The 115080-nt window shown below is 69.5% G+C and carries 114 protein-coding genes (1 of these 114 only partly in view); 50 read left to right on the top strand and 64 right to left on the bottom strand.

What is annotated here, in order from left to right; translation table 11 throughout:
- Positions 1-102 carry the beginning of a dUTP diphosphatase gene (gene dut, locus G406_RS0104340; protein WP_245607009.1) on the bottom strand. It extends 369 nt beyond the left edge of the window, so 102 of the gene's 471 nt are visible here — the first part of the coding sequence; its start codon is at positions 100-102; the stop codon falls past the left edge of the window.
- 49 nt (positions 103-151) lie between these two features.
- On the opposite strand from dut, the gene G406_RS44555 reads away from it, so the two are divergent.
- Entirely contained in the window at positions 152-694 is a 543-nt protein-coding gene (locus G406_RS44555; protein WP_245607008.1) for a DUF3093 domain-containing protein, read from the top strand.
- A gap of 16 nt (positions 695-710) precedes the next feature.
- Here the strand turns inward: G406_RS44555 and G406_RS0104330 are convergent, their stop codons facing one another.
- A complete protein-coding gene (locus tag G406_RS0104330) occupies positions 711-1010 on the bottom strand; it encodes a DUF4193 domain-containing protein (protein ID WP_028932865.1) in 300 nt (99 codons plus the stop codon).
- Between the two features lie 267 nt (positions 1011-1277).
- Here G406_RS0104330 and G406_RS0104325 point away from each other — a divergent pair, with 267 nt between their 5' ends.
- The gene (locus G406_RS0104325; protein WP_028932864.1) at positions 1278-2354 is read left to right on the top strand and encodes a phosphotransferase family protein; all 1077 of its coding nucleotides are present in this window, start codon (positions 1278-1280) and stop codon (positions 2352-2354) included.
- Positions 2351-2977, top strand: a complete 627-nt coding sequence (gene cei / locus G406_RS0104320) for an envelope integrity protein Cei (protein WP_028932863.1) — start codon at positions 2351-2353, stop codon at positions 2975-2977. The genes G406_RS0104325 and cei overlap by 4 nt, the downstream gene beginning before the upstream one ends.
- A 676-nt stretch (positions 2978-3653) precedes the next feature.
- Here cei and G406_RS0104315 read toward each other — a convergent pair.
- Complete coding sequence (locus G406_RS0104315; protein ID WP_028932862.1) at positions 3654-4478, bottom strand: inositol monophosphatase family protein; 825 nt, start codon at positions 4476-4478, stop codon at positions 3654-3656.
- Positions 4479-4613: 135 nt separating this feature from the next.
- On the opposite strand from G406_RS0104315, the gene G406_RS0104310 reads away from it, so the two are divergent.
- The 3 genes from G406_RS0104310 (at position 4614) to G406_RS55440 (ending at position 7286) form a co-directional block, all read left to right on the top strand.
- The gene (locus G406_RS0104310) at positions 4614-6128 is read left to right on the top strand and encodes an RNA polymerase sigma factor (RefSeq protein ID WP_281172384.1); all 1515 of its coding nucleotides are present in this window, start codon (positions 4614-4616) and stop codon (positions 6126-6128) included.
- 165 nt (positions 6129-6293) lie between these two features.
- The gene (locus tag G406_RS44550) at positions 6294-6491 is read left to right on the top strand and encodes a DUF7455 domain-containing protein (protein ID WP_037075116.1); all 198 of its coding nucleotides are present in this window, start codon (positions 6294-6296) and stop codon (positions 6489-6491) included.
- Positions 6492-7100: 609 nt separating this feature from the next.
- Positions 7101-7286: a DUF7455 domain-containing protein gene (locus G406_RS55440; RefSeq protein ID WP_028932860.1), complete on the top strand. Its 186-nt coding sequence runs from the start codon at positions 7101-7103 to the stop codon at positions 7284-7286.
- 223 nt (positions 7287-7509) lie between these two features.
- Here G406_RS55440 and G406_RS0104295 read toward each other — a convergent pair whose 3' ends face one another.
- Entirely contained in the window at positions 7510-9252 is a 1743-nt protein-coding gene (locus tag G406_RS0104295; protein ID WP_051341584.1) for a DEAD/DEAH box helicase, read from the bottom strand.
- 374 nt (positions 9253-9626) lie between these two features.
- Here G406_RS0104295 and G406_RS44545 point away from each other — a divergent pair, with 374 nt between their 5' ends.
- Positions 9627-10559 (top strand): YihY/virulence factor BrkB family protein, encoded by a 933-nt coding sequence (locus G406_RS44545; protein ID WP_211241033.1) that lies wholly within the window; start codon positions 9627-9629, stop codon positions 10557-10559.
- A 17-nt stretch (positions 10560-10576) separates the two neighbouring features.
- Here the strand turns inward: G406_RS44545 and G406_RS0104285 are convergent, their stop codons facing one another.
- From G406_RS0104285 to G406_RS0104275, 3 genes are read right to left on the bottom strand one after another with little or no spacing between them, the layout of a single operon-like run.
- Positions 10577-10831: a DUF3039 domain-containing protein gene (locus G406_RS0104285; RefSeq protein ID WP_028932858.1), complete on the bottom strand. Its 255-nt coding sequence runs from the start codon at positions 10829-10831 to the stop codon at positions 10577-10579.
- Positions 10832-10883: 52 nt separating this feature from the next.
- On the bottom strand, positions 10884-11198 hold the full coding sequence (locus tag G406_RS0104280; protein WP_028932857.1) for a DUF3099 domain-containing protein: 315 nt from the start codon (positions 11196-11198) through the stop codon (positions 10884-10886).
- A 52-nt stretch (positions 11199-11250) separates the two neighbouring features.
- Entirely contained in the window at positions 11251-11829 is a 579-nt protein-coding gene (locus tag G406_RS0104275; RefSeq protein WP_028932856.1) for an HhH-GPD-type base excision DNA repair protein, read from the bottom strand.
- An 81-nt stretch (positions 11830-11910) separates the two neighbouring features.
- On the opposite strand from G406_RS0104275, the gene G406_RS0104270 reads away from it, so the two are divergent.
- Positions 11911-13419 carry a DUF7782 domain-containing protein gene (locus G406_RS0104270; RefSeq protein WP_028932855.1) on the top strand — a complete coding sequence of 503 codons (1509 nt, stop codon included), beginning with the start codon at positions 11911-11913 and terminating at the stop codon, positions 13417-13419.
- Positions 13416-13859, top strand: coding sequence for a D-aminoacyl-tRNA deacylase (gene dtd, locus G406_RS0104265; RefSeq protein WP_028932854.1), 444 nt, complete (start codon positions 13416-13418; stop codon positions 13857-13859). The genes G406_RS0104270 and dtd overlap by 4 nt, the downstream gene beginning before the upstream one ends.
- Before the next feature lie 325 nt (positions 13860-14184).
- Here dtd and G406_RS0104260 read toward each other — a convergent pair whose 3' ends face one another.
- The gene (locus tag G406_RS0104260; RefSeq protein WP_028932853.1) at positions 14185-15582 is read right to left on the bottom strand and encodes an aspartate aminotransferase family protein; all 1398 of its coding nucleotides are present in this window, start codon (positions 15580-15582) and stop codon (positions 14185-14187) included.
- 22 nt (positions 15583-15604) lie between these two features.
- The gene (ald, locus tag G406_RS0104255; protein WP_028932852.1) at positions 15605-16720 is read right to left on the bottom strand and encodes an alanine dehydrogenase; all 1116 of its coding nucleotides are present in this window, start codon (positions 16718-16720) and stop codon (positions 15605-15607) included.
- 175 nt (positions 16721-16895) lie between these two features.
- On the opposite strand from ald, the gene G406_RS44540 reads away from it, so the two are divergent.
- Positions 16896-18353 carry a PucR family transcriptional regulator gene (locus tag G406_RS44540; RefSeq protein ID WP_051341580.1) on the top strand — a complete coding sequence of 486 codons (1458 nt, stop codon included), beginning with the start codon at positions 16896-16898 and terminating at the stop codon, positions 18351-18353.
- Here the strand turns inward: G406_RS44540 and G406_RS0104245 are convergent.
- Together G406_RS0104245 and G406_RS44535 are read right to left on the bottom strand one after the other, a co-directional pair.
- Entirely contained in the window at positions 18317-18742 is a 426-nt protein-coding gene (locus G406_RS0104245; RefSeq protein WP_028932851.1) for a helix-turn-helix domain-containing protein, read from the bottom strand. The two genes, G406_RS44540 and G406_RS0104245, sit on opposite strands and share 37 nt — an antisense overlap.
- A gap of 90 nt (positions 18743-18832) precedes the next feature.
- The gene (locus G406_RS44535; RefSeq protein ID WP_245607007.1) at positions 18833-20524 is read right to left on the bottom strand and encodes a PHA/PHB synthase family protein; all 1692 of its coding nucleotides are present in this window, start codon (positions 20522-20524) and stop codon (positions 18833-18835) included.
- Between the two features lie 254 nt (positions 20525-20778).
- Here G406_RS44535 and G406_RS0104235 point away from each other — a divergent pair, with 254 nt between their 5' ends.
- Positions 20779-21816: a sigma-70 family RNA polymerase sigma factor gene (locus G406_RS0104235; protein ID WP_084215763.1), complete on the top strand. Its 1038-nt coding sequence runs from the start codon at positions 20779-20781 to the stop codon at positions 21814-21816.
- A gap of 149 nt (positions 21817-21965) precedes the next feature.
- Positions 21966-23627 (top strand): fumarate hydratase, encoded by a 1662-nt coding sequence (locus G406_RS0104230; protein WP_028932849.1) that lies wholly within the window; start codon positions 21966-21968, stop codon positions 23625-23627.
- A gap of 21 nt (positions 23628-23648) precedes the next feature.
- Here the strand turns inward: G406_RS0104230 and G406_RS0104225 are convergent, their stop codons facing one another.
- Genes G406_RS0104225 through G406_RS0104215 form a run of 3 tightly spaced genes read right to left on the bottom strand, consistent with a single transcriptional unit; the run spans position 23649 to position 28373 of the window.
- Positions 23649-26297 (bottom strand): bifunctional acetate--CoA ligase family protein/GNAT family N-acetyltransferase, encoded by a 2649-nt coding sequence (locus G406_RS0104225; RefSeq protein ID WP_028932848.1) that lies wholly within the window; start codon positions 26295-26297, stop codon positions 23649-23651.
- Between the two features lie 9 nt (positions 26298-26306).
- A complete protein-coding gene (locus tag G406_RS0104220) occupies positions 26307-27482 on the bottom strand; it encodes an acetoin utilization protein AcuC (RefSeq protein WP_028932847.1) in 1176 nt (391 codons plus the stop codon).
- Between the two features lie 18 nt (positions 27483-27500).
- Positions 27501-28373 carry a sulfurtransferase gene (locus tag G406_RS0104215; protein ID WP_028932846.1) on the bottom strand — a complete coding sequence of 291 codons (873 nt, stop codon included), beginning with the start codon at positions 28371-28373 and terminating at the stop codon, positions 27501-27503.
- A 114-nt stretch (positions 28374-28487) separates the two neighbouring features.
- Here G406_RS0104215 and G406_RS0104210 point away from each other — a divergent pair, with 114 nt between their 5' ends.
- Positions 28488-29198: an iron-dependent transcriptional repressor DtxR gene (locus G406_RS0104210; protein WP_028932845.1), complete on the top strand. Its 711-nt coding sequence runs from the start codon at positions 28488-28490 to the stop codon at positions 29196-29198.
- Between the two features lie 129 nt (positions 29199-29327).
- Positions 29328-30299 (top strand): UDP-glucose 4-epimerase GalE, encoded by a 972-nt coding sequence (gene galE, locus G406_RS0104205; protein WP_028932844.1) that lies wholly within the window; start codon positions 29328-29330, stop codon positions 30297-30299.
- 23 nt (positions 30300-30322) lie between these two features.
- Here galE and G406_RS0104200 read toward each other — a convergent pair whose 3' ends face one another.
- The gene (locus G406_RS0104200) at positions 30323-31381 is read right to left on the bottom strand and encodes a DUF4192 domain-containing protein (protein WP_028932843.1); all 1059 of its coding nucleotides are present in this window, start codon (positions 31379-31381) and stop codon (positions 30323-30325) included.
- 147 nt (positions 31382-31528) lie between these two features.
- Positions 31529-33169: a PucR family transcriptional regulator gene (locus G406_RS44530; RefSeq protein WP_037075111.1), complete on the bottom strand. Its 1641-nt coding sequence runs from the start codon at positions 33167-33169 to the stop codon at positions 31529-31531.
- 162 nt (positions 33170-33331) lie between these two features.
- On the opposite strand from G406_RS44530, the gene pruA reads away from it, so the two are divergent.
- The 3 genes from pruA to G406_RS0104180 all read left to right on the top strand — a co-directional run bounded on the left by pruA (position 33332) and on the right by G406_RS0104180 (position 37510).
- A complete protein-coding gene (gene pruA / locus G406_RS0104190) occupies positions 33332-34957 on the top strand; it encodes an L-glutamate gamma-semialdehyde dehydrogenase (RefSeq protein WP_028932842.1) in 1626 nt (541 codons plus the stop codon).
- 5 nt (positions 34958-34962) lie between these two features.
- Positions 34963-35880 carry a proline dehydrogenase family protein gene (locus tag G406_RS0104185; protein WP_028932841.1) on the top strand — a complete coding sequence of 306 codons (918 nt, stop codon included), beginning with the start codon at positions 34963-34965 and terminating at the stop codon, positions 35878-35880.
- 157 nt (positions 35881-36037) lie between these two features.
- Positions 36038-37510 (top strand): amino acid permease, encoded by a 1473-nt coding sequence (locus G406_RS0104180; RefSeq protein ID WP_028932840.1) that lies wholly within the window; start codon positions 36038-36040, stop codon positions 37508-37510.
- A gap of 48 nt (positions 37511-37558) precedes the next feature.
- Here G406_RS0104180 and G406_RS0104175 read toward each other — a convergent pair whose 3' ends face one another.
- From G406_RS0104175 to G406_RS0104150, 6 genes are all read right to left on the bottom strand, one after another.
- Positions 37559-37951, bottom strand: coding sequence for a type II toxin-antitoxin system VapC family toxin (locus G406_RS0104175; protein ID WP_028932839.1), 393 nt, complete (start codon positions 37949-37951; stop codon positions 37559-37561).
- Positions 37929-38174 carry a type II toxin-antitoxin system Phd/YefM family antitoxin gene (locus tag G406_RS0104170; protein WP_028932838.1) on the bottom strand — a complete coding sequence of 82 codons (246 nt, stop codon included), beginning with the start codon at positions 38172-38174 and terminating at the stop codon, positions 37929-37931. The genes G406_RS0104175 and G406_RS0104170 overlap by 23 nt, the downstream gene beginning before the upstream one ends.
- Positions 38175-38232: 58 nt before the next feature.
- Positions 38233-39615, bottom strand: a complete 1383-nt coding sequence (locus G406_RS44525) for a purine-cytosine permease family protein (protein ID WP_051341577.1) — start codon at positions 39613-39615, stop codon at positions 38233-38235.
- Positions 39616-39700: 85 nt separating this feature from the next.
- Complete coding sequence (locus G406_RS0104160) at positions 39701-40621, bottom strand: pseudouridine-5'-phosphate glycosidase (RefSeq protein WP_028932837.1); 921 nt, start codon at positions 40619-40621, stop codon at positions 39701-39703.
- Positions 40618-41502, bottom strand: coding sequence for a carbohydrate kinase family protein (locus G406_RS0104155; RefSeq protein ID WP_245607006.1), 885 nt, complete (start codon positions 41500-41502; stop codon positions 40618-40620). Before G406_RS0104155 ends, G406_RS0104160 begins: the two co-directional genes overlap by 4 nt.
- Positions 41503-41542: 40 nt before the next feature.
- The gene (locus tag G406_RS0104150; protein ID WP_037075107.1) at positions 41543-42517 is read right to left on the bottom strand and encodes a LacI family DNA-binding transcriptional regulator; all 975 of its coding nucleotides are present in this window, start codon (positions 42515-42517) and stop codon (positions 41543-41545) included.
- A 161-nt stretch (positions 42518-42678) separates the two neighbouring features.
- On the opposite strand from G406_RS0104150, the gene G406_RS0104145 reads away from it, so the two are divergent.
- Entirely contained in the window at positions 42679-44094 is a 1416-nt protein-coding gene (locus G406_RS0104145; RefSeq protein ID WP_028932834.1) for an amino acid permease, read from the top strand.
- Positions 44091-44810, top strand: coding sequence for a serine hydrolase (locus G406_RS0104140; protein WP_037075104.1), 720 nt, complete (start codon positions 44091-44093; stop codon positions 44808-44810). Before G406_RS0104145 ends, G406_RS0104140 begins: the two co-directional genes overlap by 4 nt.
- 4 nt (positions 44811-44814) lie before the next feature.
- On the opposite strand, the gene G406_RS0104135 is transcribed toward G406_RS0104140, so the two are convergent.
- Together G406_RS0104135 and G406_RS44520 are read right to left on the bottom strand one after the other, a co-directional pair.
- On the bottom strand, positions 44815-45174 hold the full coding sequence (locus tag G406_RS0104135) for a nuclear transport factor 2 family protein (RefSeq protein ID WP_028932833.1): 360 nt from the start codon (positions 45172-45174) through the stop codon (positions 44815-44817).
- Positions 45175-45185: 11 nt separating this feature from the next.
- Entirely contained in the window at positions 45186-45686 is a 501-nt protein-coding gene (locus G406_RS44520; protein ID WP_051341572.1) for a quercetin 2,3-dioxygenase, read from the bottom strand.
- Between the two features lie 108 nt (positions 45687-45794).
- Here G406_RS44520 and G406_RS44515 point away from each other — a divergent pair, with 108 nt between their 5' ends.
- The 3 genes from G406_RS44515 (at position 45795) to G406_RS0104115 (ending at position 48861) form a co-directional block, all read left to right on the top strand.
- Complete coding sequence (locus G406_RS44515) at positions 45795-46862, top strand: helix-turn-helix transcriptional regulator (RefSeq protein WP_156934674.1); 1068 nt, start codon at positions 45795-45797, stop codon at positions 46860-46862.
- A gap of 116 nt (positions 46863-46978) precedes the next feature.
- Positions 46979-47806, top strand: a complete 828-nt coding sequence (locus tag G406_RS0104120) for a sugar phosphate isomerase/epimerase family protein (RefSeq protein WP_028932832.1) — start codon at positions 46979-46981, stop codon at positions 47804-47806.
- On the top strand, positions 47803-48861 hold the full coding sequence (locus tag G406_RS0104115) for a Gfo/Idh/MocA family protein (protein WP_028932831.1): 1059 nt from the start codon (positions 47803-47805) through the stop codon (positions 48859-48861). Before G406_RS0104120 ends, G406_RS0104115 begins: the two co-directional genes overlap by 4 nt.
- Before the next feature lie 5 nt (positions 48862-48866).
- On the opposite strand, the gene G406_RS0104110 is transcribed toward G406_RS0104115, so the two are convergent.
- The 7 genes from G406_RS0104110 to G406_RS0104080 all read right to left on the bottom strand — a co-directional run bounded on the left by G406_RS0104110 (position 48867) and on the right by G406_RS0104080 (position 57032).
- Complete coding sequence (locus G406_RS0104110; RefSeq protein ID WP_064742851.1) at positions 48867-49670, bottom strand: APH(3'') family aminoglycoside O-phosphotransferase; 804 nt, start codon at positions 49668-49670, stop codon at positions 48867-48869.
- 166 nt (positions 49671-49836) lie between these two features.
- Positions 49837-50601, bottom strand: a complete 765-nt coding sequence (locus G406_RS0104105) for a succinate dehydrogenase/fumarate reductase iron-sulfur subunit (protein ID WP_028932829.1) — start codon at positions 50599-50601, stop codon at positions 49837-49839.
- The gene (locus G406_RS44510) at positions 50598-52526 is read right to left on the bottom strand and encodes a fumarate reductase/succinate dehydrogenase flavoprotein subunit (RefSeq protein ID WP_037075199.1); all 1929 of its coding nucleotides are present in this window, start codon (positions 52524-52526) and stop codon (positions 50598-50600) included. Before G406_RS44510 ends, G406_RS0104105 begins: the two co-directional genes overlap by 4 nt.
- A 28-nt stretch (positions 52527-52554) precedes the next feature.
- Positions 52555-53355: a hypothetical protein gene (locus G406_RS0104095; protein ID WP_028932828.1), complete on the bottom strand. Its 801-nt coding sequence runs from the start codon at positions 53353-53355 to the stop codon at positions 52555-52557.
- 246 nt (positions 53356-53601) lie between these two features.
- Positions 53602-54357 (bottom strand): succinate dehydrogenase/fumarate reductase iron-sulfur subunit, encoded by a 756-nt coding sequence (locus tag G406_RS0104090; RefSeq protein WP_028932827.1) that lies wholly within the window; start codon positions 54355-54357, stop codon positions 53602-53604.
- Complete coding sequence (locus tag G406_RS0104085; protein WP_211241043.1) at positions 54354-56294, bottom strand: fumarate reductase/succinate dehydrogenase flavoprotein subunit; 1941 nt, start codon at positions 56292-56294, stop codon at positions 54354-54356. The genes G406_RS0104090 and G406_RS0104085 overlap by 4 nt, the downstream gene beginning before the upstream one ends.
- 15 nt (positions 56295-56309) lie before the next feature.
- Positions 56310-57032 (bottom strand): succinate dehydrogenase cytochrome b subunit, encoded by a 723-nt coding sequence (locus G406_RS0104080; RefSeq protein ID WP_245607005.1) that lies wholly within the window; start codon positions 57030-57032, stop codon positions 56310-56312.
- Between the two features lie 77 nt (positions 57033-57109).
- Between G406_RS0104080 and G406_RS0104075 the strand changes: the two genes are divergently transcribed.
- Positions 57110-58045: a LysR family transcriptional regulator gene (locus G406_RS0104075; RefSeq protein ID WP_028932824.1), complete on the top strand. Its 936-nt coding sequence runs from the start codon at positions 57110-57112 to the stop codon at positions 58043-58045.
- A 280-nt stretch (positions 58046-58325) separates the two neighbouring features.
- Here the strand turns inward: G406_RS0104075 and recX are convergent, their stop codons facing one another.
- The 3 genes from recX to G406_RS55435 form a co-directional block, all read right to left on the bottom strand.
- Positions 58326-58886, bottom strand: a complete 561-nt coding sequence (recX, locus tag G406_RS0104070) for a recombination regulator RecX (RefSeq protein WP_051341564.1) — start codon at positions 58884-58886, stop codon at positions 58326-58328.
- A 2-nt stretch (positions 58887-58888) separates the two neighbouring features.
- A complete protein-coding gene (recA, locus tag G406_RS0104065; RefSeq protein ID WP_028932822.1) occupies positions 58889-59926 on the bottom strand; it encodes a recombinase RecA in 1038 nt (345 codons plus the stop codon).
- 199 nt (positions 59927-60125) lie between these two features.
- The gene (locus tag G406_RS55435) at positions 60126-60320 is read right to left on the bottom strand and encodes a DUF3046 domain-containing protein (protein ID WP_028932821.1); all 195 of its coding nucleotides are present in this window, start codon (positions 60318-60320) and stop codon (positions 60126-60128) included.
- Positions 60321-60403: 83 nt separating this feature from the next.
- On the opposite strand from G406_RS55435, the gene G406_RS59280 reads away from it, so the two are divergent.
- On the top strand, positions 60404-60526 hold the full coding sequence (locus tag G406_RS59280; protein WP_281172382.1) for a hypothetical protein: 123 nt from the start codon (positions 60404-60406) through the stop codon (positions 60524-60526).
- Positions 60527-60544: 18 nt separating this feature from the next.
- Here the strand turns inward: G406_RS59280 and trpD are convergent, their stop codons facing one another.
- Positions 60545-61594 (bottom strand): anthranilate phosphoribosyltransferase, encoded by a 1050-nt coding sequence (trpD, locus tag G406_RS0104050; RefSeq protein ID WP_028932820.1) that lies wholly within the window; start codon positions 61592-61594, stop codon positions 60545-60547.
- Between the two features lie 25 nt (positions 61595-61619).
- On the bottom strand, positions 61620-62054 hold the full coding sequence (locus tag G406_RS0104045) for a response regulator (RefSeq protein ID WP_051341695.1): 435 nt from the start codon (positions 62052-62054) through the stop codon (positions 61620-61622).
- Positions 62055-62173: 119 nt separating this feature from the next.
- Between G406_RS0104045 and ctaE the strand changes: the two genes are divergently transcribed.
- From ctaE to qcrB, 4 genes are read left to right on the top strand one after another with little or no spacing between them, the layout of a single operon-like run.
- Complete coding sequence (gene ctaE, locus G406_RS0104040; protein WP_156934673.1) at positions 62174-62785, top strand: aa3-type cytochrome oxidase subunit III; 612 nt, start codon at positions 62174-62176, stop codon at positions 62783-62785.
- 49 nt (positions 62786-62834) lie between these two features.
- Positions 62835-63668 (top strand): cytochrome bc1 complex diheme cytochrome c subunit, encoded by an 834-nt coding sequence (gene qcrC / locus G406_RS0104035; RefSeq protein WP_028932817.1) that lies wholly within the window; start codon positions 62835-62837, stop codon positions 63666-63668.
- The gene (qcrA, locus tag G406_RS0104030; RefSeq protein ID WP_028932816.1) at positions 63665-64807 is read left to right on the top strand and encodes a cytochrome bc1 complex Rieske iron-sulfur subunit; all 1143 of its coding nucleotides are present in this window, start codon (positions 63665-63667) and stop codon (positions 64805-64807) included. Before qcrC ends, qcrA begins: the two co-directional genes overlap by 4 nt.
- Entirely contained in the window at positions 64804-66504 is a 1701-nt protein-coding gene (qcrB, locus tag G406_RS0104025; RefSeq protein WP_028932815.1) for a cytochrome bc1 complex cytochrome b subunit, read from the top strand. The genes qcrA and qcrB overlap by 4 nt, the downstream gene beginning before the upstream one ends.
- Positions 66505-66968: 464 nt before the next feature.
- Here the strand turns inward: qcrB and G406_RS44505 are convergent, their stop codons facing one another.
- The 5 genes from G406_RS44505 to ctaC are packed head-to-tail and all read right to left on the bottom strand — an operon-like array spanning position 66969 to position 69684.
- Complete coding sequence (locus tag G406_RS44505) at positions 66969-67550, bottom strand: MFS transporter (protein WP_156934672.1); 582 nt, start codon at positions 67548-67550, stop codon at positions 66969-66971.
- Positions 67472-67732 carry a hypothetical protein gene (locus G406_RS53630; protein ID WP_051341558.1) on the bottom strand — a complete coding sequence of 87 codons (261 nt, stop codon included), beginning with the start codon at positions 67730-67732 and terminating at the stop codon, positions 67472-67474. The genes G406_RS44505 and G406_RS53630 overlap by 79 nt, the downstream gene beginning before the upstream one ends.
- Before the next feature lie 35 nt (positions 67733-67767).
- Positions 67768-68295 (bottom strand): GNAT family N-acetyltransferase, encoded by a 528-nt coding sequence (locus G406_RS53625; RefSeq protein WP_051341556.1) that lies wholly within the window; start codon positions 68293-68295, stop codon positions 67768-67770.
- A gap of 7 nt (positions 68296-68302) precedes the next feature.
- Positions 68303-68698: a cytochrome c oxidase subunit 4 gene (locus G406_RS0104010; protein ID WP_028932814.1), complete on the bottom strand. Its 396-nt coding sequence runs from the start codon at positions 68696-68698 to the stop codon at positions 68303-68305.
- A 29-nt stretch (positions 68699-68727) separates the two neighbouring features.
- Positions 68728-69684 (bottom strand): aa3-type cytochrome oxidase subunit II, encoded by a 957-nt coding sequence (ctaC, locus tag G406_RS0104005; protein ID WP_051341554.1) that lies wholly within the window; start codon positions 69682-69684, stop codon positions 68728-68730.
- Positions 69685-69883: 199 nt separating this feature from the next.
- Here ctaC and asnB point away from each other — a divergent pair, with 199 nt between their 5' ends.
- Positions 69884-71818 (top strand): asparagine synthase (glutamine-hydrolyzing), encoded by a 1935-nt coding sequence (gene asnB, locus G406_RS0104000; RefSeq protein ID WP_028932812.1) that lies wholly within the window; start codon positions 69884-69886, stop codon positions 71816-71818.
- 367 nt (positions 71819-72185) lie between these two features.
- Here the strand turns inward: asnB and G406_RS0103995 are convergent, their stop codons facing one another.
- The gene (locus G406_RS0103995) at positions 72186-72677 is read right to left on the bottom strand and encodes a CGNR zinc finger domain-containing protein (protein ID WP_245607004.1); all 492 of its coding nucleotides are present in this window, start codon (positions 72675-72677) and stop codon (positions 72186-72188) included.
- 67 nt (positions 72678-72744) lie between these two features.
- Between G406_RS0103995 and G406_RS0103990 the strand changes: the two genes are divergently transcribed.
- The gene (locus G406_RS0103990; protein ID WP_037075098.1) at positions 72745-74133 is read left to right on the top strand and encodes an MFS transporter; all 1389 of its coding nucleotides are present in this window, start codon (positions 72745-72747) and stop codon (positions 74131-74133) included.
- Between the two features lie 11 nt (positions 74134-74144).
- On the opposite strand, the gene G406_RS0103985 is transcribed toward G406_RS0103990, so the two are convergent.
- The 3 genes from G406_RS0103985 to G406_RS0103975 form a co-directional block, all read right to left on the bottom strand.
- Positions 74145-75083, bottom strand: coding sequence for a carbohydrate kinase family protein (locus G406_RS0103985; protein WP_425414563.1), 939 nt, complete (start codon positions 75081-75083; stop codon positions 74145-74147).
- A 134-nt stretch (positions 75084-75217) separates the two neighbouring features.
- Positions 75218-75577 (bottom strand): HesB/IscA family protein, encoded by a 360-nt coding sequence (locus tag G406_RS0103980; RefSeq protein WP_028932808.1) that lies wholly within the window; start codon positions 75575-75577, stop codon positions 75218-75220.
- Between the two features lie 143 nt (positions 75578-75720).
- Complete coding sequence (locus G406_RS0103975; RefSeq protein ID WP_028932807.1) at positions 75721-76863, bottom strand: glycerate kinase family protein; 1143 nt, start codon at positions 76861-76863, stop codon at positions 75721-75723.
- 44 nt (positions 76864-76907) lie between these two features.
- Here G406_RS0103975 and G406_RS0103970 point away from each other — a divergent pair, with 44 nt between their 5' ends.
- Positions 76908-77555 (top strand): DUF3043 domain-containing protein, encoded by a 648-nt coding sequence (locus tag G406_RS0103970; protein WP_028932806.1) that lies wholly within the window; start codon positions 76908-76910, stop codon positions 77553-77555.
- Positions 77556-77559: 4 nt separating this feature from the next.
- Here the strand turns inward: G406_RS0103970 and G406_RS0103965 are convergent, their stop codons facing one another.
- Entirely contained in the window at positions 77560-77760 is a 201-nt protein-coding gene (locus G406_RS0103965) for a hypothetical protein (protein ID WP_028932805.1), read from the bottom strand.
- Between the two features lie 24 nt (positions 77761-77784).
- Between G406_RS0103965 and cobU the strand changes: the two genes are divergently transcribed.
- From cobU to cobS, 3 genes are read left to right on the top strand one after another with little or no spacing between them, the layout of a single operon-like run.
- Positions 77785-78327 (top strand): bifunctional adenosylcobinamide kinase/adenosylcobinamide-phosphate guanylyltransferase, encoded by a 543-nt coding sequence (cobU, locus tag G406_RS0103960; protein WP_028932804.1) that lies wholly within the window; start codon positions 77785-77787, stop codon positions 78325-78327.
- A gap of 24 nt (positions 78328-78351) precedes the next feature.
- Positions 78352-79437 (top strand): nicotinate-nucleotide--dimethylbenzimidazole phosphoribosyltransferase, encoded by a 1086-nt coding sequence (gene cobT / locus G406_RS0103955; protein WP_028932803.1) that lies wholly within the window; start codon positions 78352-78354, stop codon positions 79435-79437.
- Positions 79418-80182, top strand: coding sequence for an adenosylcobinamide-GDP ribazoletransferase (gene cobS, locus G406_RS0103950; RefSeq protein ID WP_028932802.1), 765 nt, complete (start codon positions 79418-79420; stop codon positions 80180-80182). The genes cobT and cobS overlap by 20 nt, the downstream gene beginning before the upstream one ends.
- Positions 80183-80306: 124 nt before the next feature.
- On the opposite strand, the gene G406_RS0103945 is transcribed toward cobS, so the two are convergent.
- The gene (locus G406_RS0103945) at positions 80307-81434 is read right to left on the bottom strand and encodes a branched-chain amino acid aminotransferase (RefSeq protein WP_051341548.1); all 1128 of its coding nucleotides are present in this window, start codon (positions 81432-81434) and stop codon (positions 80307-80309) included.
- Between the two features lie 477 nt (positions 81435-81911).
- Here G406_RS0103945 and G406_RS0103940 point away from each other — a divergent pair, with 477 nt between their 5' ends.
- Positions 81912-82997: a tetratricopeptide repeat protein gene (locus G406_RS0103940; protein WP_156934671.1), complete on the top strand. Its 1086-nt coding sequence runs from the start codon at positions 81912-81914 to the stop codon at positions 82995-82997.
- Here G406_RS0103940 and G406_RS44495 read toward each other — a convergent pair.
- On the bottom strand, positions 82994-84250 hold the full coding sequence (locus tag G406_RS44495; RefSeq protein ID WP_051341547.1) for an APC family permease: 1257 nt from the start codon (positions 84248-84250) through the stop codon (positions 82994-82996). The genes G406_RS0103940 and G406_RS44495 overlap by 4 nt on opposite strands.
- A 127-nt stretch (positions 84251-84377) precedes the next feature.
- Here G406_RS44495 and G406_RS0103930 point away from each other — a divergent pair, with 127 nt between their 5' ends.
- The 6 genes from G406_RS0103930 (at position 84378) to G406_RS0103905 (ending at position 90293) form a co-directional block, all read left to right on the top strand.
- Positions 84378-85886 carry a leucyl aminopeptidase gene (locus G406_RS0103930; RefSeq protein WP_028932799.1) on the top strand — a complete coding sequence of 503 codons (1509 nt, stop codon included), beginning with the start codon at positions 84378-84380 and terminating at the stop codon, positions 85884-85886.
- A 139-nt stretch (positions 85887-86025) separates the two neighbouring features.
- Entirely contained in the window at positions 86026-86610 is a 585-nt protein-coding gene (locus G406_RS0103925; RefSeq protein WP_037075095.1) for a biotin transporter BioY, read from the top strand.
- Positions 86607-87887 (top strand): class I adenylate-forming enzyme family protein, encoded by a 1281-nt coding sequence (locus tag G406_RS0103920; RefSeq protein ID WP_084215761.1) that lies wholly within the window; start codon positions 86607-86609, stop codon positions 87885-87887. The genes G406_RS0103925 and G406_RS0103920 overlap by 4 nt, the downstream gene beginning before the upstream one ends.
- A complete protein-coding gene (locus G406_RS0103915) occupies positions 87884-89011 on the top strand; it encodes a thiolase family protein (protein WP_028932796.1) in 1128 nt (375 codons plus the stop codon). The genes G406_RS0103920 and G406_RS0103915 overlap by 4 nt, the downstream gene beginning before the upstream one ends.
- On the top strand, positions 89008-89682 hold the full coding sequence (locus G406_RS0103910; protein WP_028932795.1) for an energy-coupling factor ABC transporter ATP-binding protein: 675 nt from the start codon (positions 89008-89010) through the stop codon (positions 89680-89682). Before G406_RS0103915 ends, G406_RS0103910 begins: the two co-directional genes overlap by 4 nt.
- Positions 89679-90293, top strand: a complete 615-nt coding sequence (locus G406_RS0103905; protein WP_028932794.1) for an energy-coupling factor transporter transmembrane component T family protein — start codon at positions 89679-89681, stop codon at positions 90291-90293. The genes G406_RS0103910 and G406_RS0103905 overlap by 4 nt, the downstream gene beginning before the upstream one ends.
- 6 nt (positions 90294-90299) lie before the next feature.
- Here the strand turns inward: G406_RS0103905 and G406_RS0103900 are convergent, their stop codons facing one another.
- Entirely contained in the window at positions 90300-90635 is a 336-nt protein-coding gene (locus G406_RS0103900; RefSeq protein ID WP_028932793.1) for a hypothetical protein, read from the bottom strand.
- Between the two features lie 129 nt (positions 90636-90764).
- Between G406_RS0103900 and lpdA the strand changes: the two genes are divergently transcribed.
- Positions 90765-92147: a dihydrolipoyl dehydrogenase gene (gene lpdA / locus G406_RS0103895; protein ID WP_028932792.1), complete on the top strand. Its 1383-nt coding sequence runs from the start codon at positions 90765-90767 to the stop codon at positions 92145-92147.
- 75 nt (positions 92148-92222) lie between these two features.
- Positions 92223-94043, top strand: a complete 1821-nt coding sequence (gene sucB, locus G406_RS0103890; RefSeq protein ID WP_028932791.1) for a 2-oxoglutarate dehydrogenase, E2 component, dihydrolipoamide succinyltransferase — start codon at positions 92223-92225, stop codon at positions 94041-94043.
- A gap of 37 nt (positions 94044-94080) precedes the next feature.
- Here sucB and G406_RS0103885 read toward each other — a convergent pair whose 3' ends face one another.
- Positions 94081-95082, bottom strand: a complete 1002-nt coding sequence (locus G406_RS0103885) for an o-succinylbenzoate synthase (protein WP_051341546.1) — start codon at positions 95080-95082, stop codon at positions 94081-94083.
- 71 nt (positions 95083-95153) lie between these two features.
- Here G406_RS0103885 and G406_RS0103880 point away from each other — a divergent pair, with 71 nt between their 5' ends.
- Together G406_RS0103880 and lipB are read left to right on the top strand one after the other, a co-directional pair.
- A complete protein-coding gene (locus G406_RS0103880) occupies positions 95154-96044 on the top strand; it encodes a TIGR01777 family oxidoreductase (RefSeq protein WP_028932789.1) in 891 nt (296 codons plus the stop codon).
- Between the two features lie 20 nt (positions 96045-96064).
- Complete coding sequence (gene lipB, locus G406_RS0103875; RefSeq protein ID WP_037075091.1) at positions 96065-96802, top strand: lipoyl(octanoyl) transferase LipB; 738 nt, start codon at positions 96065-96067, stop codon at positions 96800-96802.
- A gap of 1036 nt (positions 96803-97838) precedes the next feature.
- On the opposite strand, the gene G406_RS0103870 is transcribed toward lipB, so the two are convergent.
- Complete coding sequence (locus G406_RS0103870; protein WP_028932787.1) at positions 97839-98474, bottom strand: TetR/AcrR family transcriptional regulator; 636 nt, start codon at positions 98472-98474, stop codon at positions 97839-97841.
- Positions 98475-98706: 232 nt separating this feature from the next.
- Between G406_RS0103870 and G406_RS44490 the strand changes: the two genes are divergently transcribed.
- The 3 genes from G406_RS44490 to G406_RS0103855 all read left to right on the top strand — a co-directional run bounded on the left by G406_RS44490 (position 98707) and on the right by G406_RS0103855 (position 101019).
- The gene (locus G406_RS44490) at positions 98707-99150 is read left to right on the top strand and encodes a hypothetical protein (protein WP_051341544.1); all 444 of its coding nucleotides are present in this window, start codon (positions 98707-98709) and stop codon (positions 99148-99150) included.
- Positions 99151-99238: 88 nt separating this feature from the next.
- On the top strand, positions 99239-100249 hold the full coding sequence (gene lipA, locus G406_RS0103860; RefSeq protein ID WP_245607021.1) for a lipoyl synthase: 1011 nt from the start codon (positions 99239-99241) through the stop codon (positions 100247-100249).
- Positions 100250-100275: 26 nt separating this feature from the next.
- Positions 100276-101019, top strand: coding sequence for a DUF4191 domain-containing protein (locus G406_RS0103855; protein WP_028932785.1), 744 nt, complete (start codon positions 100276-100278; stop codon positions 101017-101019).
- A 94-nt stretch (positions 101020-101113) separates the two neighbouring features.
- On the opposite strand, the gene G406_RS0103850 is transcribed toward G406_RS0103855, so the two are convergent.
- Entirely contained in the window at positions 101114-101578 is a 465-nt protein-coding gene (locus G406_RS0103850) for an RDD family protein (RefSeq protein ID WP_028932784.1), read from the bottom strand.
- A gap of 200 nt (positions 101579-101778) precedes the next feature.
- Here G406_RS0103850 and glnA point away from each other — a divergent pair, with 200 nt between their 5' ends.
- On the top strand, positions 101779-103203 hold the full coding sequence (glnA, locus tag G406_RS0103845) for a type I glutamate--ammonia ligase (RefSeq protein WP_028932783.1): 1425 nt from the start codon (positions 101779-101781) through the stop codon (positions 103201-103203).
- A gap of 473 nt (positions 103204-103676) precedes the next feature.
- Here the strand turns inward: glnA and G406_RS0103840 are convergent, their stop codons facing one another.
- Positions 103677-104093: a VOC family protein gene (locus tag G406_RS0103840; RefSeq protein WP_037075084.1), complete on the bottom strand. Its 417-nt coding sequence runs from the start codon at positions 104091-104093 to the stop codon at positions 103677-103679.
- Positions 104094-104196: 103 nt separating this feature from the next.
- On the opposite strand from G406_RS0103840, the gene G406_RS0103835 reads away from it, so the two are divergent.
- Entirely contained in the window at positions 104197-105186 is a 990-nt protein-coding gene (locus G406_RS0103835; protein ID WP_028932781.1) for a sigma-70 family RNA polymerase sigma factor, read from the top strand.
- On the opposite strand, the gene G406_RS44485 is transcribed toward G406_RS0103835, so the two are convergent.
- The 11 genes from G406_RS44485 to G406_RS57720 all read right to left on the bottom strand — a co-directional run.
- Entirely contained in the window at positions 105143-105862 is a 720-nt protein-coding gene (locus G406_RS44485; protein WP_051341541.1) for a M50 family metallopeptidase, read from the bottom strand. The genes G406_RS0103835 and G406_RS44485 overlap by 44 nt on opposite strands.
- Positions 105862-106557 carry a type 1 glutamine amidotransferase gene (locus G406_RS53620; RefSeq protein ID WP_051341539.1) on the bottom strand — a complete coding sequence of 232 codons (696 nt, stop codon included), beginning with the start codon at positions 106555-106557 and terminating at the stop codon, positions 105862-105864. The genes G406_RS44485 and G406_RS53620 overlap by 1 nt, the downstream gene beginning before the upstream one ends.
- Entirely contained in the window at positions 106550-106810 is a 261-nt protein-coding gene (locus G406_RS0103820) for a hypothetical protein (RefSeq protein WP_028932780.1), read from the bottom strand. Before G406_RS0103820 ends, G406_RS53620 begins: the two co-directional genes overlap by 8 nt.
- 221 nt (positions 106811-107031) lie before the next feature.
- Positions 107032-107670: a LysE family translocator gene (locus G406_RS0103815; protein WP_028932779.1), complete on the bottom strand. Its 639-nt coding sequence runs from the start codon at positions 107668-107670 to the stop codon at positions 107032-107034.
- Between the two features lie 66 nt (positions 107671-107736).
- Positions 107737-110772: a bifunctional [glutamine synthetase] adenylyltransferase/[glutamine synthetase]-adenylyl-L-tyrosine phosphorylase gene (locus G406_RS0103810; RefSeq protein ID WP_425414562.1), complete on the bottom strand. Its 3036-nt coding sequence runs from the start codon at positions 110770-110772 to the stop codon at positions 107737-107739.
- Between the two features lie 50 nt (positions 110773-110822).
- The gene (locus G406_RS0103805; RefSeq protein WP_028932777.1) at positions 110823-111368 is read right to left on the bottom strand and encodes a YbhB/YbcL family Raf kinase inhibitor-like protein; all 546 of its coding nucleotides are present in this window, start codon (positions 111366-111368) and stop codon (positions 110823-110825) included.
- Between the two features lie 118 nt (positions 111369-111486).
- Positions 111487-111738 (bottom strand): hypothetical protein, encoded by a 252-nt coding sequence (locus tag G406_RS0103800; protein ID WP_028932776.1) that lies wholly within the window; start codon positions 111736-111738, stop codon positions 111487-111489.
- A gap of 31 nt (positions 111739-111769) precedes the next feature.
- Positions 111770-112909: an inorganic phosphate transporter gene (locus G406_RS0103795; protein ID WP_028932775.1), complete on the bottom strand. Its 1140-nt coding sequence runs from the start codon at positions 112907-112909 to the stop codon at positions 111770-111772.
- Between the two features lie 78 nt (positions 112910-112987).
- Positions 112988-114331 (bottom strand): glutamine synthetase family protein, encoded by a 1344-nt coding sequence (locus tag G406_RS0103790; RefSeq protein ID WP_028932774.1) that lies wholly within the window; start codon positions 114329-114331, stop codon positions 112988-112990.
- A gap of 97 nt (positions 114332-114428) precedes the next feature.
- Entirely contained in the window at positions 114429-114746 is a 318-nt protein-coding gene (locus G406_RS0103785; protein WP_028932773.1) for a hypothetical protein, read from the bottom strand.
- A gap of 113 nt (positions 114747-114859) precedes the next feature.
- Positions 114860-115080, bottom strand: a 221-nt coding sequence (locus tag G406_RS57720) for a hypothetical protein (protein ID WP_037075082.1), incomplete at its 5' end; no start/stop codon positions are given.

The following is a 115080-nucleotide window of genomic DNA, read 5'->3' as shown; positions in this document are numbered from 1 at the left end:
GGCGAGCTCGACGTCCGAGGTCGTCACGAGATCAGCCCCCGCATCGCCTGGGTGGGCGTAACCGGGGACCGGCACGCCGGGGTCGAGTCGTACCAAGCTCACCCGAACACCCTCGCCGCCCGTCACGGCGGCTGAGATTACCCTGGGTGGGGTGACAGACCTGAACGGAGCAACGACGGCTGCGCCCTCCGGCACCGTGCGGTTCGACGAACGGTTGTCGGCGCCGCTGTGGTGGTGGATACCCGGCCTGGGGGTCATCGCCCTACTCGTCATCACTGTGCGGCTCGGCCATCCGACCTGGCCCGTGTGGTTGCCCGCGGTGGTTCTGCTCCCGCTGCTGGCGATCGCCATGGTGCGCACCGGGCGCGTCAGGGTGAAGGTCGTCGACCAGAACCCGGCCACCGAGGGCGGCCTCGTGCTCACGGTCGGGGCCGCCACACTGCCGGCGCGGTTCATCTCCGCCGTCACGGTCGTGGCCGCCAAGGACAAGCAACCGGTGCTGGGACCGGAGCTCGATCCAGCCGCCTATGTCGTGCACCGGCCGTGGATCGGCCCGATGGTCCAGGTGACCCTGGACGATCCCGCCGACCCGACGCCGTACTGGTTGTTCAGCGTGCGTCACCCGGAGGCGCTCGCGGAGAGCCTCCGGGCGGTACACGATCAGAGCGATCCTCGCGTCGGCCAGGACAACTGACCGACACCGATCACTGTTATGCGCAATCCCTGCAGACGGGCTGGCCATTGTGGTGCGCGGCCAGTCGGCTCCGGTGGATCACCAGGAAACAGCTGGAACAGGTGAATTCGTCTGCCTGTTTCGGCAGCACCTTCACCGTCAATTCTTCGCCGGACAGATCCGCACCCGGCAGCTCGAAGCTCTCCGCCGTGTCGGTCTCGTCCACGTCGACCACCGCCGACTGCGCTTCGTTCCGACGGGCCTTGAGCTCCTCAAGGGAGTCCTCGGCCATATCGTCGGTTTCGCTCCGGCGCGGTGCATCGTAGTCGGTCGCCATTGCTCCCACCCTCAACAAACTCAATCCTGTGTCGTGCCGCTGCACAACGTCTCAGCCCTACCATTTGTGCCCGGCAACGGAGTGACGCGCGTCTCATTGCTGTACAAGCCGCTTGTCGGGGCTCGGACGCCGTCTCCGCAGGTACTTCGATGCCGCGTCCGGCGCAGAGGGTAACTCAGCACCGCCCGTGGTCGAACCCAGTATCGACACGGGGTAAACACCCCAGGTGACACAGGACTCACATGCCGTCCGATTAGGGTGCTCGCTGTGACTCACCAGGTTGTAAGTCAGGCCGCCGCCGACCCGGTCCGGGTCGGGCGCTGGCTGGCCGACCAGCTCGGCGACCCGGCGTGGCGGGACTGCACGCTGAGCAGCGTCGGACACGGTCGTTCGAACCTCACGTTCCGGGTCGAGAGCGCCGCCGGGGCCGTCGTGCTCCGCCGTCCGCCGGTCGGCTCCGTCGCCAGCACGGCGCACGACATGGGCCGTGAGCGACGCGTGCTGACCGCGCTGGCGACCAGCGCGGTCCCGGTGCCCCGTGTCCTGGCCCACGCCGAGGACGGCGACCCGGTCGACGCACCCTGCTACGTGATGGAGATGGTCGACGGCGTCGTCCCGCTCGCCGAGCCACCCGCAGCCTGGCCGGACGAGGCGTCCCGGCGCCAGGCCGGCGACGCGCTGATCGACGTGCTCGTCGCGCTGCACCGGCTCGACCCGGGCGAGGTCGGGCTCGCCGACTTCGGCCGCCCCGACGGCTTCATGGCCCGCCAGCTGCGTCGCTGGAGCACCCAGTGGGAGACCTGGCGGGACGGCAGCGGCGTCGACCCGGCGACCGTCACCGAGGTGACCACCCTGGCGGGTGAGCTGGCGGACTCGCTGCCGGTCACCCAGCGGTCCACGATCGTGCACGGCGACTACCGGATCGACAACCTCATGTACGACCACGTCGAGCCCGGCCGCATCCGCGCCGTACTCGACTGGGAGATGTCCACGCTCGGCGATCCGATGGCCGACCTCGGGCTGCTGATGATCTACTGGCCGTCGCCGGGCGACCCCGCCATCTGGCGCAACGCGTCCCTGCTGGCCAGCCCCACCCGCGAGCCCGGGTTCCCCACGCGCGCCGAGCTGGCCGCGCGCTACGCGGCGGGAACCGGGCTGTCGCTGGAGCCGCTGCCCTGGTACACCGCGTTCGGAGCCTTCAAGCTGGCCGTGGTCCTCGCGGGCATCCTGGCCAGGGTTCAGGACGGCGCGGTGCCCGCCGAGGTCGCAGAAGGGCTCTCCGGCGCCGTGGCACCCCTTGTCGCGCTGGGCAGGCACGTACTGCGCTCCGGACTGCCCGGATGACCTCCGGTCGCGCCTACCGGCGCCGCGCCGTCCAGCCGGCCGCCGTCCTCGTCTCGGTGCTCGTGGTCGTCGTCGCCGTCACGTGGACGTACGTGTTCAGCAACACGACGGAGGGCACGTCCGGCGCGGTCTGCCCACCGGCAGCGGCCGGCCAGGCCGACCCCGGGCAGTCCCAGCCGACCACCGCGCTGGACCAGGTACAGCCCGCACCGCCGTCGCTGGTCCGGATCCGGGTGCTCAACGGCGGTGGTCAGCGCGGGCAGGCCAACCTCGTCGCCAGCCAGCTCGGCGAGCTGGGCTTCACCGAGGCCGCCGACCCGACGAACGACCCGCTCTACCCGAACGACAACCTGACCTGTCGGGGCAGCATCCGGTACGGGACCGCGGGTGTCGCCGCCGCGCGCACGGTCAGCCTGGTACTGCCGTGTGTGCAGCTGCTGAAGGACAACCGCCCCGACGACTCGGTGGACGTGGCCGTGGGCACCCTCTTCGGAGACGTGAACCCGTCGAAGGCCGCGAAGGACGCCCTGGACCAGCTGAGCGGCCCCGGCAGCCAGTCCGACACGCCCGGCCCTTCGGCGGACCCGGAACTGTTGACGAAGGCACGCGACGTGCGGTGCTAGCTGTGGTTCTTTCTGGCGGGCCCCCGCGCGTCGAAAGTTTCCGGCAGGGACCCCCCAAACCCTTCGGGCTCGGGGGGCCCGCAACCGGAAACTTCGGCGGCTACGCCGTTCGCTTCGCTCCGGCTTCGCTGCCGACGCTAGACGCGCGCTTGACTGTTCACGTTCTGCTTCGCCCGTTGCGTTTTTTACAGTGCGTCGCACTGAACCCCCTACGGGGAGACTCGCGGAGCCCACCCATGGACCGTGCCTCACCGGTGCTCGGTGCCGGGTTTGGTGAGCCGGTGAGTGGCGTGACACCCACCCCCGAGGGGCTCGTGGACTCGTGCAGGTGTTCGTCGTGGGAGGCGCATCCCAGACCAGCCACCTCACCTTGCGCCGGGTGGGCGGTGACACACGTTCCAGGAATGGGCCCCGCTAGGCACCCGAAGGGGTTCCGCCGCAGGCGGGTAGTGCATAAGGGGCGGCTCTCAGGCCGCGGCAGCAAGCGCGCGTCTAGCGAGGGCAGCGAAGCCCGAAGCGTCAGCGAGGGCGCAGCCGCCCAAATTTCCGGTTGCGGGCCCCCCGAGCCCGAAGGGTTTGGGGGGTCCCTGCCGGAAATTTCCGACGCGCGGGACAGGCCAGAACTACACACCCAGCCACAACACCCCTGCGAGCAGTAAACCCAGCCGCCACACCCCTACACCCGAGCCGCCCCCAGGGCGACGAGCGCCTCGGTCAACGGAACCACGATCCCCGGCGTAGCCGCGACGATCGCGTTCCCGAACGGCGCCTCGGGGTCCGGGGTCTGCACGACGGCGCCCGCCTCGCGGGCGATCAGCGCGCCGGCCGCCCAGTCCCACTGGTTGATGGCGTGCTCGTAGTAGCCGTCGCACCAGCCGGCGGCCACCGCGCACAGGTCCAGGGCGGCCGATCCGAAACGGCGGATGTCGCGCACCTCGGACAGCAGCGACGCGGCCAGCGCGCCCTGCCTGCTCCGCCGCTCGGCCTGGTAGCTGAACCCCGTCGAGACGAGCGCGAGTGCCAGCTCGTCGGCCCCCGACACGCCCAACGGCCGGCCGTCCACCGTGGCACCACCGCCGAGCGAGGCACTCCACACCCGGCCGGACGCCGGTTCGACGACCGCGCCGGCGAGCACCTCGTCGCCGCGAACGACCGCCACGGACACCGCGTACCACGGAATTCCGTACAGGAAGTTGACCGTCCCGTCGATCGGGTCGACCACCCAACGCAGCTGCCCGTCGTCGCCGGCCCACGAGTCCGCCGCGCTGAGTCCGGCTTCCTCGCCGAGCACCGCGTCCGACGGCCTCAGCTCGGCGAGCCTGCGGCGGAGCAGCTCCTCGACCGCCGTGTCGACGGCGGTCACCACGTCGGTCCGGGACGACTTCGTCCGAACCTCGTCGCCCGCCACCGCCTGCTTCGACGAGGCCAGCTCAGCGGCCTCACCGGCGACCTGGACGGCCACCGCCCGCAAGTTGTCGAGGTCCGGCCGATCCGAGTTCATGGCCCTATTCGAACACAGGCCCACGCCTCGGCGACGGGCCCGCCGACAGGGAATTGAAGCGCTTACCCGACACTGGAGAAACTCGCGGGCGCCCAAGGACGGCGCACCACGCCATGCGCTCGTTACAATGTCAGGGTGCCCGCGCCGGGCGCACCGGCCAGACGGTCGATCACACCCCCGGCAGGCACCCGCAGAGCTGAGGGACAACCGGCCAGTTCGGAATGTCACTCGCCAAGCCGAAAACGTCGCGAAAGGGCCCCTGTGGCAGCCGTAGAACCCGCAACCAAACCGGATACGCCCGTCGACGGCACGGCATCTCCCGCGCGACGCACTCCGCGCCGAGCCGGCGCCGCGACCGCCACCAAGACGGCCACCCGGACGCGCGGCGGGAGCAAGACCGCCGCCAAGACGGTGAAGGCCAAGACGAGCAAGGGCGAAGAGCCCACCGACGGCGAAGACCTCGAGCTGGACGGCAGCCCGGACGCCGAGGATCTGGTCGACGACGTCGACGTCACGCTGGACGTCGACACCGACGACAACACCACCGAGACCGACGACTCGGACGACGACGGCGAGGACGAGTCGGCTCCGGAGGGCATGGCGGTCGTCGTCGAGCCCGACGAGCCCACACCGTCCAAGTCGAGCCCGTCCGCGTCCCGCAAGTCCGGCGACTTCGTCTGGGACGAAGAGGAGTCCGAGGCCCTCCGGCAGGCCCGCAAGGACGCCGAGCTCACCGCGTCCGCCGACTCGGTCCGTGCCTACCTGAAGCAGATCGGCAAGGTCGCCCTGCTCAACGCCGAGGAGGAGGTCGAGCTCGCCAAGCGGATCGAGGCCGGCCTCTACGCGGCGGAGCGGCTGCGCAAGACCGCCGAGGACAAGAGCGCGTCGCAGATGAACCGCGACCTGCGCTGGATCGTGCGTGACGGTGAGCGGGCGAAGAACCATCTGCTCGAAGCCAACCTGCGACTCGTCGTCTCGCTGGCCAAGCGCTACACCGGCCGCGGCATGGCGTTCCTGGACCTGATCCAGGAGGGCAACCTCGGTCTGATCCGCGCGGTCGAGAAGTTCGACTACACCAAGGGCTACAAGTTCTCGACCTACGCCACGTGGTGGATCCGTCAGGCCATCACCCGCGCCATGGCCGACCAGGCCCGCACCATCCGTATCCCGGTGCACATGGTCGAGGTCATCAACAAGCTCGGCCGTATACAGCGTGAGCTGCTCCAGGACCTCGGCCGCGAGCCGACCCCCGAAGAGCTCGCCAAGGAAATGGACATCACCCCGGAGAAGGTGCTGGAAATCCAGCAGTACGCCCGGGAGCCCATCTCGCTCGACCAGACCATCGGCGACGAGGGCGACAGCCAGCTCGGTGACTTCATCGAGGACTCCGAGGCGGTCGTGGCCGTCGACGCCGTGTCGTTCACGCTCCTGCAGGACCAGCTGCAGTCCGTGCTCGCCACGCTGTCCGAGCGTGAGGCCGGCGTCGTGCGCCTGCGGTTCGGGCTCACCGACGGCCAGCCGCGCACGCTCGACGAGATCGGCCAGGTCTACGGGGTGACGCGCGAGCGCATCCGGCAGATCGAATCGAAGACCATGTCGAAGCTGCGCCACCCGTCGCGGTCCCAGGTGCTGCGCGACTACCTGGACTAGACGCACCCGGCACGTCCCGAAGGCCCTTCCGGTCGGCTCCTGGAGCCGACCGGAAGGGCCTTCGTCATGTCGTCACCCGACCGAGCGGTTCGCCGCCCGCCCGGTAACAGAGTTACTCGCGGTACCGATTTTCCAGGCATCACCCCGAACCGAACGGAGGAGCCGATGTCCGCCCTCGAGGCCCCATCACTCTCCGACACCCGCCCCCTGTCGCCCGCCGAACGGTGCGACCGCTGCGGTGCTCGAGCCATGGTCCGCGCCGTGCTCCCCAACGGCGGCGACCTGTTGTTCTGCGGCCACCACGCCCGAGCCCACGAGAACCGCCTCCGCGAGCTCGCCGTCGCCCTGCAGTCGGTCAGCTGACACCGCCAGCTGGCACCAGGCCGGGAACGGGCCGCACAAGCGCTTGTGCGGGCCGCTGCGCGTCCCTCCAGCCTCTCGGCCGCAGAACCGTCCAGCGCGGCCACTGGGCGCGCCAGACGGCAGTAAGACACCTTCACGACACCTGCCGGACAACCGAGCCGCACCGGTCGACGCAACCAGTCCACCGCTCCCGGCTCACCCCGGTCGAACATCTCGACACCGGAAGTTGCATCCACATACTGGGAAGGTCGCGTCGGTGAGGGACTCACCGACACCTCGACACGCGCAAAATGGGAAGAACTTTTGCGCAGACCGGCGTTCCCTGCCCTGAGCTCGGAAGCTCACCCAGAGGAACCATTTCGCCACGTCTTGTTACCGCTATTGCCGTATTGCCTGGATATAGCGTCAGGACGCATCATCAACGTGTAGTCAGTTGGACGCTCGCTGTGTTACCCAGCACACACGATGACCGTGACGGACATCGCGTCATTGCCGGGAACACGTGCGGGGGGCTCGAACGTCTGGAAGAGTGACAGCACCGCGGTTGCGCGGTGACGTCCCGCACGAGGGCACCGGACCATACCGGTGTCGGAGACGGAGGAGGCTGCCATGCCAGGAACACTTGTCGTCCGGCCCGAGCTCACCGCCGCCGACCGCTGCGACCGCTGTGGAGCAGCCGCAAAGGTTCGGGCGGTACTTCCGTCCGGCGGAGAGCTGCTGTTCTGTGGTCATCACGCGCACGCTCACGAGGCGAAGCTGCGCGAGATGTCGGTCGACCTACAGTCAGGTAGCTGACACCCTCTACCGACCAACCAAGCAGGGCGGGAACCGACCAGGTTCCCGCCCTGCTGTCTTTCCCGTGAGTGGCAAGTGGTTCTACCCCGAAGGGGCGCCGAAGGCGTAGCAACCCTGGGCACTCACGACAGCTTTATCGTCGTGAGTGCCCAGGGTTGCTATAGGACCACTTGCCACTCACGAGGTAGTAAACCCAGCCACCCACGAACCGCCGGCCACCCACTCACCGCCAGGTACGAAGGGCCGCGATCCGCTCCTCCAGCTGCTCCACACTCGCCATGGCGGTGGGCGGCCCACCACAGGAGCGCCGCAGCTCCCCGTGGATGATCCCGTGCGCCTTACCGGTGCGGTGATGATGCAGCGCGACGAGCGTGTTCAGCTCCTTGCGCAGCCCCGACAGCCGCTGATGCATCGACTCGGGCCGTTCGGCGACCGAGGACCGCGCGGGAGCGGCGGCAGCGGCCGAAGCAGCCGCCGTGGTCCGATCCGCGACCTGCTGCTGCTGACGTTGCTGCAACAGTGCCCGCACCTGGTCAGGCTCCAGCAGACCCGGTAGGCCGAGGTACTCCTGTTCCTCGTCGGACCCGGCGAACGCGGCGGTGCCGAACGAGGCACCGTCGTAGATCACCTGATCGAGTTCGGCGTCGGCACCCAACGAGGTGAACGCCTTCTCGTCCTCACCTGGCTCGTCGCGCTGCGCCTGCGCCTGCGCGAGCAGCTCGTCGTCCCAGCCCTCCTTCGGGCGGTCCGGTTTGCCCAGCGCGTGGTCGCGTTGCTTCTCCAGCCCCGAGGCCAGCTCCAGCAGGGCCGGGACACTCGGCAGGAAGACACTCGCCGTCTCCCCCGGACGCCGTGCCCGGACGAACCGGCCGACGGCCTGGGCGAAGAACAGCGGCGTCGAAGCGCTCGTCGCGTAGACACCGACCGCCAGCCTCGGCACGTCGACGCCCTCGGACACCATCCGCACCGCGACCAGCCAGCGTTCGTTCGACGCCCCGAACGAGGCGATGCGGGCCGAGGCGCCTGCTTCGTCGGACAGCACCAGCACCGGCGGCACCCCGGTCAGCCGGGTCAACAGCGCCGCGTACGCACGGGCGGTGGTCTGGTCGGTGGCGATCAGCAGGCCGCCCGCGTCCGGCACACCCCCGGCACGCAGCTGGGAGAGCCGGGTGTCGGCCGCGGCGAGCACCGAGGAGATCCATTCGCCCGCCGGGTCCAGCGCGGTGCGCCACGCGCGCGCCGTCTGCTCCGCGGTGAGCGGTTCACCCAGCCGGGCGGTGAACTCCTCGCCCGCGCTGGTCCGCCAGCTGGCCTGACCCGAGTAGGCGAGGAAGACCACCGGCCGCACGACCCCGTCGCGCAACGCGTCGGAATAGCCGTAGGAGTGGTCTGCCTTGCTGTGCAGGACGCCCTCACCGTCCGGCTCGTAGGTCACGAACGGGATGGGGTTGTCGTCCGACCGGAACGGGGTCCCGGTGAGCGCCAGCCGCCGCGTGGCGGGCTCGAACGACTCGCGGACCGCGTCACCCCAGGACTTCGCGTCACCCGCGTGGTGCACCTCGTCCAGGATGACCAGGGTCCGTCGCGCCTCGGTGCGGGCGCGGTGCAGCACAGGGTGGGCCGCGACCTGCGCGTAGGTCAGAACAGCACCCTGATAGGCCGACGACGTGGCGCCGCTGGTGTTGCGGAACTCGGGGTCCAGCGCGATGCCGGCGCGGGCCGCCGCTTCCGCCCACTGGTACTTCAGATGCTCGGTCGGTGTGACCACGGTCACCGCACTCACGGTGCGGTCGGCCATCAGCTCGGCGGCGATCCGTAGCCCGAAAGTGGTCTTACCCGCGCCCGGGGTCGCCGCGGCGAGGAAGTCCCGTGGCTTGGCCGTCAGGTAGCGGGTCAGTGCTCGACGCTGCCAACTCCGCAGTCCTGGGGTCTTCTGGCTCGGTGTTCCTGAGACGGGCTCGGACACACGACTCCTCTCCGCTGCGTGACCAGGCAGGACACGACCGCGTCACGACGTGGCTGCGCTGCCACGCCAGGACACTGACCAACACGCCTTCGCTCGACGATCGCGGCGGGAGAGACACACCGGTAGGGAGCGACGAAGGTAAGGAGAGTTTAGAGCGTTCCCGAGGCGGGAGATTCAGTGCCCGGCTCTGGGTCCCGCCGAGCGTCGTGCTCCCCTGCCCGGGACCGCTTCCCGGGGTTTCCTCGGCGCGTCCTGGCGTGTAACTCGATGAATCGGGCTCGCCGGGGCACACTGGCCGTGTCATGAGAACGCAGCCGCGCGATGAGGACGGTGACGGGGCGACCCGGGAGCCGTTACCGACCACCGGATCGCCCGTGCGCAGACTCACGGCGCGAACCCTGTCCAAGTCGTGGGACGACGGAATCTTCGCGATGGCGGCACAGGCCGCCTACTGGGAGACCCTGTCGCTGCCGCCGCTGCTGCTCGGTCTGCTCGGCAGCATGGGTTACGTGGCCGGGTGGTTCGGACCGGAGTCGATCACCACGGTCCAGCACGGCATCATCCGGTTCGCCGACACGATCTTCAACCACGAGGTCGTCAGCCAGTTCATCGAACCGACGGTCGTGGACATCCTGAGCAAGGGCCGGGCCGACATCATCTCGATCGGCTTCCCGATCGCGCTGTTCGCCGGCTCCTCGGCCATCTCGTCACTGGTCGACTCGATCACCTTCGCGCACGAGCAGTACAGCGTGCGCCATCCGGTGTGGCAGCGGGTGTTCGCGCTGCTCATCTACATCGTGGCGCTCGTGCTCGCGGTGGTCACCCTGCCGCTGCTGACGCTGGGCCCGGAGCTGCTGGGGCGGGTCCTGCCGACGTCGTGGACACCGGCCGTGCTGAGCCTGATCAACACGTTCTACTACCCGGTGGTCGTCGTCGTGCTGGTGCTCGGCCTGACGACGCTGTACAAGGCCGCGCTGCCGCTGAGCCTGCCCTGGTGGCGGCTACTGCCGGGTGCCGCGCTGGCCATGGTGGTGTTCGTCGTGTCGACCACAGGGCTGCGGATCTACATCGGCGCCCTGGCCAACACCGGCTACACCTACGGTGCGCTCGCGACCCCGATCGCCTTGCTGCTGTTCGCATTCCTGATCGGCTTCGCCGTCGTACTCGGCGCGCAGCTCAACAACGCGATCCAGGAGGTCTGGCCGGTGTCACCGACGCAGCGCCGACACCGGCTCCAGCGCCTCCTGGGTCTGCGCCAGATGGCCGAACGGCTCGGCGTCGAGCAGAACGACGCGCCCGCGCCGTAGCCGTTGGGTCCGCCCGGTTACTCCTCGCCGCCGGGCGGCAGGGACTCGAAGATCTTCTTGCAGTCCGGGCACACCGGGGAACCGGGCTTGGGCGAGCGGGTGACCGGGAAGGTCTCACCGCACAGTGCCACCACCATGTTGCCAAGGACCGCGCTCTCCGCGATCTTGTTCTTGCGGACGTAGTGGAACATCTTCGGGGTGTCGTCACCCGTGGAGTCGGTGCCCTCCGGGCGGGTGTCGACATCGGGCCGGGTCTGCGTCGAGGTGCTCACCGGTCCATGATGCCGCTGCACTCCCGGCCACCGCCAGGAGGGGAGGAGTTTCTCAGCCGTCGATGACCCGGTGATCGCCCGGTTCGAGTTCCTTCTTGTCGGTGTCGAACCGACGGAACGCCGAGGACTTGCGCGGCAGCCGGTCGTTCGCGATCAGCACCGCGCACCACGGCAGCGGGATCGACAGAATGATCAGTGCCGCCGCGAGCCACGGGGTCTGATAGAACACGGCCGCCAACACCAGACACGGCACCCGCATGGACATCATGATCGAGTACCGACGACGCCGGGCCGCGAACTCTTCCTCGTACGGCGTGGGCGCGTCGGTGATGAGGGCCGGTGCGTCCTCCGGTTCAGAGTTCTTCATGACGCATCTCCCACCCTTGTTGTGCCGCCATCATCCCACTTCGCCCCTCAGATCACCCCTTGGCCTTGGCCGCGGCCTTCATCTGCTGCTTGTAGGCCCTGACCTCACCGAGGGTCTGCTGGTCGACGACGTCGGCGACGGAACGGCGCGCGCCGTCCTCGCCGTAGGTGCCGGCGGCCTCGCGCCATCCCCGGGGCGTGACCTCCCGCTGCTTGCCCAGCAACGCGAGGAAGATCTTCGCCTTCTGCTCCCCGAAACCGGGCAGCGCCTTGAGCCTGCGCAGCACCTCGGCACCGTCCGGTTCGTCCCGCGTCCAGATGGTCGCGACGTCGCCGTCGTAGTGCTCGATCAGGTACTGGGCGAGGGTCTGCAGCCGCTTCGCCATCGAACCGGGGAACCGGTGGATCGCGGGCCGCTGCGCCACCAGCGCCGCGAACGCCTCGGGGTCGGTGTCCGCGACCTGCCGGACGTCCAGCGTGCCCATCCGGTCCGCGAGATCCTTGGGGCCTCGGAACGCCTTCTCCATCGGAATCTGTTGGTCGAGCAACATTCCGAACAACAAGGCGAGCGGACTGCTGGTGAGCAGGTCGTCCGCCGACGGATCCTGCGCCAGACACAACACCTTCGTCATGGGTCCAGCATCCCACGACCACCGCCGCCCGTCGTCGACCGCACGCCTGGTCCCACCGGGGCTGATGACAGGATCACGGGCATGGCTCTCGATCTGACTCCGGCACTGTGCGCCGGCCTGCGCGAGGCGTTCGACCGTGCCGGCTACGACGTGGACGGGGTGCCCGCGCTGCTCGGTGAGGCCGCGCACAACGCACTGGGCCGCGACGAACCGGTGCCGGCGAGACTGGCCAGCCGGGACGGCGGTGCCCTCGGCACGTTGGTGCGGTTGTTCCTGCTCGGGGACTCCGAGCCGGGTGTCGAGGTCGCCAAGGCGCTCGGGCCGGTCGAGCTGTCCGACGCGGTGGCCGCCGGGCTGCTGCGGGCCACGTCGGACGACGAGGTCGCGGCCGCACTGGACGTGCGGCCGCACGGTGACGAGGACGGCTCGTGGTGGGTGGTCTCCGACCTGGACCGGATCGCCGGTGCGGCCCGGTCGCTGCACGGCGACCACGTCCTCGGGGTCGGCCAGGCGTCGCTGAGCCTCGCGTCGGCGACCATCCGCCGCCCGGCCGCCCGGCTGCTCGACCTGGGTACCGGTTGTGGTGTGCAGGCGCTGCACGCCAGCCGGCACGCGGACTCCCTGGTGGCGACCGATGTGAACCCTCGCGCCCTGGCGCTCGCGGCGGCCGGCTTCGCGCTGAGCGGCGTCGAGGTGGACCTGCGCGGCGGGTCGTGGCTCGAACCGGTCGCGGGCGAGCGGTTCGACCAGATCGTGACCAATCCGCCGTTCGTGGTCGGCCCGCCCAGGGTCCGGCACACCTACCGTGACTCCGGCCTCGCCGGCGACGGGATCGCGGCCAGGCTGGTCGGCTCACTGCCCGGCCTGCTGACCGACAACGGTGTCGCGCAGCTGCTGGCGTGCTGGCTGCACGTGCGTGGCGAGGACTGGCCGGACCGGGTCGCGTCCTGGCTGCCCGCCGGTGGCGGCGTCGACGCGTGGTTCGTACAGCGTGAGGAAGCCGACCCCGCGCTCTATGTCGGGACGTGGCTGCGCGACTCCGGCATCGACCCGGCCTCCCCCGGGGGACGGCGCGAGGCCGAGGAGTGGCTGGCCTGGTTCGACTCGCACCGGGTGGAGGCCGTCGGTTTCGGTTTCATCACCCTGCGCCGCACCAGCGCCACCGACGCCACCGTGCTGTGCGAGGACGTACGGGACGCGATCGTCGACCCGCTCGGGATCGAAGCCGAGGGCTGGCTCGACCGCATCGACTGGCTGCGCCGGCACTCCGCCGACGAGGCGCTGCTGGGCGCCCGGCTGGCGGTCGCACCGAGTGTGATCCTCGAACAGGCCAGCACACCTGGTGAGCAGGGCTGGGAGACCGTGCACCGCGCGGTGCGCCGGATGGACGGCCCCGGCTGGCGCCACGAGCTGGACGAACCCGCGACCGCGCTGCTCGCCGGTTGTCAGGGCCAGCTCCCGCTGGAGGAGCTGCTGGAGCTGTTGTCGTTCGCACACGACCGCCCGGTCGGCGAGCTGACGGCGGCGAGCCTCCCCGCCGTCCGCGAGCTGGTACGTCACGGTCTGCTCGTGCCGTCGGACCTCCGGTGAGGGCGGTCGCCGCCAGAGTCACCCGGGCGTCGGTCCGCGTCGACGGCGAGGTGGTAGGACAGATCGACGAACCTGGGCTGCTGGTGCTGCTCGGTGTGCGCCGCACGGACGGCCCCGCGCAGGCGGAGGTCGTCGCACGCAAGCTGCACGAGCTGCGCCTGCTGCGCGACGAACAGTCCTGCGCCGACGCGGGGGCGCCGCTGCTCGTGGTCAGCCAGTTCACCCTCTACGGAGACACCCGCAAGGGCAGACGCCCCTCCTGGTCGGCGGCCGCCGCCCCCGAGGACGCCGAGCCACTCGTCGACCTGGTCGTCCAACTGCTTCGCGACCGGGGAGCCAAGGTCGAGACCGGCCGCTTCAGAGCAGAGATGGCCGTCGAGTCACTCAACGACGGCCCCTTCACGGTCCTGATCGAATCCGAGGCCCCGAACACCTCGTGAGTGATGAGGCCGTCTACCCCGAAGGGGCGCGAAGCGTAGCCGGTCTAGGCACTCACGACACGCTTTTCGTCGTGAGTGCCTAGACCGGCTATAGGCGGCCTCAGCACTCACGAGAACCCCGAGGCCGCGCACTCTTGGCACGCGGTCGGGACCACAGACGCTGTGGCTGAGTCCAAGGCATCTCGGCTTCGCCGTCGACTCGTGAGTGGGAAGGCCGCCTATAGCCGGACTGGACCCTCACGACGGAAAAGCTGTCGTGAGTGCCCACTCCGGCTACGCTTCGCGCCCCTTCGGGGTAGACGGCCTTCCCACTCACGAAAAGGGGCTACAGCAGGCCTGTGGCCTCGGTCAGGGTGTGGCGGAGGATCTGGGTCATCTCGTCGAACTCCTGCTGGCCACAGATCAGCGGGGGCGCCAGCTGGACCACCGCGTCGCCCCGGGCGTCGGGGCGGCAGTAGAGGCCGTTCTCGAACAGGGCGCCGGGCAGGAAGTTGGCGATCACCCGCTCGCGCTGGGCCGCGTCGAGGGTCTTCTTGGTCGCCTTGTCGGTGACCAGCTCGACGGCCCAGAAGTAGCCGTCGCCGCGCACGTCGCCGACGATCGGCAGGTCCAGCAGGGTGCGCAGGGTGTCCCCGAAGGCCTGCTCGTTGTCGAGTACCCGCTGGTTGAGGCCCTCGCGCTCCATGAGGTCCAGGTTGGCCAGTCCCACGGCACAGGACACCGGGTGCCCACCGAAGGTGTAGCCGTGCGGGAAGGCGACCTTGTCGGCGAGGAACGGCTCCATGATCCGGTCGGTGGCGATCATCGCCCCGATCGGGCTGTAGCCGGAGGTCATGCCCTTCGCGCAGGTGATGATGTCGGGCTGGTAGCCGAACTTCTCGCAGGCGAACGTCGCACCGTGCCGCCCGAAGGCGCAGATCACCTCATCGGAGACCAGCAGAACGTCGTGCCGGTCGCAGATTTCACGGACCCTGGCGAAGTAGCCCGGCGGCGGGGTGAAACAGCCGCCGGAGTTCTGCACCGGCTCGAGGACCACCGCGGCCACCGTGTCGGCGCCCTCGAACAGGATGGCTTCCTCGATGCGGTCGGCGGCCCAGCGGCCGAAGGCCTCGGGGTCGTCGGCGTGCTCGGTGGCGCGGTAGATGTTGGTGTTCGGCGCGCGGTGGCCGCCGGGGGTGAGTGGCTCGAAGTCCTGCTTCATCGCCGGCAGACCGGTGATCGCCAGCGCACCCTGGGGTGTGCCGTGATACGCGATCGCCCGGCTGATCACCTTGTGCTTGAGCGGCTTGCCGATGAGCTTGAAGTACTGCTTGGCGACCTTCCAGGCGCTCTCGACCGCTTCACCTCCACCGGTCGTGAAGAAGACCCGGTTCAGGTCGCCGGGCGCCGCGTCGGCGAGCCGCTCCGCGAGCTTGATGGCGTGCGGGTGCGCGTAGCCCCAGATCGGGAAGTAGGCCAGCTCCTCGGCCTGCTTGGCCGCGACCTGGGCCAGTTCGCGCCTGCCATGACCGACCTGCACCACGAACAGGCCGGACAGCCCGTCGAGGATGCGCCGTCCCCTGTCGTCCCAGAGGTGGACGCCCTCTCCCCTGGTGACGATCGGCACCGGCTGATCGGCGTAGCGGCCCATCCTGCTGAAGTGCATCCACAGGTGGTCGGCCGCGACCGAGGCGAGGTCACGCTCGGTCTCGGCGGCCTGCATCGGGTGGTCGGTCAAGGTCATGGCAGGGCTCCGGAGGTAGGTCTTACTTCAACACGTCGGCGATGCTGAGCGCGGGCAGGTCGTGAGCGGCGGCGACCGGTGCGTTGGTCACCTGGCCGTTGTAGGTGTTCAGACCGGCCGCGAGCGCGGCGTCCTCGCGCAGGGCGTTCTTCCAGCCGCGGTTGGCCAGCGCCACGGTGTAGGGCAGCGTCGCGTTCGCCAGTGCCTGGGTCGAGGTGTGCGGCACCGCGCCGGGCATGTTGGCCACGCAGTAGAAGACCGAGTTGTGGACCTGGAAGGTCGGGTCGTCGTGGGTCGTCGGACGCGAGTCCTCGAAGCAACCGCCCTGGTCGATCGCGATGTCGACCAGGACGCTGCCCGGCTTCATCCGCGACACGAGCTGGTTGCTCACCAGCTTCGGCGCCTTGGCGCCCGCGACCAGCACCGCGCCGATGACCAGGTCCGCGTCGAGCACCGCGCGCTCGATGGACGCGCCGGTGGCTGCGACCGTCTGGACGCGTCCGCCGAACACCCGGTCGAGCTCGCGCAGCCGGAAGAGGTTGCGGTCGAGGATCGTCACCTGGGCGCGCAGGCCCAGTGCGATCTCGGCGGCCGCGGCGCCGGAGACACCGCCGCCGATCACGACGACCTTCGCCGGCTCGACACCGGGCACGCCACCCAGCAGCATGCCGCGTCCACCACTGGCGGCCAGCAGCGCCTGGGCGCCGACCTGCGGCGCCAGGCGACCGGCGACCTCGCTCATCGGGGCCAGCAGCGGGAGCGAGCCGCCCGGACCGGTGACGGTCTCGTAGGCGATGCCGGTGACCTTCCGGCGGATCAGGGCGTCGGTGCACTCCCTGGAAGCGGCCAGGTGCAGGTAGGTGAAGAGGGTCTGGCCCTCCTGCATACGGTCGTACTCGGCGGCGATCGGCTCCTTGACCTTGAGCACGAGTTCCGACTCCGACCACACCGCGTCGGCGCTGGAGCCGATCTTCGCGCCGGCCGCGAGGTACTCGCTGTCCGGCATCGCGGAGCCGAGGCCGGCGTTCTCCTCGACGAGCACGTCGTGACCGGCCGCGACGAGCTCGGCCACCCCGGCGGGGGTCAGCGCGACGCGGAACTCGTTGTTCTTGATCTCACGGGGTACGCCGATCCACATGATGAAACTCCTGCTGGGTGTGCTGGGCAAGCAGCGGATTTGGAGGTAGTCGACTCGCGTGGGGTCGCCGGGCGAGTGCTTGAAGTATCGACAGGTCCATCGGGCCCGCTCTATGGAAGAATGTATGACGTCAGGCAAGTGATTCATACATATCGCCAACAGCGCGGTGAGGCACATGATCACGGTCGACGAGCTCGTCTCGGTGGCATCGCTCGAGCTCGGTTACTACGCGGGCTCGTCCGGTGGTGGGCGCCCGATCACCTGGGCGCACACCTGCGACATGCCGGACCCGTGGACCTGGGTCGGCGCGGGGGACCTCGTCATGACGACCGGCGGAGGGATCCCCGCCGAGCCCGCCGACCAGGTCGAGTGGCTCGTCGAGCTGGCCCGGACCCGTGCCAGCGGCATCCTGATCGGCCCGAGACCCGGTACCCCGGCGATCTCGGCGCAGATGTGCCGCGCGGCCGACGAGCTCCGGTTCCCGCTGATCGACGCGGACTTCGAGCTGGAGTTCGCCGGCGTCGCACACGTGGTCATCGAGAGTGTGCTGCGCGCCGAGCGCGATCGGATCGTCGAGATCCGACGGCTCTACGACGCCTACGGCCAGGCGCTGCGCAGCCGCGTCGACCTCGCGGAGCGGCTGCGCCTCGTGGCACAGAACCTGGGGTGGGCGCTGGAGCTGCGCGACCGCCGTTCCGGGCGCACGCTCGCCTCGAGCGGCCGGACGAGCACCTCGCGCTCCGGCACCGAGTCGGTGCCCGTCCCCGGTACCTCCCCCGCCGAGCTGATCGCGGCTCCTGGGCGTCGCCCTCGGCTCGACACCCTGGTCCTGCACCATCTGGCGGGCTTGATCGGAGTGGAGCTGGAGCAGCGCGCGGCCGAACGTGACCAGCTGCGCGACACCGGGGCGCAGCTGTTCGACGATCTCCTGGACGGGCGTCTCCAGCTGGCCGCCGTCCGCGCCGAGCTGACCCGACGAGGCCTGACCGCCCCGTTGTGCGTCGCCCGGTTCGCCGCGGCCGGCTCCGACGACCAGCTACAGCACAGCACGGCGTTCGACGAGCGCCATCCGCTGTTGTCGCATCGAGACGGTGGGCTGGTGGCCTTGCTGCCTTCGGACGCACGCCTGCTCGACGAGCTGCTGGCCGAACTCGGGGGCGCCACGCGGGTCGGGGTGAGTCGTCCGCTCACCGACGCGCTGGACGTTCCCGAAGCCGCCAGGCAGGCGCGGGTGGCACTCGCGCACGCCACCCCGTCGCGGCGTCGCACCGGCTACGCGGAGCTGAGCGGGCTGCCCCCGCGCAGCGTGGCCGAGGCGACCGAACTGGTGGACCGCTACCTGGGGCCGATCATCGAGCACGACGAGGCCAACGGAACGGCGCTCGTCGAGACACTCCGCACGTTCCTGGGCAACGACGGCGCGTGGCAGGTCAGCGCCGCGGCACTCGGCATCCACCGGCAGACGCTCGTGTACCGGCTGGGCACGGTGCGGCGGCTGACCGGTCTGAAACCCACCTCCAGCGAGGGAACCGCGAAACTCTGGCTCGCGCTCGAAGCCGGGACCCGAGCAGGTCTGCTCGGCCGACGGCGCCCGGCTCAGTCCGAGCCGCCGCCGGAGACGAAACTGCGATAGACGCTGAGCAGCGCCTCACGCTGCGACTGGCTCAGCCGAGGGTCGCGGCGAATGCACTCCTCCGTGTCGCTGGTCCCGTTCGCGGAGCTGTCGGTGCGCGGCGCGGAGCCGTTCGTACGGACCCAGCCGGTCTCCGCGAGCATCTGCTCGGTGCTGAGGTTCAGTGCGTCGGCGATCGACCGCAGCACCTTGAGCGACGGTTGGTGCAGTCCCCGCTCGATCTGGCTCAGGTAGGCGTTCGAGACGGAGGTCATGCTCGCCATCTCACGCAGGGACAACTTCGCCAGCTGCCGCTGCGCGCGGATGAATCCGCCCAGCGCATCCATCTGGGCCCCCCACGGATCACTGGCTGCCCGTCCGGCACCATCGTCGGACTGTCGGTCACTCATGGCCCCATTGTGATGCCGGACATCCCATGGCACCCGGCGATTTGCGCGGTATCTCACACACCCAGCTGAGAAGACGCGCACCGGATGGACTCAGCCGAACACGTACTCACCGGGGGCGTCGGACAGTGGCGGGTACGTCGCGCTCCCCACCCCGGGCAGCGCGACACGTGCGCCGGCATGCGCCGCGATCCACGGCGTCCAGTCCTCCCACCAGCTGGTTCGCCGTTCGACGGCGTCGGCGCGCCACTGCGCAGGCTCCTCGGGCAACGTCGGTAGATCGGCGAACCAGTGCCGCGACTTCGGGCTCGGAGGGTTCACCACACCCGCGATGTGGCCCGAGTTGGACAGGACGAACCGCACAGCTCCGCCAAGCAGCCGCGCGCTGGCGTACACACCGGTCCAGGGCGCGATGTGGTCGGCCTCGGCGGTGATGACGTAACTGTCGTGCTCGATGTCGCCGAGATCCAGCCTCTCCCCCGCGAGCTCCATCTTCCCCAGCGCGAGCCGGTTCTCGACGTAGCACGCGGTCAGGTACTCGGTGTGCATCGTGGCCGGCATACGCGTCGAGTCTGCGTTCCAGGCCAGCATGTCGAACGACGCGGGCTCGGCGCCCATGAGCCAGCCGTCCACCACGTAGTTCCACACCAGCTCGGCGGGACGCAGCACGTCGAAGGTCGCCTTCATGGTCTGCGCGGGCAGGTAGCCGTCGTCGTCCATCACTGTGGCGAGGTTCGCCACGGCGGCGGCGTCGGTGAAGACACCGAGCGGACCCGGTTCGGTGAAGTCGAGCAGTGTGTTCATCAGGGTGAGCGAGTTGACCCCCGGTTCACCCCGTGCGGCCAGCCACGCCGAGGTGGCCGTGGCCAGCGTCCCGCCGAGACACAACGCCACCACGTTCGCCGACGGCGAGCCGGTGATCTCACGGATCACCTCGAGCGCGGCCAGCGGGCCTTCGCGCAGGTAGTCGGCCATCCCGAGGTCGCGCATGCTCTGGTCGGGGTTTCGGTAGCTGATCGCGAAGCAGGTGTGCCCGTGCCGGACCGCCCACTCGACGAGGCTGCGGCCGGGGGCGAGATCCATGACGTAGTACTTGTTGATCCACGGCGGGCTGAACAACATCGGCGTCTCGTGCACCGTGTCGGTGGCCGGCGCGTACTGGATCAGCTCGATCAGCCGGTTGCGGTACACGACCTTGCCCGGGCTCGTCGCCAGCTCGGTCCCGACCCGGAGACCGTCCGACGGGACCTGGCGTGGCTGACCGTCATTCGTGGCCAGGTCACGGACCATGTTCGCCATGCCACGCACCAGGCTCTGCCCGCCGGTGTCGAACGCACGGCGCAGCACCGAGGGGTTGCTCACCACGAAGTTCGCCGGGGCGGCGGCCGCGATGACCTGCTCGACCGCGAAGTCGACCTTGCGTCGCGTCGTCGGGTCGAGCACCGCCGCCGAGGACAGCGCCCGCAGCTGCTCGGCGAACAGCTGGTGCTGGCGAAGGCACAGTGCGAACCAGCTGTTGTCGCGGTAGGCGGGATCACCGTGTCTGCGATCACCGGCGACGGCCGGCTCGGCCGGCACGAGCCCGGCCGCCCGCAACATCGAGGTGAGCCCCGCCTGCCCACTGCGCACGCAGTAGTCGACCGCCGCCCGCGCCACGGGAGCCGGCTGGCCCGCCAGCGATGCACCCGCCCGTACCAGGGCGGCTCCGAAGCCGATCGGGTCGTACCGGGCCGCCAGCGCTGTCAGAGCCGCGAGACCTGGCGAGTCGGCTGTGTTCTCAGCCACATCCTTCGCTCGGTTCACTCGGGTCTCGGATGGATTCCGCGTCGAATCATCCGTCGCTGACACGGCGGGACCTCCTCGTTCGCCCTCATCGACGTTCCCGGCTCCCGACCTGCACTCTCAGGAAATTTCTCAGAGAGGCGCAGAGCACACCGCAAGGTTGGGAACGAAACGGGCCTCCCGAACGTATTACATGATGACGCCGTCGAGCGGGCACACCGAGCTAGCAGCCGACGGTCGCGTAGGGAGGGACGCAGATGACTCTGCTGAAGACCAAGCCGAAGACCAACACCCGCAACGCCAGCGCTCGCAAGGCCACTGTACCTGCTCAGCGCTCCGCGCACCCGGAACTGGAGACTACTGCCGAGGATCTGGACGCCCAGAGCCCCGCGGCGGACCTGGTTCGGGTGTACCTGAACGGCATTGGTAAGCGGGCGCTGCTCTCCGCCGAAGAGGAAGTGGACCTGGCGAAACGCATCGAGGCCGGGGTCTTCGCCAAGCACGTGCTCGACACCGACGAGAGCCTGACGTCGGGCCGCGCCGCCGATTTGCGCGCCCTCGTGCGCGACGGCGAGCGGGCGCGTAACCACCTGCTCGAGGCGAACCTGCGGCTCGTGGTGTCGCTGGCCAAGCGCTACACGGGGCGCGGTATGCCGCTGCTGGACCTCATCCAGGAGGGCAACCTGGGCCTGATCCGCGCGGTGGAGAAGTTCGACTACGCCAAGGGCTTCAAGTTCTCGACCTACGCGACGTGGTGGATCCGTCAGGCCATCACCCGCGGCATGGCTGACCAGGCACGCACGATCCGGCTGCCCGTCCACCTGGTCGAGCAGGTCAACAAGATCGCCCGGGTGAAGCGCGACCTGCACCAGCGGCTGGGCCGGGACGCCACCCACGAGGAGATCGCGGAGGAGTCCGGTATCGCGGTCGAGAAGATCGCAGACCTGCTGGACCACTCGCGTGACCCGGTGAGCCTGGACATGCCGGTCGGTAACGAGGAAGAGGCCCCGCTGGGCGACTTCATCGAGGACGCCGAGGCGACCGACGCCGAGACGACGGTCATCTCGCACCTGCTGCACGACGACCTGCGCCGGGTGCTCGCCACGCTGGACGACCGCGAGCAGAACGTGATCCGGATGCGCTACGGCCTCGACGACGGCCAGCCGCGCACCCTGGACCAGATCGGCCGCACGTTCGGGCTGTCCCGCGAGCGGGTCCGCCAGATCGAGCGCGAGGTCATGGCGAAGCTGCGGGTGGGCGACCGAGCCAACCGCCTCCGCGCCTACGCCAGCTGAAGCCGGCGGTGGTGGGTGGGGTGTGTTCGCGGAACACGCTCACCTCAGCCGGCTTCAGTGCAACGCTGATCGGTTTCGCCGACGGGGTGTCGAGGGCAACACATCTGCCTTCGACGCCCCGTTGTGCATGTTCGGGGTAACGTCCTGACGTGCCCGAGTTCACCCACACCGACGTGCTCTCACTCGGCCCGGACGACACCGAGTACCGCAAGCTCGACCTGGGTGGCGTGACGCCGCTCCAGGTCGACGGACGGGACTTCCTCCGGATCGAGCCCACCACCATCACCGGCCTCGTCAAGGCCGCCGTGACCGACATCCAGCACCTCCTCCGGCCGTCGCACCTCGCACAGCTGCGATCGATCATCGACGACCCGGAAGCAAGCTCCAACGACCGGTTCGTCGCCACCGACCTGCTGCGCAACGCGTGCGTGTCGGCGGGCGGCGTGCTGCCGATGTGCCAGGACACCGGTACCGCCATCGTCATCGGCAAACGTTCCGAAGGCATCCTCACCGGCGGCTCCGGCGACAGCGACGAGGCGGCGGTCTCCCGGGGCGTGTTCGAGGCCTACCAGGAGCTCAACCTGCGGTACTCGCAGATGGCTCCGGTCAGTTTCTGGGAGGAACGCAACACCGGCACGAACCTGCCCGCCCAGGTCGAGCTGCAGCACCTGCCGGGAGAGAAGCCTCGCTACGAGTTCCTCGTCATGGCCAAGGGCGGTGGGTCGGCGAACAAGACCTACCTGTACCAGGAGACCAAGGCGCTGCTGAACCCCAAGCGCCTCGCCACGTTTCTCGACGAGAAGCTGCGCTCGCTGGGGACCTCGGCCTGCCCGCCGTACCACCTGGCGATCGTGGTGGGAGGCATGTCCGCCGAGTACACGCTCAAGGTCGCCAAGCTCGCCTCGGCGCGCTACCTCGACACGCTGCCCGAACAGGGCTCCGGGACCGGCGGAGCGTTCCGCGACCGTGACCTGGAGGCCCAGGTCCTGGAGCTGACCCGCAACTTCGGCATCGGCGCCCAGTTCGGCGGCAAGTACTTCTGTCACGACGTGCGGGTCATCCGCCTTCCCCGGCACGGCGCCTCGCTGCCGGTCGGGATCGCGGTGTCCTGCTCGGCCGACCGCCAGGCGAAGGCCAAGATCACAGCGGAGGGGGTGTTCCTCGAGCAGCTCGAACGGGACCCGGCACGATTCCTGCCCGACGTCGACGAGGACGATCTGGCCGACTCGACCGACGTCGTGCGGGTGGACCTGAACCGGCCGATGTCGGAGATCCGCGCGCAGCTGTCGCAGCTGCCGGTCAAGACGCGGCTGGCCCTCACCGGGTCGATGGTGGTCGCCCGCGACATCGCGCACGCGAAGATCGCCGAGCGGCTCGACGCGGGCGAGCCGATGCCGGACTACCTGCGTGACCACCCGGTCTACTACGCGGGCCCGGCCAAGACCCCCGAGGGCTACGCGTCCGGGTCCTTCGGCCCGACCACCGCCGGGCGGATGGACTCCTACGTCGAACAGTTCCAGGCGGCGGGCGGCTCGCTGGTCATGCTGGCCAAGGGCAACCGGTCGGCGCAGGTGACCGAGTCGTGCGCGACGCACGGCGGGTTCTACCTCGGCTCGATCGGCGGCCAGGCCGCTCGGCTGGCGAAGGACTGCATCCGCAAGGTGGACGTCCTGGAGTACCCGGAGCTGGGGATGGAGGCGGTCTGGAAGATCGAGGTCGAGGACTTCCCCGCCTTCGTCGTCGTCGACGACAAGGGCAACGACTTCTTCGCCTCGACGAGCACACCGACGCTGCAGGTCACGTTCCGCTGATCGACCCGAGCCTCACCGGGCTCAGCGCAACCTCCTCGGCCCGCCGTCCAGCTGACTGGGCGGCGGGCCGAGGACGATCCTGGCCGCGGTCACCGACGCCGCCGTGGGTGCCGCGAGCACCGGCTGCAGCCGCAGCGACCTCAGCTCGGGGATGTCCTCGGCGAGTGCGCTGACCCGCAACGCCAGCTGTTCCAACGCGGCGAGATCGGCCCGCTCGGCCCCGCCGTACCCGTCGAGCAGCGGTGCGGCTCGCGGGGCCCGGATCAGCTCGTGGGCATCCCGGGTACTGAGCGGGACCACCCGGTGCGCCCGGTCACCGAGAAGCTCGGTGGCGATACCGGACAGCCCGAAGGACAGCAGCGACCCGAACGACGGGTCGTCCACCACGGCCAGCCCGCAGCTGGGCCCCTTGGGAGCCATCCGCTGCACGATCAGCTCGGTCTCGCCGGTCACCCCGACCAGGTCCCGGTACGCGGCGGTCACCGCGTCCGCCGAACCGAGGTCGAGCCGGACGCCGATCAGCTCGGGTCGCTGCCACTTCTCCCCCACGCCCTTGAGCGTCACCGGATATCCCAGCTCGTCGGCCGCCTGCACGGCCGAGGACGCCGACCCGGCCATCCGGAACGCCGTCACCTCGATCCCGTAGCAGGCCAGCAGCGCGAGGGCGTCCTGATCATCGAGCTGGACACCCGCGCCGTCGGCCGGCACGCATCGTTCGACGAGCTCGCGGGCGTCCTCGCGGCGAATCCCGTCCGGCCGTACGTAGTCGCCGACCGGGCCGTCGCGCCACTGCGCGTACCGCAACACACGGGCGAGCGTGGCCACCGCGCGCTCCGGGCTGGAGTAGCTGGGCACCGAACCCGGGCCCGGCCGGCCGTCCGGGCCCGGCGCCGCAAGCTCCTCCAGAATCCCCTCGGCGCCGAGGAAGGTCGTCAGGACCGGCTTGCCCGCGTCCGTCGCCGCCCTGCGCAGTGCCCGCGCGTACTCACCGACGGGAATCGCCAGCGGCGGGACGAACACCGCGATCAGCGCGTCGACCTCGGGATCGGCCACCGCGGTCGCGACCGCCTCGGCGAACCGTTCGGGCGCGGCGGACGCCCCGATGTCCGCCGGCGCCCCCGCCGGGACCAGCCCTTCGTCCAGGAGCGCGTCACACACCAGCACGCCCAGCGCGCTGGAGTTGCCCACCACCGCGACCCGGGGCCCGGTCGGCAGCGGCTGGTAGGCCAGCAGCAACGCGGTGTCGAACAACTGGGGCAGGGTCTGCACCCTGATGACCCCGGACTGCTCGAACAGCACCTGGACACTCGCCTCGTCGACCGGGACCATGCTCGCCCCGAACGCCGGCAGCGGCGCGGTGTGGCGGCCGCTCTTGACCGCGACGACCGGCTTCTGCCTGGCCAGACGCCGCGCCAGGCGGGCGAACTTGCGCGGGTTGCCGAACGTCTCCAGGTACAGCAGCACTACATCGGTGTCCGGGTCGGTCTGCCAGTACTGCAGCAGGTCGTTGCCGGACAGGTCGGCCCGGTTGCCCGCCGAGACGAACGTGGACAGTCCGAGGCCCCGGGACGCCAGCCCGGCCAGGATGGCGATGCCGAGGGCTCCCGACTGGCAGAAGAAGCCGACCCTGCCCAGACCCGGCAGGTCCGGCGCGAGGGTGGCGTTGAGCGACACCGCCGGATCGGTGTTGATCACTCCGAGGGCGTTGGGCCCGATCACCCGCATGCCGTGTGACCTGGCCTGGGTCACCAGATGTCGTTGCGCGCGCGAGCCGTCGGCGTCCGCCTCGGCGAACCCGGCGCTCAGCACCACCAGCGCCCGCACGCCTTTGACCAGGCAGGAGTCGAGCACGTCGTCCACCAGCGCGGCGGGAACCGCGACCACCGCCAGGTCCACGTCGTCGGGGATGTCGGTCACCGACGGGTATGCGCGCACGCCACGCACCGACCGCGCGTCCGGGTGGACCGGGTACACCGGTCCGGTGAAGTTGCCCCGCAGCAGGTTGGCCAGTACCGCGTGGCCGATCTTGGCCGGATCGGTGGACGCGCCGATCACCGCGACCGAGCCAGGGTGCAGCACGTTGTGCACTCCCCGGGCCTCCGCCGCCTGCTCCCTGGCGTTGCGCACCGCGAGGGAGCGCTCGGTTGCCTCGACGTCGAACTCCAGGTGTAGGACGCCGTCGGCGAACTCGCGGCTGACCTGGTAGCCGGCGTCCCGGAACACCCGGACCATCGTGTTGTTCTCCACCAGCACCTCGGCGACGAACCGCTGGACGCCGCTCTCCCCTGCCGCCGCGGCGAGGTGCTCCAGCAGGATGGACCCGAGCCCCCGGCCCTGGTGGTCGTCGCGGACCACGAAGGCCACCTCGGCCGACGCGGTGTCGTCGAGGCGTACGTATCGCCCGACCGCGACGATCTCGCTGCCGAGCAGGCACACGAATGCCACCTGATCGTGATGATCGACCTCGACGAACCGTTTCAGGTCCCTGGGCGGGATGTGCGGGTAGGGCCCGAAGTAGCGCAGGTAGCGGGTGCGGTCGGACAGCCTCGAGTGAAAGGCCAGCAGGTCGTCCGCGTCCGAGGGCAGGATCGGGCGCAGGTGCAGCACACCGCCGTCGGAGGCGACGACGTCCGCTTCCCAGTGCCTGGGGTAGATCACCGGCTCCGTCATGACCTCGACCTAGTCCCGGGGGTCGTCCGGGTCGAGACCGTGCAGCGGGAAGACCGCACGCCGGGTGTCACGTACCGCGATGTCGACCCGGTCCTCGCCGGTGCGCCACGGCAGGTGGTCCAGCGGCGCGCCCTCGCCCATCTCGGTCGGTACCGGAGCCTTCGTCAGGCGCGTGGTGTGGGCGATCCAGTCCGCCGGGATCGGCCGTTCGGGCTCCACATCGCGGTTCAGCACGGTCGCGATCAGGTGGGTCCAGGAGCGCGGCACCACCCGGAACAGGCTGTACCCGCCCCCGCCGAACGCGAGCCATTTGCCGCCGGCGGTCTGCTCGGCCAGCTCGCGCAGCTCCCGGTAGATCGCGCGGTGACCGTCGACGCTCAGGCTCAGCTCGGCCAGCGGGTCCTCGTGGTGAGTGTCCACCCCGCACTGGGTCACGAGCAGCTGGGGCCGGAACGCGTCGAGCAGGGAGGGCACCACGGCTTTGAAGGCCCGCAGCCACGAGCCGTCCCGGGTGCCCGGCGGCAGCGCCAGGTTGACCGAGGTGCCGGCGGCGTCGCCCGAGCCGACCTCGCCGGGCCATCCGGTGCCCGGCCACAGCGTCATCGGGTGCTGGTGCACCGAGATGGTGAGCACCCTGGGGTCGTCGGCGAACGCCGCCTGCACGCCGTCGCCGTGGTGGACGTCGACGTCGACGTAGGCGATCCGGTCGAACCCGTTGTCGAGCAGCCAGGAGATCGCCACCGCGCAGTCGTTGTACACGCAGAACCCGGACGCGGCACCCGCCATCGCGTGGTGGAGGCCGCCCGCGATGTTCACCGCGCGGTCCACCGTGCCCTCGGCGATCTGTCGCGCCGCGAGCAACGATCCGCCGCACACGAGTGCGCTCGACTCGTGCATGCCGAAGAAGATCGGGTTGTCCGCTGTGCCCAGGCCGTGGCCCGCCGCGAACGGGTCCTCCGGGGCGCTCTTCACCGCGGTCAGGTAGGACGGTTCGTGGATCCGCTCGATCTCGCTGTCCGGCGCCGGCTCCGGAGCCAGCACCTCGATGCCCTCCAGCACACCGAGCCCGGATGCCAGCCGCATCGTGAGATCGAGCCGGATCGGGTCGAGCGGATGCGACTCGCTGAGGTGGTAGCCCAGGAAGTTCGGCGTCCACACGACAGCGGGATCTCTACCGGCGCTCATGACGAAGACCGTAGGCGCTCAGGCCGGTTCCGGCTCGTCCCCGAGCGCGACGGGGCGCTCGGGGTCGGCGCTCCAGTTCGACCATGACCCCGCGTACAACGCCGCCGGACGCTCGGGCGGCCGCAGCCCGGCGTGTTCCAGCGCGAGTACCACCGACGTCGCCGTCACCCCCGAACCGCAGTACGCACCGACCTCGGTGCCACCCACGACACCGAGCGCGCGGTAGTACGCGGCCAGGTCATCCGGGGACCGCCAGTGCCCTTCGGGTCCGATGTGCCGGGCGAACGGGGCGTTGCGCGCGCCGGGAACGTGCCCCGCGCGCGGGTCCACCGGTTCGGTCTCACCCCGGTAGCGCGCCGGTGCCCTGGCGTCCAGGAGCAGACCGGTGCCAGCTAGGGACGCCGCACCGTCGGCGTCGAGCACCGGCATCGAACCCGGTCGCGCCGTCAACGCGCCCCTCGTCGGCTCGGGGACCTCCGACTCGGTCGGATGGCCGTCGGCCACCCACGCGGAGAAACCACCGTCCAGGACCCGCACCTGGTCCGAGGGCATCCCCAGCCAGCGCAACAACCACCAGGCCCTCGCCGCGACCGAGCCGTCCGCGTCGTCGTAGACCACGACCGTCGAGCTGTCCGAGACTCCCACCGACGCGAATTCCGCCGTCAGCCGGGCCGGGTCCGGGATCGGGTGCCGTCCGCCGGGCCCGGGTGGGTCGGCGAGCGCGGTGTCCAGGTTCAGGAACCGGGCGCCCGGGACATGGGCGGCCTGGTAGTCGAGCAACCCGGGCGGGCCACCCAGCCTCCACCTGACGTCCAGCACGACCAGCGGTAGTTCCGTGAGGCGGGCGTCGGACAGCGCCACGAGCTCCACAGCGGTTATCAGCGGTGACACGCCACCCATCCTGCACCCTCCACCGTCCGGAGATCCGGATAACCCGAACGGGTCGGCGGAGTCAGTACTCGGCGCGAACAGATACCATAGATGAAGAATGAAGGGGCGGCAGACGTGAACGATCTCATTGACACCACAGAGATGTATCTCCGCACCATTTACGAGCTCGAAGAGGAAGGCATCGTCCCACTTCGAGCTCGTATCGCGGAGCGGCTCGCCCAGAGCGGACCCACGGTGAGCCAGACCGTCGCTCGGATGGAGCGGGACGGGCTCGTCGTAGTCGCGGGTGACCGCCACCTGGAGCTGACCGACGCCGGTCGGTCGCGCGCCGTGGCCGTGATGCGCAAGCACCGGCTGGCCGAACGGCTGCTGACCGACGTGATCGGTCTGGAATGGGAGCACGTCCACGCGGAGGCCTGCCGCTGGGAGCACGTCATGAGCGATGCGGTCGAGCGCAAGCTCGTGCTGCTGCTCAACAACCCGACGATCTCTCCCTACGGCAACCCGATCCCCGGGCTGGAGCAGCTCGAGGAGCCGAGCGGCGACGGTTCCGAGGTGCCGGTGCTCGAGCTGGGGCTGCAGCGCCTCGACGAGTTCGCCCGCCGCGGCGGCGGAACCGTGGAGGTCCGCCGGATCGCCGAGCACGTGCAGGCCGACAGCGACCTGATGACGGAGCTGAAGTCGGCGGGCATCGTGCCGGGCCAGGACGTCCAGATCGGCGCGATCCCACGCTTCGGTGATGCCGTGCCGGTGCATCTGGACGGCGAGCAGGCAAAGGTCCAGCCGCTGCTGGCCCACGCCGTGCTGGTGCGTCCCCGGACGTAGCCGCCGAACGACTTCGCACACTGTGGTGCCTCGCGCATGGTCGGTCATGTGCGAGGCACTTGCATGTGCGGGGTCGTGGGCATGAGACGGTGTGCGGCGACGAGGACCGTCGCGGCGAGAGGCATGGCCATGCGCGTGTTGGTGACCGGTGGAGCCGGATATCTGGGCAGTGTGTGCGCGGCGCACCTGGTCGAGACCGGCCACGAGGTCGTGGTGCTGGACGATCTGTCCACCGGGCATCTGGACGCGGTGCCCGAGGGCTGCCGGTTCGTCGAGGGTGACCTCGCGGAGACGGCCGACGCCGTCCTCGCCGAAGGTTTCGACGGTGTCCTGCACTTCGCCGCGAAGTCCCTGGTCGGCGAGTCGATGGAGCGCCCCGAGTTGTACTGGCAGGGCAACGTCGTCACCTCGATCAGGCTGTTCGAGGCGATGCGGACGCATGGGACGCCCAGGCTGGTCTTCTCCTCGACCGCCGCGACCTACGGTGAGCCGGAACGGTCGCCGGTGACCGAGGACGCCCCCGCCGTGCCGACCAACACCTACGGCGCGACCAAGCTGGCGATCGACCACGCGATCACCTCCTACGCGAGGGCCTACGGTCTCGCGGCGACCAGCCTGCGGTACTTCAACGTGGCGGGGGCACACGGGCGGTTCGGCGAGCGGCACGCGGTGGAGACGCACCTGATCCCGATCGTGCTGCAGGTGGCGACCGGGCAGCGTGAGTCGGTGGCGATCTACGGCGAGGACTGGCCAACGCCGGACGGCACCTGCATCCGCGACTACATCCATGTCGACGATCTCGCCGACGCGCACCTGCTCGCGCTGGAGAACGCACAGCCCGGCCGGCATGCAATCTACAACCTGGGCAGCGGCACCGGGTTCTCCGTACGTGAGGTGATCGAAACCTGTCGCTCGGTCACCGGACACGCGATCCCGGCGCTGCCGGCCGCTCGCCGCGCGGGTGACCCCGCCGTCCTGGTCGCCTCGAGTGAGCGGGCCAAGGCCGAACTGGGGTGGCAGCCCTCCCGCACCGACATCACCCGGATCGTCGACGATGCGTGGCAGTTCACCCAGGCGCACCTCACTACGCAGCCGCGCTGAGGCGGTGCTGTGCACCGGGCCGGTCACGCTCGCGCCCCGGTGCACCGCAGCGCCTTCTCCGCGTCGGCGATCCCCTGGACGAACATGCCGCTCAGCGCGGCCGGTGAGATACCGGAGCACAACGCGTCGAGGAACATCCCGCTGAGGTAGTGCCCGGGCCAGGCACGTTGGGCGCGCTCCAAGGCAACCGTGGCCAACGCACTGTCGCCGAGGACCACGGCACTGAACGCGAACAGCACGGCCGGCTCGGCCACCTCCGGGTCGGGCAGCTCCCGCATGAGTGCGGCCCACAACCGTTGCGCCGCGTCCGCGCGATCGCCGAACGCGAAACCGAGACAGGCGTCGCGGACCGTCGGGTCGCTCAGCGCCAGGCACAACGACAGCACGTCCCGGTCGCTTAGCCGAGGTGGCTCACCGTCGTCGGCCGCGACCCACCTCTCGATCAGCGCCAGCCCTTCGACGCCGGCGTACGGCAGCTCCCATCCCTCCCGTTCGACCTGCTCCAGGTAGGTGTTGATCAGCTCGGAGCGTCGCGCCAGGGTCGGCCCGTGGCCGGGGCGGACCAACCGTTCGACCTCGGCCCGGTCCGGGTAGATCACCTTTCCCGAGGCGACCATCTCGGCCGCGAGCGGCGCACTCGCCGGATCGGGCAGCCGCCCGGCGTCCCGCGTCCGGTAGCAGCTCCACGGCGCGTCCTTCGCTATCTCGGCCGCCCAGACGGCCGCCCTGACCGGGATCCCCTGGGCGAGGCATTCCTCGACCAACGCCGCGATCAGACCGGCACGCGGTGGGTCCCGGTCGGAGCCGGGTGGCTCACCACCCCCGACCACGACGAACAGCAGCTCGTCGCTCTCCCGGACCGCGTCGATATCGAGGACCTCGTGCGCCGCCGCGGCCGCATCGCGGTCCGGCGGCAGATCGATCCGCATCGTGAATCGGATGAACTCGCCGTCGTCGCGCCCGATGCTGACCGCCACCAGGGACTCGGTGGGGTAGAAGCCCAGGAGCGCCGGTATCGCGGTGACGAGGTCCGGCGGGGCGGTGAGACGGAGCCGGGCGATGGGTGTGGTGTCGGGTCTCATGCCACGAGAATGCGCTGGTCGAGCGCGCGTGTGGGGCGGTGCGCCGCGGCCTGTGGACAACCGCCCGGATCGGCCGCGGCGCGGCACCCGGACGACCGAGTTTGTGGATAACCGGGCGAAACCGGGCCGGGTTGTCGGAGTCGGCCGCTACTCTGTCCCGCCGGCCGAGTGGATCAGGAGCAGCTGCAGGTGGCAGGCCAGCCGTTCCCTCGGCTGGTCGAGGTCGACGCCGGACACCGCGTGCGCCCTGCGCAACCGGTGCCGCAGCGTGTTCGGATGGACGTGCAGACCAGCGGCCGCCGTGCGCACATCGCCCAGTGCGTCGAGATAGGCCAGCACCGACTCGACCAGTACTCCGCCGCGCTCGGCGTCGTCGGCGACGAGCGCACTCACCCCGGGACTGCCCAGCTCCGGTCGCGCGGCCAACACGTCCAGCAGCTCGCCGAGCAGCAACTCGGTGCGCAGTTCCGATAGTCCGGCGACCGATGGGTGCGCGCCGCGAGCCGACCGGGCGAGCGCATCGAGGACCCTGTCGACCTCCGTGCGGGCCCCGGACAGCTCGGCGAGCGCCGGTACGGGGTCGCTGATGCCCGCCCACCAGATGACCTCGGTCTGCTGCCGGGCGACCTCGACGGCGTCCCGCACCCAGGACCGCAGCGTCGGGTCGTGCGGTCCCGCTCCCGGCCGGACCCCGGAGAGCACCGCGTAGACCCGGTCGTCGTGCACCGTGATCAACGCTGTGCGGTGGTAGGCGGTCGCGTACACCGAGACCACGCTGCGCAGCTGGTCGTGCTGCAGTTCGCGGACCGGAACGTCGGGCTCGATCGGACCGCCGAAGCCGATCACGATCGCGGCCGCCGACGGGTCAAGCCCGAGTCGGCCGGCGACGAGGTCGGTGTTGGCCCGGCCGGTGAGCAGCTCGACGAGCTGGGCGCCACCGGACGCCGGGCCCGCGCCGGTCCGCCTGCGCAGGATCTCCGTCGCGGCCAACCGAGCCGCTCCGATGAGCGCCTCCTCCGCTCGCTCCGCGAACGGCGCCGCCTCCGGGGCGAACCGTTCCTGCACCCAGATGGTGCCCAGGTAGCGCGAGCCCGCCCGGATACCGACCGCCAGGCGGGCACGGACACCCAGCTCCGGGCGCGCATCGACCCGGACCACGTGCTCGCCGTCGCGCAGCCGGTCCAGCACGCCCCATTCGCGCAGCATCCGCATGTAGCTCTCCGGGCCCTGCCAGCCCAGGATGGACAGCCTGCGCAGCTCGTCGACCGCGTCGTCGGAGCGCGAGTAGCCGAGTACCCGGTTGCCCGCGTCCTCGATGCTCACGATGCCCCCGGTGACCAGCGCGGTCGCCTCCGCGAGCGCGAACAGCGTCTCGCCGGAGGAGTCCGATGCGGGGCCGCCGCCCGGGCGGGCGACCAGTTCGGCGGCTTCCAGCCGTTCACGCAGCAGCGAGGCCAGCTGGTCCCACCGCACCTGCGGACCGACGGTGAGCAGCGCGATCCCGGCCGCGTCCGCGGCGTCGGCGAGCTCGACCGCCGCCGCCGGACCGGTCTTGACCGCCACCGCGGCCGCGCGGCTGCGGGCCGCGGCCCTCAGCAGCGGCAACGCCTCGCGCCCCCGCGCCCCGATGATCAGCACCAGCTCGTCCCGGTGGTCACGGACCTCGTCGTCCGGATCCAGGATCGCCATACCGAGGATCTGGGGTCCCTCGGCCGGTGCCATCGGATGCAGGTCGGCCAGAGTGCCGACGATGCCGTCGAGGAGCTGCCCGAGCGGGGTTCCGTGCACGTCCGACGTCCGTTCTCGAGCGGGCCGGTCATCGGTCGACCTCAGGCGTCACAACTTGTCCGATACGCTAATGACTTAACACGCACTCTAGCCGATCGACCAATCCTGAGAGCGTTTCCGCTGGTTACCGTTCCAGCACACGCCAACACGGGAGGTGTCCTCATGGACTCGATCGCCCTGACACCCGCTCCGCGCAACGAGCCGATCCAGGACTACGCCCCTGGCTCGGCGCAGCGGGCAAGCCTGACCGCACGACTCGGAGAGCTGGCCGCGCAGCGGCACGAGCTCACCCAGACCATCGACGGAGAGCAGCGCCTCGGCGGTGGTTCCCCCGTAGACGTCGTCGCGCCCCATCGTCACTCACACGTTCTGGGCACCTTCCGGACCGCAACCGCCGACGACGCGAAGTTCGCCGTCGACGCCGCGCTGCGTGCGGCGGCACCATGGCGCGAGATGTCGTTCGAGGCCAGGGCCTCGGTCCTGCTGCGCGCCGCCGACCTGCTGTCCGGACCGTGGCGCGACACGCTCAACGCCGCCACGATGCTCGGCCAGTCCAAGACCGCGATCCAGGCCGAGATCGACTCCGCGTGCGAGCTGGCCGACTTCTGGCGCTTCAACGTCGCCTTCGCCCGACGCATCCTGACCGAGCAGCCGGAGTCCTCCCCCGGCGTCTGGAACCGGATGGACCACCGCCCGCTGGAGGGGTTCGTCTACGCGATCACCCCGTTCAACTTCACCGCGATCGCCGGCAACCTGCCGACCGCGCCCGCCCTGATGGGCAACACGGTCATCTGGAAGCCGTCCCCCACCCAGACGTTGTCCGCCTGGTACACGATGCGCCTGCTCGAACAGGCGGGCATGCCGCCGGGTGTGATCAACATGGTGACCGGTGACGGCCGTGCACTGTCCGAGGTCCTGCTCGCCGACGAGCACCTCGCTGGCATCCACTTCACCGGCTCCACCGCGACCTTCCAGCACCTGTGGGGCCAGGTCGGCGCCAACATCAACCAGTATCGGAGCTACCCCAGGATCGTCGGCGAGACCGGCGGCAAGGACTTCATCGTGGCGCACGCCTCGGCGGAGATCGACGTGCTGCGCACCGCGATGGTCCGGGGCGCCTACGAGTACTCCGGGCAGAAGTGCTCGGCGGCCTCCCGCGCGTTCGTCCCCCGCTCGGTGTGGCAGCGACTGCGCGACGACCTGGTCGACGAGGTGGCGTCGCTGCCCGTGGGCGACGTCGCGGACCTGAAGAACTTCACCAGTGCGGTGATCGACCGGCGTTCGTTCGACAAGCTCGACGGAGTACTGAAGCAGGTCGCCTCGGACGACAGCGTCGAGGTGCTGGCGGGCGGTACGGCCGACGACAGCGAGGGCTACTTCGTCCGCCCGACCCTGATGGTCGGCTCGGACCCCGGCCACGACATCTTCCGCACCGAGTACTTCGGTCCGCTGCTCGCGGTGCACGTCTACGACGACGCCGATTTCGACCAGGTACTGAAGACGGTCGACCAGGGTTCGGCGTACGGCCTGACCGGTTCGATCATCGGCAACGACCGCGCCGCGATCAACCAGGCCTCCGAGGCGCTGCGGTTCAGCGCGGGCAACTTCTACATCAACGACCGGCCGACCGGCGCCGTGGTCGGCCAGCAGCCCTTCGGCGGCGCCCGTGGTTCGGGCACCAACGACAAGGCGGGCTCGATCTTCAACCTGCTGCGCTGGACCAGCCCGCGTTCCATCAAGGAGAACCTCAACCCGCCGGTCTCCATCACCTACCCACACCAGGGGTGACCACGATGCTCCGCTCCGCGCTGCTCAGCGCGGCCCGCTCGCCCGCGCTGCGTTCCGCCGCCGAGCACTCCACGCTGGCCCGGCCGATCGTCCATCGCTTCGTCGCGGGCGACCAGCTGGACAGCGCGCTCACCGTGGCCCGCGAGCTGGTAGCCGACCGGCTCGTGTCCATGGACCACCTCGGTGAGAACACCGAGAACCGGGCACAGGCCGAGGAGACCACCCAGGCGTACCTGACCCTGCTGGGCCGGCTCGACGACGAAGGGCTCGCCGACCGGGTGGAGGTGTCGGTCAAGCTGTCCGCACTGGGCCAGTCGCTCCCGGGTGACGGGCAGTCACTGGCGACCGACAACGCCGCCCGGATCTGTGCCCGCGCCGCCGGAGCCGGCACAACGGTCACGGTCGACATGGAGGACCACACCACCACGGACGCGACCCTGGAAACGGTGCGCACACTGCGCCGGGACTGGCCGGGAACCGGCGCCGTGCTGCAGGCCTACCTGCGGCGCACCGAGGCGGACTGTGTCAACCTCGCCGGCCCCGGTTCCCGGGTGCGGCTGTGCAAGGGCGCCTACGACGAGCCCTCGTCGGTCGCCTTCCGGGAACGTTCCGAGGTCGACGCCTCGTACCGGCGCTGTCTCGACGCGCTCATGGCCGGGCAGGGCTACCCGATGGTCGCCACGCACGATCCCGCGTTGATCGACCATGCCGACCGGCTCGCCCAGGGGACGGACCGCGAGTTCGAGTTCCAGATGCTCTACGGGGTCCGCCCCGAGGAGCAGCGCAGGCTGGCCGCGCGCGGCAGCCGCATGCGGGTGTATCTGCCGTACGGGTCGGCTTGGTTCCCCTACTTCATGAGAAGGCTTGGCGAACGGCCCGCCAACGTGATGTTCTTCCTCCGTTCGTTCACCAGCCGTCACTGAAAGTCCACGTCACGTCCGGTTCCCGGGTCGCTCGGAAGGGTGACCCGGGAACCGGTGTCCCACCACCTCAAGCGAATGTCAACTCATGTTGGCATCGGATCGTCCATCAGCTAGACACTGATCACCCACCGAGCGTCGATCACGTAGGGGAAAGCCAATGACGACCTCACCCAGCCCGGAGCACACCAGGGTGTTCCGGCGGATGCCCATCCACCAGATCGAGGACGAGTCGGGCGACAGCGGCCTCAAGAAGACGCTCGGCCTGTGGCAGCTGACCGCGATCGGCGTCGGCGGCATCATCGGCGCGGGCATCTTCGCGCTCGCCGGCACGGTGGCGAACGAAACCGCCGGGCCCGCCGTGCTGATCTCGTTCCTGATCGCCGGGGTGGCCAGCGCCGCCGCGGCCTTCTCCTACGCCGAGTTCGCCGGCCTGATCCCGAAAGCCGGCTCGGCCTACACCTACGGCTACGCGGTGCTCGGTGAACCGGTTGCCTGGTTCATCGGCTGGGACCTGCTGCTGGAGTACACCGCGATCGTCTCGGTCGTCGCGATCGGCATCTCCGGCTACTTCAACGAGCTGCTGAGCCTGCTGCACCTGCAGCTACCACTGTGGATGTCGGGTGCACCCGGTACCGAACCGACCGGGGTGGCCTCCGGCTCGTACAAGATCGACCTGTTCGCGGCGCTGCTGTGCCTGCTCATCGCGTACGTGCTCAACCGGGGCATGAAGAGCGCGGCACGGTTCGAGACCGGGCTCGTCTACCTGAAGGTCGCCATCGTCCTGCTGGTCGTCGTGGTCGGCGTGTTCCACATCAACTCGGCCAACTACTCGCCGTTCGCGCCGTTCGGTCTCGCCGGCGCCTTCACCGGCGCGGCGACGGTCTTCTTCGCGGTGTTCGGTTACGACGCGATGAGCACCGCCGCCGAGGAGTCCGAGGACTCGCAGAAGCACATGCCGAAGGCGATCATGTACTCGCTCGCCATCTCGATGGTGCTGTACGTACTGGCCTGTCTGGTGCTGACCGGCATGGTCAACTACAAGGACATCGACCCCAAGGCGGCGTTCTCCAGCGCGTTCACCTCGGTCGGGCTCAACACGATCGCGCTGGTCATCGCGGTGGGCGCGATCTTCGGCATCCTGACGGTCATGTTCACCTTCATGATGGGCGCGACCCGGGTGGGCTACTCGATGAGCCGCGACGGCCTGCTGCCCAGGTGGTTCGCCAAGACCAACGAGGCCCGTCAGGTGCCGAGCCGGATCACCTGGGTGTTCGGCGTGGCCTCGGCGATCATCGCGGGGTTCCTGAACATCAAGGAGGCCGCCGAGCTGACCAACATCGGCATCCTGCTCGCCTTCATCGTGGTGTGCGTCGCGGTCATCGTGCTGCGCTACAAGCAGCCCGACCTGCCACGTAGCTTCCGCTGCCCGGGCATGCCGGTCGTTCCGATCATCGGGGTCGGGTTCTCGATCTGGCTGATCTCGTTCCTGACCTGGCACACCTACGTACGCTTCGGGATCTGGTTCGCACTCGGCCTGATCGTCTACCTGGCCTACAGCAGGCGGAACTCCCGTCTCGCACTGGCGCAGCAGGCGGCGGAGGAAGGTCCGGCCAAGCACGAGGCACCGTGATCGAGGGCGGCCCCGGACCCGCGCACACGGCGGGTCCGGGGTCGCCGATCACACGGTCGCGTCGATCACGAAGTCCCGCCCGAGGCCCAGCAGCACCTGATCAGCCGTGAGCAGCCGCAAACCTGAGCGATGCGCCTGAGCGACCAACAGCCGATCGAAAGGATCGTGGCGCAGCAGCTCCGGGAACTCTCGAATGCCCTCGGCGTGCTCAGCGGTGACGCTGAGCGGCACCAGACCTTGCTGCCGGAGCCTCGATGCCAGATCAGCCGGAATCGTCAGCTTGCCGAGCATCGACTTGATCGTGAGTTCCCAGACTGAGGCGGCGGATACGTAGACCCCGCCAGCTGTCTGGATCAGTTCCCTCGCTCGCGCACCCAGGCGCGCACTGTCGTCGAGCAGCCACACCACCGCCTGGCTGTCAAGAAGCAGCAACGTCGTCACCGTAGAACATGCGCTGGATGTCCTGATCAACGTCGAAGACTGAATCGTCGTAGCTGATCTCACCCTTCATGCCGCCGAAGGTCACTGCGGCGGCCTGGTGAGGGACCAGATCGGCGATCGGTTTGCCTGCCTTCGAGATGATCACGTGCTCTCCGGCCGCGACACGCTCCAGCAGGCGCGACAGCTGGGTCTTCGCCTCATGGATGTTGACATTGACCGCCATAGCTCGACACTAACAGACTAGACTAAGTCTAGTCCATTATGCTTCCTTGTCTCTCAGGTCATTTCACGGTCGCGGCTTCGACGGCCGGGGCCGACGCGGCCGCCCTGATGCGGCCCCCGGCCAGCACCACGAACAGCAGCACCGAGATCAGGCCCGCCACGACGGACAGCGGCGCGATCTCGTAGCAGAAGCTCGGCAGGAAGTGCTGGCCGACGAAACTGATCACGACACCCACGGCGGCGGCCAGCACCGCATCGAGTCGCCAGCGCTCACGCCACCCCGCTGGCGCACGGAAGAACTCCGATGCCGCCGTCCGGCGCCGCTGCACCCAGACCCAGTCCGCGAGCATGACGAACGTGAACGGGATGATCACGTTCCCGCCCGCCTCGAGGAACGCCTCGGCGTTCTGCAGGATGCCGACGACCGCCAACAGCACACCGAGAACCCCCAGCACCACGGTGGCGACCGGCTGTTCCCAGCGGCGCGGCTCCCGGACGGTGTTGAGCGCGACCAGCAGGTCCACCATCGCCGGGTACAGGTTCATCGCGTTGGTGTGCAGCACCGCGATGGCCACACCGACCGCCGCGACGACGCCCCAGCCCTGGAGGTCCCTGGCCAGCAGCGCGACGTTCCACTCCCCCGTGGCCGCCTGCGAGTAGAGACCCATCACTCCCATGCCGATCAGCGCGATCATGATGCCCGCCGAGGGCGCGAGGAAGTACGAGGGACGCTGTCCGCCGGTCCGCTCGACCGGCACGGCGAACCGGGAGACCGTCGAGAGCTTGTAGGTCCAGGACAGGATCGAGAACGACAGGATGATCGTCAGCGCGCTGCCCCAGTTCATCGGAATGCGCTGGGTCGGTGCGACCAGGTCGTGGTTCATCGCCAGGTAACCGAACAGCGCCCCGTAGCAGAGCACGGTGAGCAGCGCGGTGTAGCGGTAGAACCGCTCCAGCCATTTCATGCCGAACAGCACCAGAATGATCTGCACGCCGCCGACCACGATGTTCCACATCAGCAGCGACGAGTTCGTGATGGTCGCCAGGATGACCGCGCCGACCGCGGTATTGAGACCGAACCACCCGAGGTTCACCACGGTGAACAGCGCGGAGAAGCCGAACGCGCCGTGCCAGCCGTAGGTCCGTCGCGCCACCACGAGGCCGGACAACGGTGTCTCGCGGCCCATCTCGGAGAACAGGCCGGCCGGGACCAGCGCGATCAGCCAGGCGATCAGGCCCGCGATGATGAAGTTCGTCAGCCCGTAGTCGAACAGCAGCTGACCGACCAGCGGTGTGGTCGCCGAGCTGGCGGCCATGAGCCAGACGACGAACATCCGGAACGGCCGCATGATCCGTTGGTCGTCGGGGACCGGCAGCACCCCGACGGTCTCCAGCTCCGCTCCGACTCGGTTCGACAGGGAACGCGGCTCACCCTCGACCATCGCTGCACCACTCCGTGCGAGAAAGTTAAACCTTTAACGTGAGGAGGGATACTAAGTCCTCGGCGACGCCCTCGGCAAGATCCGGTCAGTCGGTTCGACGACGGAGCCGGGCGAGCGACACCGCGACCTCCGATGCCACCCGCGCGTTCTGTTCGGCGAGCGCGAGGTTCGCGGGCACGCTGGCGCCGTCGGTCTCGGCCTCGAGCCTGGCCAGGACGTAGGGAGTGACCGCCGCGCCGGTGACCGCTGCCTCCGCCGCGGCGGCCAGCGCGGCGTCCATGCTCGCCGCGAGGTCGGCGGCGTCCAGCTCGTCCGCCTCGGGGATCGGCACGGTCAGCAGCACACCGGTGCGCGGTCGCACACGCGCCTCGAGAACCCGCGCCACCTCGTCGGCCGTCTCGACCCGGTGCGGCACCGGAAGACCACTGGATCGGACGTAGAACGCGGGGAAGTCGTCGTGTCTCCAGCCGAGCACGGGGACACCCTCGGTCTCGAGGTACTCGAGCGTGCGAGGCAGGTCCAGGAATGCCTTGGCACCTGCGCACACGGTGATCACCGGATGGTGGGCCAGCGCGTCCAGGTCGGCGGAGATGTCACCGGTCACCTCCGCGTTCCGGTGCACGCCGCCGATGCCGCCGGTGGCGAACACCAAGATTCCGGCACGTTCGGCCAGCGCGACCGTCGCCGAGACCGTCGTGACCCCGACCGGCCAGTCCTGCGCGGCGGCCACGGCGAGATCGCGCTCGGCGACCTTGCGCTCCCCCTCCAGGACTCGCTTCTCGCCCTCCGGATCCAGCCCGACCCGCCACACACCGTCCAGTACCGCGATCACCGCGGGCGTCACACCGGCCGCGCGGATCGTCTCGGTACAGCGCGTCAGCGCCTCGGCATTGTGCGGCGGCGGGAGCCCGAGCGTCGAGAAGATGGTGGACTCCAGCGCGACCACCGGCGTGCCTTCCGCCACGGCGGTGGCCACCTCGTCGGACAGCACGAGCGGGCCGTTCACGAGACCTCCAGGGAGAAGTTGGCGCCGGGCGCGTCGAGCACCCTGGCGGCGAGTCGGTGTCCGGCCGTCACGGCGGCAGGTACCTGCGAGCCCTGGGCGACGGCGGCCAGGTAGCCGGCGGCGAACGCGTCGCCCGCGCCGGTGCTGTCCCTCGGGTGGACACGCACCGGAACGGGAACCCGCAGCCGTTCTCCGTCAGCCAGTATGACGACCGTCGGCTCCGCGCCACCTTTGATGACACACACCGTGCCATTCGGAGGCGGGCGATCCGCCAGACCTAGCAGCTCCGCCTCGGCCGAGTTGGCGAACAACACCGAGGGCCGAGCCTCGGCGACCAGATCGAGGAACCGGGCGGGACCGTAGTCGAGCAACAGCCCGGTCGAGGACGCGTCGATGCTCACCCGGCGACCACCGCGAGCCGCGACCCGCATCAGCGCGAGCGCGTTGCTCTCGGACGTTTCGGTGGCGAACGCATAGGAGGGGACGTGCAGCAGGGACACGCCGGTCAGCCAGTCCTCCGCCACCGGTCCCAGGTCCGCGCTGGCACCCCGGTCGGGCAGCATCGTGCGTTCGCCATCCTCGTGGACCAGCACCACGATGCTCCCGGTCCGACCGCCACGCTGAACGTGGACATCGACACCTGCGGCGCGCAGCTGATCGACCAGTCCGTGCCCCAGGGGATCAGCGCCCACCCGGCCGATGAACCGGGTCGGCACCAGCGACGCCGCGAAACGCGCCACGTTCGCGGCGCTGCCGCCCCGGGTGCGATGCACCGTTGCCGGATTGTCTGTTCCCACCCGCAACGGGCCGCGCAACCACACCACCACGTCTTCGACGAGGTCACCGAGCACCGCGAGCACACCACTGTCGGGTAGGGGCACAGGCAGACGTTATGCGCTTAACGTTGTTCGCGCAACACGTTCAGCCGACTCGCGCCGGCCCGATCGACCCACGGTGGGTCAGGCTCGTCCCCAGCGCCTCCACCCAGGGCAGCTGCCGCTCGTCGTCGATCAGGTCACGCAGCATGCGTGCCGAGGTGTGCCCGAGTTCGAAGGCGGGCAGCCGAACGGTGGTCAGCGGCGGCGAGGTGATCTCGGAGAACGGCAGGTCGTCGAAAGAACCGACGGACACCTGCCCCGGAATCGACACCCCCAGCTCGGTGAAGGCGCTCAGCACCCCGTAGGCCAGTACGTCGGCGGCCGCGATCACCGCGGTGACCCCCGCGTCCCGCCACGCCGACCACGAGTCGGTGACCAGCGAGCGGGCCGCCTCGACCGTGATGTCCGCCCGTACCCAGGTCACCGAGGTGCCGTCGGTGGCGTGACACCGCTCGAACACCTGCCGCCGGCGGACCGCGAAACTCTGCCCCTCCGGCGTGGCATCGAGGTACACCAGTCGCCGGTGCCCGAGCTCGACGATCCGGTCAACCATCGCGTGAGCGCCGGGTGCGGTGTCGAAGTACACCCGCGACAGCTCGGCGGGCCCGACCGGCTCGTCCAGCATCACGACGGGACACCCGAGGCGTGCCACGTCCACGTCGGTGCCGGGGAACTCGAGCAGGATGCCGTCCACCCCGAAGGACACCAGCTGGTCGAGGTCTGGTTCGGCGCGCTCGGTGCCGGACACCGCGAGCAGCAGGCGGTACTCGTCGCCCAGTGCCTTCGCCACTCCGGCGGCGACCTGGGTGAAGAACGGGTTGCTCAGGTCCGGTGCGACCAAGGCGATGCACTGCCGTCGGCCGGTGACCAGGCTCCGCGCGGTGGAGTCGACGCGATAGCCCATCTTCTTGACCGCGAGCCACACCCGTTCCTGAGTGGCGGGTGCCACCCGCCCGTCGGCCTTGCCGTTGATGACCATGGAGACCGTCGCGATGGACACGCTCGCCTCGGCGGCCACATCGGACGCCGTGGGACGTCGCCCGGGCCCTCGACCTGCACCTTCGCGTCCCGCCAACGGTCTCTCCTCCCCCGGACGTGCGCGATCATGCCAGATTTGATGTCTGCGCAGAGTGACCGCGACGCTACGCTTCCGCGAGCACCCGGCTCCGAGGAGGACGTGTGGCTTTCCAGTACTCCCGGCTCGTCCGTCGCAAATCCGTCGCTGTGATGGTCGCCGAGTCCGGCGCGAACACCGGCGGCGGCGAGCTGAACCGGACGATCGGCGTGTTCCAGCTGGCCATGATCGGCATCGGCGCCACGATCGGGACCGGGATCTTCTTCGTCCTGTCCCAGGCGGTGCCACTGGCCGGCCCCGCGGTGGTGTGGTCGTTCGTGATCGCCGGCGTCGTGGCCGGGCTGACCGCCGTGTGTTACGCCGAGCTGGCGAGCGCCGTGCCGGTGTCCGGTTCCGCGTACTCCTACGCCTACGCGACGTTGGGTGAGGGCGTCGCGATGATCGTCGCGGCCTGTCTGTTGCTGGAGTACGGGGTGTCGGCATCGGCGGTCGCGGTCGGGTGGTCGCAGTACCTCAACCAGCTCCTGGACAACGTGTTCGGGGTCAGGATCCCGCAGGCGCTCGCGGCGGCGCCGGAGGCCGGCGGCTGGGTGAACGTCCCGGCGATGGTGCTGGTCGCGTTGTGTGCGCTGCTGCTGATCCGGGGAACGGCCGAGTCGGCGCGGGCGAACGCCGTCATGGTTCTGGTCAAGCTGGGTGTGCTCGCGCTGTTCGTGGTCATCGGCGTGCGCGGGTGGAACACCGACCACCTGGCGAACTTCGCGCCGTACGGCGTCACCGGTGTCTACGGGGCGGCCGGGGTGATCTTCTTCAGCTTCGTCGGCCTGGACAACGTGGCCACGGCGGGCGAGGAGGTGCGCAACCCTCGCCGGACCATGCCGCTGGCGATCATGATCGCGCTGGCCACGGTGACCGTGGTCTACGTGGCCGTCGCGCTGGTCGCGGTCGGTGCACAGCGGCGGGAGAAGTTCGAGGGCCAGGAGGCGGGACTCGCCGCGATCCTGCAGGACATCGTCGGGTCGAGCTGGCCGGGGACCGTGCTGGCCGCCGGCGCGATCATCTCGATCTTCAGCGTGACGCTGACCGCGCTCTACGCGCAGACCCGGATCCTGTTCGCGATGAGCCGCGACGGACTGGTCCCGCCGGTGTTCCGGCGGATCAACCCCCGGACCACCACACCGGTGCGCAACACGGTGATCGTGTCGACGGCGGCCGCGATACTCGCGGGTCTCATCCCGATCGAGTTCCTGTCCGAGATGACGAGCATCGGAACGTTGGTGGCCTTCATGGTGGTGTCGGTCGGGGTGATCGTGCTCCGCCGGACGGCGCCCGACCTGCCGAGGGGATTCCGGGTCCCCGGCTATCCGGTGACCCCGATCCTGTCGATCCTGGGCTGCCTGCTGATCATCGTCAGCCTGCGGCCGATCACCATCGTCGCCTCCGTCATCTGGACCGGCGCGGCGCTCGTCTGGTACTTCGCCTGGGGCATCCGCCACTCCGCGCTGGAGCCGCCGCGATGATCGACGAGCTCACGGGGGGCATCACCCGGGCCGAGTCGTACCTGGCGGGCCGCCCCGGTTTCGCCGGTGTCGTGGTACGGGACCGGCGGACCGGCGCGGTGTGGCGCAACGCCGACTCCGGAACCCTGATCTGGGCATGCTCCACGACGAAGCTCGCTATGGTGGTCGACCTTCTCCTGCGTGCCGATGCCGGCACGGCGAACCTCACCGAGGACGACCGCACGCTCATGCGTGCCATGCTGCACACGAGTGACGACGCCGCGGCCCACACGCTGTGGGAACGGCACGGCGGGACCGACTTCGCGCGACGGTTCCCGGGGTACGGCATGACGGACATGAGGTTCACCGACCGGCATCCGCACCACTGGGGCTGGATCCTGACCACGGCCGACGATCTCGACCGGTTGATGAACCACGTCCTCGACGAGCTGCCGGCCAGGCACCGCACCTACCTCGTGGACGAGATGCGCGCGGTGGGCCCCAACCAGCGGTGGGGTGTCTGGGGAGCGGGTGCCGCACACCGGCCGGGCGTCAAGGCCGGCTGGTCGGACGACAACGACGACGGCTCATGGCTGATGAACTCGGTGGGCTTCGCCGGGCCGGACGAGCGCTACACCGTGGCGATCATGAACAACACCGGGGTGGTCGACGGCGGCTTCGAGATCGGCAGGGAGACCACCACCGAGTACACCAGGCTCCTGTTCGAGCAGCGCTGACCGGTCACGGCCGCGCATGGACCGGGGACAGGTCCACGAACACCCGTAGGTCCGCGATCAGGTCGTCGCCATCGACCGACCAGATCGTCACCGCCGGGACGGTGACCTGCGCGCCGTCCAGACGGGTGTAGGTCACGTCGGTCTCGGCGATGGTCGTCGTCCCGACGGTCCACTCGTTGCGCACCCGGTGGCTCACGCCCCGGATGCTCGTGTGGAAGGCCGCGTCACCTGCCATCACCGCGTCGCGGCCGAGCAGCGGCTCCTGGTTGCCGAAGACCATTCTGGCGTCCTCGGCGAGCAGCGCACGGAGCCCGTCCGTGTCGTGGTCGTCGACCGTCCGGAACAAGCTGTGTGCGGTGGGCATGTCCTGTCTCCTCAGCGGGGTGGGCCGGCGGGTGCCACGAGCTCGCCGCCGTAGCGGCGGGTGGCCTCGGCGACGCGCTCGAAGTCCGACGGGTCGAAGGGCGGCGCCTGCTCGCCGACGCGGGCCCGCGTCCCGAGCTCGGCGAAGAAACCCTCGAACCCGCCGGGGGTGATCAGCAACAACGCGTGCGCCGCACTGACCCCCGGGTTGGTGAACGAGTGCGCGATGCCCCTCGGCAGATACACGAAGTCACCACCCCGGACCAGGGTGGTCTCGTCTCCCACCGACACCTGGAGCTGACCGGACAGCAGGTAGAACGCTTCGTCCTCCCTGGTGTGGATGTGCGGTGGCGGACCGCCCCCGGAAGGGATCGACGCCTCGATCAACGCGAACGCCCCGCCGGTCGACTCCGAGGTCGCCTTGAGCGTGTACGTGTCGCCGACCATCCAGATGGCCGGCCCCTGCCCCGCTCTGACGACCCCTGCTCCCGGCGACAGCTCTCCCAGCGACATCCGTTCTCCCCTCAGGTGTAGACGACGAACGCTAGGGACCAGCGGAAACTCCGTCCATGCCACATTTATGGGGTTTGTCGGCGGACCGGTCCGTGTGACCATCGACCGGTGAGCCACCGCGCGCGTGCTCGTGCGTACGACCGTGTGTCGCAGCTCGAGACCGCCGAGCTGGATCTGCCCGCGCTCTTCGACGCGGCCGCCGACGTCCTGGCGCGCGTCCTGCCGCACGACGCCGCCTGCTGGCACGCAATGGATCCGGCGACGCTCATCGAGACCAGCACCCACGTCGAGCACATGCCGCCGCCCGACCCCCGGGTCGCCGAGATCGCCTACCTGTCGAGCGATTTCAACTCGTTCCCCGAGCTGGCCCGGCGGCCCCGCCACAGCGGTGTGCTCAGCGAGGAGACCGGTGGGGACCTCCGCCGCAGCACGCGCTACCGGGAGCTTCTGGTCCCGGTGAACATGGCCGCCGAGCTGCGCGTCGCGTGCGTCGTCGACCATGCCTCCTGGGCGTGCTTCGCACTGTTCCGCCAGGCACCGGCGACGGACTTTACCGAGGACGAACGCGACTTCGCCCACGACGTGGCGGCTTCGCTCGGTCGCAGCTTCCGCGCGGCGGGGGTGCGGGCGAGGGCAGGCGAACCCGGTGTCGGCCTCTGGCCCGGGGTCCTGCTGATCGGTCGGGACCACAGGCTCGAGTCGGCCACGCCGTCCGCCCTCGGCTGGCTCCGGCAGGTCGGTTTCCTCGGCGATCCCGGCCACGACCCGCTCCCGTTCGAGGTCCTGAACGTCGCCGAGAGAGCCCGCGTCACGGCCGGGGAGGTCGCCGCTCGCGTCCTCGGCGCATCGGGCCGCTGGGTTGCGCTCCACGCGGAACCGACCGCCGGTGACGAGGATCGGGCACAGCGGGTGGCGGTCGTGCTGCAGGCGGCCGCTCCCCCGTCGATCGCACCGCTGATCTGCGCCGCCTACGGGTTGACCACACGCGAACGAGAGCTGACCGAGCTCGTGCTGCGCGGCTTCGGCACCACCGAGATCGCGGCGCGGCTGTTCGTCTCACCGCACACCGTCCAGAGCCATCTCAAATCGATCTTCGCCAAGGTCGGCGTCCGCAGCCGCAGGCAGCTGGTGGGCCGCCTGGTCACCGGCGAGGACGGGACGGCACGGCCCGGCTGAACCGTGCCCGACGCGGACATGGACACGGGCCGAACAATCGCCGCGAGGTGCCCTGCCGCCGCCGTCGCCTCGCTACGTTCGAGACGCCCCGCACGGCTCAAGGAGGTCACCGACCGATGTGGACGCTCTCCGGCTTCGCCGACGAGATCGGACCCGACCCGGCCGAGCAGTGCCGGCAGCTGCGCGAACTGGGCATCGGCTACCTGGAGCTGCGCAGCGCCTGGGGAGTCAACGTGCTCGACCTGACCGACGACCAGGTCGAGCACCTCCACGCCGCGCTCGCCCGTGACGGTATCCGGGTGTCCTCGATCGGCTCACCGATCGGAAAGATCAATATCGCCGAGGACTTCGATGCCCACCTGGTCCGGATGGATCGGGCGGTCCAGCTCGCCCACAGGTTCGAGGCGCCGTTCATCCGGGTGTTCTCGTTCTTCCTGGACTCCGGCCAGGCGCCGGCCGATCACCGGGACGAGGTGCTCCGCCGCATGCGCGAGCTGCCCCAGCGGGGCGCCGACGGTGGTGTCGTACTGCTGCACGAGAACGAGAAACACATCTACGGCGACGTCCCCGAGCGGGTGCTCGACATCGTCGAGTCGGTCGGCCTGCCCAGTCTGCGGTTGGCCTGGGACGCGGCCAACTACGTCCAGGTCGGGGTGCGGCCGTTCCGGGACGCCTACCGGATGCTGCGGCCCTACACGGACTACATCCAGATCAAGGACGCGCTGCTGGCCGACGGGACGGTCGTCCCCGCGGGCGAGGGGGACGGCGAGCTGCCCGACACGATCCGCGCGCTCGTCGCCGACGGGTTCGACGGCTTCTTCTCGATGGAACCGCACCTGGCGGCCACCGACCGGTTCGGCGGCTTCTCCGGGGCACCGGAGTTCGCGCGCGCCACGCGGGCGTTCACCGATCTGCTCGACGTCGAAGGGATTCGGTACCGGTGAGCGACAAGCTGCGGTTCGCGGTGCTGGGGGCCGGTGTGATCGGCACGATCCACTGCGCCGCGATCGCCGCGCTCTCCGACGTGGCGGAGCTGGCCGTGGTGGCGGACCCCCGCGAGCCGGCCGCCCTCACCGCGGCGAGACGGTATCTCGCCGGTGACCACACGACCGACACGGCGGGAGCGCTCGGGCGAGATGACGTCGACGTGGTGGTGGTGTGCACGCCGAGCGGCACGCATGCCGACCTGGCCGAGGCCGCGCTGCACGCCGGCAAGCACGTGGTGATCGAGAAGCCGATCGACGTCTCGCTGGCGGCAGCCGACCGGGTGATCGCCGCCGAACGCACGTCCGGGCGGACGGTGGCGGTCATCTCGCAACACCGGTTCGACCGGTCGACCGAGAAGGTGGCCGCCGCCGTGGCCGCCGGTCAGCTCGGCACCCTGACCTCGGCGAACGCGTCCTGCGCCTGGTGGCGCGGACAGAGCTACTACGACTCGGGCGACTGGCGGGGCACCCGGGAGCTCGACGGCGGCGGCGCCACGATCAACCAGGCGGTGCACACGATCGACCTCATGCTCTCGGTGATGGGCCGACCGACCGAGGTGTTCGCCTACGCCGGCCGGTTGGCGCACGAGCGCATCGAGGTCGAGGACACCGCCGTCGCGGTGGTGCGGTTCGACGGCGGAGCGCTCGGCACGATCCACGCCACCACCGCCGCCTACCCCGGGCTCGACGCGAGCCTGCGGGTGTTCGGGACCCGGGGCTCGGCCGTCATCAGCGGCGACGAGCTGACGTTCCTCTACGCCAGCGAGGGCGAGCCGCCGGAGATCGCCATGTCGGAGTCGGGGGCCGAGCTCAACCAGGTCACCGAGGCCGATCAGCTGAGTCCGGAGGAACGCGGCCTCGGGGTGTCACACGAGGCGCAGCTGCGTGACTTCGTCCGGGCGGCCACGCTCGGTGTACCGCCACGGTCGGGGACGGCTCAGGCACGGACCGCGCTCGCGGCCGTCCTCGGCATGTACGAGTCGGCGAGCACGGGCCTCCCCGTCCGGCTCTGAGCCGGTCAGCCCCAGGTCAGTGGGTCGAGATGCAGGTAGAACCGCTCTCGGTCGCGGTCGAGTGTGATGCCGTACCGGTCGGCGAACAGCGTCTCCGCCGAGTCGGCCTGCCGCTCGTCCGTCCATTTCTCCAGCCGGGACGAGGCGAGCAGGAGCGCGATGTCGGCGTACCGGTCGGCCCGTCCGAGGCGGCCGAGGTCGATGAAACCCGCCACCGTCAACGACTCCGGGTCCAGAACGATGTTGGGCAGGCACAGGTCGCCGTGGCACACGACGACGTCGGAGGCTTCCTGCGCCAGACGCTGGTCGAGCTGCGCGGTGAGCCGAGCGAGCAGCTCGTCCGAGGGCGTGTGCTGCTGCTCCTCGGGGAGGAACTCCGGGTTGACCGCACCGCGCGCGACGACGTCCCGTGCCGTGGCGTACATCTGGGCGAGGTCGCGCGCGAAGGGGCACGTCCCCGCGGGTAGCGCGTGCAACCGGGCGACGGCGTCGACGATCGACTCCCACGCCGTCATGAGCGTCGCGGCAGGTACCTGATCGGCGGGGATCCCCTCGACGGCGCTGGTCACGAGTACGGCACCGTCCGCGCCGAGGCGCCAGTCGAGCACCCGCGCGCCGGGAATCCCCTGTTCGCTGAGCCAGCCGACCCGATCCCGCTCCGCTTCCAGCGAGGCCACGTCCCCGGCGGACACGCACTTCGCATATCGGGCACCGTCGCGCGAGCGGAGGACAGCGGCCCCGGACTCCCCCGAGGTCACAGGCTCCCACTCACCCTCGCCACTCGGGAACCCGGACACCGAACCGATCACACCGACCACCCTATCCTCGACCGGCCACCATGATCACCACCGCGTGAGGGCTGATTCCGCTCGCCCGAAGAGCCCTCAGACGGTGGTGATCATGGGCGGACGCGCGCGAGGCGCCGACCCAGGCACGGATGGCCGGGGCGGCGCCTCGTGTTGAGCGCGAGAGCGGTCAGGCGTCGGTCTTCTCGCCGCGCTTGAAGATCTTGCTGCCCAGCCACACCAGCGGGTCGTACTTACGGTCGACCACTCGCTCCTTCAGCGGGATCAGCGCGTTGTCGGTGATCTTGATGTGCTCGGGGCACACCTCGGTGCAGCACTTGGTGATGTTGCAGTAACCGAGGCCGTGCTCCTCCTGCGCCGCCTTCTGCCGGTCAGCGGCGTCCAGCGGGTGCATGTCCAGCTCGGCGATGCGCATGAGGTAACGCGGCCCAGCGAACTCGGCCTTGTTCTCCTCGTGGTCCCGCACCACGTGGCAGGTGTTCTGACACAGGTAGCACTCGATGCACTTGCGGAACTCCTGGCTCCGCTCCACATCGACCTGCTGCATCCGGTACTCACCGGGGGCCACCCCCGCGGGCGGGGCGAAGGCCGGGATCTCGCGGGCCTTCGTGTAGTTGAACTCCACATCCGTGACCAGGTCACGGACCACCGGGAAGGTACGCAGCGGGGTGACCGTCACGACCTCGTCCTCGGCGAAGGTGTTCATCCGGGTCATGCACATCAGCCTGGGCCGGCCGTTGACCTCGGCGCTACAGGAACCGCACTTGCCGGCCTTGCAGTTCCAGCGGACGGCCATGTCGCCGGCCTGCGTCTGCTGCAGCCGGTGGATGATGTCGAGAACGACCTCACCCTCGTTGACCTCGACCTGGTAGTCGACCAGGTCACCCTTCTCGGAGTCGCCGCGCCAGACCCGGAAGTTCGCGTTGTAGCTCATGCCGTACCGCCCTCTCCGGCGGCCGCGCCGGCACGGTGGCCGCCGAGCTCCTCACCGGTGTAGTACTTCTTCAGCTCGTCCATCTCGAACAGGTCCAGCAGCTCCGGCCGCATCGCGATCTGCTCCTGACGCCGCAGGTGCACGTCGTCCTCGCCGTTGGCGGACAGCACCAGCAGAATGTGGCGCCAGTCGGAGTCCATCACCGGGAAGTCGTCGCGGGTGTGCCCGCCTCGGCTCTCGGTGCGCTCCACCGCCGCCTTCGCCACGCACAGCGAGACCAGCAGCATGTTGCGCAGGTCCAGCGCGAGGTGCCAGCCGGGGTTGAACTCCCGGTGTCCCTGCACCGCGACCTGGCGGGTGCGGGTGGCGAAGTCCTCGAGCTTCTTGAGCGCCAGCTCCATCTCGTCGCCCTTGCGAATGATGCCGACCAGGTCGTTCATCGTCTGCTGCAGCTCGAGGTGCACCGTGTACGGGTTCTCGCCGCCCTCGGTGTGGAACGGCAGCAACGCGCGGTCGTGCGCGGCGCTGACCTCGGACTCGTCGATCGCGGGCGGCGTGCCCAGCTCGTCGAGGTAGTTCACCGCGCCGAGCCCGCAGCGACGGCCGAACACCAGCAGGTCGGACAGCGAGTTGCCGCCGAGCCGGTTGGAGCCGTGCATACCGCCGGAGCACTCACCCGCGGCGAACAGACCGGGCACCTTCGAGGCGCCGGTGTCCGGGTCGACCTCGATGCCACCCATCACGTAGTGACAGGTCGGGCCTACCTGCATCGGCTCCTTGGTGATGTCGACGTCCGCCAGCTCCTTGAACTGGTGGTGCATCGACGGCAGCCGCTTGATGATCTCCTCGGGCTTCATCCGAGACGACACGTCCAGGAAGACACCGCCCTGGGGTGAGCCGCGACCGGCCTTCACCTCGGAGTTGATCGCCCGGGCGACCTCGTCACGGGGCAGCAGCTCAGGCGGGCGACGGTTGTTGTCCGGATCGGTGTACCAGCGGTCGCCCTCCTCCTCGGTGGTGGCGTACTGCTCCTTGAACACGTCCGGGATGTAGTCGAACATGAACCGCTTGCCCTCGGAGTTGGTCAGCACCCCGCCGTCACCACGGACGGACTCGGTGACCAGCAGCCCCTTCACCGACAGCGGCCACACCATGCCGGTCGGGTGGAACTGGATGAACTCCATGTTGATCAGCGTCGCGCCGGCGCGCAGAGCCAGCGCGTGGCCGTCGCCGGTGTACTCCCACGAGTTGCTCGTGGTCTTGAACGACTTACCGATACCGCCGGTGGCCATGACGATCGCCGGCGCCTCGAACAGGATGAACCCGCCGGTGTTGCGCCAGTAGCCGAACGCACCGGAGATCTTGCCGTCGGTCTTGATCAGGTCGGTGATGGTGCACTCGTGGAAGACCTTGATCCGCGACTCGTAGTCGCCGGTCTCCTTGAAGTCCTCCTGCTGCAGCGACACGATCTTCTGCTGCAGTGTGCGGATCAGCTCCAGGCCGGTCCGGTCACCGACGTGCGCCAGGCGGGGGTAGGTGTGCCCACCGAAGTTGCGCTGGCTGATCTTGCCGTCCTTGGTGCGGTCGAACAGCGCCCCGTAGGTCTCCAGCTCCCAGACGCGGTCCGGGGCCTCCTTGGCGTGCAGCTCGGCCATGCGCCAGTTGTTCAGGAACTTCCCACCGCGCATGGTGTCGCGGTAGTGCACCTGCCAGTTGTCGTTCGAGTTGACGTTGCCCATCGACGCGGCGCAGCCACCCTCGGCCATCACCGTGTGGGCCTTGCCGAACAGCGACTTGCTGATGATCGCGGTCTTCTTGCCCTGCAGCCGCGCCTCGATCGCGGCACGCAGGCCGGCGCCGCCGGCACCGATCACCACGACGTCGTACGAGTGCCGCTCGATGTCGGTGTTGGTCTCGGAGTTCACGTTCTCACCTGTTGTCATCTCGGCCGCCTCAGTTCACGATCCGCGGGTCGGCGAACCAGCCGGCCGACACCGCCATCACGTAGAAGTCGGTCAGCGCCAGGGTGCCCAGCGTGGTCCACGCGAGCTCCTGGTGCTTCCCGTTGAGCTTCGTGACCTGCGTCCACAACCAGTACCGGATCGGGTGCTTGGAGAAGTGGTTCAGCCGCCCGCCCATGATGCTGCGGCAGGAGTGGCAGGACGCGGTGTAGGCCCACAGCAGCACGACGTTGGCCAGGATGATCAATGTGCCCAGCCCGATACCGAAGCCGCCGTCCTTGCCGTGGAAGGCGAGGACCGCATCGATGGTGTTGATCACCGAGATGATCGCGGCGATGTAGAAGAAGTACCGGTGCAGGTTCTGGCCCAGCAGCGGGAACCGGGTCTCACCGGTGTAGCGCGCGTGCGGCTCGGCGACGGCGCAGGCCGGCGGCGACTGCCAGAAGCTGCGGTAGTACGCCTTCCGGTAGTAGTAGCAGGTGAGCCGGAACAGCAGCAGGAACGGCAGCGTGATCGCGCCGAACGGCAGGATCGGCCAGTCCGGCAGGAACCTGCCGAACAGCGACGCCTCAGGATCACACCCCAGCGAGACGCAGGGCGAGTAGAAAGGAGTCAGGTAGTGGTACTCGGGCACCCAGTACCACTTCTGCATGAATACCCGGACCGTTGCGTAGATGACCCACGCCGCCAGACCGACAACGGTCATCAGCGGTGGCAGCCACCATCGGTCCGTGCGGAGGGTTCTGGCCGCGATCTGCGCCCGACCGGCGGACGCTTCTGTGGTGGATGACACGTCGGAGAAGTCCTCATCTGCTTCGGTGTCGACGCCGTACGCTCGGTTGAACGCACGACGTCGTGTCGTTCGGATCTCACGGAGCGTACGACTTGCGTCACCGGGCAGCCCTGCCAGGTCGGAAAGATTCACCAGGCCGAGATACGTCTCACATGATCGATACCTGATCGACTTGTGCTTCGGGCAGGGCTGACCGCCCGGCCTCGTCAATAGGCCGAGCGGGTGGGATGGCGCGAGCGACGCCTTCTAGTTCTTGGCCCGACCACCCACCTTCGCCGCGAGGTAGTCGTGGTTGAGCTGAGAGATCACGTCGAGCGGGATCTCCTTCGGGCACGCGGTCGCGCACGCACCGGTGTTGGTGCATCCGCCGAAACCGGCCTCTTCGTGCGCCTCAACCATGCTCAGCACCCGCTGGTAGCGCTCCGGCTGACCCTGGGGCAGCTCACCGAGATGAGTGATCTTCGCGCCGAGGAACAGCGACGCGGATCCGTTCGGGCACGCCGCGACACACGCGCCGCACCCGATGCAGTTGGCGGCCGCGAACGCGCGGTCCGCGGCGGGCTTGGGCACCGGGGTCGCGTGCGCGTCCGGAGCCGCGCCGGTGGGCGCGGTGATGTATCCGCCTGAGGAGATGATCCGATCGAACGCGGAGCGGTTCACCACGAGGTCGCGCAGCACCGGGAACGCGGCCGACCGGAACGGCTCCACGGTGATCGTGTCGCCGTCGGAGAACTGCCGCAGGTGCAGCTGGCAGGTGGTGGTCGCCTTCTCCGGGCCGTGCGGCTCCCCGTCGATGACCATGCTGCACGCGCCGCAGATGCCCTCGCGGCAGTCGTGGTCGAACGCGACCGGATCCTCGCCGCGCAGGATGAGCTTCTCGTTGAGTACGTCCAACAGCTCGAGGAACGACATGTCCTCGGAGGCGTCGTCGACCTCGTACTTGACGAGCCGCCCTTTGCGCTCGTCGCCGTTCTGCCGCCAGACCCGCAGGTTGAGTTTCACTTGTAGCTCCGCTTGGTCGGGTGCACGTACTCGAACACCAGGTCTTCCTTGTGCAGCACCGGTGCCACGCCGGCCCCCTGGTACTCCCAGGCCGCCGCGTAGGAGAAGTTCTCGTCGTCGCGGTCCGCCTCGCCGTCCTCGGTCTGGCTCTCCGCGCGGAAGTGACCGCCGCAGGACTCGGTGCGGTGCAGCGCGTCGAGGCACATCAGCTCGGCGAGCTCCAGGAAGTCCGCGACCCGGCCGGCCTTCTCCAGGCTCTGGTTCAGCTCGGCTCCGGTGCCCGGCACGATGACGTTGTTCCAGAACTCGCGGCGCAGCTCCGGAATGCGATCCAGTGCTTTGCGCAGGCCCTCCTCGGTGCGCTCCATGCCGCAGTAGTCCCACATGATGTGGCCCAGCTCGCGGTGGAACGAGTCGACCGTGCGGTTGCCCTTGATCGACAGCAGCTTCTCGATGCGGTCGGTCACCTCACGGTGCGCCGCGACGACCTCGGGGTGGTCCGGCTCGACCGGAGCGAGCTTGTTGCTGGCCAGGTAGTCACCGATGGTGTTGGGCAGCACGAAGTAGCCGTCGGCGAGGCCCTGCATGAGCGCCGAGGCGCCGAGACGGTTGGCGCCGTGGTCGGAGAAGTTCGCCTCGCCTGCGACGTACAGGCCCGGGATCGTGCTCTGCAGGTCGTAGTCCACCCACAGCCCGCCCATCGTGTAGTGCACGGCGGGGAAGATGCGCATCGGGACCTGGTACGGGTCCTCGCCGGTGATGCGCTCGTACATCTGGAAGAGGTTCCCGTACTTCGCGGCGACGGCACTGCGCCCGAGACGCTGGATGGCGTCGTCGAAGTCCAGGTAGACACCGAGCCCGGTGGGTCCGACGCCGCGCTTCTCGTCGCACACGTTCTTCGCCGCGCGGCTGGCGATGTCCCGAGGGACGAGGTTGCCGAACGCCGGGTACTGCCGTTCGAGGAAGTAGTCGCGCTCGTCGTGCGGGATGTCGTTCGGAGCCCGGTCGTCACCCACGCGCTTGGGCACCCACACCCGGCCGTCGTTGCGCAGCGACTCCGACATCAGCGTCAGCTTCGACTGGTGGTCGCCGGACACCGGGATGCAGGTCGGATGGATCTGGGTGTAGCAGGGGTTGGCGAACAACGCGCCCTTGCGATGTGCCCGCCAGGACGCCGTGACGTTGCAGCCCTTGGCGTTGGTGGACAGGTAGAAGACGTTTCCGTAGCCGCCGGAGGCCAGCACGACCGCATCGGCGAGGTGGGTGGTGATCTCACCGGTGACCATGTCCCTGGCGACGATGCCCCTGGCCCGGCCGTCGACGATGACCAGCTCGAGCATCTCGTGCCGCGCGTACATCGTGACGTTGCCGGCGTCGATCTGGCGTTCGAGCGCCTGGTACGCACCGATCAGCAGCTGCTGCCCGGTCTGACCCCGCGCGTAGAACGTGCGGGAGACCTGCACACCGCCGAAGGAGCGGGTGTCGAGCAGCCCGCCGTACTCGCGGGCGAACGGGACGCCCTGCGCCACGCACTGGTCGATGATCTGGCGGCTGATCTCGGCCAGCCGGTGCACGTTGGACTCCCGCGCGCGGAAGTCGCCGCCCTTCACCGTGTCGTAGAACAGCCGGTACACGCTGTCGCCGTCGTTACGGTAGTTCTTGGCGGCGTTGATGCCGCCCTGCGCGGCGATCGAGTGCGCGCGGCGCGGGCTGTCCTGGTAGCAGAACGAGCTGACCTGGTAGCCCAGCTCACCCAGGGAGGCGGCACCCGCTCCCCCGGCGAGCCCGGTGCCGACCATGATGATGTGCAGCTTGCGTTTGTTGGTGGGGTTGACCAGCTTCATGCCGAAGCGGCGGCGTTCCCAGCGGGTCTCGATCGGCCCGTCGGGCGCGGCCTTGTCGGCGATGGGTGAGCCGACGGTGTAGTCGGAGTACATGTTCATGATCGCCCCTCAGACCAATCCGAAGGTCACCGCGAGCGGGACCGAGAGGAAGCCGGCGGTGAGTACGACGGCGAATACCGTGGAGAAGCCCTTGAGCTTCTTCTCGCGTGCGTTGGTGGACCAGCCGAGCGTCTGCAGGCCGCTCCACAGCCCGTGCCGGATGTGGATGCCGACCGACACGACCGCGAGGACGTAGAACACCGTCACGTACCAGCGTTCGGGGGTGAAGTCGGCGTGCAGGTTGGCGTAGACCTGCAGGTGCACGCCGTGTGGGTTGAGCGTCCCGGTGGTCAGGTCGAGCAGGTGGTAGATGACGAACAGGAGCACGATGACGCCGCCCCAGCGCATGGTGCGCGCCGCGTAGCTGCCCGCGACCTTGTTGCGCACCGCGTACCGCACCGGCCGCGCGCGCCGGGCCCGCAAGGTCAGGACCGTGGCCGACCAGATGTGCGCCACGATCGACACGGTCAGCACCGCCCGGACGAGCCACAACGTGCCCTCGAAGGGCACGGCCGGTTCCAGGATGGTGCGCAGCCAGGCGGCGTATCCGTCGATCGCCTCGGGACCGAGGAAGATCTTCAGGTTCCCGACCATGTGCAGGACCAGGTACAGCAGCATGAACGCGCCGCTGACCGCCATGACGAACTTCCACAGTGCCGAGGGAATCCGGTGTGAACGGTGCGCCGGAGAACTCTGCTCCGTGCGCTGCTTCGTCGAGACCAGTGTCCTCACGGGAATCAGTGGACTATCCCGGTTTCCGAACGTCCAATGCATCGGAGCACCAGGTTCGATGCACGTAGGCTATATCCGTGACACTTCAGCAGCTCATGTACTTCGTGGCGATTACCGACGTGCGCAGCTTCACTCGCGCGGCGGAGATCACCGGTGTCGCGCAGCCCACACTGTCGCGGCAGGTCAAGGCCCTGGAGGACGAGCTGGGAGCCCCGCTGCTGAACCGGGGCAAGAGCGTCACGCTCACCCCCGCTGGTGAGGCGGTGCTGCCGCTGGCCAGGCGGATGCTGGCCGACGCGGAGAGCGCCCGCACCGCCGTCGCCGAGATCGTCGGCCTGCGCAGGGGCAACCTGCGGGTCGGCGCCACCCCGTCACTGTGCATCGGTGTGCTGGCCGACGTGCTGCGGGTGTTCCACGAGCAGCACCCGGAGATTCACCTGCATCTCGCGGAGAACGGCTCCCAGCCCCTGGTCCAGGACCTGTCCCAGGGCGCCCTCGACGTCGCGCTGGTGATCGTCCCGCCGACCGGCCTCGACCCGGCACTACACATCACGCCCCTGCTGCGCGAGCGGCTGTCGGTGGCGTCGCCTCAGTCGGGCCGGTCTCCGTCCAGCCGAGGCTCGATGTCGATCACCGAGCTGTCCCGCCGCTCGCTGGTGATGGTGCGGCAGGGCTACGACCTGCGCGAAGTGACCCTGCAGGCCTACCGGGACGCCGGCGTGACCCCTCGGTACGCCGTCGAGGGCGGCGAGATGGACGCGGTCCTACGCCTGGTCGAATCCGGGACGGGTGTCGCGGTGGTACCCGACCTGGTGTTCGCCGGCCGCCCACGCCTGCGCCGCACCGTGCTGACCCCGCCCCTCTACCGAACGGTCGCGATCGCCCGCCGCGCGGACACGGCACCGATCCAGGCAGCTCAGGCGTTCACCGACACCCTGCTGTCCTTCGTGGGCGACATCGCGGCGGCAACGGGCCCAGCAGCCGACGTCCAGGTCCTGCACCGGTCCTTCTAGGCCTGTTCCGCGCGGAGTTTTTCGGTGACCACCCCGGCTCGCAAGCTCGCTGGGGTACTCCCCGAAGAACAAGCTCCTTCGTCGCCAAGCGCGCGCTTGTTGCCAACGTGGGAGCCGCCCTGACAGCTGACGAGGTGGGTTTCGGACAGTCAAGGCGCCGGCCTTCGCCGGAACTCCTCCGGAGACTCGCGGAGCCAGCTTTGCTGTGGTTCGGTTCGGTTCGGCTCGGCTCGCGGCCGACCGATCACACCACACGGCACGGTGTGGCAGCGCTGATCCGTCAGGCCAGGTCGGGTGGGCCGAGCTCGTCTTCTTCTGCTCCGCGCTCGGCCAGGGCCGCTCGGACGACCTCGTTGGACACCCCGGACGGGTAGCCCTTGCGGGCCAGCATGCCGAGCAACCTGCGGCCGGCCTTCACCCGGTCGTCCGGGCCGTCGACGGTCATCGTGCGCAGCCGCTTGTCGACCAGCTCGCGGGCGCGGGCCCGCTCGGACTCCGGGTCGACCTCGGCCAAAGCCTCGTCGGCCACTTCCTTGGCGACACCCTTGCGGTGCAGCTCCATGGCGATCGCCCGCCGGCCGAGACCACGGTGCTGGTGCCGCGACCGGACCCACTGCCCGGCGAACGCCTCGTCATCGATCAGGCCGACCTCGTCGAAGCGATCGAGGATCCGCGCCGACACGGCGTCCTCGATGCCTCGGCGACGAAGCGCGTCGGCCAGCTCCGACCGGGTCCGTGCCCGGTCGGTGAGCAGCCGAAGGCAGATCGCCTTCGCGGTCGTCTCAGGATCGTCCGGCGGGTCGGCGGCGCGAGCCCTCGACCTCGTCGACTCCCACGCCACGATCAGAAGTCGACCGGAGCCGGCACCGTCGCATCGGCGTCCAGCTGTGCACCGATACCCAGCTTCTCCTTGATCCGCTTCTCGATCTCAGCGGCCACGTCCGGGTTCTCCAGCAGGAACTTACGGGCGTTCTCCTTGCCCTGCCCCAGCTGGTCGCCCTCGTAGGTGTACCAGGCGCCGGCCTTGCGGATCAGCGCCTGCTCGACACCCACGTCGATGAGCGAGCCCTCCCGGCTGATGCCCTTGCCGAACAGGATGTCGAACTCCGCCTGCTTGAACGGCGGCGCCACCTTGTTCTTCACGACCTTGACCCGAGTGCGGTTACCGACCGCGTCGGTGCCGTCCTTCAAGGTCTCGATGCGGCGGATGTCCAGACGCACCGAGGCGTAGAACTTCAGCGCCTTACCTCCGGTCGTGGTCTCCGGCGAGCCGAACATGACGCCGATCTTCTCGCGGAGCTGGTTGATGAAGATCGCGGTCGTTCCCGAGTTGTTCAACGCACTGGTGATCTTGCGCAGCGCCTGGCTCATGAGCCTGGCCTGCAGACCGACGTGGCTGTCGCCCATCTCGCCCTCGATCTCGGCGCGGGGCACCAGCGCGGCGACCGAGTCGATGACGATGACGTCGAGCGCACCGGAGCGGATCAGCATGTCGGCGATCTCCAGCGCCTGCTCACCCGTATCGGGCTGGGAGACGAGCAGCGCGTCCGTGTCGACGCCCAGAGCCTTGGCGTACTCCGGGTCGAGCGCATGCTCGGCGTCGATGAACGCCACCACGCCACCGGCGGCCTGCGCGTTGGCCACCGCGTGCAGCGCGACGGTCGTCTTGCCGGAGGACTCCGGGCCGTAGATCTCGACGATCCGGCCGCGGGGCAGCCCGCCGACGCCGAGCGCCACGTCCAGTGCGATCGAACCGGTCGGCGTGACCCCGATGGGTGCGCGCACCTCGTCTCCGAGGCGCATCACCGAGCCCTTGCCGTGGTTCTTCTCGATCTGGGCGAGCGCGAGTGCTAGCGCCTTCTCGCGGTCGGGAGCGCTCATCGAATTGCCACCTTGTCAAAGTAGGGATGCGATGGGGATGACGTTAGGGCTCACGTCCGACATTTTGTGGGCCACGACTGCCGTCGGTGGATAACTCCGCCGCATGTGGACAACACCATAGCCGAACGGCTGTTCGAAGCCGCAAGGACACGCCGTTGTGGCAAGATGCGCCGCTCAACGCCCGATGCCGAACCTCGCGTCACCGTCGTTCGGCCGGAACCTCGAAAGTCGCGCACACCGCGCGCCAGACGTCCTTCGGGTCGATGCCTGCTTCCAGGGCCTGGTCCACCGTCCGGCCGCCGAGGTCCGCGATGACGTGGTCCGCCGCGAGCGAGCCGGCACGAACCGAGCCGAACTCCTCGGCCATGAGCTGTCGGAAATGGGTCAATCGCACCCCCGCACGCTAACCGCCGCCGATGCCAGGCCGACGCCCGGACCGTCGACCGCCCGGCGACCGATTTTCGGTACCGTGGCCAGATGCTGGCCACACCGGACCCGACCGGGCTGTCCTCCCCGCTCGGACAGCTCGTCGTCCTGGCCGGTCTGGTCGCCGGGCTCGTGGTCATCGCGCGCTGGTGGTGGAGCCAGCGCAAGCGCTAGCGGTGTGCTGAACAACTCCTAGGAGTGTTCGCTCAGCGAATTCGACAGCGTCACCCAACGGGCCAGCAATGATTCGGCGGCGCCGGAATCGACAGCGGCGGCGACCCGATCGAGTGCCGTGCGCAAATCGGTCACCAAATCGTCGCTCAATCCGGTGAACGCCGCGACCGCACCCGCCGCATTCACCAGCACCGCGTCCCGGACCGGACCGGTTTCGCCAGCGAACAGCCGCCTGGCGACGTCGGCGTTGAACGCGACGTCCCCACCGCGCAGATCGCTCATGTCCACCCGGGGCAGACCCAGCTCCGTCACGTCCAGCGAGTCACGCCGGACCTTGCCGTCGCTCACCACCCACACCGACGTCGTGCTGGTCGTGGTGATCTCGTCGAGCCCGTCGTCGCCCCGGACCACGAGGGCGGAGGAACCACGGCCGGCGAGCACCTCGGCGATGACCGGGGCGAGCCGCTGGTCGGCGCAGCCGACGAGGCCGGCGGACGGCTGCGCCGGGTTGGTCAGCGGGCCCAGCAGGTTCATCGCGGTGGGCACACCCAGCTCGCGGCGCGCCGCCGCCGCGAAACGCATGGACGAGTGGAACACCGGCGCGAAGCAGAAGCCGATACCCAGCTCCCGGACACACCGCGCGACCGCATCGGAGTCGAGACCGATCGACACACCCAGCTCTTCGAGCAGGTCGGCGGCACCGGAACGGGACGAGGCCGCGCGGTTCCCGTGCTTCACCACCGGCACGCCGGCGGCCGCCACGACGACCGAGGTCATGGTGGAGATGTTGACGCTGTGCGACCGATCGCCCCCGGTACCGACGACGTCGACGGCGGGCGTGGTGAGCGTCACCCGCTTGCCGTGCGCCAGCATCGCCTTCGCCAGCCCGGCGATCTCCTCCGCCGTCTCGCCCTTACCGCGCAGCGCGATGAGGAAGCCGGCCAGCCGGACGTCGGTGGCGTCACCGGCCAGTACCTGGTCCATCACCCACGCGGTGTCGGCCTCGGTCAGGTCGGTGCCGGCGAGCAACAGCCCGATCAGGTCCGGCCAGGTGCGCTCGCCGCCCACCTGAGACTCCGGCTGAGACAAGGCCTCAGGCCCTGGTGGCCGGAACCCCGCGCCGACGCAGCACGTCGGCGACGGTCTCCGCGGCCAGCAGCGGGTCGAGCGGGTGCACCAGCACCGCGTCGGCCTGCGACCACGTCGCCAGCCACCGGTCGTCCCTGCGCTGCACCGCGACCACGATCGGCGGGCAGTCGGTGATCTCGTTCTTCAGCTGGCGGGACAACCCGATGCCCCCGGTCGGCTGAGCCTCACCGTCGAGAATCGCCAGGTCGACCTTGCCCGAGTCCATCGCGACCAGCACTTCGGCGATCGTCGAGGCCTCGAGGAACTTCACCCTGCCGACGTCAGGCGCGGGCCGTCTGCCCACCGCGTTGGTGATGGACTCCCGGACCTGGTCACGATGGCTGAAGACCAGAACGGTCCGCTGAACCGACTCGTTCTCCGCGCCTGCTGCATTACTCACGGCGGTGATGATATCCGGGGAACGGAACACCACCAGGGCGGCTGTCGGTCCCCTTAACGAAGGCAATGTGACGCAGCGCGCGTAACCCTGAACGGACCGGAATGGCCTAACGGGTAATAATGACCCCCGTGACGACGGCAGCTCCCAATATCAGTCAGCGAATCCACTCGCTGAACCGACCGAACATGGTCAGCATCGGCACGATCGTCTGGCTGTCCAGCGAGCTGATGTTCTTCGCCGGGCTCTTCGCGATCTACTTCACCGCGCGGGCACAGAACGTCGGCGAGTGGCCACCACCCCCGACCGAACTGAACGTGCCCTACGCGCTGGTCGTGACGATCGTCCTGGTCGCGTCCTCGTTCACCTGCCAGTACGGCGTGTTCGCCGCCGAGCGCGGCGACGTGTTCGGCCTGCGCAGGTGGTACCTGGTGACGCTCATCATGGGCACGTTCTTCGTGCTCGGTCAGGCGAACGAGTACCGGGTGCTCATCACCGAGCACGCCACCACGATCCCCTCAGGCGCGTACGGCACTGTCTTCTACCTGACCACCGGGTTCCACGCCCTGCACGTGACCGGTGGGCTCATCGCGTTCGTCTTCCTGCTGATCCGCACCAAGCTCAGCAAGTTCACACCGGCACAGGCCACCGCCGCGATCGTCGTGTCCTACTACTGGCACTTCGTCGACGTCGTCTGGATCGGCCTGTTCGCCGTGATCTACTTCATCCGCTGACCGCTCGCTACGAGCGCCTGATCTGACAGCGAGGGTTCGAGACTCCGCGATGACTCCCACCACATCCCGCCGCCGAGGCGGCCGGAGCAAGATGCAACGCCGCGTGGCCGGCGCCCTTGCGCTGGGCATTGCACTGCTCAGCGCGGGAGCCCTGTACTCCGTGTTCGCACCGCAGCCACAGACCGCCGTCGCGGCCGACGACTCCCAGCTCGTCGCTCAGGGCCAGCAGGTCTTCGACAACCACTGCATCAGCTGCCACGGTGCCAACCTGCAGGGTGTCGCCGACCGAGGCCCCAGCCTGATCGGTGTCGGCTCCGCCGCCACCTACTTCCAGGTGTCGAGCGGCCGCATGCCGCTGGCCCGCCAGGAGGCGCAGGCCGAGCGCAAGCACCCGCTGGCCGACCTCGACATGAGCAAGCCGGAAGGCGCGCACAACATCGACGCGCTGTCCGCGTTCGTGCAGGCCAACGGTGGCGGCCCGCAGCGCCCGGCCGAGGACGGGATGGCCCTGCGCGGGCCGAACCCGGCTCGCGGTGGTGAGCTCTTCCGGCTGAACTGCGCCTCGTGCCACAACTTCACCGCACAGGGTGGCGCGCTCTCCTCCGGCAAGTTCGCGCCGCCGCTCGCCCCGGCGACCGAAGCGCAGATCTACACCGCGATGCTCAGCGGCCCGCAGAACATGCCGCACTTCTCCGACCGGCAGCTCGCTCCGGACGAGAAGAAGGACATCATCGCGTACGTCAAGTCGGTGGCCGACGGCCAGAACGACCCCGGCGGCAACGGCCTCGGCGGTATCGGCCCGGTGTCCGAGGGCCTGATCGCCTGGGTCTTCGGCATCACCGCGATGGTCGCCGTCGCACTGTGGTTGGGAGCAAAGGCATGAGTGGCGGTACCTCCAACCGGCCGACCCAGGCCGAGGTGGACGAGATGACGCCGGAGCAGCTGGCCCAGCTGGCCTCCGAGCTCGACGACGTCGTCGTCCATCGCAACGCGCCTCGGTTCCCGGTCGAGGGGACCCGCGCCGAGAAGCGCGCCGAGCGCGCGGTCGCCAAGTGGTTCCTGCTGTCGGCGCTGTTCGCGCTGATCTTCGTGGTCGGTTTCATCGCCTGGCCGTTCCAGTACAAGGCACCCGGCCAGCCCGGTCACCTCATGTACTCGCTGTACACCCCGGTCATCGGCACCAGCTTCGGCCTGGCGCTGCTGACCATCGGCGTCGGTCTGATCACCTACGTCAAGCGCTTCTTCCCCGACGAGCTGTCGGTCCAGCAGCGCCACGACGGCCGGTCGGACGACATCGACCGCCGCACCGTGATGGCCCAGCTGGCCAGCGCGGGCAAGAGCACCGGCTTCGGCCGCCGCAAGATGATCATGCGCAGCCTCGGTCTTGCCGGTGGCATCTTCGGCCTCGGGGTCGGGGTCGTCGCACTCGGTGGCCTCATCCGCAACCCGTGGAAGGGCGGCGCCGAGGCCGCGCTGTGGGTCACACCGTGGAAGTCCGAGCACGGTGAGACCGTCTACCTGCGCCGCGACGTCTCGCTCCCGGCCGAGGAGATCCTCAAGAACAAGATCGAGGTCCGGGTCCGCCCCGAGGACCTCGACGCCGCGAGCATCGAGACCGTCTTCCCGTTCCGCCTGTCCGACCTGGAGAGCGCGGAGAAGCTGGACGAGCCGCTGCACGCCTCCGACGCACCGGTCATGCTGATCCGGCTCCGCCCGGGCACCAAGGTCACGCAGCGCGCCGGCCGGGAGAACTTCCACTACGGCGACTACTACGCATACTCGAAGGTCTGCACCCACCTGGGCTGCCCGACCTCGCTGTTCGAGGCGCAGACGAACCGCATCCTCTGCCCGTGCCACCAGTCGCAGTTCCTGGCCACCGAGTACGCCAAGCCGGTGTTCGGTCCCGCCACCCGGGCGCTTCCACAACTTCCCATCTCGGTCGACAAAGAGGGATACTTCGTGGCGACCGGCGACTTCGACGAAGCTGTTGGACCCGGCTTCTGGGAGCGGAGATCATCGTGAGTTCCATCACCACCCCCACCACGAGTTCGGGGGCGCTGCAGGCGAAAGCCGCTGACGCCCTCGACCAGCTCGACGAGCGGTATCACCCGGCCTCCGGGATGCGTAAGCAGTTCAACAAGGTCTTCCCGACGCACTGGTCGTTCATGCTCGGTGAGATCGCGCTGTACAGCTTCATCGTCCTGCTCGCGTCCGGTACGTACCTGGGCCTCTTCTTCGACCCGTCGATGCAGGAGGTCACCTACAACGGGGCGTTCGACAACCTGCGCGGTCTGTCGATGTCCCGTGCCTACGAGAGCGCGCTCGGTATCTCCTTCGACGTGCGCGGCGGCCTGTTCGTCCGGCAGATCCACCATTGGGCGGCGCTGCTGTTCGTCGCGGCGATGTTCGTGCACATGTTCCGCACCTACTTCACCGGCGCGTTCCGCAAGCCGCGCGAGACCAACTGGGTCATCGGCATCGTCCTGATCCTGATGGGCTTCATGGAGGGCTTCACCGGCTACTCCCTGCCCGACGACCTGCTGTCCGGCACCGGCCTGCGGATCATGTCCGGCTTCATGATGTCCATCCCGGTGATGGGCACCTGGACGCACTGGCTGGTCTTCGGTGGCGAGTTCCCGGGTCACGAGCTGATCCCGAGGCTCTACATCGTCCACGTGTTCTTGTTGCCCGGCATCCTGCTGGCGCTGATCGCGGTGCACGTCGGACTGGTCTGGTACCAGAAGCACACCCAGTTCCCCGGCCCGGGACGGACCGAGAAGAACGTCGTCGGCGTCCGCATCCTGCCGGTCTTCGCCGCCAAGGGTGCCGCGTTCGGCGCCGCCTGCATCGGCATCATCTGCCTGATGGCGGGGCTCTTCCAGATCAACCCGATCTGGAACTTCGGCCCGTACAACCCGTCGCACATCTCGGCCGGTTCACAGCCCGACTGGTACGTGCTGTTCACCGAGGGCATGCTCCGCATCTTCCCGCCGTGGGAGATCAACATCGCGGACACCTACCTGATCCCGCCTGCGTTCTGGGCCAGCCCGCTGTTCCTCCCGCTCATCCACGGCCTCGCGGCCATGTACCCGATGATCGAGCGGAAGTTCACCAAGGACAACGCGATGCACAACCTGTTGCAGCGTCCGAGGGATGTCCCGGTCCGTACCTCGCTGGGCATCATGGCGATCACGTTCTACGCCTGGCTGGTGCTGTGCGGCTCGAACGACATCATCTCCGAGCGGTTCAACATCTCGCTGAACGCGACCACCTGGGCGGGCCGGATCGGCATCTTCCTGCTGCCGCCGCTGGCCTACTGGGTCACCTACCGGTTCTGCATCGGTCTGCAGCGCAGCGACCGCGCGGTGCTGGAGCACGGCATCGAGACGGGCATCATCAAGCGGCTGCCGCACGGTGAGTTCATCGAGGTCCACCAGCCGCTGGCCGGCGTCGACTCGCACGGTCACGCCATTCCGCTCGCCTACCAGGGCGCTGCCGTTCCGAAGCGGATGAACCAGCTCGGCACCGCCGGCCACCCGGTCCCCGGCTCGTTCATGAGCCCGGACCCCGCCGACGAGACCGCCGCACTCGAGCAGGCCCGCGCCGACGCCCTGACCGGCTCGAACGGCCACTCGTCGAACGGCCACGCCGGTTCGAACGGTCACTCCAACACGGGGGCGCGCGAGCTTGCGGGCCGCCCGATGGACGACAACGGCTGAGTCTCCACATCCAGCAACACAAGCGGGCCCGACCACAAGGTCGGGCCCGCTTTGTCATGTCATGCTTAGCGGCTCGCACAGAGATCCCCAGACCAATGCCGCTCAGGTTAAGTAGATCATGGTGCGTGACCTGCGGTTTTGCTTGTGGTTGTGTCTACTACGGTCCGGACCGGGGCCGGTGAGGTTCGGGTCCGGTCGTGGCGGCCGACTGGCGGTTGGGTGCGCGGGCTGCGCCCGGCAGCCACCGAATCCTGATCACCCCACCAGTCACATCAGCACCATCGGGGCGACTTCGCAGAGCTTCATGTCGCGTCGCAGACACTGCAGCATCTGCGACGCGACACGAGGCTCTGCGAGGTGGTGCGTATGGGACCGGTGGAGCTAGTGGTGTGCTGGTTCGAGAAGCATCCGGGCGCAGCCCGCGCACCCAACTGCCGGCCGGCGACGATAACCGGCCCCGAACCTCACCTGCCCCGGTCCAGGCCATAGTAGAAAGAACCACGGGCAAAACCGCTGCTATCGGCGACGAGCCGGACCGCGATCATCGTCAGGGAGAACGCGAAGTAGCCGAGCGAGGCGATCGTGGCGTCCGCCCCGTTTCCGACCAGCAGCAACGCGCTCCAGTCGTTGATGGTCCCTCCCACCAGGAACCCGCAGAACGCGATCACCCCGAGCGCGAGCAACGCCCGGCTCGGCACGACCAGAGCCGCGCCGCCCTGTCCCGGGACGGCCCCGGTCAGGAAACAGCCGATCGCGGCCGCCAGTGCGGCCAGGAGAAGACCGCAACCCGCGAGGGAGAAGTGCACCTGGATCGGGACCTCACGGGCCGCCAGGAGGGCACTCAGACCCGATCCGAGCAGTCCGCCGATGTTCCAGAAGGCGTGGAATCCGGCGAAGATCGGTCGTTGGTAGACCCGTTCGACCCGGGCGGCGTGCGCGTTCATCGAGACGTCGAGCACGCTGTTGCCTACGCCGAACAGAACCAGTGCCGCCACGAGCGTCGGCAGTCCGCCGCACAGCAGCGCCGCCCCGACCAGCACCCCCATCGGCTGCCGATCTTCGTGATCAACGGGCCGGCCGCCAGCAGTGCGGCCACCGAGCCCGCTGCGAGCCCGAACAGACCGACCGCCATCTCGGCCGAACCCAACCCGACGTGCGCGGCGACGGCGGGGACCCTGGATGCCCAGGTGGCGAATGCCGCACCGCAGACCGCGAACACCACGGACACGCCGAAACGTGCGCGCCTCGGCGGCGCCTCGGGACTCAGATCGGGGCGGGCCGGTCGATCGCGTAGTGCGCGATCTTGACCTCACGCCCGTCTTCGAACTCGGTCTCGTCCCGCTGCCAACGCAGGCCGGCCTTCTCCATGACCCGGCGGCTCGCCGAGTGGTCGACTGTCGTCTCCGCGCAGACCCGCCACACCTCGGGAACGCTCAGCAGGTGTTCGACGACCGCGCCCAGCGTCTCGGTGGCGTAGCCGCTCCCCCAGCAGGACTGCGCGAAGTCGTAGCCCACGGTCACCGTGCTCGGCTCAGCCGTCCGGGCACAGGTGACCGCGCCGATGACCGCATCGTCGAGCTGACGGACCACCAGCCACGGACCGAGGTCGGGCCGGTCGTCGTCCTGCTCACCGGTCATCGGATAGAGCGCGACCAGCCGAAGGATCTCGGTGGCCATCGAGGAGGGGTAGCCGTCCGCGAACGTCAGGCTGTCGGGCTCGGTGTCGGACAGGGATCGTTCCGCTTCCCCGGCCGTCAGTGGTCGGATGACCAGCCGAGGACTCAGAATCACGTAGGCCCTAGTGCCCCGGCGGAATGTGGTACTCGAACAGCAGGCCGCCGATCATCACGATCAGCACGACAGCCGAGATCACGATCGCCCAGATGAAGAAGTAGGCGACGCTGACGCCGAGCATCGCGGCGCCCGCCGCGAGACCGATGGGCCAGTAGCTGCCCGGGCTGAAGAAGCCCAGGTCACCCGCGCCGTCCGCGACCTCGGCCTCAGGGTTGTCCTCGGGGCGGGTCTCCAGGCGACGCGACACGAACCGGAAGTACGTGCCGATGATCAGCGACAGCCCGCCCGTGAGGGTCAGGCAGGCGATGCCCACCACTTCCTTCGACAGGACCCCGTACGCAATCGCGCACAGGAAGAAGAAGACCGTGCAGATTTCGAAGATGCGGGATTCGACCTTCATCGCGCCATCGCTCCTTTCCGTGACCGGGGTCAGCCGTTGTTGTTGCGTTCCGCGGCCGAGCGGATCGTGCGCTCGGTGTGGAACGGGTACGTGGTGGTTGCCTGCGGGGCGCACAGGTCGCCGCAGTTCAGCGCGGCGAGAGCCTCACCCGCGCTGTTCGGCACGCCGGTGATCGCGTTCGTCTGGGTACGCAGCTGCAGGTAGCGCTGGTAGAGGTCCGGGCTGATCGCGCGCACCTCGAAGTTCATCTGCGAGTGGTAGCTGCCGCACAGCTCCGCGCACCGGCCGACGAACGCACCCTGCTTCTCGATCTTGTCGATCACGAAGGTGTTGTCCTGGTCGTTCTTCTCCGGGTCCGGGAAGACGTCCCGCTTGAACAGGAACTCCGGAACGAAGAACGAGTGGATGACGTCCTGCGAGTTCAGCGTGAACTCGATGCTGCGATCGGTCGGCAGGACCAGCAGCGGGATCGTCTCGCTCGTGCCGAGCGTGCTGATCGGCTTGCCGGTCGGGTTGTCCGGGTAGTCGAACTTCCAGTTCCACTGAAAGGCCGTGACCCCGACCTTGACGTCCGGCCTCGGAATGCTCTTGTCGACGTCGTTCTGGACCACGACGGTGTAACCGAAGATGGCCGCGACGATGATCGTCGGCAGCACGACGCTCACGATCTCGACAGGAAGGCTGTACTGGAACTGCCGGGGCAGCTCACCCTCACCCTTCTTGCGGTGGAACGCGACGGTCCATGCCGTCATGCCCCACACGATCACGCCGACCACCAGCGACGCGAGAGCCAGAATCGTCCAAAGCTGCCGCATCTCCAGGGCCTGCGGGGTTACGCCCTCCGGCCAGCCGAAGCGAATCGCCTCGTTGACCGAGCATCCGCTTGCCGAGACCGCTACAACGGCGGCCAGGACTGCGACCTTGATCGCCTTCCCGTACCGGGTGCGCCCCTCGCCCACTGCTCGCTGCCTCCCACGCTCAGTCATCGTCGGTAGCTCCCCCAAATGGCGGAACAGCGGCTACCTCGCGTCGCAGCCTATAAGAAACTTTCGTCGCCGCCGCGCGAGGGTTGTCCAGTCCGCCCGCGTGGCGCGAAATCCACCCCGGCATACTCTTGCTCTTCTCCGGATTGCAGATATGCAGGACCTTCTCCGACACGTGAGATGGAAGGGGCGATCGCTCCTCGTGTGTGGGCTACTTGGACTACTGACGGCTCGAGCGGATGCGCCTGACCGGGCGGGTTCGCTGACCGACGCGTTGCGATGTTCTCGCCACCGCGGTCCCGACGAGACGGACGTGTGGCACAACCAGGACGTCGTCTTCGGCTTCAACCGGTTGGCGTTCATCGACCTCGCCAACTCCCACCAGCCGCTGCACTGGGCTCCCGACGGCTCCGACTCGGCCGACGCCCGGTACGCACTGGCCTTCAACGGTGAGATCTACAACTACCTGGAGCTGCGCGAAGAGCTGATCGCCGACCACGGCGCCCGGTTCAACACCGAGGGCGACGGCGAGGTGATCGTCGCCGCCTACCACTACTGGGGTGCCGACGCGGTCCGCCGGCTGCGCGGCATGTTCGCTTTCCTGATCTGGGACGCCGAGCAGCGCCTGCTGTTCGGCGCGCGCGACCCGTTCGGCATCAAGCCGCTCTACTACATGCCCGGCCCGGACGGGATCCTGTTCGCCAGCGAGAAGAAGTGCCTGCAGGAGCTGGCCGGCTCGCTGAGCCTGGACCAGCCCGCCCTGCAGCACTATCTGATGCTGCAGTACGTGCCGGAACCGGCCACGATGCACCGCGAGATCCGGCGTTTCGAGTCGGGTACGCAGTTCACCGTCCGGCCCGGCGAGGATCCGGTGACCGAGCGGTATTTCTCACCTGTGTTCTCGCCCACTCCGGTTTCCGGGCCGAGTGGCAAGGCCGCCTTGTACGAGCGAATTACCGATGTTTTGCGCGATTCGGTGGCGAAACACATGCGCGCCGATGTGACGATCGGCGCATTCCTGTCCGGCGGCATCGACTCGACCGCGACCGCCGCGCTGGCCAAGGAGTTCAACCCGGACCTGATCGCGTTCACCACCGGGTTCGAGCGTGAGGGCTACTCGGAGGTGGACGTCGCCGCCGAGTCCGCCGAGGCGATCGGCGTCCGGCACGTCATCCGCACGGTCAAGCCGGACGAGATGATGGACGCGCTGCCGCTGATCGTCTGGTACCTGGACGACCCGGTCGCCGACCCCGCGCTGGTGCCGTTGTGGTTCATCGCGCGCGAGGCCCGCCAGCACGTCAAGGCCGTAGTGTCCGGCGAGGGCGCGGACGAGCTGTTCGGCGGCTACACGATCTACCGCGAGCCGCTGTCCCTCGCACCGTTCGAGAAGGTCCCCGGCGGGCTGCGCAAGGCGATGGGCCAGATCTCCACCCGTATCCCGGACGGCATCCGGGGCAAGGACCTGCTGCGCAGGGGCGCACTGTCGCTGGAGCAGCGTTACTACGGCAACGCGCGCATCTTCCGTGAGGAGCAGCTGGCCGGCGTCCTGCGCCAGTACGACCCGCGCCGCTCCACCCAGGAGATCACCGCCCAGTGGTACCGCCAGTCCCAGGACTGGGACCCGGTGGCCCGGATGCAGCACATCGACCTGTTCACCTGGCTGCGCGGCGACATCCTGGTCAAGGCGGACAAGGTGACCATGGCCAACTCGCTCGAGCTGCGGGTTCCGTTCCTGGACCCCGAGGTGTTCAAGGTCGCCTCGACGATCCCGCTCGAGGAGAAGATCACCGGGACCAACGCGTCCGGCACGACGAAGTACGCATTGCGCAAGGCGCTGGAGTCGGTGGTGCCCGCGCACGTGCTGCATCGCCGCAAGCTGGGCTTCCCGGTGCCGATCCGGCACTGGCTGCGCGACGAGATGTACGACTGGGCCGCCGCGATCATCCGGGACAGCCAGACCGATCACCTGCTCGACCTGGGGGCGGTCCGTCGCATGCTGGAGGACCACCGCACCGGCCCGCACGACCACAGCCGGCGGATCTGGACGCTGCTGGTGTTCATGCTCTGGCACGGCATCACCGTGGAGGGGCGTATCCGTCCGGAGATTCCGGAGCCGCAGTACCCGGTTCACATCTAGCCGCTGCCCGCGTCTCCACGTGAGTGGCAAGGGCGTCTACCGCGAAGCGGCGCCGCAGGCGTAGGCACTCGGAGCACTCACGACAGCTTTTCCGTCGTGAGTGCTCCGGGCGCCTATAGGCGCCCTTGCCACTCACGAGTCGACGGCGAAGCCGAGATGCCTTGAAGCCGGGCACGGGCTAAGCCGGGCACGGGCTAAGCCGGGTACGGCCGTGGTCCCGACCGCGTGCACAGAGTGCACGGCCCCGGGGTCCCTCGTGAGTGCTGAGGCCGCCTATAGCCGCCCTGGACCCTCACGACGATGAAGCTGTCGTGAGTGCCCAGAGCGGCTACGCTTCGCGCCCCTTCGGGGTAGACGGCCTCATCACTCACGAGGGGATCTTGGGCTTTCCGGCTCGGTGTCGGCGGACCGCGTCGCGGTTGGCACACGGCTGGGAGCAGTAGCGCTGCCTGCCCCCTCGCGTGAAGTCGATGTAGGCGTTGCCGCAGTCCGGCAGCGCACAGCGCCCCAGCCGGTGCATGCCCTTCTCGCTGAGGTGATCCGCGGTCATGACGCTGATCGCCGCGCTGATGACCCGGCCGAGCCCGAGTCCGTCGTCCCGGTAGTGCAGATGCCATCCGGTGCTGCCCTCGTGGATGCTCAGCCTGGGGTGCGCGGTGTAGTCGGCGAGCAGGCCGTTGAGCAGGTCGATCCGCTGTCGCTCGCTGTCCGCATCGACCACCTCGGCCCACCTGACCAGGTAGGCCCGCACATCGATCAGGTCCTGCTCCACCGGTGGACGCTCGGGCACGACGCACGCCGCCAGCCAGCGCTCCACGAGGTCGGCCAGGTCGACCGGCGGACGGTTCGTGAGGTCCACCACAACTCGCAGGCACGGCTCCGTGTAAGGGTTCTGCAGCACAAGGTCATTACAGCACGGTAGAGGCATGTCTTCCGTTGCCGCTCCGGCCCGCACGAACTGGCTCCCCCTGGTGGCCAGCTGTCTCGGGACCTTCCTGCTGCTGATCTACACGACGATCGTCACCGTCGCCCTGCCCCACATCGGCGCCGACCTGCACGCCGGGTTCGGGGCGCTGCAGTGGATCGTCGACGTGTTCACCGTCGCACTCGCCGGTCTCCTGCTGGGTATGGGATCGCTGAGTGACAACCTGGGCCGCAAACGGCTCTATCTCGGCGGGCTGGTCCTGTTCACCATCGCCACGCTGAGCTGTGGTTTCGCCGGATCGGCCACCACGCTGATCATCGCAAGGGCGGTGCAGGGCATCGCGGGCGCGGCCATGTTCGCGACGATCCTGCCGCTGATCGGGCTGACCTACCACGGCGCGGATCGGGCCAGGGCATTCGCCGTGTGGGGCACGGTCGCCGGCATCGCCGGGGCGGTCGGCACCGTCGCGGGTGGGTTGCTCGCCGAGTTCCTGGGGTGGCGCTGGATCTTCTTCTGCTCGTTGCCGCTCGCCCTGGTGGCGATCGTGCTGGCGGCGAGGACGCTGTCCGAGAGCGAGCGGTCCGCGAACCGCATCGACTACGCGGGCATCACGACGTTCACCCTTGCCACGACGAGCCTCACCTTCGCTGTCATCCACGGCGGCGAAGCAGGGTGGGGCGCCCCCGGCACACTCATCGCACTCGGGGTCACGGCGGTGACCGTCCCGCTGTTCGTTCTGGTGGAGCGATCCGGGAGGCACCCGATGGTGCCGCTGACGCTGTTCGGGACCCGGCGGTTCGTCGGCGTGCTCGTGGTGGCGTTCGGGTACTACTTCGCCACGTTCGGCGCCGGCCCGATCATGTCGCTGTGGCTGCAGGAGCACATCGGGTTGAGCCCGACCGCCACCTCGCTCGTGCTCGGCGCACAGATCGTCGTGTTCTTCATGGTGTCCGCGCTGATCAGCGGGCGGCTGCACAGCCTGCCACCCGGGCGGGTACTCGGCGGCGCCACCGTGCTCATCGGGCTCGGCTGCGCCACGGCGCTACTGGTGTGGGGCTGGGCCAGCTGGCTCGCCCTGGTTCCGGCGCTGCTGATCACCGGTCTGGGCGCGGGCATGGTCTCGCCGGTCTTCCCCGCGGTGGCGATCGCCGCGGTGCCGCCGTCCTATGGAGGCACGGCGGGCGCCGCGGCGAACAGCTCGCGTCAGTTCGGCCTGGCGCTGGGTATCGCGCTGTGCGGCACCCTGTACACGAGCCAGGGCCCCGGCCTCGGCAACGCGACCTCCGGGCTGGTCCTCGCCATGTCGGTCTGTGCGGCTCTCGCGCTGGTCAGTGGGCTGGCGTGCGCGTGGCTGCTGCGCACCCGCCGGGACGCGGCGGGTGCGCGGTGACACCCTGGGGATCAGCCCTCCGGCAGGACAGAGGCGATCTCGTCCGCCGCTTCGGGGCCGTAGGCGGCGCGCAGCCGCTCCAGTGCGTCGGCCCGGTGCCAGGTCCACTCCTGCGGTCCGTCGGTCTCCAGGACGTACACGGCGACGAGTGAGCCGAGCTGCGCGGCCCGCTCCAGGGACAGCCCGCCGCCGATGGCGGCGAGGAACCCTGCGCGGAACGCGTCACCGACACCGGTCGGGTCGACCTTCCCGGTCTCCGGGACGACCCCGACCTTCAGCTCGGTGCCGTCCTTGCTGACCAGCAGCACGCCGTTCTCACCGAGTGTGGTGATGCGCACATCGACCCGCTCCAGGACCTCGGCGTCGGTCCAGCCTGTCTTGCGCAGCAGCAGTTCCCACTCGTAGTCGTTGGTGATCAGGTAGCGGGCGCCTTCCACCAGCTGCCGGATCTCCGGGCCCTCCATGCGGGCGAGCTGCTGGGACGGGTCCGCGACGAACGGCAGTCCGAGCTCACGGCACTCCTGGGTGTGGCGCACCATCGCCGCCGGGTCGTCTGCCCCGATCAGCACGATGTCCAGCCCGCCGGGGAGCTTCGAGGCGGGCACCAGCGAGATGTCGCTCGCGCGGCCCATCGCGCCCACGTAGAAGGACGCGATCTGCCGCATGTCGGTGTCGGTCGTGCACACGAACCGCGCGGTGTGCAGGTCCTCGTGCACCGCGACCTGCGAGCAGTCCACACCGAGCCGCTCCAGGTCGGCGCGGTACTCACCGAAGTCGGCCCCGACCGAGCCGATCAGCACCGGCGAGCCGCCGAGGACGGCCAGCGCGTAGGCGATGTTCCCGGCGACCCCTCCTCGGCGGACGATCAGCTCGTCGACGAGAAAACTCAGCGAGACGCGCTCGATCTGCTCGGCGATCAGCTGGTCGGCGAAGCGGCCAGGAAAGTGCATGAGGTGGTCGGTCGCGATGGAACCGGTTACGGCGATAGGCACGAAGCATGACCTTACTGCCATGAAACAGGCCCGCGCCGGACTGAGTCCGGCGCGGGCCTGTGAGATTCGGCTGATTCTCAGCCTGGTTCAGATCAGTTGAACGAGTCGCCGCAGGCGCAGGAGCCGCCGGCGTTCGGGTTGTCGATCGTGAAACCCTGCTTCTCGATCGTGTCCACGAAGTCGATCGTGGCACCCTGCAGGTAGGGGGCGCTCATCCGGTCGACGCCGACACGCAGTCCGCCGAAGTCGCGGTACAGGTCGCCGTCCAACGAGCGGTCGTCGAAGAACAGCTGGTAGCGCAGGCCGGCACAGCCACCGGGCTGAACCGCGATGCGCAGGTGCATGTCGTCGCGGCCCTCTTGGTCGAGAAGGGCCTTCGCCTTCAGCGCCGCCGCCTCGGTCAGCTCCACGCCGTGCGTCTGTTCAGTGGTGGTGCTGTTGTCGACGGTCATCTGCTCTCCCTCGCTTCTGTGTCAGGTGGCGGGTGTTCACCCGTTCGCCTTGTTTGACTCGCTTCACTCAACACGAGTAACGCGCCGGATGTTCCATCCCGCACTGGTGACTCCTCCATCGTGACACATCTGGCGAGTGACGGTCAGGGTGAGCTGCTCCACTGGCCGGCCAGCTCGGCGGCCAACGCGGACAGCGTGCCCGCCGGGTCCGCCATCGACACCTCGGCGCCACCGGCGTGCTCGGCGACCGAGTAGGCGTCCTCGACGCCGACGGACGCCGCTTCCCTGCGCCCGACGCTGACCTGCCCGGCCAGCACCAGGCACGGAACACCCCGTTCGGCCGCCGCCGAGGCGACGGCGGTGATGAGCTTGCCGCGCAGCGACTGCCAGTCGAAGCTCCCCTCCCCGGTGAGCACGAGGTCCGCCCGGTCGAGTGCGGCGTCCAGCCCGCACAGTTCACGCACCAGCCCGGAACCCGACACCCGTTCCCCGCCACACGCGAGCAGTGCGGCGCCCAGTCCGCCTGCCGCGCCGCCCGCCGGGGCCTCCGCCAGCTCGGCGGCGTCGCGGCCCACGGCGGCCGCGAGTACCGCGACGTAGCGCTCCAACGCGGCGTCGAGGGCCGCGACGGTCCCGGGGTCCGCGCCCTTCTGCGGGCCGAACACGGCGGCCGCGCCGTGCCGGCCGAGGAGCGGGTTGTCCACGTCGGCCGCGATCACCAGCCGAGTCCCGTTCCTCAGCCTCGGGGCCCCGGACAGCGAGGCACAGGCGGCCAAGGTGAGGCCACCGTCGCCCAGTACCGCGCCCGACTCGTCGAGCGGCTCGGCGCCGAGTGCGGCCAGCGCGCCGGCGCCCCCGTCCGTGCAGGCGGATCCACCCAGCCCGACGACCACGCTGGTCACCTCGGGGTCGGCGGTCGCGGCGGCGATCAGCTCGCCGACGCCCCTGCTGGTCGCGGCACCGGCCGAGACCGCGTCCAACGGCCGGGTCGGGATCAGGTGTAGGCCGCAGGCCCGCGCCGCCTCGATGTACGCCGTGCCGTCCACCACCAGCCACTCGGCGTCGACCTGGCCCCCGGCCAGTGGCCCGGTCACCTTCAAGGCGTGGAGCCGACCGCCCAGCACGGTGTGCAGAACGTCCAGGAACCCGGTCCCGCCGTCCGCGAGGGGCAGCTCGCGCAGCTCGTCGGACGGAGCGGTCCGTCGCCACCCCGTCGCGATCGCCGATGCGGCCTCCGTGGCGGACAGCGTGCCGCCGAACGAGTCGGGAGCGATCACAATGCGCACCCGAAGGACGCTACCGGGCCCGTTGGACAGTATTGTCTGTCGACGTGAGGTTTCTGCGCCACCAATCCGCCGCTGACGACGCCAAAGCTGTGTCATCCGAGTCCGGCTCGGAGTCCGACGGCGGTACCGAGGATGCGCTGAACCCGCGCGGCTTCACCCCGGCGAAGGGTCGCCCGACGCCGAAGCGCCGCGACGCGGAAGGCAAGCGCCGAGGGCCGGCTCCGCCCCCGCCGAAGACCCAGCGCGAGTCGATGAAGCTGGCGAAGCAGAACCGGGCCAGCCGCGCCGAACGGCGCAAGGAGAACATGGCGCGGCGTGGTCGGATCGCCAGCGGCGAGACGCTCCTGCCGAGGGACCGGGGCCCGGTCAAGGCCTTCGTGCGCGACCTCGTCGACTCCCGCAGGCACGTGATCGGCCTGTTCATGCCGCTCGCCGGTCTGGTGTTCGTATCGCTGATCGTGCCCGTTCCGCAGGTCCAGCAGATGTTCAGCCTGTTCTGCATGGCGATGATGGCCGCGATGATCCTCGAGGGGATCCTGCTCGGCCGTCGCATCACCAACCAGGCACGCGAGCGGTTCCCCAAGGAGCAGATCTCCGGGCTGTCCCTCGGCTGGTACGCCTTCGCCAGGGCCAGTCAGATCCGCAAGCTGCGCACGCCGAAGGTCCGGGTCAAGGTCGGCGACAAGGTCTAGCCGGTCAGGACTGCTCGTGCAGGCTCATGGGTCCGTACACCTCGGAGTCGCCGTCGAGCAGTGTGACCGCGTGCACACCGTCGTCGAGCAGGTCCGGCCACGTCTCGGTGAACCACGACTCGGCCTCGGTCTGGTCGGTGAACGTCTCGTCCGGGCCGGACGTCGGGTTGCCGTGCTCGTCGAGGTATCGCCAGCTGTAGCTCACGAGTGTGGAAGGTAGCGTGCGCCCGTGCCCGACGCTGTCCGACGCACCCTGGTTCTCGGCGGTACCCGCTCCGGCAAGTCCGCCTACGCGGAGGACCTGCTGCCCTCGGACCTGCCCGTCCGGTATCTGGCCACCGCCAGGATCGATCCGGCGGACGGCGAATGGACGGCCCGGATCGATGTCCATCGGGCACGCCGTCCGTCGACGTGGACGACCGTCGAGACCGCGGAGGTGGCCGCCGAGCTGCTGCGTTCGCACCCGGACCCGATGATGGTCGACGATCTGGCCACGTGGCTGACCGGCGCCATGGATGATGCAGGCAGCTGGTCCGACGAGCCGGGGGCACCCGCTGAGCTCGCCCATCAGGTCGATGCGTTGGTGCGGGCGGTGCGGGACTGCCGGTGCCGAGTGGTCCTGGTCTCGGCCGAGGTCGGGCTCGGCGTGGTCCCGGAAACCCGTTCTGGCAGGCTCTTCCGGGACGAGCTCGGTGCGCTCAACGCGCGCCTGGCGCAGGTGTGCGATGAGGTGGTGCTGCTCGTCGCGGGCATCCCGCTGAAGCTTCGGTGAGCGCCCTCAACACTAGGAGGTTCGGTGGAGTTCCCGGCGATCGTGGCGCCCGATGACGGGGTCGGCCGTCAGGCGGTGGCGAGACATGCCCAGCTGACCAAACCGCTCGGCTCGCTCGGCCGACTCGAGGAGATCGGTGTCTGGCTCTCCGCGTGCCAGGGCAACTGCCCTCCGCGCCCGATCACCCGGCCACGCGTCGTCGTGTTCGCGGGCGACCACGGCATCGCGCGCCACGGCGTCTCCGCGTACCCGTCGGAGGTCACCGGCCAGATGGTGAGCAACTTCCTCGCCGGAGGCGCCGCGGTCAACGTGCTCGCCTCCGCCGCCGGTGCCACCGTCCGGGTCGTCGACCTTGCCGTCGACGGCCAGACCTTCCCCGCGGCGCCGGCACAGGTCACCCGGTACAAGGTTCGTCGCTCCAGCGGCCGGATCGACGTCGAGGACGCGTTGACCGCGGAGGAGACCGAGGAGGCGATCGCCGCCGGGCGCAGTGTCGCCGACGAGGAGGTCGACCGGGGCGCCGACCTGCTGATCGCGGGTGACATGGGCATCGGCAACACCACCGCCGCATCGGTACTGATCGCGGCGGTGACCGGTGCCGAGCCGGTGGCGGTGGTCGGCAGGGGAACCGGGATCGACGACGCGGGCTGGATGCGCAAGGCGTCCGCGATCCGCGATGCGCTGCGCAGGGCACGCCCGGTCCGCCGGGACCCCGCTGGCCTGCTGCGCACCGCGGGCGGTGCCGACCTGGCCGGCATGGCCGGTTTCCTCGCGCAGGCCGCGGTTCGCCGGACCCCGGTGCTCGTCGACGGGGTGGTGGTGACGGCGGCGGCGCTGGTCGCCGACGAGATGGCGCCGGGAGCACGCGAGTGGTGGCTCGCCGCGCACCGGTCCGTCGAACCGGCGCACACACTCGCGCTGACCCACCTCGGCCTCGACCCGGTGCTGGAGCTGGACATGCGTCTCGGTGAAGGCTCCGGCGCGGTCGTCGCGCTACCGCTCGTGGCCATGGCGGGCCGAATCCTCGCCGAGATGGCGACCTTCGCCGATGCGGGCATCAGCGGCGCCCCCACCGAGACCCCCGAACTCGATGACCAGCCCGCTCCGTGACGGGCCCCGTCTGGCGCTGAGCTGGCTCACCGTGCTGCCGGTGCGCGGGCCCGCCACGGTCGACCGGACCGTGGCGGGCGCGGCGATCGGCTGGGCCCCGCTCCCCGGTGTCCTGCTCGGAGCGCTCGCCACGGGCCTGCTCTACGGGCTCGACTACATCGGGATGCCCGGGCCACCGGCCGGACTACTCGTGGTCGCCGTGCTCGCGCTGGCCACCAGAGGCATGCACCTCGACGGGCTGGCCGACACCGCGGACGGTCTCGGTTGCTACGGCGCGCCCGACCGCGCGCTCGCGGTCATGCGCGACGGAGGTGCCGGCCCGTTCGCCGTGGCCACGCTCGTCCTGGTGCTGGGGCTGCAGGCCACCGCGCTGGGTCAACTGGCCGGCGCGCCGCACCAGTGGCCCTCGGTACTCATCGCGGTCCTGGCCGGGCGCTGTGCCTTCGGCTGGTGCTGTCGACGCGGCATCGCGGCGGCACGGCCGGAAGGTCTCGGCGCGTTGGTGGCCGGCACCCAGCGGCCCTGGGCGGCCATGCTGCCCTGGGTGCCGCTGTCGGCCCTCGCCACCTTCGCGGTGCCGGACCGCCCCTGGCAGGGACCGCTCGCGGTCGTGCTCGCGGCCACGCTGGTCGTCGTGCTGTCGGCGCACACGACCCGCAGATTCGGCGGCGTCACCGGCGACGTACTGGGCGCGGCGACGGAACTGACCACGACAACGATCCTGCTCTGCTGCCTCCCCTCGTGAGTGGTGAGGCCGTCTACCCCGAAGGGGCGCGAAGCGTAGCCGGTCTACGCACTCACGACACGCTTTTCGTCGTGAGTGCGTAGACCGGCTATAGGCGGCCTCAACACTCACGAGGCCCGAGGCCCTAGACGCGCGCCTGAGCCGGCGTCAGCTGGTGCATCCACCCGTGCGGATCCGAAGCGGTCCCCCGCTGGATGTCGGTCAGGAGCTTGCGCAGCTGCATGGTGATCGGGCCCGCGCCGCCGTCTCCGACCCGCACCGCCCCACCCGAGTGCTTGACCCCGCTGATCGGGCTGATCACCACCGCGGTGCCCGAACCGAACACCTCGGTGATGCTTCCGTCGGCCGCGCCGTCGAGCCATTCCTGCGCCGACACCTTGCGCTCGGTCACGCGCAGGCCCAACTCCCCGGCCAGGGTCAGCACCGAATCGCGGGTCACGCCGTGCAGGACGCTGCCGGACAGCTCCGGCGTCACGAGCTCGGCGTCCGCCCCGGACCCGTAGACGAAGAAGATGTTGTTGCTGCCCATCTCCTCGATCCAGCGCCGCTCACCGGCATCCAGGTAGACCACCTGGGCGCACCCGTTCTCCGTGGCCTCCTGCTGCGGCAACAACGACGCCGCGTAGTTGCCACCACACTTGGCCGCGCCGGTCCCGCCGGGTGAGGCGCGTGTGTACTCGGTCGCCAGCCACACATCGACCGGCTTGATCCCGCCGCTGAAGTACGGCCCGGCCGGCGAGGCGATCAGCAGGTACAGGTACTCGGCCGCCGACCGCACCCCCAGCCCGACCTCGGTGCTGATCAGGAACGGCCGCAGGTACAGCGACTCCTCACCACCGGCGGCGGGCACCCACGCCTCGTCGACCGCCATCAACGCACTCAGCGAACCGAGGAACAGCTCATCCGGCAGCCCCGGCATCGCCATGCGCGTCGCCGATGTGCGGAACCGCGCGGCGTTGACCTCGGCACGGAACGACGCGATCGAGCCGTCGGGCTGACGGTAGGCCTTCAGCCCCTCGAAGATCTCCTGCCCGTAGTGGAACACCATCGCGGCGGGGTCGAGTGACAGCGGACCGTAGGGCTGCACCTTCGCGTCGTGCCAGCCCTCGTCTACCGACCACCGGATCGTCACCATGTGGTCGGTGAAGTAACGACCGAAACCAGGATCGCTCAGGATCTCTACCCGGCGCTGCTCCGATGCGGGGGCCGGGTTCGGTGTCACGGGGAAGGAAGGACTGGACGGCGTGCTCATGAGTGCACGGTAGCTCGAAACGCAACTCGAAAGGTTGGACCTCCCAGTATCTGGGCCTGTTTCGCGCGACTTTTTTCCGTGACTGGCCTTTCGGACCTGTTCCGCGCGGAGCCGGCCTTCGCCGGAACTCCTATCGGAGCTCTCGCGGAGCCGACTATGTGGGTGGCGTGGTCCCGCCGGGGTTCGTGGAAACGGCGACGCCGCGCAGTCTGTGGTCACGACGCGCGGTGTGCACGTGGCGCGGTGTGGGCTGGAGGTGCGCGGTGTCACCGATGTTGATCACCCGACAGGTGCGGACTGCGCTCCGAGGGGGTGCGGACAACCGATTGACAAGCCGTCTGGAGTGGCTGGTGTTTCCACCGAGGCAGCCGAGAGGTGCTCGGGGGACCGATTTCCACAGGTTGGACGATGCGCTTCGGTCACCCAGGGCGCACAATCTAGCTGTCAAGGCGACTTTCGTAGGTGGAGGTGACGCCGTTGCTGGATGGGCGTGCATCCTCCAGAGGGTTCAGTGTCGGCCTCGCCGCGCTCGTCGAGGACCTGAGTCCGGCTCCGGCTCGGCACGACCGGGTCGGTTCGGCGTCCGATCTCGCCAGAGCCGCGCGGCTGCGACAGGAGCTCGCACTGCGCCAGGCCCGTGCGGGCCAGCTCGAGAACGCCTGCACCTCGGTGGAAGGGGCGGTGCGCCTCTACCGCCGGCTGGCCTGCGCCGAGCCTGCCCGCTACCAGCCGGAGCTCGCGCTGACCCTCACCGCGTGGGGTCTGTGGTCGTCACGGCTGGGTGAGTCGGCGCGAGCCGCACGAGCACTGAGCGACGCGGTCGCGCTGAACCGTGTCCTGGTGGACCGTTCGAGCTGGCTGCGGCCGATGCGACGGGTGCGGCTGCGCGTCGCGCTGGCCGTGTCGCTCAGCAACCTCGGCGACGCCCACGCACAGCTCGGCGAGCTCACCGACGCCACCCACGCCGCCGAGGAGGCCGTCGCGCGGCTGCGTCAGCTGCGAACCGACAGCCGCCTGTACCGAATGCTCTCCCGAGGTGACCCGCTCGGCTTCGACCACTGCCTCGCCTCGGCGCTGAACAATCTCGCGGTCGTCCTCGCCGATCGCGGCCGTCGGCTGCCGGCCTGGGAGCTCGCGGTGGAGACCGCCGACATCTACCGGGAGCTGGCACGGGTGGCGCCGGTGATGTTCGAGTCGGAGCTCGCCCGCGCGCTGCACAACCTGGGACTCGCGGCGGTCGAGATCGGGCACTCGGAGATCGCGCTCGCCGCGACCCGCGACGCCGTCGCGCTGCAGCGCTCATTGGTCCGCACCGAGTCGTTCGAGTACCGGCAACATCTCGGCCGGGCGCTGTGCTCGTTCGCCAGGGTTCGCGCGTGCATCGGGCACGATCTCGACGAGGCCCTGCGCGCCGCCGAGGAAGCCGCCCGGATCCACGAGGAGCTGGTCCGTTCCCGTCCGGAGGCGTTCAGCGGCGACCTGCATGCCGCGTACCGCACGGTGTCCGACGTCGAGCGTGCACTCGGCAGGCCCCCGATTCCCCGGCCGCGCCCGGAGTCCTAGCCCGGCGCGCGCCTGGACACCCGGTAGGCCAGCAGAACCCCCAGGACCAGGAGCGAAGCGCTGACCAGCACCTGGGTGAGCGGCAACAGGACCGCGAGCACCAGACACAGCGGCAACCCGAGCAGCGCGGTCCACATCGGAGAGTTCCGGTCCGGCACACACGACCTCAGCGCGGCACGGTTGACCTCCGCGCTGTGCACCAGCAGGCAGCAGGCGGCGAGCCCCACCGCCCCGACCGGCCCGGCCAGAACCGCGATCAGCACCGCGCCGAGAGTCGCCAGCACGTCGATTCGCCACGGCCGCGCACGACGGTTCGTCCGTACCAGCCAGGCGGGCAGGTCGCCCCGGCCGGCCATGGCGGACGCGGCGCCACCCACCGAAGCCAGCACGGTCAGCATCGCGGCCACTGTCGCGGCGGCGGCCGCGATCCGGACCAGGGCACCCAGCGCGGGCGCGGTGTCGGTGCTGGAAGCCACCGCCAGCGGCGCGAGCGTGTCCGCCAACCTCGCCGGCCCCAGGGAATGCAGCAACGCGCCACCGACCGCCAGATAGAGGAGAACCAGGACGAGGAACGCCACCACCAGCGTCCTGCCCCCACGATGTCTCGGGCGCTCGGTGAGGGCGTCCAGCCGCGGAAATCCGGCGAACGCGAAGAACAGCAGGCCCGCCGCGGTCAGGATGCCCAGCTGCCCGGCCCCCGGTGCCGGCATGCCCGAGGGCGGCTCCATCGGGATCTCCGCCGCCTCCGCGTGCCCGGTCAGCCCCACCGCGACGACCACGGCGAGAACCGACAGCACGGCGACGACCAGCACGCGCGCCCCACGAGCGGTGACCGTCACCCCCGCAACGGTCAACGCGCCACCGATGACGATCATCGGGATGGACGCGCACAACAGGTCGCTCGGCAGGACGTGCGTGGCGAACACGCCACCGGCGGCCGCGGCGGCAGCGGTCCTGCCGGTCAGGAAGGCCACATCCCCCAGCCTGCCCGCGGACGGGACGAGCGCTTCTCCGCGCCGAGGTGCCGGCAACCGCCTGTTCAGCTCGGCCGCGGACACGGCGGAGCACAGCGAGGCCAGCCCCGCCAGTGCGAGCGCGAGCAGCAGCCAGGACCCCGCCGCTCGCGCCGCCGGTGCGAACACGATGAACACACCGGTACCCAGTCCGCCGGCCAGCGCGAGCAGCACGGAGTCGGCGGAGCGCAGCCTTCCGGGCAACCCGTCCAGCGCCGAATCGGGCACCACTGTGGCCATGGGTCAAGCTTCGCATCGGATGTCGCCCATTCGGACGCACCCGAGTGTCATTAGCATCTCGAACAGGAGTCGATCCACCGGAAAACGCAACTGATCCGGTAACCGAGTCGCATCGTTGAGGAGTTTCGTGAGCGCGCCTGAAGTCAGTCTGGTCACTGGATCGGCAGCGTCGGCGGAAGCCGACGCCCTGGTCATCGCCCTGCGTCCGGGAGAGGACGGCCCGACGCTCGCGGGCGAGGCGAGCGATGTCGTCGCCGCGTTCGGTGACTCACCCGGTGACCTTCTGGAGCTGCTGGCGCTGGCCGGTGCATCCGGTAAGGCCGACGAGGTCGTCAAGTTCCCCACCCGGGGCACGATCTCCGCGCCGTTGCTGGTCGCGGTCGGTCTGGGCAAGGCCGTCGAGAACGACGATGCCGCGTCCGCCGAACAGGTGCGCCGTGCCAGTGGCGCGGCCGCACGCGCACTCGCCGGCACCGAACGGGTGGCCAGCACCCTGTCCCGGCTGGACCTCGCCGCCGCCGTCGAGGGCAGCGTGCTCGGCGCGTACTCGTTCACCGAGTACAAGAGCAACGGTGCGGGCAAGGAGCCGGTCCGGCGGTTCACGCTGCTGAGCGACAAGGCGAGCGAGGACGACGAGGCGACGCTCACCCGGGCGTCGGCCGTCGCGGACGCGGTACTGACCGCGCGGAACCTGATCAACACCCCACCCAACGACCTGTTCCCGGCCAGTTTCGCCGAGCGGGCGTCGGCCATCGGTGCGGAAGCCGGCCTCGAGGTCGAGGTGCTCGACGAGAACCAGCTGGCCGAAGCCGGTTTCGGCGGGGTTCTCGGTGTGGGAAGCGGCTCGTCACGCCCGCCGAGGCTGGTCCGTCTGCGCTGGTCGGGCGGGGACTCGCCGCGTGCGTCGGTGGCGCTCGTCGGCAAGGGCGTCACGTTCGACACCGGCGGTATCTCGATCAAGCCGGCGGCCAACATGGATCACATGACCTCGGACATGTCCGGGGCCGCGTGTGTGGTCGCCACGGTGGCGCTCGCCGCGCGTCTGGAGCTGCCGGTCACGGTGACCGCGACCGTGCCGATGGTGGAGAACATGCCGTCCGGGACGTCGTACCGGCCGGGTGACGTGCTCACCATGTACGGCGGCAAGACGGTCGAGGTGCTCAACACCGACGCCGAGGGCAGGCTGATCCTCGCCGACGCGATCGTGCGCGCCGCCGAGGACTCCCCCGACTACCTGATCGAGACGTCCACGCTGACCGGTGCGCAGCTCGTCGCGCTGGGCATGCGCACCGCCGGTGTGATGGGCAGCGACGAGCTCCGGGACCGGGTGGCGGCGCACGCCAAGGACACCGGCGAGGGTGGCTGGGCGATGCCGCTGCCCGAGGAGTTGCGCGCCGACCTGGACTCGCGGCTCGCGGACCTGGCGAACATCACCGGCCACCGGTGGGGCGGCATGCTCGCGGCCGGGGTGTTCCTGCGTGAGTTCGTCGCCGAGGGCCTGCCCTGGGCACACATCGACATCGCGGGGCCGTCCTTCAACACCGGCGGCCCGTGGGGCTACACGGCCAAGGGTGGCACCGGTGTCCCGGTCCGAACCCTGGCCGCGGTCCTGACCGACATCGCCGAGAACGGCTGACACCACTCGGCGGCACTTCGCACACCGTCGTGTCCCGTCGCACACGTCCGGACGTGTGCGACACAGCACGACGGTGTTCGAAGTGCCGATGGACACTGAGTGCGGCTCGTTCGGGCGAGCTGGAGCTAATCTGCTGAGCGTGTCCGCGCCCCGCGCTTCGTTCCCCGCCGCGACGATCGCCAAGACCGTCGTCTTCGCCGCGTTCATCGCTGTCCTGGGCATCTTCCCCGGCTTCTACGTGGGCGGATCGGGCGTGCCGATCGTGATCCAGAACATCGGGCCCCCGCTCGTCGGCGCGATCCTCGGCGCCCGTCGAGCGACGGCATCGGTCCTGTTGCTCCTCGCGCTCACCGCCGTCGGGCTGCCGCTGCTGTCCGGCGGACGAGGCGGAATCGCACCGTTCATCGGACCCAGCGGCGGCTTCCTGCTCGGCTGGCCGCTGTCCGCGCTCGTCGTCGGGCTCGTCGTGGAGCGGGCCAGACGCCGGGTGTTCCGGGTGCTGCTCGCCGCGATCGCGCTCGGAGTGCTCGTCGACTACACGATCGGTGTCCCGTTCCTGTGGGCCTACACCGGCGACCTGACCGCCGCGGTGGTGGGTTCGCTCGTGTTCGTGCCCGGCGACATCGCCAAGACGGTGATCGCCGCCGCGGTCGCCGCCGTCCTGCACCGGGCACTGCCCGACACCCTCACCGTCCCGGCCTCGGGCAGCTCGACCACCCCGTGACGACGCCGAACCCACCGATCCTCGGCGACGCACATGTCGACGCCGGGCTGCTCCGGCAGGCACACGCCTGCGCGGCCGCGCTGGCGAGACGCGGCATCCGCCGAGGAGATCGCCTGGCGGTCGACTCCCCGGAGACGCTCGGCTGGTTCCTCGGGGCCGACCTGCTCGGTGCCGCAACGCTCGTCGTCGAGCCGTCCTGGACACCCCGCGAGCGAGACGCCGTGCTGGCCCAGGTCGGGCCTCACCACGTCGTCTCCGGTTCCGTGCCCCCACCGGACGGAGTCACGGTGGCACCTCAGGGTGACGGGGAGACGCACTTCTACCTGCCCACGACGTCCGGCAGCGGCGGACGGCCGAAGGTCCTGATCCGCACTCGTTCGTCGTGGACGCTCAGCTTCACCGCGCTCGGAGACCTACCCGGCCCGGTGCTGGTCCCCGGGCCGCTCAGCTCGTCACTGTTCCTGTTCGGCGCTCTGCATGCACTGGCGACCGGTGCCGAGCTGCACCATCGACCGCGATGGAGCCCGGAGCATGCCCGAGGGGCCGTGAGCGTGCACCTGGTCCCCGCGATGCTCGCGAGCCTCGTGCACGAGCTGGAACGCCGGCCCGGACCGTGCGCGCTGCGCACCGTCGTCTGCGGCGGCGCGCACCTCGCCCCCGCGCTGCGTGCCCGCTTCACGCGTGTCCTCCCCGATGCCGAGCTGATCGAGTACTACGGCTCCGCGGAGCACTCGCTGATCGCGATCCGCCGCGGCGAGGGTGACCTGCGCCCGGTGCCCGGCGTCGAGCTGCGGACACGTGACAGCATTCTCTGGGTGCGTTCGCCCCTGACCTTCAGCGGATACCTGCGCGACGGCGCGCTGGAACCCGCCGGGTCCGGATGGTCGACGGCGGGCGACCGGGCCGAGCTGTCCGCCTCGGGGGCATTGACCGTGCACGGCCGGGACAGCACGACGATCTCCAGCGGCGGCAAGCTCGTCGCGGCGGAGGAGGTCGAGTCGGTGCTGCGCGACGTCCCGGGTGTCGAGGACGTCCTGGTCGCCGGTACCCCGCACCCCAGGTTCGGCACCGTGGTCACCGCGATCATCGAGGCGCACGACCCTCCCGCGCTGGCGCGGCTGCGAGCGGTCGTCCGCGCCAGGCTCGAACCCGGCAAACGCCCTCGACGCTGGCTGGTCACCAGCGAGCTGCCGCGCACACCGTCCGGCAAGGCCGCCCGCGCGGTCGTGGCCGAACAGCTCGGCGCGGGGACGTTGCGCTCGGAACCGCTCCGGTGACCTCCCACCCGGACACGACACCGGTCGTCGTCGCGGCCCGTCGCAGCCCGATCGGCACAGCGGGCGGCTCGCTGCGGCGCCACCCGGTCGACGAACTGGCCGCGCCCGTGTTGAGGGCGGTACTCGACGACGTCGGCGTCAGCGCGGTGGACGACGTGCTGCTCGGCAACGTGTTCGGCCCAGGGGGTAACCCGGCTCGGGTCGCGGCGCTGCGCGCCGGGCTCGGCGCACAGGTCCCCGGGGTCACCGTGGACCGCCAGTGCGCCAGCGGGCTCGCGGCCATCACGCTCGCCGCCGCCCTCGTCAGAGCAGGCGAGGGCGAGGCGTACCTGGCGGGCGGGGTGGAGAGCGCCTCCACCGCGCCGCACCGGGCGTGGCCGACCGACCCACCGACGCGATACTCACGCGCCCCGTTCGCACCGACGGACATCGGCGACCCCGACATGGGGCCGGCCGCCGACCTGGTCGCCGCCGAGGCCGGTGTCTCCCGTGAACGGCAGGACCGGTTCGCGGCCCGCAGCCACGACCGGGCGGTACGCGCACAGCGGCTCGGGCGGTTCGCCGCCGAGCTGGTCCCGATCGGCGAAGTCGTCGCCGACGAGCGCCCGAGGTCGGGCTTCACCCTCGAACGGCTCGCGCGGTTCCGCCCGGCCTTCTCCTCCGGCGGAACCGCGACGGCGGCGAACTCGTGCGGCGTCAACGACGGCGCGGCGGCCGTGCTCGTGGTCAGTGAGAGGTTCCGCCGCGAACGCGGCCTTCCCGGCCTGCGGCTCGTGTCGCACGCGACGTCGGCCGTCGACCCCAACCGTCTCGGTCTGGGCGCCGTACCGGCGATGCGCCAGGTACTCGCCGGCGCCGAGGTCCCGGACATCGTCGAGTTCAACGAGGCGTTCGCCGGTCAGACACTCGCCTGCCTGGACGCCGCCGGGATCGACGAGCACGCGGTCAGCCCGGACGGCGGGGCGATCGCGCTCGGCCACCCGTGGGGTGCCTCGGGCGCGGTGCTGGTCGTGCGGCTGTTCACCGGCCTGGTCCGAGGAACGGGTGCGGCCGGTACGGGGCTCACCGCGCTGTCCGCCGGAGGTGGCGTGGGCGTCGCCGCGTTGTGGGAGGCCGTCCGGTGATCGAGTTCGACCAGGTGGGACACCGCTACGGCGAGCGGGTGGTGCTGGACGGCATCCAGCTGACCCTGTCGCAGCATCGGGTGGCCTTCGTCGGGGTAAACGGATCCGGCAAGTCCACGCTCGCCCGGATGATCAACGGTCTGGTGCTGCCGACGACCGGCCAGGTCCGGGTGCACGGGCTCGACCCGGCCCGGTCGGGCTCGGCTGTACGCCGACGGGTCGGCTTCGTGTTCACCAACCCGGACAGTCAGATCGTCATGCCGACCGCGGGCGAGGACGTCGCGTTCTCCTTGCGCCGTAGCGGGTTGAGCCGGTCGCGGCGGGCGGAGCGGGCCGCCGAGATCCTTGCCGAGTACGGGTTGGACGGGTACGCCGACCATCCCGCGCACCAGCTGTCCGGTGGCCAGAAACAGCTGCTCGCCCTGTGCGGGATGCTCGCGCTCGATCCGGACGTGCTGGTCTGCGACGAGCCGACGACCCTGCTGGACCTGCCCAACAAACGGCGCTTCCTCGAGCTGCTCGCCACGGTCCGTCAACAGGTCGTCCTCGTGACCCACGACCTGGACCTGCTGGACGGCTTCGACCGCGTGGTCGTCCTCGACGGTGGCCGGGTCGCCGCCGACGACACCCCGGGACCCGCGCTGCGTCACTACCGGAAGCTAGTCGAATGACCCGGTTCGGGTTGTACGAGCCCGGTTCCAGTGTGGTGCACCGCGCGCCACCCGGGCCGAAGTTCCTGGTCCTGCTGGTGTTCGCCGCGACGACGTTCGTGATCGGGTCGCCGGTGTGGCTGGGCGTCTGCCTCGCGGTGGTCGGGATCGGCTTCGCGGTGGCGCGCATATCCCTCGGTTCGGTCCTGCGGCTGGCTCGCGCGTTGCTGCTGGTCGCCGTGGTGGCCGTGGCGGTGCAGCTCTGGCTGGTCGGGCACCGGGAAGCCGTCGCGCTCGGGCTGCGCCTCGTCGCCGCGCTCGCCTCCGCAACCCTGTTCACACTGACGACGAGGGTCGAGGACCTCGTCTCCGCCGTCGAACGAGGTCTGCGGCCGCTACGCAGGTTCGGCGTCCGGCCGGAGCTGGTCGGTCTGTTCGTCGGGCTGACGATCGCCGCGATCGGGTCGCTGTCCGACATCGCGGCGTCGGTGCGCGAGGCCGCGCTCGCTCGCGGCGCCGGCCGCTCGGTCACCGCGTTCGCCGTCCCCTTCCTGATCCGGACGATGCGCCATTCCGATGAGCTGGGAGAGGCGCTGGCCGCCCGCGGCGTCGGTGACCAGGAGTCGCGGTGACGGCGCTCAGCGCTTCTCGTCACCGCGACGGGTGCCGCGCTGCCTGGCGTCGTAGTCCCGCATGCGCCGGGGATAGCCGAGCAGCTGCACGTCGTACACCGGGATCTTCAGCTCACGCCCCAGCTTGCGTGCGCCCGACGGGCCCGCGACGCGCCGACGGGTCCATTCACCGTCTTTCGCCACGAGCACGACGGTGGTCTCGGTCACCGACGTCCTCGGCTCCACGTAGGCCTCGACGCCGACCCGCGCGCCTGCCCATCCCCGCAGGTAGTCGGCGTCTTCCGGCCCCGCTCGACGCGTGGTGCCCGCCCGCTGACCTCGTATGCGATCCCACATACCCATCGGTGCCCCTTCCCCGATCTCCGGGACTGAGTCGATACCGATGCAACGTTCTGGACGCGTCGTTTTCTCCCCACGCAACCAAGGTGACAAGATGGTCTACGAAGCAGTTCGCTATGCAGGGAGATGGATGTGGCCGACAGCACCGCTGACCTGGTAATACTCGGAGGCGGATCGGGCGGTTATGCCTGCGCGTTGCGTGCCGCCGAGCTTGGTCTCTCCGTCGTGCTGGTGGAGAAGGACAAACTGGGGGGCACCTGTCTGCACCGAGGGTGCATCCCGACCAAGGCACTGCTGCACGCCGCCGAGGTCGCCGACGCAGCGCGCGAGGGTGACCAGATCGGGGTCAAGAGCTCCCTCGCCGGCATCGACATGGCAGGCGTCAACGCCTACAAGGACGGCGTCGTCGGTCGCCTCTACAAGGGCCTCCAGGGTCTGGTCTCCTCTCGCGGCATCACCTACGTGTCCGGCAGCGGCACGTTCGTCGGACCGAACGTCGTCGAGGTGGACGGCGAGCGCTACACCGGCCGCAACGTCGTGCTGGCCACCGGGAGCTACGCGCGCAGCCTGCCCGGTCTCGAGGTCGGTGGCCGGGTCGTCACGAGCGACCACGCGCTGAGCCTGGACTTCGTCCCGGAGCGGGTCGTGGTGCTGGGCGGCGGCGTCATCGGCGTCGAGTTCGCCAGCGTGTGGCGCAGCTTCGGCGCCGACGTCACGGTGGTCGAGGCCCTGCCGAGGCTCGTACCGAACGAGGACGAGTTCGCGTCCAAGCAGCTCGAGCGCGCGTTCCGCCGGCGCAAGATCAAGGCGAAGACCGGGGTCAAGTTCACCGGGGCCACCCAGACCGACGACAGCGTCACGGTCAACCTGGAGTCCGGCGAGTCGCTCGAGGCGGACCTGCTGCTCGTCGCGGTCGGACGCGGTCCCAACACGGCGGGCCACGGGTACGAGGAAGCCGGCATCCGGATGGAGCGCGGTTTCGTCCTGACCGACGAGCGGCTCCACACCAACCTGCCGAACGTGTTCGCCGTCGGTGACATCGTGCCCGGCCTGCAGCTGGCGCACCGCGGCTTCCAGCAGGGCATCTTCATCGCCGAGGAGATCGCCGGGCTCAACCCGGCCGTGATGGACGAGGCCGGTATCCCCCGCGTCACCTACTGCGAGCCCGAGGTCGCCTCGGTCGGTCTGACCGAGGCCCAGGCCAAGGAGCGTTTCGGCGACATCCAGACGCTCACCTACGACCTGGCCGGTAACGGCAAGAGCCAGATTCTGCGTACCTCAGGTGCCGTCAAGCTGATCAAGGCAGGCGCCCAGGGCACCGAGGGCCCGGTGGTCGGCGTGCACATGGTGGGTGCGCGGGTCGGCGAGCTGATCGGCGAAGCGCAGCTGATCTACAACTGGGACGCGCACGCCGAAGACGTCGCGGCCCTGATCCACGCCCACCCCACCCAGACAGAGGCGCTCGGTGAGGCTCATCTCGCCCTCGCCGGTAAGCCACTGCACACCCACGGCTAAGAAGCTCAACCAGCCGCCGCCCCGTGCGGCACCCGCGCCCCCAGCGGTCCAAGCAACAAGGAGTCAGAAGCAGCCATGGCCTTCTCCGTCCAGATGCCCGCGCTCGGCGAGAGTGTCACCGAGGGCACCGTGACCCGCTGGCTCAAACAGGAGGGCGACCACGTCGACGTCGACGAGCCGTTGCTCGAGGTCTCCACCGACAAGGTCGACACGGAAATCCCCTCACCCGCGGCGGGAACGCTGCAGCGCATCGTCGTGGCCGAGGACGAGACCGTCGAGGTGGGCGCCGAGCTGGCCGTCATCGGCGACGGTGAGTCCAGCGGCTCGGACGACTCGTCCGGTTCCTCGTCCGACGAGTCGAGTGAGCCCGAGCCCGAGGAGCCGGAAGCCGAGGCTCCCGCCGAGGAGCCCGAGCCTGAGCCCGAGCCGGCGAGTTCCTCCGACTCCGGCGGCGACTCAGGCGGCGGTTCCGGCGGCGGTTCCGGCACCGCGGTCAGCATGCCGGCACTCGGCGAGAGCGTCACCGAAGGCACCGTGACCCGCTGGCTCAAGCAGGTCGGTGACGAGGTCGCGGTCGACGAGCCGCTGCTCGAGGTCTCCACCGACAAGGTCGACACCGAGATTCCCTCGCCGGTCGCGGGAACCCTGCTGGAGATCACCGCGAACGAGGACGAGACCGTCGAGGTGGGCGGCCAGCTGGCCCTCATCGGGTCCGGCTCCCCGTCGAGCTCGTCGAACGGACAGGCGGCCGAGAGCGCACCGGCCGAGTCCGCCCCGGAGCCGGAGCCAGAAGCGAAGTCGGAGCCGAAGTCCGAGCCGAAGTCGGTGCCCAAGGCCGAGTCCCGGCCGGAGCCGGAGAAGGCTCCCGCGCCCAAGCAGGAGTCCGCTCCCGCCTCCGACGGCGAAGGGTCCGACTCCGAGGGCGCCCCGTACGTCACGCCTTTGGTGCGCAAGCTGGCCGCCGAGCACGGGGTGGATCTCACCTCGGTGCAGGGCACCGGTGTCGGTGGCCGCATCCGCAAGCAGGACGTGCTCGCGGCGGCCGACAAGCCGGAGCCCGCCGCACCGGCGGCGCAGGAGAGCGCACCGGCCGCATCGTCCGCCCCGCCGGCGCCCGCCGCGCGGCAGTCGGCGCCCGCCGCACCCGAGCCGTCGGCCGCCGAGGCGGCCAAGCTGCGCGGCACCACGCAGAAGCTGTCCCGGCTGCGCAAGGTGATCGCGCAGCGGATGGTCGAGTCGCTGCAGGTCTCGGCGCAGCTGACCGCGATGCAGGAGGTGGACGTCACCCGCGTGGCGCAGCTGCGGCAGCGCGCGAAGGCCGACTTCCTCGCCCGTGAGGGTGTGAAGCTGACCTACCTGCCGTTCTTCGTGCAGGCGGCGGTCGACACGCTCAAGCTGTTCCCCCAGGTCAACGCCTCGGTGGATTCGGAGAAGGGCGAGGTCGTCTACCACGACGCCGAGCACATCGGCATCGCGGTCGACACCGACAAGGGCCTGATCGTTCCGGTGCTGCAGAACGCGGGCGACCTGAATCTGGCCGGTCTGGCCAGGGGCATCGCCGACCTCGCGGCACGTACCCGGGTCAACAAGATCAAGCCCGACGAGCTGTCCGGCGGCACCTTCACGGTCAGCAACATCGGGTCGTTCGGGTCGCTCACCGACACACCGATCATCAACCAGCCCCAGGTCGCGATCCTCGGTACCGGCGCGGTCGTCAAGCGGCCTGTCGTGGTCACCGACGAGCTGGGCCAGGACACGATCGCCATCCGGTCGATCGCGTCGCTGGTGTTGACCTACGACCACCGCCTGGTGGACGGCGCCGACGCCGGTCGGTTCCTGTCGGCGATCAAGCGCCGGATCGAGACGGGCAGCTTCGAGTCCGAGCTCGGCCTGTAAGCACCACTCTGACGGGGAGCTCGGCCAGAGCTCCCCGTCAGAGCAGCTCGCGCACGCGACCGAGGCGGTCGAGCCACCAGCGCACCCTGGTCGGATCGGGGTGGGCGAACCGGTCGAGCAGCTCCGGGGACGCCGTCGGAGGGCGCCGTGGCACCGGCAGATGCCCGTCGACGGGCCGGAGCGCGTGCTCGGGAGTGAGCAGGTCGCCGTCGAGCAACGACAGCGTGCCGAGGCCGCAGGCGAAATCCAGCTCCGGCATTGCGCCCGCGAGCGCCACCTGCGCGGCGAGTCCGACACTGGTCTCCAGAGCCGAGGACACCACGCACGGCAGGCCGGTGTCCCGCGCGATCGACAACGAACGCCGCACACCGCCCAGCGGGGTGCACTTGATGATCGCCACGTCCGCCGCGCCGTCCAGCGCGACCTTCGTCGGGTCGTCGGCTCGCCGGATCGACTCGTCCGCCGCGATCGGCACCCGGGTCTCCTGACGGACCCGGGCGAGCTCGTCGATCTCGGCACAGGGCTGCTCCACGTACTGCAGCCCGCCGGCGGCCAGATCGAGTGCCCCGATGTGATGAATCGCGGTGGGTACGTCCCACACGGCGTTCGCATCCACCCGGATGGCGCCGGACGGTCCCAGGGCGGCGCGCACGGCCCCCACTCTCGCCAGGTCCTCGTCGAGCGAACCGGGGTGGTCGGCGACCTTCACCTTCGCCGTCGCGCAGCCCGAGCTCGTCACGATGTCGCGGGCCCGGTCCGGATCGACCGCGGGCACGATCACGTTCACCGGCACCCGGTCCCGCACCGGCTCCGGCCAGCCCACCGCCGCCTGCTCGACGCCGGTGGCCAGCCACGCCGCCGCCTCCACGTCGCCGTACTCGACGAATGGGCAGAACTCGCCCCATCCCGCCGGTCCGGGGAACACCACGCCCTCCCGGAGCAGGATGCCCCGGAACCGGGTGCGCAACGGAATCGCGTACACCCGTGCGGCATTGAAGTCGACGCCGTCGGCCCAGCGCCCTGCCTCGCCCAGTGACATTCGGGCAAGCCTACCCACGGTAGCTCGTGTCACAGCGTGCGCCGGATGCCTCGATAGGCCACGATCGCGGCATGCGCGTCATGATCGCCGGTGCGTCCGGCCTCATCGGCACCAGTTTGATCCCACACCTGCGCCACGGTGGTCACGAGGTGCTCCGCCTGGTGCGCCGGGAATCCCGCGCGCCCGACGAACGCACCTGGGACCCGCCCGCCGGCCGCATGCAGGACGGCTCGATGGACGGCGTCGACGCGATCATCAACCTGTGCGGCGTGGGTATCGCCGACCGACGGTGGAGCGGGGACCGCAAGCAGGCCATCAAGGACAGCAGGGTGGAGCCGAGCGAGGTGCTCGCGGCCGCGGCGGCGGCCCATCGCACACCGACGCTGATCAACGCGTCGGGCATCAACTTCTACGGCGACACACAGGACCGCGAGGTGGACGAGACCGCACCGGTCGGCACCGGCTTCCTCGCCGAGGTGTGCCGGGACTGGGAGGCGGCCACCTCGGCCGCACAGCCGACCACGCGTGTCGTGCTGCTGCGCACCGGCGCCGTGCTCTCCCCCTCGGGCGGCATGCTCGGCAAGCTCCGGCCGTTGTTCTCGCTCATGCTGGGCGGTCGCATCGGCTCCGGCCGCCAGTACATGCCGTGGATCTCGCTGGACGACGAGGTCGGCGCGATCTCCTTCCTCCTGGAGAACCAGGACGTGTCGGGCCCGGTCAACATGGTCGGCCCGCAGCCGGCCACCAATGCCGAGTTCACCGAGGCGCTGGGCTCGGCGCTGCGCCGTCCGACCCCGTTCCCGGTACCTCCGCCCGCTCTGAAGGCCGTGTTGGGCGCCGAGATGGCGCGGGAGCTCGTGCTCACCGGGCCGCGCGCGGTCCCCTCGGTGCTGGACAAGGCGGGCTACCGCTTCCAGCACCGCACGGTCGCCGACGCGCTCACCGCTGCCGTCGGGCGGTGAGGCGTAATCTGGACACCGTGATGGCCCCGGTCTCCTGTCGCGCACATGCCGAACCGATCACCGAGCTGCGTCTCGGTCTGGTCGACTACCGGACCGCGTGGCACGAACAACGCACGCATGCCGCCGCCCGCGCCGACGGCGTCGGGCCCGACGTGTTGATGTTGCTGGAGCACCCGTCCGTGTACACGGCGGGCAAGCGGACGCGTGAGTGGGAGAAGCCGACCGACGGAACCCCGGTCGTGGACGTCGACCGGGGCGGGAAGATCACCTGGCACGGTCCCGGCCAGCTCGTCGGTTATCCCATCGTCCAGCTGTCCAACCCGATCGACGTGGTCGAGTACGTGCGGCGGCTGGAGGAAGGCCTCATCGAAGCCTGCGCGCACCTCGGCTTGACCGGAGCACGCGTCGACGGCCGCACCGGGGTCTGGCTCGCCGCCGACGACACCCGGCCGGAACGCAAGGTGGCAGCCATCGGTGTGCGCGTTCAGCGCGGCGTCACACTGCACGGATTCTCGCTCAACTGCAATCCGGACATGACGGAGTTCGACAAGATCGTGCCGTGCGGGATCACCGACGCGGGCGTGACGTCGCTGAGCTCGGAGCTGGGCAGGACCGTCCGGATCGACGACGTGATCGACGATGTGGCCGCCTGTGTGCGGTCCGCGCTGGAGGGCACCCTGCCCGTCCGTGAGCATTCGCTCCCGGCGGCGCCCGCGACCCCGGGCCTGACGCTGGATCTGCACCCGGCCCTGCGCTGAGCGATCCAGCAGCCGCAGCTGGGTAGGGCGGGCCGCGCAGCCCGGTCCCGGCTTGGGCAGAGCGGGGCACGGAGCCCGTTCCCGGCGTGGGTTGGGCGGGTCACGGAGGCCGTCCCCGGTATGGGTTGAGCGGGTCACGGAGCCCGTTCCCGGCCTGGGGAGCTCGGGTTGTGTGGTTTTAGTGGCTGGGCTGAAGTTGCGGGTTCTTACCGGCGGGCCCCCGCGCGTCGAAAGTTTCCGGCAGGGACCCCCCAAACCCTTCGGGCTCGGGGGGCCCGCAACCGGAAACTTCGGCGGCTACGCCCTCGCTGACGCTTCGGGCTTCGCTGCCGACGCTAGACGCGCGCTTGACTGTTCGCGTTCTGCTTCGCCTGTTGCGTTTTTTGCAGTGCGTCGCACTGAACCCCCTACGGGGAGACTCGCGGAGCCCACCCATGAGTGGCCGTGCTCCACCGATGCTCGGTGCCGGGTGAGGTGGCCTCGTGGACTCGTGGGCTCGGGGGCTCGTGCAGGTGTTTGTCGTGGGAGGCGCATCGTGGCTGGGCCAGCTCACCTTGCGCCGGGTGGGCGGTGACACACGATCCAGGAATGGGCCCCGCAAGGCGCCCGAAGGGGTTCCGCCGCAGGCGGGTAGTGCATAAGGGGCGGCTCTCAGGCCGCGGCAGCAAGCGCGCGTCTAGCGAGGGCAGCGAAGCCCGAAGCGTCAGCGAGGGCGCAGCCGCCCAAATTTCCGGTTGCGGGCCCCCCGAGCCCGAAGGGTTTGGGGGGTCCCTGCCGGAAATTTCCGACGCGCGGGACAGGCCCAAAAGGACAGCCCAGTTAAGCCTGGGCACTAGAGCCACACAACCCGAGCTACCCAGGCCGGGGACGGGGCTCCGCGGCCCGCTCACCCGGGCCGGGGACGGGGCTCTGTGACCCGAGCTACCCAGGCCGGGCGCGGCCCTGCCACCCGAGCTATCCAAGCCGGGCGCGGCCCTGCCACCCCGCCCACCCAAGCCGGGGCCGGCTCTGCAGCCCCCGCCCAGGCATGAGCCGCTCAGTCCGGCAGGGGGCGCAGGCCTTGCAGGAGGCGGGCGATCACCCGCTCGAACTCGCTGCGGACTCGCTGCGGATCGGGTGCCACCACCATGGCGGTCGCCGCGGCGACCAGTGCTCCGGAGATCGTGCGGGCCAACGGGTCGATGGGCAGGCGCTCGATCTGGCCAGCGTCCATCAGCTTCTCCATCATGGCCGCGATCAGGCCCAGCGAGTGGCGTTCCTCGCGCTGCCACCACTCCCCGAAGCCCATGACGTGCGGACCCTCCTGCCAGATGACCCTCCGGTACACCGGCTCCAGGCAGATGTCGAGGAAGGCACGCAGCGCGGCTCGCGCCGCGTCCCACGGGGTGCCGCCCACGGCGGCGACCTCGGCGATCAACCGCTCGTGCACGTCCTGCTCGACCTGGTCGAACGCGGCACCGAACAGCACCTTCTTCCCGCCCGGGAAATGGTGGTACAGCGCGCCCTTGGTGACCCGCGCGGCCGAGGCGATCGCGTCCAGCGAGGTATCGGCATACCCGTGCTCGGCGAACAGTTCGATCGCGCTTCCCACCAGGGCGGACCGGGTGCTCTCGGAGTACTCCTCGCGCCGGGAGCGCCGAACCGGCGTACGCCCCGACTCCGTCGTCGACATGGCGTGGATCATACCGCCGGTCTGGTACTGACCAGGGGTTTCTCGCACCGTTAACACTCCGACCTGCGCAGATTCGGGCCACATCCGCTTTATTCCCGTTCGGAGGGCACGCGTGACGGCCAACATATTACGTACACTCAGTACGTACCGCTGGTACGTTGAAAACATCCGGTACGGAACGTGCCGCCGGCACTGACTGATCCGGGTCCCTACACCTCAGGGGGTACGAATCATGACCAAGGCGAACACCACCTACGCCGAGCTCAACGCGGTCCTCGACCAGGCCCGTCACAAGCCCGCCGCCACCCTCCGCTCGCTGCCCGTCAGCGACGAGCAGCTCGTCAGGCTGCAGCACCGGTGGACCACCATCCTGTCCGCGCGCCTGGACAACGCGATCGAGTTCGCCGGCAGCGAGCCGCTGACCGATCCGGTCGCGGCGGCATGGCGACAGCTCGCCGCCGACCAGAAAGAGCTGCGCGCACTGCTCGACGCCAAGGAGAGCGAGTCGACGTCACTCGCAGGCTCACTGGACCGCGAGTTCCGCATGCTCGCCATGGCGGCCGGACTGATCGGCGTCGACGACCGGTCCGACGAAGCCGTCCGCATCGGCCGGTCGTTGCGCGACCTGATCCGCGCCGGGCACACCAATCTCGACCAGGAGCTGGTGCAGGCCTGACGTGGTGAACTCGACAGTCGGGAGAGCCGGGCCACTCCGCGCACGAAGCGGGGGCCCGGCTCTTCACGCGTAGAGTGGACGCGTGACGGTGACACCAGATCGAGTGCAGCCAGAGGGTCGCAAACTACTGCGGCTCGAGGTCCGCAACGCCGAGACTCCGATCGAGTCGAAGCCGCCGTGGATCCGGACCAGGGCCAAGATGGGCCCGCAGTTCACCGAGCTCAAGGGGCTCGTCAAGCGCGGTGGCCTGCACACCGTGTGTGAAGAGGCCGGCTGTCCCAACATCTACGAATGCTGGGAAGACCGCGAGGCCACGTTCCTCATCGGCGGCGAGCAGTGCACGCGGCGCTGCGACTTCTGCCAGATCGACACCGGCCGTCCCGAGCCGCTGGACCGGGACGAACCGCGCCGGGTCGCCGAGTCCGTGCAGACCATGGGCCTGCGGTACTCCACGATCACCGGCGTCGCGCGCGACGACCTGCCCGACGGCGGCGCCTGGCTCTACGCCGAGACCGTCCGCCTCATCCACGAGCTCAACCCCGGCACCGGCGTCGAGCTGCTCATCCCCGACTTCAACTCGCGCGACGACCAGCTGGCCGAGGTGTTCGGCTCCCGCCCCGAGGTCCTCGCGCACAACCTGGAGACGGTGCCGCGCATCTTCAAGCGCATCCGTCCGGCGTTCCGCTACAACCGCTCGCTCGAGGTCATCACCAAGGCGCGCGCGGCGGGACTCGTGACCAAGTCCAACTTGATCCTGGGCATGGGCGAGACCCCCGAAGAGGTCACCTCCGCGCTGCGCGACCTGCACGACGCCGGCTGCGAGATCATCACGATCACCCAGTACCTGCGACCCAGCAAGCGCCACCACCCGGTCGAACGGTGGGTCAAGCCCGAGGAGTTCGTCAGTCACGCCTCCGACGCCGAAGCCATCGGCTTCACCGGCGTCATGGCCGGTCCCCTGGTCCGGTCCTCCTACCGCGCGGGCCGTCTCTACGCCCAGGCACTCGGTCACCGGGGCGAGCAGCTACCGGAAGCACTCGCTCATCTGGCGGCCGAAGGTCCCGCCGCGCAAGAAGCGGGTTCCCTGCTCGCCCGCTGATCAGCCCTCGGCCGTATCCTGGTGTAATGGCCGCCAAGTCGTCGAAAGCCAAGCCGGACAAGGCCGCCCGCGCGGAAGCCAAGCGCGAGCGGAAAGCTGCGTCCAAGCAGAGGCGCCAGCAAATCTGGCAAGCGTTCAACCTGCAGCGTAAGCAGGACAAGAAGCTCATCCCGATCATGGTCGGGGCGCTTCTGCTCTGCGCGGCGGTGGCGTTCGGGATCGGTCTGATCTTCGGGCTGCAGTGGGTGCTGCTCCCACTCGGCATCGCGCTCGGACTGCTCGCCGCGATCTCCATCTTCGGCCGCCGCGTTCAGCGTTCGGTGTACGGACAGGCGGACGGGCAGCCCGGCGCCGCCGGCTGGGCACTGGACAACATGCGTGGCCAGTGGCGAGTCACCCAGGGCGTCGCCGGCACCACCCACCTGGACGCGGTCCACCGGGTGATCGGCCGCCCCGGTGTCATCCTCGTCGCGGAGGGTGCACCGCACCGGGTGCGCGCGCTGCTCGCCCAGGAGAAGAAGCGCACCGCGCGGTTGAGCGGCAAGATCCCGATCTACGACATCATCGTGGGCAACGAGGAAGGCCAGGTGCCGCTGCGCAAGCTGCAGGCACACATGACCAAGCTGCCCCGCAACATCACACCCAAGCAGATGGACATCCTGGAGGGCAGGCTCAACGCCCTGGGCTCCCGAGCCGCGGCGATGCCGAAGGGCCCCCTCCCCCAGGGAGCCAAGATGCGCAGCGTCCAACGCACGGTCAAGCGCCGCTGACGGTTCCACTCTCCGACGGCACGAATGTGGCTTTGGGGACGTTGAACGTCCCCAAAGCCACATTCGTGCGGTTTTTTGCGTGTGGGGCGGGTGGTCAGCGGGTGCGGATGACGACCGTTGCCGTTGCGCGGTCGTGGAGGCCTCTGCCGTCCGCGTTCGTGATCAACGCGGGCAGGACGAAGAACAGCAGCGCGGTGCGCAGGAGCGCCCGGGGAACGCCGACGAACGTGGCGTCGCCCAGCCGGGCCACCCGCATGCCGAGCAACGCCATGCCGGGCGTGACACCGAACGCGGCCGTGGGGACGACCGTGAGCAGAGCCCAGACCAGAAGGCTCCAGTTGCCCGGCGGTTCGGGCAGGGTGAACAGTGCGGCAAGCCCGCCACTGAGCAGGATGTCCACCACGAAGCCCAGCGTGCGGCGACCGAACCCGGCCACCGAGTCAGGACCTTCCTCGGGCAGCTCCAGCCGCTGTCCCGGGTAGTCCTGGGCCGGGTGCGTACCGCCGGCGCCCTCCTGGCCGGGCGATCCGGGCAGCCACGATCCGGTCCATCTGGTCACAACCGACAGCCTATGCGGCGGCCCGAACGGTAGTGTGACCGAGCCGATCGGCCCGTTAACATGCGTGAAACCTTTGAGTGACGGGCGGGCAACACGACCGACATACGTTTCGGTCAACTCGGTCCGGACGGACCGACCATGTGGGTCCTGAGCAGTTCCCGGCCCCACACGAAAAACGAGCTACGAGGGAGCCAGCGAGAGTGTTCAGCAACTCCGACGAGGTTCTGCGATACATCTCCGATGAGGAGGTGGAATACGTCGACATCAGGTTCTGCGACCTGCCCGGCGTGATGCAGCACCTGACCGTCCCCGCTTCGGCCGTAGACCAGGACTTCCTGGACGACGGTGTGGCCTTCGACGGCTCTTCCGTGCGCGGCTTCCAGGCCATCAACGAGTCCGACATGGCGCTGTTCGCCGACCCGGCGACCGCCCGTATCGACCCGTTCCGCAAGCACAAGACGCTCAACATGAACTTCTTCGTGCACGACCCGATCACCGGCGAGCGCTACAGCCGTGACCCGCGCAACGTCGCACGCAAAGCCGAGGAGTACCTGGCCGCGTCCGGTGTGGCCGACACCTGCTACTTCGGTGCCGAGGCCGAGTTCTACATCTTCGACTCGGTCAAGTTCGGGTCGGACCCGCACCAGCAGTACCACCACATCGACTCCGTCGAGGGCTGGTGGAACACCGGCCGCGACGAGGCCGGCGGCAACCTCGGCTACAAGGTCAACTACAAGGGCGGCTACTTCCCGGTTCCCCCGGTCGACCACTACGCCGACCTCCGGGACGACATGGTCAGCAACATGATCAAGTCGGGCTTCACCGTCGAGCGCGGCCACCACGAGGTGGGCACCGCCGGTCAGGCCGAGATCAACTACAAGTTCAACACGCTGCTGCACTCCGCCGACGACGTGATGCTGTTCAAGTACCTGATCAAGAACACCGCGTGGGAAGCCGGCAAGACCGTCACCTTCATGCCGAAGCCGCTGTTCGGCGACAACGGCTCGGGCATGCACGCCCACCAGTCGCTGTGGAAGGACGGCCAGCCGCTGTTCCACGACGAGTCCGGCTACGGCGGGCTGTCCGACATGGCACGGCACTACATCGGCGGCCTGCTGCACCACGCGCCGAGCCTGCTGGCCTTCACGAACCCGACGGTGAACTCCTACCACCGCCTGGTCCCCGGCTTCGAGGCTCCGGTCAACCTGGTCTACTCGGCCCGCAACCGTTCCGCCTGCATCCGGATCCCGCTGTCCGGCAACAACCCGAAGGCCAAGCGCCTCGAGTTCCGTTGCCCCGACTCGTCGGGTAACCCCTACCTAGCGTTCTCGGCGATGATGATGGCCGGGCTGGACGGCATCAAGAACAAGATCGAGCCGCCGGCTCCGGTCGACAAGGACCTCTACGAGCTGCCGCCCGAGGAGGCCAAGGACATCCCGCAGGTGCCCGGCAGCCTGGAGGCGGTCATCAACCGGCTCGAGGAGGACCACGACTACCTGCTCGAGGGTGGCGTGTTCACGCCGGACCTGATCGAGACCTGGATCGACCTCAAGCGTTCCGCCGAGATCGACCCGCTCCGCCTGCGTCCGCACCCCTACGAGTTCGCCCTGTACTACGACGTCTGATCGATCTGCTCGGATACCGGGCCTGACCTGCACGACGACGGTCGGGCCGAGGAGACGCAATCCGTGTCTTCCTCGGCCCGGCCGTCGTTTTTTGATGGTTTGTCGCTCGGTCGAACGGGTAGGCGGACCGCAGCCGGTAGTGCTCCGGAACGTACCGGCCGTTCACCGAAGCGACACGGCCATTCAACCGAATAAGACGTGGTGTTACGCACGAATGTCTTTTCCGGCGCCGGTTCGGGAGTAGTATTCACATCAGTCGAGGGGCATATCGATCAACGTTCACGCAGGTGGGAGCGTTGGCCTTTCACGCTCCGAGGCGCTTATACCGGTAGTTGTTCCACCCAAGATCGTCTGATCGATAGCGCGGCCGGAGCTGCAAGCAGAGCGTTCCGGAACCGTGTGGTCAGCCGCGTTGGCCCGGCGTTCCCAGCCCATGGGAGGGAACGCCGGGCCATTGCGCGCTCCCGAGCCGTTCAGTTCTGGCTGTCGGGCCCCTCCATCGCAGACATGTCCATGTACATGACCTCCCAGACGTGTCCGTCGGGGTCGGCGAAGCTGTGCCCGTACATGGGTCCCTCGTCCATCGCCGGCTTCCACGGCTTACCCCCGTTCGCCAGTGCGGCCGCCACCAAGCGGTCGACCTCCTCGCGGCTCTGCGCGGACAGGGCGAGCAACGTCTCGGTCGTGTCGGGCGCCGCGATCTCACCGTTGATGAAGTCAGCGAATCGCCCCCGCACCAACAGCATCACGAATATCTGTTCGGACACCTTGATACAGGTGGTGCTGTTGTCAGAGAAACTCTCGTTAATACTGAAACCGAGACCGGTGTAGAAGGTATTCGCCGCGTCCAGGTCGGCGACCGGCAGATTCACGAAGATCATGCGTTCCATGACTGGTCCTCTCGGGTGGTTCGTGCGGCCACAAGCCGCCTCCACGGAGATAGACCGTCAAAGCCCTCGAAACTTGTCGGGGTGCTCCGCTACATTTCCCGCCGTGAGCACAGTTGTGGTCGACCAAGAGTTCCAGACGCTGGTGGAGCCGCTTCGCCGCGAGCTCACGGTGCACTGCTACCGCATGCTCGGCTCGGTGCACGAGGCCGAGGATCTGGTGCAGGAGACCTACATCCGGGCCTGGCGCGCCTACCACGGCTTCGAGAACCGGTCGTCGTTGCGCACCTGGATCTACCGGATCGCCACGAACGTGTGCCTGACCGCGCTACAGCAGAACCAGCGCCGTCCGTTGCCGACCGGGCTCGGGCAGCCGAACTCCGACCCGAACAACGGGCTGATCGAGCGCCCTGAGCTGCCCTGGCTGGAGCCACTGCCGGACTCGATGGTCTGGGGCAACGCCGATCCCGACCCGGCCGAGGCCGCGATCACCAGGGACAGCGTCCGGCTGGCCTTCGTCGCCGCCCTGCACCATCTCACCGCGCAGCAACGTGCCGTGGTGATCCTGCGCGACGTGCTCGCCTGGCGGGCGAGCGAGGTCGCCGCGGCCCTCGACATCACGGTCGCCGCGGTGAACAGCACGCTGCAGCGGGCACGGGCCCAGCTCGCCAAGCAGCGCACGAGTACGCATCCTGATCTCCCGGACGGCGACGAGCGCGCCACGCGGCTGCTGGCCGACTACCTGGACGCGTTCGAGCACTACGACGTGCCGCGCATCGTCGCGTTGCTCACCGAGGACGCGGTGTGGGAGATGCCGCCGTTCACCGGTTGGTACCTCGGCCGCACCGACATCGGCGTCCTCATCGGCGACCAGTGCCCGGCCAAAACCGCCGACGACATGCGTTTCCTGCCGTCGTCGGCGAACGGTCAGCCGGTACTCGCGGTCTACATGCGTGGGGAGGACGGGGAGCACCACGCGTTCCAGCTCCAGCAGCTGACGCTGACCGAGGCCGGTGTGTCGCACGTGGCCTGCTACTTCGACACCACGCTGTTCAGCGCGTTCGGCCTGCCCTCGACCCTTCCGCGAGAGCGGTGAGCGGGTCGGCGAGCATCCAGTAGGCGCCCACCACGAGCGCCCCCACGGCGACGAGGGTGAACAGCGCGACCCAGAACCACGGGGGTAGCCGGGTGAGTCGCGCGAGCTGGTCGGCGTCCGAGTCGGGGCGGTAGGCGCCGCGACGGACCTGACGGCCGCGCGCCCTCCCCAGCTCGCGGACCGCTCGTAGGCCGCCGAACAGCAGGAACCACGCCGCCGCCGAGGCGAACGCCACCTGCAGACCGGGCGACCCGTACCAGGCGACGAGCCCGACGGCGGCGCCGGTGACCAGCACCGCGAATCCGCCGTAGAAGTTCCGGATGTAGAGCAGGGTGGCCAGCAGCACGACGATCGCGGCCCAGAGCAGCGGCTCAGCGCCACCGAGGGTGATCACTCCGGCGGCCAGCAACCCTGCCAGCGACGGCGCGAGATAGCCGGCGAGCGCTGTGGCCACCATGCCCGGCCCGGTGGGGCGCCCCACCGACACGGTTACACCCGAGGTGTCCGAGTGCAACCGGATGCCGGTCAGCCGACGTCCGGTGAGCACCGCGACCAGGGCGTGGCCGCCTTCATGGGCGATCGTCACGACGGTGCGCGACACCCGCCACAGGCCTCGCTGACCCACCACGACCAGCGCCACGAGCGGAGCGAGGAGCGGTACGAGGTACTCGGGCACTACGCGGAGGTCCGTTCCAGACCGGCCAGGAAGTAGGCGTAGAGCCGACCGGCCGCCTCCCGGGCATCCGCCTCGTGGCGCTCGGTCAGGCGCATCAGTTCGAGGGTCTCCGGCGAGTCCTCCGGTAGGTCCGAATCCGAGATCCGCCACGCGCGGATCTCCGTCCCGGTGGCTTCTGGATGGAACTGGAGCCCGAGATGCGGGCCGATCGTGAACGCCTGCACGCACCGGTCGGATCGGGCCAGCACCGTAGCGTCCGGTGGTGGCGTGATGTTGTCGTAGTGCCAGGCCAGCCAGGTCCGTCCGAACAGCTCGGCATCCTGGCCCGCCCCGGACGTGGCACGCACCGCCGTCCAGCCGCGTTCCATCTCCTCGGCGGCCGCGACCGAACCACCCATGACCTGGGCCAACAGCTGGCCACCGAAGCAGAGCCCGAGCACCGGCGTTCCGGTCGCGGCGGTGGCCGCCACGAACTCACGCTCGGCGTCCAGCCACGGCACCGTCCGGTCGTACGCCGACTCACGGCTGCCGAGGACCACGAGCGCGCGCCGGTGAGACACCGGCGGGAGCGGCTCCCGCCTGACGTCGGCCAGCTCCCACGGGATGCGCCGTTCGTCCAGCCACGCCGCCAGATTCCCCGGACCCGCGTCGTCGTCGTGCAACAGGATGAGGATGCGCTCGACGGACTCAGCCACGGAGGACCTCGACCAGCTCGAAGGATTCCTCACCGATCCAGATCCGCAGGCCCTCCGCGTCGTCGGTGATGTACCCGTCCTCTTCCTCACCGAGCTCCCGGGAGGCGCCGAGCGCCTTCGGACTCAGTGCGACGCGCCCGTCGCCGAGGTCCTCGGGGCGGTACTCCCTGGCGAGGAAGGCCGTCCGGCTCTCGGTGGCGAGCCAGACCGCATGCCGCGGGCCCACCTCGGCCACATAACTGTGGATTGCCATCGTCTGAAGTATGAGCCCGCCGGCGCCCGGGCTGCCAGCACTGCCACCGAGCGGGACCACCTAGTGCCCCGTCAAGAAAGGTCCGGCACAGAACTCGGGGGCCCAGGCGCCCGCTGGCTGCGTTGCCGCGCAGCCCGAGTACCCGGTACGAGGACTGCGCGGCGCCTTGCCAGCGAACGCCTGGGCCTCCGATTTCCGCACCAACCTTCCTTGACCGGGCACTAGTCCTTTCTCCCGCTGACCGCCAGGCCGAGACCCAGGCCGATCATCATCAGCCCGCCGGTGCCGCCCAGCACGCTGAGCCGCCGGGGCGACCGGGCGAACCAGTCGCGCGCGACACCCGCCGCGAGACCCCACATGCTGTCCAGCACCATGGCCACCGCGACGAACACCAGCCCGAGGATCAGCATCTGCAGCGGCACATGACCGTTCTTCGCATCGACGAACTGCGGCAGTACGGCGGCGAAGAACACGAGCGACTTCGGGTTCGTCAGCCCGACCAGCACGCCCTGGCGGTACACGCGGTGCGCGGAACCGACCGGAACCTCACCGTTCATCAGGCTCGCCAGCCCTCCGCGCTCCCGGTAGGCGCGCACCCCCAGGTAGACGAGGTACGCCGCGCCGACCAGCTTGATCACGGTGAAGGCGATCAGCGACCGCTCGACCACCGAACCGAGACCGAAGGCCACCATCGCCACCACCACGACGACGCCGGTCGAGTTACCGGCAACGCTGCTCAGCGCGGCGCGACGCCCGTGGGTCAGCGCCCGGCTCACGACGAAGACGACCGTCGGGCCCGGTATCAGCACCAGGACGATCGAGGCGGCCACACACGCGAGGAGACTTTCCAGCGAGATCACCCGGCAACGGTAGCCGAGCACCGGTCTCCGACGCGCGCGCGTTTTCGCGCATCGATCGGGGTCGGCTCAGCTGTAGAAGACACGCTCCACGACCGCTCTCGCCCTGCGGGTCACGCGGCGGTAGTCGTCGATGAACTCGCCGGGGTCACCACCGGCCGGGTAGCCCATGGCGCTGGCGACCGCGGCGAGCTCCCGTCCGGACCGGGGCAGCTGGTCGGCCGCCTTGCCGCGGACCAGGGTGATGGCGCTCCGCGCCCGGGTCGCCATCGTCCATCCGTCGGCCAGCTCCTCCGCGTCCGACGCCGCCAGCAGGCCCGCCTCCACACATTCGCTCAGCCCCTCGAGCGTCGAGGTGGTGCGCAGCTCGGGCACGTCGGCGGCGTGCTGCAGCTGCAGGAGCTGCACCGTCCACTCGACGTCCGCGAGGCCCCCGGTACCCAGCTTGGTGTGTGTGGCGCGGTCCGCTCCCCTGGGTAGACGTTCCGCGTCCACTCTCGCCTTGATCCGGCGGATCTCGGTCACCGTGGACTGGTCCAGACCACCCTCCGGATACCGGATCGGATCGATGAGCCGCACGAACCGTTCACCCAACTCCACGTCACCGCCGAGCGGGCGTGCGCGCAGCAGGGCCTGCGCCTCCCACGGTTGCGACCATTTCGCGTAGTACGCCCGGTACGACTCACACGTGCGCACGAGCGGCCCGTTGCGTCCTTCGGGGCGCAGGTCGGCGTCGACGACCAGCGCCGGGTCCGGACTCGCTCCGCCGAGCAGGCTGCGGGTCTTCTCCGCCACCGAGGTCGCCCAGCGCACCGCTTCGTGCTCGGTCGCTCCACCGATCGGGTCACAGACGAACAGGACGTCGGCATCGGAGCCGTAACCCAGCTCGGCGCCACCGAGGCGTCCCATCCCGATGACCGCCAGCCGGGCCTTGGGCTCTCCCTGAGCGGCCTTCACCACCGCGTCGATCGCCGAACGCAGTACCGCCGACCACACTTCGCTCAGCGCCGCGCACACCGACTCGACCGGGAGCAGCCCGAGCAGATCGGCGCACGCCACCCGCAGCAGCTCGGCGCGACGCAGCGAACGAGCGGCCGCCACCGCCGCGACCGGGTCGGAGTAGCGCCCGACAGCGGTGCGCAGCGACAGCGACACCTCAGCCGGGTCACGAGTCACCAACGGGGCCTTCTCCGAGGTGTCGGCGAGCAGCTTCAGCACCTCCGGCGCGCGCACCAGGAGATCCGGCACCAGCGCGGAGGTACCGAGCAGCTGCATGAGCCGCTCCGCGACCGCGCCCTCGTCCCGTAACAACCCGAGGTACCAGGTCTTGGCCAGCGCCTCGGAGACCCGCCGGTACGCGAGCAGGCCCCGGTCCGGGTCCGCGGTGTCGGCGAGGTGCTCCAGCAGGACCGGGAGCAGTGTCCGCTGGATGGCCGCGGCCCTGGACACGCCGCCGGTCAGCGCGCGCAGGTGCGCCAACGCACCCTCCGGCGACGCCCAGCCGAGCGCGGCGAGCCGCTGCGCGGCCGAGCGCTCGGACAGTCGCAGTGCCTCGCTGGGCAGCTGGGACACCGCCGCGAGCAGCGGCCGGTAGAACAGCTTCTCGTGCAGTCTGCGGACCCGGCGGGTGTTGTCCCGCCACTCGGACAGCAGGACCCCCACGGCGTCGCGCCTGCCGTCGGGTCGCAGCTTCGCGGCACGGGCGAGCCAGCGCAGCTCCGCCGTCTCCGACTCGGGAGGCAGCAGGTGGGTGCGGCGCAACCGGGCGAGCTGCAGCCGGTGCTCCAGCAGCCGCAGGAAACGGTAGGACGCCGCGAGGTTCGCCGCATCGTCGCGGCCCACGTACCCGCCGGCCCCGAGCGCGGCCAACGCGACGAGCGTCGAGCCGGACCGGATCTCCGGGTCGGCCCTGCCGTGGACGAGCTGCAGCAGCTGCACGGCGAACTCCACGTCACGCAGCCCGCCCCTACCGAGCTTGAGCTCCCGGTCGGCGTGGTCGGGACGGATGTGCTGCTCGACCCGGCGCCGCATCGCCTGTACCTCGGCGACGAAGTCGTCCCGGTCGGCGGCGTGCCAGACCATCGGCGCGACCGCGTCGGCATACTGCCTGCCGAGCTCGTCGTCTCCCGCGACCGGCCGCGCTTTGAGCAGCGCCTGGAACTCCCAGGTCTTGGCCCAGCGCCGGTAGTAGCTGACGTGCCCGTCGAGGGTGCGGACCAGGACTCCCTGGCGGCCCTCGGGCCTCAGGTTGGCGTCCACGGTGAAACAGGCCTCGGAGGCCACCCGCATGAGCGTGGACGCCATCCGGATGGTCGTGTTGTCCGCCGGTTCCGCCACGAAGATCACGTCGACGTCGCTGACGTAGTTCAGCTCGTTGCCGCCGCACTTGCCCATCGCGATCACCGCGAGCCTCGGCTGGTCGGTGCTGTCCTCCGCGATGTTCTCCGCCACCGCGACGGCCAGTGCGGCGCGAAGAGCGGCACACGCGAGGTCGGCGAGGAGGGCTCCGACCAGTTCGATCTGCAGCACCGGCAGTGCCTGCTCGCCCACCGCGCCCACGTCCACCGCCGCGATCTCCAGCAGCGCGTCCCGGTAGGCGTCGCGCAGCGCGATGACGGCTTCCGGCCCGGTCACCGTCGCCCGAGCACCTCCGGGCGTACCCGGAGGCGGAGCGTCGGGGTCGGCGCCGACCGATGTCAGCAGTGCCGCCGATCGGGTCGTCAGGTCGGGCGGCGCCTGGGGATCCATCACCTGGTCGCTGCTCAGCGTCCGCCAGCGGTCCGGGTGGGCGATGAGATGGTCACCGAGCGCCGTGGACGACCCGAGCAACGCGAGCAGCCGACCACGCAGCCCCTCGTCCGAACGCAATGCCTCATCGAGCTCGGACCAGCCGGAACCCGTCGCCTCCGACAGCCGTTCGGCCGCACGCAGCGCCAGGTTCGGGTCGGGGCTGCGGGCCAGCGCCCACATCACGGGTTCCGCCGTCCGCACCGGACGCCCGTCGGACCACCAGCCGAGGTCGATGAGCGTCTGCTCTGCCCATGCCTCGGTGAGCCCTAGGCGGATCAACGATGTTCCGTTCCGGCGCTCGGTCACGCCGACGATCCTGCCCTACCCGCGATCACCACGTGTGCCCGCGAAACCTTTCGTGACTCCTACTGCTCGAACACGGCGACGATCGTGGCCCTGGCCAGGGTGTGGGAGAACAGGTTGAACCCGAGGAACGCCGGGCTCGCGCCGTCCGGCAGGCCGAGCGACTCCACGTCGACGGCGTGCACGGTGAAGTAGTAGCGGTGCTCGCCGTGCCCGGGCGGCGGGGCGGCGCCGATGAAGCCGCGCATCCCACCGTCGTTGGGGAGGGTCACCGCGCCTTCGGGCAGGTCGCCGGAGTCCGGGGTGCCCGCGCCGGTGGCCAGCTCGGTGACACTCGCCGGGATGTCCGCGACCGCCCAGTGCCAGAACCCGCTCCCGGTCGGGGCATCGGGGTCGTAGCAGGTGACCGCGTAGCTCAGGGTCCCCTCGGGAGCGCCACTCCAGGACAGTGCCGGTGAGACGTCCTCGCCGCCCGGGACACCGAAGGCCGCGCTGCGGTGCTTCTTCTCGAGCGTCCCGCCCTCGGTGATGTCCGTGCTGGTGACGCTGAACGACGGCACCTCGGGGAGGAACTCGAGGGGCCCCGGCGGCCGCGTCGCGGTGGTCATATCGGTGTGTCCTCCTGAGCTGCGTTCTGCGAGAAGGTCTAGAAAAAAAGGGGTGCGTCGGCAACGTACCGCGTTGCCGACGCACCCGCCGATCACAGGACCCGTCCGGGCCCTCACCTCAGGAAATGATCAGGTACACCCCGTAGATGACCACCAACGCGCACACCAGGAAACAGGCGCCCGCCACGGCCGTGGCGCCTCCGACACCCCCGTAGGAATGTGCTCCGGCAGGTTGGTCCATGTGCGAGTCGAGTGCCGCCGCCCTCGCTCCCAGTGCGCTGACACCCAGCGAGAACAACACGACGACCACGACCGTCGTGCCGAGCCCCACCAGGAACACGTCGCCCAGTTCCGCCCACTTGACATGCATCGAACGTTCTCCTTCGCGGAATCCGGTCGGCTCAGGCAGCCGGGACGGACGAGGTCTCCGGGCGGGTCTCGGCCGGAACGTCGTTGACGTTCGACGCGGTGATCGGCTGACGACGCGACGCGATGTAGATACCCATCGCCGCGGCGATGGCGACGAGCGCGACGACAACCGTGCCGGCGATACCCATGCCGGCCACCTGACCGGCGAGAGCACCGACGATCGCGGCCGACGGCAGGGTCAGCAGCCACGCGATGGCCATCCGTCCGGCCACCGACCAGCGCACATCGGCCAGCCTGCGTCCCGCGCCCGCTCCGAAGATCGAACCGGAGGCGACCTGCGTGGTGGACAGCGCGAAGCCGAGGTGGCTGGAGACGAGAATGGTCGCGGTGCTCGCGGTCTCCGCCGCGAAGCCCTGCGTGGTCTCCATGTCGTACAGGCCCTTGCCCAGGGTTCGGATGATCCGCCAGCCGCCGAGGTAGGTGCCCAGCGCGATGGCCAGGCCGGCCAGGCCGATGACCCAGGCGGGCGGGCCGGAGCCCGCCGGCAGCAGCCCGGCACTGATCATCGTCAGGGTGATGACACCCATGGTCTTCTGCGCGTCGTTCGTGCCGTGCGCCAGCGAGACCAGCGATGCGGACACGATCTGCCCGGACTTGAAGCCCTTGGCGACCACGTCCGGCCGCGACTTCGCGGTGATCCGGTACGCGAAGTACGTGGCGATCATCGACGCGAGGCCGGCCACGATGGGCGCGGCGACCGCGGGCAGGAGCACCGCGGTCACCAGCGCACCGAACTTGATCGCGCTACCGCCCGCCGCCACCCAGGTGGCACCGATCAGGCCGCCGAACAGGGCGTGCGACGAGCTGGACGGCAGCCCGTAGTACCAGGTCACCAGGTTCCACAGGATCGCTCCGATCAACCCGGCGAAGATCACCGTCGGATTGATCTTCGCTTCGTCCACCAGCCCGCTCGAGATCGTCTTGGCGACCTCCACCGAGAGGAACGCGCCCACCAGGTTGAGCACCGCCGAGATCGCCACCGCGACCTTGGGACGCAGAGCGCCGGTGGCCACCGAGGTCGCCATGGCGTTGGCGGTGTCATGGAATCCGTTGGTGAAGTCGAACAGCAGTGCGGTGATGATCACCGCGAGAACGATCAGAGGTATGTCCACCGGTCCTACTTCTGGGTTGGGCCGAAAGCCGTCACCCGGAAGGTTCAGCCATGGAGATGAACAACAGATGAACCTGAGTCAAAGCACGGGGAGATATGTTGCGAGTTCGTACGGAGTCACATTTCTCCGGTAGGCGTCCCACTCGCTGCGCTTGTTCCTGAGGAAGAAGTCGAACACGTGCTCGCCGAGCGTCTCCGCGACGAGCTCGGAGTGCTCCATGACCGACAAGGCCTCGGTCAGGTTCTGCGGCAGCGTCTCGTAGCCCATCGCACGCCGCTCGATCTCGGTCAGCGACCACACGTCGTCGCCCGCCGGTTCGCTCAGCTCGTAGCCCTTCTGCACCCCGGTGAGGCCAGCGCCCAGGATCGCGGCGAACGCCAGGTACGGGTTGCACGCACTGTCGAGTGTGCGGATCTCGACGCGTCGCGACGCCGACTTGCCCGGCGAGTACATCGGCACCCTGACCAGCGCGGAACGGTTCGCATGTCCCCAGCACACGGTGGTCGGCGCCTCGCCACCCACCACCAGGCGCTTGTAGGAGTTGACGAACTGGTTGGTGATCGCGGTGATCTCCCTGGCGTGCCGAAGCACGCCCGCCACGAACGCCTTGCCGGTCTCGGACAGCTCGTACGGGTCGGACGGGTCGTGGAAGGCGTTGCGGTCACCCTCGAACAGACTGAAGTGGGTGTGCATCGCCGAGCCGGGGTGCTGGGTGAACGGCTTGGGCATGAAGGAGGCGCGCACGCCCTGCAGCATCGCGACCTCCTTGACGACGTACCGGAAGGTCATGATGTTGTCGGCCATGGTGAGCGCGTCGGCGTAGCGAAGGTCGATCTCCTGCTGACCGGGTGCGCCCTCGTGGTGGCTGAACTCGACCGAGATACCCATCGATTCGAGGGTCTCGATCGCGTTGCGCCGGAAATGCGGCGCGGCGTCGTGGCTGGCCTGGTCGAAGAAGCCACCCGAGTCCGCCGGGACCGGTGGGGTTCCGTCGCTCGGCAGATCCTTGAGCAGATAGAACTCGATCTCGGGGTGGACGTAGCAGGTGAAGCCGGCCTCGCCCGCGCGGCTCAGTGCACGGCGCAGCACGTGCCTCGGGTCGGCCCAGGAGGGTGAGCCGTCGGGCATCGTGATGTCGCAGAACATGCGGGCGGAGTAGTGCTGACCGTTCGGGTTCTCCCAGGGCAGCACCTGGAAGGTGGCCGGGTCCGGCTTGGCGACCATGTCGGACTCGTACACCCGGGCGAAGCCCTCGATTGCCGATCCGTCGAACCCGATGCCCTCGGTGAACGCTCCCTCGAGCTCGGCGGGCGCGATCGCCACCGACTTGAGGTAACCGAGCACATCGGTGAACCACAGCCGCACGAAGCGGATGTCACGTTCTTCGAGCGTGCGGAGCACGAACTCCTGCTGACGATCCATGGGCACAGGCTAGGAAGGCTGCGTTACAGCCATGTTTCGGGGCTGGTCGGAAGCCCCAACAGACCACGACGGAGTGAGCGATCTCGCGTCGGGACGGTCAGTCGTCGGTGCCACCGCCGGTGCTCTTGTCGTCCTTGCTCGTGCTCTCCGTGTCACCGCCGCACTTCTTGTCCAGCGCGATCTGCTGCCCGCCGTTGAGCTGGACGTTGAACGTGTTGTTCTGGAAGGTGTTGTCGCAGCCGGAGGTGGCGGGTTCGGTGATGACGTGGGTCTGGAAGCCGTCCTTGAGCTTGGCACTGGCGCCGGAGGTCACGTTGTTGACGACCTGGTAGCCGACGCCCTTGAGGTCGAGCACGGAGTCGGCGAAGTTCGCCCCGGAGACACCGGATCCGTCGAAGGAGTTGCCCGCGATCACCCCGCCGCTGGTCTCCTCCTTTATCTGGGGTTGTCCGGTGAATGTGCTGGTGAGAAGGTCCCGGGGCTTTCTGGGACCTGAGGCACCATCAGCGAGCTGAATGTGTCGGCGTTTCATCGTGAATTTCCGGTGATTGTGGGTTGTGCGTCGGCGTTCTGGTCTTTGATCATTTGCCGGAGGCTGGTGCGGGCGCCGGCGAGGGAGTCTTCGGCGTCGGTGAGCTGGTGGCGCAGCGCGGTGTTGTCGTGGGCGAGTTGCTCGTTGTCGGTGTTGAGCCGGCGGGTGGTGGCGGTGAGCTCGTCGATGCGGGTGATGAGGTCGCCGGTGTGCTGGG

The organism is Actinospineispora spinosispora DSM 44797 (genome assembly GCF_000429025.1).
Taxonomy (GTDB): Bacteria; Actinomycetota; Actinomycetes; order Mycobacteriales; family Pseudonocardiaceae; genus Pseudonocardia; species Pseudonocardia spinosispora.
This window is presented reverse-complemented; position numbering and strand designations above follow the sequence as displayed.

Bases quoted from the DNA above. Each gene is read 5' to 3' on its own strand.
- G406_RS0104330 (WP_028932865.1), bottom strand. From the start codon at position 1,010: ATGGCGACCGACTACGATGCACCGCGCCGGAGCGAAACCGACGATATG.
- cei (WP_028932863.1), top strand. From the start codon at position 2,351: ATGACCTCCGGTCGCGCCTACCGGCGCCGCGCCGTCCAGCCGGCCGCC.
- G406_RS0104315 (WP_028932862.1), bottom strand. From the start codon at position 4,478: ATGAACTCGGATCGGCCGGACCTCGACAACTTGCGGGCGGTGGCCGTC.
- G406_RS44550 (WP_037075116.1), top strand. From the start codon at position 6,294: ATGTCCGCCCTCGAGGCCCCATCACTCTCCGACACCCGCCCCCTGTCG.
- G406_RS55440 (WP_028932860.1), top strand. From the start codon at position 7,101: ATGCCAGGAACACTTGTCGTCCGGCCCGAGCTCACCGCCGCCGACCGC.
- G406_RS0104280 (WP_028932857.1), bottom strand. From the start codon at position 11,198: ATGAAGAACTCTGAACCGGAGGACGCACCGGCCCTCATCACCGACGCG.
- G406_RS0104275 (WP_028932856.1), bottom strand. From the start codon at position 11,829: ATGACGAAGGTGTTGTGTCTGGCGCAGGATCCGTCGGCGGACGACCTG.
- G406_RS0104270 (WP_028932855.1), top strand. From the start codon at position 11,911: ATGGCTCTCGATCTGACTCCGGCACTGTGCGCCGGCCTGCGCGAGGCG.
- G406_RS0104260 (WP_028932853.1), bottom strand. From the start codon at position 15,582: ATGACCTTGACCGACCACCCGATGCAGGCCGCCGAGACCGAGCGTGAC.
- ald (WP_028932852.1), bottom strand. From the start codon at position 16,720: ATGTGGATCGGCGTACCCCGTGAGATCAAGAACAACGAGTTCCGCGTC.
- G406_RS44540 (WP_051341580.1), top strand. From the start codon at position 16,896: ATGATCACGGTCGACGAGCTCGTCTCGGTGGCATCGCTCGAGCTCGGT.
- G406_RS0104245 (WP_028932851.1), bottom strand. From the start codon at position 18,742: ATGAGTGACCGACAGTCCGACGATGGTGCCGGACGGGCAGCCAGTGAT.
- G406_RS0104235 (WP_084215763.1), top strand. From the start codon at position 20,779: ATGACTCTGCTGAAGACCAAGCCGAAGACCAACACCCGCAACGCCAGC.
- G406_RS0104225 (WP_028932848.1), bottom strand. From the start codon at position 26,297: ATGACGGAGCCGGTGATCTACCCCAGGCACTGGGAAGCGGACGTCGTC.
- G406_RS0104220 (WP_028932847.1), bottom strand. From the start codon at position 27,482: ATGAGCGCCGGTAGAGATCCCGCTGTCGTGTGGACGCCGAACTTCCTG.
- galE (WP_028932844.1), top strand. From the start codon at position 29,328: ATGCGCGTGTTGGTGACCGGTGGAGCCGGATATCTGGGCAGTGTGTGC.
- G406_RS0104200 (WP_028932843.1), bottom strand. From the start codon at position 31,381: ATGAGACCCGACACCACACCCATCGCCCGGCTCCGTCTCACCGCCCCG.
- pruA (WP_028932842.1), top strand. From the start codon at position 33,332: ATGGACTCGATCGCCCTGACACCCGCTCCGCGCAACGAGCCGATCCAG.
- G406_RS0104185 (WP_028932841.1), top strand. From the start codon at position 34,963: ATGCTCCGCTCCGCGCTGCTCAGCGCGGCCCGCTCGCCCGCGCTGCGT.
- G406_RS0104180 (WP_028932840.1), top strand. From the start codon at position 36,038: ATGACGACCTCACCCAGCCCGGAGCACACCAGGGTGTTCCGGCGGATG.
- G406_RS0104170 (WP_028932838.1), bottom strand. From the start codon at position 38,174: ATGGCGGTCAATGTCAACATCCATGAGGCGAAGACCCAGCTGTCGCGC.
- G406_RS44525 (WP_051341577.1), bottom strand. From the start codon at position 39,615: ATGGTCGAGGGTGAGCCGCGTTCCCTGTCGAACCGAGTCGGAGCGGAG.
- G406_RS0104140 (WP_037075104.1), top strand. From the start codon at position 44,091: ATGATCGACGAGCTCACGGGGGGCATCACCCGGGCCGAGTCGTACCTG.
- G406_RS0104135 (WP_028932833.1), bottom strand. From the start codon at position 45,174: ATGCCCACCGCACACAGCTTGTTCCGGACGGTCGACGACCACGACACG.
- G406_RS44520 (WP_051341572.1), bottom strand. From the start codon at position 45,686: ATGTCGCTGGGAGAGCTGTCGCCGGGAGCAGGGGTCGTCAGAGCGGGG.
- G406_RS0104120 (WP_028932832.1), top strand. From the start codon at position 46,979: ATGTGGACGCTCTCCGGCTTCGCCGACGAGATCGGACCCGACCCGGCC.
- G406_RS0104105 (WP_028932829.1), bottom strand. From the start codon at position 50,601: ATGAGCTACAACGCGAACTTCCGGGTCTGGCGCGGCGACTCCGAGAAG.
- G406_RS0104085 (WP_211241043.1), bottom strand. From the start codon at position 56,294: ATGTACTCCGACTACACCGTCGGCTCACCCATCGCCGACAAGGCCGCG.
- recA (WP_028932822.1), bottom strand. From the start codon at position 59,926: ATGAGCGCTCCCGACCGCGAGAAGGCGCTAGCACTCGCGCTCGCCCAG.
- G406_RS59280 (WP_281172382.1), top strand. From the start codon at position 60,404: ATGCTGGCCACACCGGACCCGACCGGGCTGTCCTCCCCGCTCGGACAG.
- ctaE (WP_156934673.1), top strand. From the start codon at position 62,174: ATGACCCCCGTGACGACGGCAGCTCCCAATATCAGTCAGCGAATCCAC.
- qcrC (WP_028932817.1), top strand. From the start codon at position 62,835: ATGACTCCCACCACATCCCGCCGCCGAGGCGGCCGGAGCAAGATGCAA.
- qcrA (WP_028932816.1), top strand. From the start codon at position 63,665: ATGAGTGGCGGTACCTCCAACCGGCCGACCCAGGCCGAGGTGGACGAG.
- G406_RS44505 (WP_156934672.1), bottom strand. From the start codon at position 67,550: ATGGGGGTGCTGGTCGGGGCGGCGCTGCTGTGCGGCGGACTGCCGACG.
- G406_RS0104010 (WP_028932814.1), bottom strand. From the start codon at position 68,698: ATGAAGGTCGAATCCCGCATCTTCGAAATCTGCACGGTCTTCTTCTTC.
- ctaC (WP_051341554.1), bottom strand. From the start codon at position 69,684: ATGACTGAGCGTGGGAGGCAGCGAGCAGTGGGCGAGGGGCGCACCCGG.
- G406_RS0103990 (WP_037075098.1), top strand. From the start codon at position 72,745: ATGTCTTCCGTTGCCGCTCCGGCCCGCACGAACTGGCTCCCCCTGGTG.
- G406_RS0103985 (WP_425414563.1), bottom strand. From the start codon at position 75,083: ATGCACTTTCCTGGCCGCTTCGCCGACCAGCTGATCGCCGAGCAGATC.
- G406_RS0103980 (WP_028932808.1), bottom strand. From the start codon at position 75,577: ATGACCGTCGACAACAGCACCACCACTGAACAGACGCACGGCGTGGAG.
- cobS (WP_028932802.1), top strand. From the start codon at position 79,418: ATGACCAGCCCGCTCCGTGACGGGCCCCGTCTGGCGCTGAGCTGGCTC.
- G406_RS0103945 (WP_051341548.1), bottom strand. From the start codon at position 81,434: ATGAGCACGCCGTCCAGTCCTTCCTTCCCCGTGACACCGAACCCGGCC.
- G406_RS44495 (WP_051341547.1), bottom strand. From the start codon at position 84,250: ATGGCCACAGTGGTGCCCGATTCGGCGCTGGACGGGTTGCCCGGAAGG.
- G406_RS0103905 (WP_028932794.1), top strand. From the start codon at position 89,679: ATGACCCGGTTCGGGTTGTACGAGCCCGGTTCCAGTGTGGTGCACCGC.
- G406_RS0103900 (WP_028932793.1), bottom strand. From the start codon at position 90,635: ATGGGTATGTGGGATCGCATACGAGGTCAGCGGGCGGGCACCACGCGT.
- sucB (WP_028932791.1), top strand. From the start codon at position 92,223: ATGGCCTTCTCCGTCCAGATGCCCGCGCTCGGCGAGAGTGTCACCGAG.
- G406_RS0103885 (WP_051341546.1), bottom strand. From the start codon at position 95,082: ATGTCACTGGGCGAGGCAGGGCGCTGGGCCGACGGCGTCGACTTCAAT.
- G406_RS0103880 (WP_028932789.1), top strand. From the start codon at position 95,154: ATGCGCGTCATGATCGCCGGTGCGTCCGGCCTCATCGGCACCAGTTTG.
- lipB (WP_037075091.1), top strand. From the start codon at position 96,065: ATGGCCCCGGTCTCCTGTCGCGCACATGCCGAACCGATCACCGAGCTG.
- G406_RS0103870 (WP_028932787.1), bottom strand. From the start codon at position 98,474: ATGTCGACGACGGAGTCGGGGCGTACGCCGGTTCGGCGCTCCCGGCGC.
- G406_RS44490 (WP_051341544.1), top strand. From the start codon at position 98,707: ATGACCAAGGCGAACACCACCTACGCCGAGCTCAACGCGGTCCTCGAC.
- G406_RS0103855 (WP_028932785.1), top strand. From the start codon at position 100,276: ATGGCCGCCAAGTCGTCGAAAGCCAAGCCGGACAAGGCCGCCCGCGCG.
- G406_RS0103840 (WP_037075084.1), bottom strand. From the start codon at position 104,093: ATGGAACGCATGATCTTCGTGAATCTGCCGGTCGCCGACCTGGACGCG.
- G406_RS0103820 (WP_028932780.1), bottom strand. From the start codon at position 106,810: ATGGCAATCCACAGTTATGTGGCCGAGGTGGGCCCGCGGCATGCGGTC.
- G406_RS0103805 (WP_028932777.1), bottom strand. From the start codon at position 111,368: ATGACCACCGCGACGCGGCCGCCGGGGCCCCTCGAGTTCCTCCCCGAG.
- G406_RS0103800 (WP_028932776.1), bottom strand. From the start codon at position 111,738: ATGCATGTCAAGTGGGCGGAACTGGGCGACGTGTTCCTGGTGGGGCTC.
- G406_RS0103790 (WP_028932774.1), bottom strand. From the start codon at position 114,331: ATGGATCGTCAGCAGGAGTTCGTGCTCCGCACGCTCGAAGAACGTGAC.